The 115343-nt window shown below is 33.0% G+C and carries 89 protein-coding genes, 2 tRNA genes and 1 pseudogene (2 of these 92 running past the window's edge); 50 read left to right on the top strand and 42 right to left on the bottom strand.

Translation table 11 applies throughout. The features are described 5' to 3' along the window. From ACFQ1R_RS04735 to ACFQ1R_RS04675, 13 genes are all read right to left on the bottom strand, one after another. On the bottom strand, positions 1–35 hold the beginning of the coding sequence (locus tag ACFQ1R_RS04735; protein WP_379924957.1) for a hemerythrin domain-containing protein. The gene continues 478 nt to the left of window position 1, outside the view; only the first 35 of its 513 coding nucleotides appear in the window; it begins with the start codon at positions 33–35; its stop codon lies off the left edge, out of view. 201 nt (positions 36–236) lie between these two features. Next, complete coding sequence (locus ACFQ1R_RS04730; protein ID WP_379924956.1) at positions 237–2237, bottom strand: TonB-dependent receptor; 2001 nt, start codon at positions 2235–2237, stop codon at positions 237–239. 69 nt (positions 2238–2306) lie between these two features. After that, positions 2307–3149, bottom strand: coding sequence for a hypothetical protein (locus ACFQ1R_RS04725; RefSeq protein ID WP_379924955.1), 843 nt, complete (start codon positions 3147–3149; stop codon positions 2307–2309). Positions 3150–3234: 85 nt separating this feature from the next. Beyond that, positions 3235–3630, bottom strand: a complete 396-nt coding sequence (locus ACFQ1R_RS04720) for a hypothetical protein (RefSeq protein WP_379924954.1) — start codon at positions 3628–3630, stop codon at positions 3235–3237. 60 nt (positions 3631–3690) lie between these two features. Next, complete coding sequence (locus ACFQ1R_RS04715) at positions 3691–4473, bottom strand: ABC transporter permease (RefSeq protein WP_379924953.1); 783 nt, start codon at positions 4471–4473, stop codon at positions 3691–3693. Continuing rightward, the gene (locus ACFQ1R_RS04710) at positions 4466–5173 is read right to left on the bottom strand and encodes an ABC transporter ATP-binding protein (RefSeq protein ID WP_379924952.1); all 708 of its coding nucleotides are present in this window, start codon (positions 5171–5173) and stop codon (positions 4466–4468) included. Before ACFQ1R_RS04710 ends, ACFQ1R_RS04715 begins: the two co-directional genes overlap by 8 nt. Then, entirely contained in the window at positions 5167–6402 is a 1236-nt protein-coding gene (locus ACFQ1R_RS04705; protein WP_379924951.1) for a nitrous oxide reductase family maturation protein NosD, read from the bottom strand. The genes ACFQ1R_RS04710 and ACFQ1R_RS04705 overlap by 7 nt, the downstream gene beginning before the upstream one ends. A gap of 4 nt (positions 6403–6406) precedes the next feature. Then, positions 6407–6844, bottom strand: coding sequence for a nitrous oxide reductase accessory protein NosL (locus ACFQ1R_RS04700; protein WP_379924950.1), 438 nt, complete (start codon positions 6842–6844; stop codon positions 6407–6409). A 49-nt stretch (positions 6845–6893) separates the two neighbouring features. Continuing rightward, on the bottom strand, positions 6894–7481 hold the full coding sequence (locus tag ACFQ1R_RS04695; protein ID WP_379924949.1) for a hypothetical protein: 588 nt from the start codon (positions 7479–7481) through the stop codon (positions 6894–6896). 106 nt (positions 7482–7587) lie between these two features. Next, positions 7588–9549 carry a Sec-dependent nitrous-oxide reductase gene (gene nosZ, locus ACFQ1R_RS04690; protein WP_379924948.1) on the bottom strand — a complete coding sequence of 654 codons (1962 nt, stop codon included), beginning with the start codon at positions 9547–9549 and terminating at the stop codon, positions 7588–7590. A gap of 26 nt (positions 9550–9575) precedes the next feature. Then, positions 9576–10139 carry a fasciclin domain-containing protein gene (locus ACFQ1R_RS04685; protein WP_379924947.1) on the bottom strand — a complete coding sequence of 188 codons (564 nt, stop codon included), beginning with the start codon at positions 10137–10139 and terminating at the stop codon, positions 9576–9578. Positions 10140–10144: 5 nt separating this feature from the next. After that, the gene (locus ACFQ1R_RS04680; RefSeq protein ID WP_379924946.1) at positions 10145–10645 is read right to left on the bottom strand and encodes a c-type cytochrome; all 501 of its coding nucleotides are present in this window, start codon (positions 10643–10645) and stop codon (positions 10145–10147) included. A 237-nt stretch (positions 10646–10882) separates the two neighbouring features. Beyond that, positions 10883–11413 carry an alpha-ketoglutarate decarboxylase gene (locus tag ACFQ1R_RS04675; RefSeq protein ID WP_379924945.1) on the bottom strand — a complete coding sequence of 177 codons (531 nt, stop codon included), beginning with the start codon at positions 11411–11413 and terminating at the stop codon, positions 10883–10885. Positions 11414–11569: 156 nt separating this feature from the next. On the opposite strand from ACFQ1R_RS04675, the gene ACFQ1R_RS04670 reads away from it, so the two are divergent. Both ACFQ1R_RS04670 and odhB read left to right on the top strand, forming a co-directional pair. Further along, positions 11570–14320: a 2-oxoglutarate dehydrogenase E1 component gene (locus ACFQ1R_RS04670; protein WP_379924944.1), complete on the top strand. Its 2751-nt coding sequence runs from the start codon at positions 11570–11572 to the stop codon at positions 14318–14320. 46 nt (positions 14321–14366) lie between these two features. Further along, the gene (gene odhB, locus ACFQ1R_RS04665; RefSeq protein WP_379924943.1) at positions 14367–15578 is read left to right on the top strand and encodes a 2-oxoglutarate dehydrogenase complex dihydrolipoyllysine-residue succinyltransferase; all 1212 of its coding nucleotides are present in this window, start codon (positions 14367–14369) and stop codon (positions 15576–15578) included. A 522-nt stretch (positions 15579–16100) separates the two neighbouring features. Here odhB and ACFQ1R_RS04660 read toward each other — a convergent pair. The 6 genes from ACFQ1R_RS04660 to ACFQ1R_RS04635 all read right to left on the bottom strand — a co-directional run bounded on the left by ACFQ1R_RS04660 (position 16101) and on the right by ACFQ1R_RS04635 (position 23530). Next, positions 16101–16730 (bottom strand): response regulator, encoded by a 630-nt coding sequence (locus ACFQ1R_RS04660; protein WP_379924942.1) that lies wholly within the window; start codon positions 16728–16730, stop codon positions 16101–16103. Between the two features lie 50 nt (positions 16731–16780). After that, positions 16781–17224 carry a retropepsin-like aspartic protease family protein gene (locus tag ACFQ1R_RS04655; RefSeq protein WP_379924941.1) on the bottom strand — a complete coding sequence of 148 codons (444 nt, stop codon included), beginning with the start codon at positions 17222–17224 and terminating at the stop codon, positions 16781–16783. After that, positions 17193–19772, bottom strand: coding sequence for a CHAT domain-containing protein (locus ACFQ1R_RS04650; RefSeq protein WP_379924940.1), 2580 nt, complete (start codon positions 19770–19772; stop codon positions 17193–17195). The genes ACFQ1R_RS04655 and ACFQ1R_RS04650 overlap by 32 nt, the downstream gene beginning before the upstream one ends. An 18-nt stretch (positions 19773–19790) precedes the next feature. Next, the gene (locus ACFQ1R_RS04645) at positions 19791–21743 is read right to left on the bottom strand and encodes a PKD domain-containing protein (RefSeq protein ID WP_379924939.1); all 1953 of its coding nucleotides are present in this window, start codon (positions 21741–21743) and stop codon (positions 19791–19793) included. A gap of 287 nt (positions 21744–22030) precedes the next feature. Continuing rightward, positions 22031–23005 carry a hypothetical protein gene (locus tag ACFQ1R_RS04640; protein WP_379924938.1) on the bottom strand — a complete coding sequence of 325 codons (975 nt, stop codon included), beginning with the start codon at positions 23003–23005 and terminating at the stop codon, positions 22031–22033. An 87-nt stretch (positions 23006–23092) separates the two neighbouring features. Continuing rightward, the gene (locus tag ACFQ1R_RS04635; protein ID WP_379924937.1) at positions 23093–23530 is read right to left on the bottom strand and encodes a hypothetical protein; all 438 of its coding nucleotides are present in this window, start codon (positions 23528–23530) and stop codon (positions 23093–23095) included. Positions 23531–23667: 137 nt separating this feature from the next. On the opposite strand from ACFQ1R_RS04635, the gene ACFQ1R_RS04630 reads away from it, so the two are divergent. From ACFQ1R_RS04630 to ACFQ1R_RS04585, 10 genes are all read left to right on the top strand, one after another. After that, a complete protein-coding gene (locus ACFQ1R_RS04630; protein WP_379924936.1) occupies positions 23668–24249 on the top strand; it encodes an RNA polymerase sigma factor in 582 nt (193 codons plus the stop codon). A gap of 5 nt (positions 24250–24254) precedes the next feature. Beyond that, positions 24255–24989, top strand: a complete 735-nt coding sequence (locus tag ACFQ1R_RS04625; RefSeq protein WP_379924935.1) for a tetratricopeptide repeat protein — start codon at positions 24255–24257, stop codon at positions 24987–24989. 68 nt (positions 24990–25057) lie between these two features. Further along, positions 25058–25825: a TatD family hydrolase gene (locus ACFQ1R_RS04620; protein WP_379924934.1), complete on the top strand. Its 768-nt coding sequence runs from the start codon at positions 25058–25060 to the stop codon at positions 25823–25825. Positions 25826–25849: 24 nt separating this feature from the next. Next, a complete protein-coding gene (locus tag ACFQ1R_RS04615) occupies positions 25850–26875 on the top strand; it encodes an asparaginase (protein ID WP_379924933.1) in 1026 nt (341 codons plus the stop codon). 76 nt (positions 26876–26951) lie between these two features. Beyond that, positions 26952–27039, top strand: a tRNA-Ser gene (locus ACFQ1R_RS04610). Positions 27040–27117: 78 nt separating this feature from the next. Beyond that, positions 27118–27891 (top strand): MotA/TolQ/ExbB proton channel family protein, encoded by a 774-nt coding sequence (locus ACFQ1R_RS04605; protein WP_379924932.1) that lies wholly within the window; start codon positions 27118–27120, stop codon positions 27889–27891. Between the two features lie 20 nt (positions 27892–27911). After that, entirely contained in the window at positions 27912–28331 is a 420-nt protein-coding gene (locus ACFQ1R_RS04600; protein ID WP_379924931.1) for a hypothetical protein, read from the top strand. Between the two features lie 3 nt (positions 28332–28334). After that, positions 28335–28922 carry an ExbD/TolR family protein gene (locus ACFQ1R_RS04595; protein WP_379924930.1) on the top strand — a complete coding sequence of 196 codons (588 nt, stop codon included), beginning with the start codon at positions 28335–28337 and terminating at the stop codon, positions 28920–28922. 20 nt (positions 28923–28942) lie between these two features. Beyond that, entirely contained in the window at positions 28943–29419 is a 477-nt protein-coding gene (locus ACFQ1R_RS04590; RefSeq protein ID WP_379924929.1) for an ExbD/TolR family protein, read from the top strand. 116 nt (positions 29420–29535) lie between these two features. Beyond that, complete coding sequence (locus ACFQ1R_RS04585; RefSeq protein WP_379924928.1) at positions 29536–30225, top strand: porin family protein; 690 nt, start codon at positions 29536–29538, stop codon at positions 30223–30225. 5 nt (positions 30226–30230) lie between these two features. Here the strand turns inward: ACFQ1R_RS04585 and ACFQ1R_RS04580 are convergent, their stop codons facing one another. From ACFQ1R_RS04580 to ACFQ1R_RS04525, 12 genes are all read right to left on the bottom strand, one after another. Then, entirely contained in the window at positions 30231–30839 is a 609-nt protein-coding gene (locus tag ACFQ1R_RS04580; protein ID WP_379924927.1) for a hypothetical protein, read from the bottom strand. Then, complete coding sequence (gene rpoN / locus ACFQ1R_RS04575; RefSeq protein ID WP_379924926.1) at positions 30836–32296, bottom strand: RNA polymerase factor sigma-54; 1461 nt, start codon at positions 32294–32296, stop codon at positions 30836–30838. The genes ACFQ1R_RS04580 and rpoN overlap by 4 nt, the downstream gene beginning before the upstream one ends. A gap of 97 nt (positions 32297–32393) precedes the next feature. Beyond that, positions 32394–33827, bottom strand: coding sequence for an asparagine--tRNA ligase (gene asnS, locus ACFQ1R_RS04570; protein WP_379924925.1), 1434 nt, complete (start codon positions 33825–33827; stop codon positions 32394–32396). A 100-nt stretch (positions 33828–33927) separates the two neighbouring features. After that, positions 33928–36333 carry an efflux RND transporter permease subunit gene (locus tag ACFQ1R_RS04565; protein WP_379924924.1) on the bottom strand — a complete coding sequence of 802 codons (2406 nt, stop codon included), beginning with the start codon at positions 36331–36333 and terminating at the stop codon, positions 33928–33930. Positions 36334–36380: 47 nt separating this feature from the next. Next, positions 36381–37640, bottom strand: coding sequence for a DUF5686 family protein (locus tag ACFQ1R_RS04560; protein ID WP_379924922.1), 1260 nt, complete (start codon positions 37638–37640; stop codon positions 36381–36383). A 73-nt stretch (positions 37641–37713) separates the two neighbouring features. Continuing rightward, complete coding sequence (gene frr, locus ACFQ1R_RS04555) at positions 37714–38271, bottom strand: ribosome recycling factor (RefSeq protein WP_379924921.1); 558 nt, start codon at positions 38269–38271, stop codon at positions 37714–37716. A 45-nt stretch (positions 38272–38316) separates the two neighbouring features. Continuing rightward, positions 38317–39024, bottom strand: a complete 708-nt coding sequence (gene pyrH / locus ACFQ1R_RS04550; RefSeq protein ID WP_379924920.1) for a UMP kinase — start codon at positions 39022–39024, stop codon at positions 38317–38319. 191 nt (positions 39025–39215) lie between these two features. Continuing rightward, entirely contained in the window at positions 39216–40190 is a 975-nt protein-coding gene (tsf, locus tag ACFQ1R_RS04545; protein ID WP_379924919.1) for a translation elongation factor Ts, read from the bottom strand. Positions 40191–40274: 84 nt separating this feature from the next. After that, on the bottom strand, positions 40275–41051 hold the full coding sequence (gene rpsB / locus ACFQ1R_RS04540) for a 30S ribosomal protein S2 (RefSeq protein ID WP_379924918.1): 777 nt from the start codon (positions 41049–41051) through the stop codon (positions 40275–40277). A 158-nt stretch (positions 41052–41209) separates the two neighbouring features. After that, a complete protein-coding gene (rpsI, locus tag ACFQ1R_RS04535; RefSeq protein ID WP_132214408.1) occupies positions 41210–41596 on the bottom strand; it encodes a 30S ribosomal protein S9 in 387 nt (128 codons plus the stop codon). Then, on the bottom strand, positions 41596–42051 hold the full coding sequence (gene rplM / locus ACFQ1R_RS04530; RefSeq protein WP_379924917.1) for a 50S ribosomal protein L13: 456 nt from the start codon (positions 42049–42051) through the stop codon (positions 41596–41598). The genes rpsI and rplM overlap by 1 nt, the downstream gene beginning before the upstream one ends. Before the next feature lie 8 nt (positions 42052–42059). Further along, the gene (locus tag ACFQ1R_RS04525) at positions 42060–42269 is read right to left on the bottom strand and encodes a hypothetical protein (RefSeq protein ID WP_379924916.1); all 210 of its coding nucleotides are present in this window, start codon (positions 42267–42269) and stop codon (positions 42060–42062) included. Between the two features lie 129 nt (positions 42270–42398). On the opposite strand from ACFQ1R_RS04525, the gene ACFQ1R_RS04520 reads away from it, so the two are divergent. Next, positions 42399–44345 (top strand): YgiQ family radical SAM protein, encoded by a 1947-nt coding sequence (locus ACFQ1R_RS04520; RefSeq protein ID WP_379924915.1) that lies wholly within the window; start codon positions 42399–42401, stop codon positions 44343–44345. 3 nt (positions 44346–44348) lie between these two features. On the opposite strand, the gene ACFQ1R_RS04515 is transcribed toward ACFQ1R_RS04520, so the two are convergent. The 4 genes from ACFQ1R_RS04515 to polA all read right to left on the bottom strand — a co-directional run bounded on the left by ACFQ1R_RS04515 (position 44349) and on the right by polA (position 48463). Further along, complete coding sequence (locus tag ACFQ1R_RS04515; RefSeq protein WP_379924914.1) at positions 44349–44705, bottom strand: bleomycin resistance protein; 357 nt, start codon at positions 44703–44705, stop codon at positions 44349–44351. 2 nt (positions 44706–44707) lie between these two features. Then, a complete protein-coding gene (locus ACFQ1R_RS04510; RefSeq protein WP_379924913.1) occupies positions 44708–45076 on the bottom strand; it encodes an iron chaperone in 369 nt (122 codons plus the stop codon). 48 nt (positions 45077–45124) lie between these two features. Next, positions 45125–45550, bottom strand: a complete 426-nt coding sequence (locus ACFQ1R_RS04505; protein ID WP_379924912.1) for an HIT family protein — start codon at positions 45548–45550, stop codon at positions 45125–45127. Between the two features lie 66 nt (positions 45551–45616). After that, entirely contained in the window at positions 45617–48463 is a 2847-nt protein-coding gene (polA, locus tag ACFQ1R_RS04500; RefSeq protein WP_379924911.1) for a DNA polymerase I, read from the bottom strand. A gap of 286 nt (positions 48464–48749) precedes the next feature. On the opposite strand from polA, the gene ACFQ1R_RS04495 reads away from it, so the two are divergent. Together ACFQ1R_RS04495 and ACFQ1R_RS04490 are read left to right on the top strand one after the other, a co-directional pair. Continuing rightward, positions 48750–49985 carry a metallophosphoesterase gene (locus tag ACFQ1R_RS04495; RefSeq protein WP_379926305.1) on the top strand — a complete coding sequence of 412 codons (1236 nt, stop codon included), beginning with the start codon at positions 48750–48752 and terminating at the stop codon, positions 49983–49985. A gap of 129 nt (positions 49986–50114) precedes the next feature. Beyond that, entirely contained in the window at positions 50115–50411 is a 297-nt protein-coding gene (locus ACFQ1R_RS04490) for a thioredoxin family protein (protein ID WP_379924910.1), read from the top strand. A 74-nt stretch (positions 50412–50485) separates the two neighbouring features. Here ACFQ1R_RS04490 and ACFQ1R_RS04485 read toward each other — a convergent pair whose 3' ends face one another. Next, positions 50486–51127 carry a polysaccharide deacetylase family protein gene (locus ACFQ1R_RS04485; protein ID WP_379924909.1) on the bottom strand — a complete coding sequence of 214 codons (642 nt, stop codon included), beginning with the start codon at positions 51125–51127 and terminating at the stop codon, positions 50486–50488. A gap of 3 nt (positions 51128–51130) precedes the next feature. After that, positions 51131–54436 (bottom strand): glycosyltransferase family 117 protein, encoded by a 3306-nt coding sequence (locus ACFQ1R_RS04480; RefSeq protein ID WP_379924908.1) that lies wholly within the window; start codon positions 54434–54436, stop codon positions 51131–51133. Between the two features lie 153 nt (positions 54437–54589). Between ACFQ1R_RS04480 and ACFQ1R_RS04475 the strand changes: the two genes are divergently transcribed. Both ACFQ1R_RS04475 and ACFQ1R_RS04470 read left to right on the top strand, forming a co-directional pair. Then, positions 54590–54662: transfer RNA gene (locus tag ACFQ1R_RS04475), tRNA-Gln, on the top strand. 302 nt (positions 54663–54964) lie between these two features. Beyond that, positions 54965–58012: a choice-of-anchor I domain-containing protein gene (locus ACFQ1R_RS04470; RefSeq protein WP_379924907.1), complete on the top strand. Its 3048-nt coding sequence runs from the start codon at positions 54965–54967 to the stop codon at positions 58010–58012. 104 nt (positions 58013–58116) lie between these two features. Here ACFQ1R_RS04470 and ACFQ1R_RS04465 read toward each other — a convergent pair whose 3' ends face one another. Then, positions 58117–58941 (bottom strand): universal stress protein, encoded by an 825-nt coding sequence (locus tag ACFQ1R_RS04465; protein ID WP_379924906.1) that lies wholly within the window; start codon positions 58939–58941, stop codon positions 58117–58119. A gap of 219 nt (positions 58942–59160) precedes the next feature. Here ACFQ1R_RS04465 and rimP point away from each other — a divergent pair, with 219 nt between their 5' ends. The 3 genes from rimP to infB are packed head-to-tail and all read left to right on the top strand — an operon-like array spanning position 59161 to position 63684. Further along, a complete protein-coding gene (gene rimP / locus ACFQ1R_RS04460; RefSeq protein WP_379924905.1) occupies positions 59161–59622 on the top strand; it encodes a ribosome assembly cofactor RimP in 462 nt (153 codons plus the stop codon). A gap of 13 nt (positions 59623–59635) precedes the next feature. Continuing rightward, positions 59636–60868 (top strand): transcription termination factor NusA, encoded by a 1233-nt coding sequence (gene nusA / locus ACFQ1R_RS04455; protein WP_379924904.1) that lies wholly within the window; start codon positions 59636–59638, stop codon positions 60866–60868. 29 nt (positions 60869–60897) lie between these two features. Continuing rightward, positions 60898–63684, top strand: coding sequence for a translation initiation factor IF-2 (gene infB, locus ACFQ1R_RS04450; RefSeq protein ID WP_379924902.1), 2787 nt, complete (start codon positions 60898–60900; stop codon positions 63682–63684). Positions 63685–63748: 64 nt separating this feature from the next. Here infB and ACFQ1R_RS04445 read toward each other — a convergent pair whose 3' ends face one another. Further along, a complete protein-coding gene (locus ACFQ1R_RS04445; RefSeq protein WP_379924901.1) occupies positions 63749–64138 on the bottom strand; it encodes an SPOR domain-containing protein in 390 nt (129 codons plus the stop codon). A 216-nt stretch (positions 64139–64354) separates the two neighbouring features. Here ACFQ1R_RS04445 and ACFQ1R_RS04440 point away from each other — a divergent pair, with 216 nt between their 5' ends. The 13 genes and pseudogenes from ACFQ1R_RS04440 to queG all read left to right on the top strand — a co-directional run bounded on the left by ACFQ1R_RS04440 (position 64355) and on the right by queG (position 85151). Further along, on the top strand, positions 64355–65647 hold the full coding sequence (locus ACFQ1R_RS04440; protein ID WP_379924900.1) for a cytochrome c3 family protein: 1293 nt from the start codon (positions 64355–64357) through the stop codon (positions 65645–65647). Between the two features lie 33 nt (positions 65648–65680). Continuing rightward, on the top strand, positions 65681–68767 hold the full coding sequence (locus ACFQ1R_RS04435) for a TAT-variant-translocated molybdopterin oxidoreductase (RefSeq protein WP_379924899.1): 3087 nt from the start codon (positions 65681–65683) through the stop codon (positions 68765–68767). 83 nt (positions 68768–68850) lie between these two features. Beyond that, a pseudogene (gene nrfD / locus ACFQ1R_RS04430) lies at positions 68851–70272 on the top strand (NrfD/PsrC family molybdoenzyme membrane anchor subunit); the annotation flags it as partial. A gap of 39 nt (positions 70273–70311) precedes the next feature. Continuing rightward, positions 70312–70842, top strand: a complete 531-nt coding sequence (locus ACFQ1R_RS04425) for a DUF3341 domain-containing protein (RefSeq protein ID WP_379924898.1) — start codon at positions 70312–70314, stop codon at positions 70840–70842. A 5-nt stretch (positions 70843–70847) separates the two neighbouring features. Next, entirely contained in the window at positions 70848–71426 is a 579-nt protein-coding gene (locus ACFQ1R_RS04420; RefSeq protein WP_379926304.1) for a c-type cytochrome, read from the top strand. Between the two features lie 2 nt (positions 71427–71428). Beyond that, positions 71429–72775: a quinol:cytochrome C oxidoreductase gene (locus tag ACFQ1R_RS04415; RefSeq protein ID WP_379924897.1), complete on the top strand. Its 1347-nt coding sequence runs from the start codon at positions 71429–71431 to the stop codon at positions 72773–72775. Between the two features lie 30 nt (positions 72776–72805). Next, on the top strand, positions 72806–73873 hold the full coding sequence (locus tag ACFQ1R_RS04410) for a cytochrome c oxidase subunit II (protein WP_379924896.1): 1068 nt from the start codon (positions 72806–72808) through the stop codon (positions 73871–73873). Positions 73874–73899: 26 nt separating this feature from the next. Further along, a complete protein-coding gene (locus ACFQ1R_RS04405; protein ID WP_379924895.1) occupies positions 73900–75690 on the top strand; it encodes a cytochrome c oxidase subunit I in 1791 nt (596 codons plus the stop codon). Positions 75691–75971: 281 nt separating this feature from the next. Beyond that, on the top strand, positions 75972–80078 hold the full coding sequence (locus ACFQ1R_RS04400) for an Ig-like domain-containing protein (protein WP_379924894.1): 4107 nt from the start codon (positions 75972–75974) through the stop codon (positions 80076–80078). A gap of 28 nt (positions 80079–80106) precedes the next feature. Beyond that, positions 80107–81057 carry a PorP/SprF family type IX secretion system membrane protein gene (locus ACFQ1R_RS04395; protein WP_379924893.1) on the top strand — a complete coding sequence of 317 codons (951 nt, stop codon included), beginning with the start codon at positions 80107–80109 and terminating at the stop codon, positions 81055–81057. 18 nt (positions 81058–81075) lie between these two features. Next, a complete protein-coding gene (locus ACFQ1R_RS04390; protein WP_379924892.1) occupies positions 81076–82965 on the top strand; it encodes an OmpA family protein in 1890 nt (629 codons plus the stop codon). A 170-nt stretch (positions 82966–83135) separates the two neighbouring features. Then, positions 83136–84164: a Holliday junction branch migration DNA helicase RuvB gene (gene ruvB, locus ACFQ1R_RS04385; RefSeq protein ID WP_379924891.1), complete on the top strand. Its 1029-nt coding sequence runs from the start codon at positions 83136–83138 to the stop codon at positions 84162–84164. Between the two features lie 24 nt (positions 84165–84188). Next, on the top strand, positions 84189–85151 hold the full coding sequence (gene queG, locus ACFQ1R_RS04380; protein ID WP_379924890.1) for a tRNA epoxyqueuosine(34) reductase QueG: 963 nt from the start codon (positions 84189–84191) through the stop codon (positions 85149–85151). Between the two features lie 2 nt (positions 85152–85153). Here queG and ACFQ1R_RS04375 read toward each other — a convergent pair whose 3' ends face one another. Further along, on the bottom strand, positions 85154–86191 hold the full coding sequence (locus ACFQ1R_RS04375; RefSeq protein ID WP_379924889.1) for a LacI family DNA-binding transcriptional regulator: 1038 nt from the start codon (positions 86189–86191) through the stop codon (positions 85154–85156). 173 nt (positions 86192–86364) lie between these two features. Between ACFQ1R_RS04375 and ACFQ1R_RS04370 the strand changes: the two genes are divergently transcribed. From ACFQ1R_RS04370 to ACFQ1R_RS04310, 13 genes are all read left to right on the top strand, one after another. Next, complete coding sequence (locus tag ACFQ1R_RS04370) at positions 86365–88992, top strand: TonB-dependent receptor (RefSeq protein WP_379924888.1); 2628 nt, start codon at positions 86365–86367, stop codon at positions 88990–88992. Positions 88993–89089: 97 nt separating this feature from the next. Beyond that, positions 89090–89431 (top strand): glutaredoxin family protein, encoded by a 342-nt coding sequence (locus ACFQ1R_RS04365; protein ID WP_379924887.1) that lies wholly within the window; start codon positions 89090–89092, stop codon positions 89429–89431. Positions 89432–89490: 59 nt separating this feature from the next. Beyond that, positions 89491–90789 (top strand): MFS transporter, encoded by a 1299-nt coding sequence (locus tag ACFQ1R_RS04360; protein WP_379924886.1) that lies wholly within the window; start codon positions 89491–89493, stop codon positions 90787–90789. A gap of 52 nt (positions 90790–90841) precedes the next feature. Continuing rightward, the gene (locus ACFQ1R_RS04355) at positions 90842–91783 is read left to right on the top strand and encodes a carbohydrate kinase family protein (RefSeq protein WP_379926303.1); all 942 of its coding nucleotides are present in this window, start codon (positions 90842–90844) and stop codon (positions 91781–91783) included. 10 nt (positions 91784–91793) lie between these two features. Beyond that, entirely contained in the window at positions 91794–93359 is a 1566-nt protein-coding gene (gtfA, locus tag ACFQ1R_RS04350; RefSeq protein ID WP_379924884.1) for a sucrose phosphorylase, read from the top strand. 91 nt (positions 93360–93450) lie between these two features. Continuing rightward, entirely contained in the window at positions 93451–95751 is a 2301-nt protein-coding gene (locus ACFQ1R_RS04345; RefSeq protein ID WP_379924883.1) for an NADP-dependent malic enzyme, read from the top strand. Positions 95752–95802: 51 nt separating this feature from the next. Continuing rightward, positions 95803–96384 carry a Holliday junction branch migration protein RuvA gene (ruvA, locus tag ACFQ1R_RS04340; protein ID WP_379924881.1) on the top strand — a complete coding sequence of 194 codons (582 nt, stop codon included), beginning with the start codon at positions 95803–95805 and terminating at the stop codon, positions 96382–96384. Positions 96385–96389: 5 nt separating this feature from the next. Continuing rightward, on the top strand, positions 96390–103673 hold the full coding sequence (gene sov / locus ACFQ1R_RS04335; RefSeq protein ID WP_379924880.1) for a T9SS outer membrane translocon Sov/SprA: 7284 nt from the start codon (positions 96390–96392) through the stop codon (positions 103671–103673). 67 nt (positions 103674–103740) lie between these two features. After that, on the top strand, positions 103741–104121 hold the full coding sequence (gene gcvH, locus ACFQ1R_RS04330) for a glycine cleavage system protein GcvH (protein WP_379924879.1): 381 nt from the start codon (positions 103741–103743) through the stop codon (positions 104119–104121). Then, positions 104114–104488: a VanZ family protein gene (locus ACFQ1R_RS04325; protein WP_379924878.1), complete on the top strand. Its 375-nt coding sequence runs from the start codon at positions 104114–104116 to the stop codon at positions 104486–104488. Before gcvH ends, ACFQ1R_RS04325 begins: the two co-directional genes overlap by 8 nt. Before the next feature lie 63 nt (positions 104489–104551). Beyond that, positions 104552–105274 (top strand): energy transducer TonB, encoded by a 723-nt coding sequence (locus ACFQ1R_RS04320; RefSeq protein ID WP_379924877.1) that lies wholly within the window; start codon positions 104552–104554, stop codon positions 105272–105274. Between the two features lie 127 nt (positions 105275–105401). Continuing rightward, positions 105402–106187: an energy transducer TonB gene (locus tag ACFQ1R_RS04315; protein ID WP_379924876.1), complete on the top strand. Its 786-nt coding sequence runs from the start codon at positions 105402–105404 to the stop codon at positions 106185–106187. Between the two features lie 117 nt (positions 106188–106304). Next, entirely contained in the window at positions 106305–108404 is a 2100-nt protein-coding gene (locus ACFQ1R_RS04310; protein WP_379924875.1) for a gliding motility protein RemB, read from the top strand. 409 nt (positions 108405–108813) lie between these two features. On the opposite strand, the gene folK is transcribed toward ACFQ1R_RS04310, so the two are convergent. After that, on the bottom strand, positions 108814–109941 hold the full coding sequence (gene folK, locus ACFQ1R_RS04305; RefSeq protein ID WP_379924874.1) for a 2-amino-4-hydroxy-6-hydroxymethyldihydropteridine diphosphokinase: 1128 nt from the start codon (positions 109939–109941) through the stop codon (positions 108814–108816). A 72-nt stretch (positions 109942–110013) separates the two neighbouring features. Here folK and ACFQ1R_RS04300 point away from each other — a divergent pair, with 72 nt between their 5' ends. The 4 genes from ACFQ1R_RS04300 (at position 110014) to rpsU (ending at position 114698) form a co-directional block, all read left to right on the top strand. Continuing rightward, a complete protein-coding gene (locus ACFQ1R_RS04300; protein ID WP_379926302.1) occupies positions 110014–110718 on the top strand; it encodes a queuosine precursor transporter in 705 nt (234 codons plus the stop codon). An 81-nt stretch (positions 110719–110799) separates the two neighbouring features. Continuing rightward, the gene (locus ACFQ1R_RS04295; RefSeq protein WP_379924873.1) at positions 110800–113490 is read left to right on the top strand and encodes an AsmA-like C-terminal region-containing protein; all 2691 of its coding nucleotides are present in this window, start codon (positions 110800–110802) and stop codon (positions 113488–113490) included. A gap of 112 nt (positions 113491–113602) precedes the next feature. Continuing rightward, positions 113603–114466: a sigma-70 family RNA polymerase sigma factor gene (locus ACFQ1R_RS04290; RefSeq protein WP_379924872.1), complete on the top strand. Its 864-nt coding sequence runs from the start codon at positions 113603–113605 to the stop codon at positions 114464–114466. Between the two features lie 37 nt (positions 114467–114503). Beyond that, the gene (gene rpsU / locus ACFQ1R_RS04285) at positions 114504–114698 is read left to right on the top strand and encodes a 30S ribosomal protein S21 (protein WP_379924871.1); all 195 of its coding nucleotides are present in this window, start codon (positions 114504–114506) and stop codon (positions 114696–114698) included. A 61-nt stretch (positions 114699–114759) separates the two neighbouring features. On the opposite strand, the gene ACFQ1R_RS04280 is transcribed toward rpsU, so the two are convergent. After that, positions 114760–115343, bottom strand: partial view of a DUF2797 domain-containing protein gene (locus tag ACFQ1R_RS04280; RefSeq protein WP_379924870.1) — the 3' portion only. 211 nt of this gene lie beyond the right edge of the window; the window shows 584 of its 795 coding nt (coding positions 212–795); its start codon lies beyond the right edge, outside the window; it ends in the stop codon at positions 114760–114762.

Raw genomic sequence — 115343 nt, 5'->3', positions numbered from 1 at the left:
GGTAGTTTTTCGGCAACAAGTGAAAATGAGTTCATTTATTATAAATTTAGGTTTAAAAAATTATTTTGTATTCTATTTTGAATAGAATCATGCTTTAATATTTGTGCTTAAACAAAAATAGGCGTTGTGATTTTTAAAGTACATGACTTTTATCATAAACGAAAAAACCCATTACTAAACTTTTATAATGTGTTTGGTAATGGGTTTTATAATTTGGAGAAAAAAAGGTTTTGTATTTATGGCATACTAAAGGATAGGTTTATGTAGAAATTACGCCCTTGTCTGGGTATATTATTCCAATCTGCATAGGTAGAATAGTTTGTGTCTAAAATATTTTCTACACCGTATTTTAGTATTGTTTTGTAGCTTTTTATGTAAAATAAATTACCAAGGTTTAAGTTTAAAATAGCATATTGAGGTGTTTTATCTTCACCATAAAAACTACCATAGTTACTTTGGTTGCCATTACCTTCAAGTTGAATTGCTGCGTTAAAATTAGTGGTTTTGTAATTCAATTCAGCTAGATACGATATTGGTTTTATAAAAGGCAAGGCTTCATTATTGCTGCCTTTTCCGTAGTTGTAACCTAAGCTTCCGTTAAAAGAGAAGGGTTTTGAAAGTTGATATGAAGCGTTTAAATACACATCAAAAATGGTTGCCTGTTTTAAAGCATTGTAAACTTTTACACCATTAGAACCAATGGTCATTGGGCTTAAAGATGTATCAATTTCACCAATAATATAATTTGAAATGTAAAAATAGGATGATTCAATACCTACTTGAAAATCATTTTTATGATAATTAACTTTAAAATTAGCTTCAATAGCTTTTTCGGTATTTAAAGTTGGGTTTCCTATATAATCGAAATTATCAAAACTATTGTACAAGAAAAACCCATAACCTTCACTTACAGTTGGTGCGCGTTCACCATAGCCTACACCAAAAGTAGTTTCAAATACGTTCTTTTTAAATTGATAATCTGCTGAAAAACTGGTTAAAAATCTGCTTTTTGAATCGTTAATTTCTGGATAAAAAATTTGTAAGCTTTCCAAACCAACTTCTTTAGCAATTTTGTTTTTATGGTAACCCATTCTTAACGAAGCTGATAGTATTTCAAAAGCATTTAAAAAAAACGCGTCTTTTATATAAACGCCAGAATAAAGTGTTCTAATATCTGGCCATGTGTACATAAACATTGCGGGTTCGTTTGGGTTGTTAGGGTACATGGTCATTTCTGCCAAAGATTTGTTGTAAAAGCCATTAAAATTAAACAATATGTTATGTTTATTTTGTTTAATGGTAGCCTTACTATAAAACCCATACGTATCGCTCCAACCAGGCATATCCATACGAATTGGCACATCAGGACGTTTGGAATCGTCCATAATATGGGTAATGGTATTAAAGTAAATTTTAGTTTCTAAGGCTTTAATAAAAGTTGCATCATTAGTATAATTATGAGATAATGAGCTAATTAATGCTTCGGCAAGCAACACGTCCATAGTAAGTGCAGGGTAACCAATATTGCTGGCTTTATCATAAATAACGTTGGCGTTTAAAGACTGGTTAGTATTTAGTTTGTAGCCACTTTGTAGCGAGATATTATATTTTTCAAATTGAGAATACAATACTTCGTTATTACCGCCAGCCTTATAATTATCAGATTTTCTATAAATACCATCGGCGTTTAAGTAGAAATTATTGGCAGCATATTCCATATCCAAACCAGTAGTTTTGTAATTGCCATTGGTTTCATAACCCAAATCGATAGCTGTTTTTAAACCGCTATTATTGAATGTTGATGTTGGTAATTGTAAATCGATGCCACCGCCAACGCAATGTCCGTTTTCTGAGCCAGATTGACCAGAACCAACATTTACTTTTTCTAAATTCGAGACATCTACATACGATGTTATTGGATCCATTTTATCGGTGCAAGCACCAAAAATTTGCATGCCATCAATAGTGATAGATAACCTGTCGCTATTCATATTATTCATAGACGCTTCCCACGCATAATTACCACGCTTTATCATGGTAATTTTATTGGTTTTTTCTAAATAATTATCAATGCTAGATAAGGTTTTTTCTTGCCTATAATTACTTAAACTACGCCTACTAACAAGTGTTATTTCGTCTAGCTTTGTGGTGTCTTTTTTTGTTATATTACTTTCTTCTTGAGCCAATAATAATGTTGAAAAAAGCAAGGTAACACATAGTATAATAAGCTTTTTCATTTTAAAAATTTTAGAACAAACACATTAAAAATTACTGAATTAATGTGTTTGTTATGAATAAAAAAGAACCTAAAATTCAAGTTCTAAATACAACGAACTTTGTATGTTTTCGGCAGTTACAGCTTCACCTTTTAAAACTTCATTTTGAGCATTAAGTAACTTTAAATTAAGTACCCAATAGCCCGTCATGGTTAATGATAAATCGCCATGATACATTGTGTCTTCACTATTATATGTTAAATTGGTATTGTTTGGCGAACTGTGATTTCCCATACTAGGCATTCTTGGGTCTAATGTTATAGTGTAGTTTTCAACCACAGGAAAAGACATCATGGTTTCCATTTTAAATAAGCCAACTTTTAGTTTGTTTATGGCTATTTTTGGTGCTTTTGGGTCAATTAAAGCTATAATATAGCGTTTACTATCACTGCCGGTAAAAGTGGTAACATTTTGGTTTTCTGCTTGCATTACAGTAATGGTGTCTGTTACAGAATATGCAACATCATTAATGGTATAGTTTACAGTTAGCGACCAACCAGTGCCATCTAAATTTGCCATTTGGTAAATAATAAAACCATCATAAACCGTTGTTTTTCCTTTAGCTTTTATGATAGTAGATTTTGGGCAAGAATGTTGCATTGTAGGCATTTGCATTACCGGATTCCATGTAATAGAAGCGTTTTCAATATAGGTGTTTGAAACCTTGTCTTTCAGACGAATGCTTATGGCATTGTAACCAGTTAAAAATTTGCCATTTGCATTGAAAAGTTCGATTGTATGTGTGTTGTTTGATAGTTCTTGAACCATTGTAAGTCCTTCAACTTCATTTATTTCTGTTTCGTTGTCTTCGGTTGTACATGATAAAACAGCAAAAGACATGCATAGTACGAATACTAAATTTTTTAGTTTCATGTTGATTTTTTAATATTAAACAATAGGAGATAGTGTTCCTAAAAATTAATAATAGGAACGCTTTCAAAATTTAACGATTTGAAAATCAGCAAGAAATAGGAGGTGGCGTATCAATATCGAAATAGGCAGTTACGATATTTGTAGAATACACATTTATATTAGAATGAGATTTTTTACTAAAAAAGGAATTACTTTCAGGGTTTTTAATATTAAAAAAACAAAAGGCATCTAATGAAAAGCGTCTGGTTTCTTTAACAGGAATGGTACTTTTTGAGTCTGGTTCACTATCTTTTAATTCTTTCATTAATTGACATTTACCATTACAACCTTGTTGGTTTTCTTTTTGAATACACAAGGTTTTTGCAATAAACTCTTGATTAACAATAAAATCGCCAATAATAGCAAGCGTATTTATATTATGTGCAAATAATATAAAAACTAATACAAATGCTGTTATTTTATTAGCTATTGCTGAAATCATGCGGCGAAATTAAGTATAAATTTTCGTTTTTGTTATGATAAATATCAAAATTCATAATGATTAAAAATCTTTCTTTTTTGATTTTAATAGGATGCTTAATACAGGAAAAACCACCCATAATAATAAGGCTATAAAGGATATGATAAGTCCTAATACTGTTCCAAAAAATTGTTTAAAAACAGCACCAGTATAACCCAATAATGCCGAAATATCTAACTTTAAAAGAATGAGTGTTCTTGATAAATCTATAGGATTTAGTATGGTGCCAATTAATGAGACTTTATCCAACGGATAATCTTCGAACAAGATTAGCGACATTAAAAAGATGCCGTCGTAAATAATACCTAAAAATAGCCACATTAAAATAGCATAGCCAAAGCCTTTAATTTTATTTTCGTTTGAAAGTGCAATATTAAAAGCCAAAGCTGTGAATATTAGGGTTAAAAAAATGCCAGTAATAAGTAGCAGAGAAAAATCCCAAATGGCAGCACTTTTAAATAATCCGTAAAACACAAAAGGTAAACCTAAACCTAAAATTAAACTCATAGATAAGGATAAAGCTACGCCCAAATATTGACCTAAAAATATTGATGAGCGTTTAAGTGGTTGTGCCAATAATAATTCGGTAAATTCTTTAGAATTGTAATAGTACATCACACCAAAAATAGTTCCTATTAAAGGCACAAGAATGATGATGATGTTCATTAAGGTAATAACAGCTTTTGATAAATCGTTATTTAAAAATAACAACACAACACCCAGTAATAAATAGAATGCAAAATACACGTAACTCCAGCGGCTTCGCATTAAATCGTAAAAACTATATTTTAATATTTTAAGCATGATTTTCGGTTAAAATTGATGCAATGGCATGTTCAAAATCGGGTTGATTTGTTTTTGTTTTTAATTCTGAAATACTGCCTTTAAAGTAAATTTTTCCTTCTAGTAGAAAAACAATTTCATCTGAAACTTCTTCAACAAAACTCATAATATGTGAGGTTATTAAAATAGTTTTTCCTTTGGCTTTTTCGGTTTGAATTAAATCTTTCAATCGAATAAGTGAAATAGGATCTAAACCAGAAGTTGGTTCGTCAAGAATAATTAACGGACTATTAAACATGAAGGTTAGTACCAAATTCACTTTTTGTTTCGTTCCGCCAGAAAGTGTTCCTAATTTTTTATCTAAAAATGGTTGGAGTTTAAATAATTCAATTAAGTGTTCATCTTCATTGGTTTTTCCACGTAAATCCTTAATCATTTTAATTAATTCTTTCACCTTTAAATTATTTGGAAAATTGGCTATTTGTGGTAAATAATCTATTTGACACCTATAATTTGAATTGTTTTTTATGTTTTGATTGTTGATGGAAATAGTACCTTTATTTGGAACAACCATACCTAAAATAGATTTGATTAACGTTGTTTTTCCAGAACCATTTGGACCTAAAACAGCAAAAATTCCACCTTCTTTTATAGCTAAATCAACACCACTTAATACTTGGTTTTTGCCAAAAGCTTTATGTAAATTTTGAATACTTACCATGTTATTTTTTTTATTGAAGGTTGGTGGTCTAATAAATTATTTGGTGTGAAAACAGGTGATACTTTTTCTGAAAAATCAATAATGTCTATAAACAAGCTTCGCATTAAAATGATAGTTTCTGGCGTTTTGTTAACGATGTAAGAAAACAGTTTTACGGGCCTATATGGTACATCGCCAATACCATTTTTGTCCAAATCATAACCTGTGTAGTTGCTCCAATAATTTTTGTTGAAAATATTATCGTTCACGTTACTGTTATACGATACATCAAAAGAATTATACAAGAAATTATTCTCTAAAAAACTATTGGTATAGCATGCACCTCGTACTTTAATAGCCCAACCATTATTAATGAAATTGTTGTTTTTGTAAGTTACTCGGTTTGAGCCTTCAATATTAATACCTACAGTGTTTTCTTTAAATGTGTTTCCTGTAATTTCAGCATCATTTATTTCTTTTAAAAGCATGCCGTATGAAGCTGTTCCCCAATTTTCTTTAAAAGTGTTATTCAACATTTTTATGTTTTTTGAAAACATAACAGCTACACCTGCGCCATTGTTTTCAAAGGTGTTATCACGATACACATCTCTGTGCGAAAACATAAAGTGTAAACCATACCGTAAGTTTTCGGCACTTACATTGTTTTTAATAATACAATCATCAGAAAATTCAAGATAAATACCATCGCGCACATGTTCAACATAATTGTGTTCAATATTAATATGGTTGCTGTACCATAGTTGAATGCCATTGCCAGAGTTGTATTCTTGAACAGCATCACCTATTATTTTGTTATGATATACGTTCCCATAACTTGATTTTTCAATATAAATGCCAAAGAATAATTTTTCTAAAACTAAGTTTTTAATAGTGAAATGTTTGCTTCTTTTTACTCTAATCGCAGCATAATCTTGTGTGTAGCTGGTGCCAACATTTACTATAAAAAGTCCATCAACCGATACGTTATTTGCAATAACTGTTATTATTTCTCCTTTTAATTCACCATCAATTACTGGGTAGTTTTTCCCGATAATTGTTAAGGGTTTATTTATTAGGATATCATGTTCTTTGTATGTGCCTTTTTTTACTATAATGGTATCAAAATCTTTAGCAATAGCTATGGCTTTTTTTAAAGTTGAGGTTGTGCAGTTTTTGCACACTTCAATTTTTTGAGCATAACTACTACAGGCCATTAAAATGACTAATATAAAAACCCTTATTTTGTTCATGGTACTAGTTTTTTAAATGTGCTAGTAGTGTTTCCCAAGAATATAAATTTCCACCCTTTTTGGTTTGAATTTTTACAGCATCTTCTTTAGTTTTAAAAGCTGATAAAAAAGCACCCATTGGACTTGGGATATTTTCAGAAATTAGAAATGTTGCTTTTGTAGCATCAATAAACACAGTTGGTTCTATATAGTTATTTGATAGGTAAAGTTTAATATCATTGGTGTTAAATTCATCTAAAAAATGAACCATACATTCTGTTGCGTCAAATTTATACGCTTTGCCTTTTTTAGTAACAATTTCTGCAGCGTGTACCTTATCTACAATGGTCATTTTGCAATAATGGCAACCATCTATTCCGTAGTTTATTGGTTGTGGTGATGTATTGCAACCAGATAATAATGGCAGCAATATGATAATAGAAACGTATTTTAGTGTTTGCATGTCTTTAGTGTTTTTTTAGTGGATTTGTTTTGTAACTTTTACATAAAATCTATTTTTTAGTTTGTTTTTTTCCAACAATGAATGCAACAAAAGAAGTTACAATGCCTAAGAATAAAAATAGCGCACCCAAACGTGGATAGGAATGAGCTTTAAAGTTTAAAATATCTTTTGAACCCAACATAGGTGGTTGAAAACCCATTTGTGTACCATCTGGATTTGTGAATTTTAAAATGGCTTTAGGATCTAAATTATGCCCATAATCATGTTCCCATAAATAAAAATCGTACATACCTGCTGCACTTACAACAACCATTAAAATAAACCAAGCTAAAAACCATTTGTAATTACCAAAAAAACCTATAAGTAAGCCAATAGACGACGTAATAAGAATACCAATGGGAAAAATTTTGAATTCTGGAATCGCATCTGGAATGTATTTCATGCCAACATAATGGTTCATTAAATTGATGTTTTTAATATCGAAGGGATTAGCATCAGAAAAATCATTAATGTGAATATACATGCCCAGTGGCGTTGGGTATTGTGGTGCTTCTAATGTTATTTTCCAAAGAGGAAAAAAGAAAAGTCCTAGTGGCAATAAAGCCGCAATTAGCATAATTATTTTTGACTTTTTCATGAGAAAATGATTTAGTTATAGCGTTTTAAAAACAAAGGCGAGAGCGAAATGCAACCCTCGCCTTAATAGGGAAATAAACACTAAAACAAAATTTCCCTTTTTTTAATTATTCAATATCTTCACCAAGCGACCATTTTAAAGGTGTAGAAGCATTTGAGGCCGATACACGTACATAACCTTGCATTTCTTGATGTAATGCTGAGCAGAAATCGGTACAATAAAATGGCCAAACACCAACTTGTTTTGGTTCCCAAAGGAAGGTTTCTGTTTGTCCTGGCATTATTAGTAGTTCAGAGGTATTAGCTCCAATCATACTAATTCCGTGAGGTACATCATAATCTTGCTCTAAATTTGTTACGTGGAAATATACTTTATCACCAACTTTTATGCCTTCAATATTATCTGGTGAAAAATGACTTCGTATCATGGTCATGTTTACATGAACAATATTTCCATTTCTAACAACTTTAGTTTCAGCTTCACTTTTTGCAGCATAAGGGTGTTTGTTGTCTTTTAAATTGAAAATCTTTTTTGAACGCGGTTTTATTAAATCAGCAGGACAACCAGCGGCGTAATGTGGTTCGCCAATGGTAGGAAAATCTAATAATAGTTCCATTTTATCTCCAGAAATATCATATAATTGTGCGGATTGTGTTACCTCTGGACCAGTTGGTAAATAACGGTCTTTGGTGATTTTGTTCATGGCTACCACATATTTTCCAAAAGGTTTTGCTGAATTTCCTCCAGGAATCATTAAATGACCTACAGAGTAGTAACAAGGTTGTCTGTCAAGTACTTCCCAAGTGCCTAATTTCCATTTTACAACTTCCGATGAAATAAAGAACGTTGTGTAAGCATTTCCTTTTCCATCAAATTCTGTATGTAATGGACCTAAACCAGGTTGCACTACAGAACCAGCTAAAACATCTTCAAAGTTTAAAATTGGAATACCATATGCATCACCAGCAAATTTTTTGTTTTCAATAGCTTTTAGCATTTTAGTGAAAGAATGTACGGTTAGGTTAGCTGATAATTTACCATTACCAACAATGTATTCGCCAGTTGGGTCTACATCGCAACCATGAGGTGATTTTGGAGTAGGTAATAAATAAACAGCACCAGGAACATCTAATGGATTTACTATGCGAACTTCTTTTTTCATGGTTGAAGTTGCAGTATGTGTTGTTTCATCATACACATTATGCGCGTAATTTGCTGGCATCATGGTGCCACCACCGTTGTTTACGTATTCCTCTATTTTTTTCCAGTTAACAGCTGCAATAAAGTCTTTGTCGTTTTGTGACGCATTTACTTCTAAAAGCGTACTAGCTTCTTCAGTATTATATGTTGTGAAAAAAAACCAGCCATGTGATTTTCCGCGTCCAGGATGCGATAAATCATAATCAAAACCAGGCATAATTATTTGGAATTTGATATCCATATTGCCATGCTCTTTGTCTACCGATATAAAAGATAATGAGCCTTTAAAATTGCCTTTATAATCTTTTATAGGCATGTCTTTTTGAGGAATAGGTACTGAAAATCGAGTTCCAGCTACCACATACTCGGTATTTTCTGTTACAAATGAAGAGCTGTGGTTTCCGGCACTATTAGGAATTTCAATAATTTCGGTAGTTTCAAATGTAGATAAATCTATTTTCGCAATACGTGGTGTGTTATTTCCGTTAATAAACACCCATCTGCCATCTATAACACCTGCGGTTTGCGAAATATCAGGGTGATGTGCATCATCCCAAGGCACAAAACCATGTGATGTATTTAGCATAGGTTTGGTTTCTTCGTTGTAGCCGTATGCTTTTTCTGGATCTTGAGAAAATACTGGTATTACTTTAAATAATCTGCCTGATGGTAGTCCGTAAACAGAAAGCTGTCCGCTAAAACCACCAGAGATAAAGGCGTAAAATTCATCGTGTTGTCCAGGTGCAACGTAAACTTTTTCAGCAACATTGCCAGCTAAAGCTCCAGATTTTTTTTCTGAGTTATTACAACTTGTAAAGGCTGTAAAAACACTTAAAAGTGCCAATGTTAATTTTAATAATTTTTTCATTTTTTTATAATTTAGTTAGTCGTGTATTATTCTGTTGGTGGTAATAAAACTTTGTCAATTACATGCACAATACCATTGCCCGCAGGAATGCTAGCTATAATTTTGGCACCTCCAATTAAAGGTTCACCATCTACAACTTCTATAGTTACATAACCGTTGTTAGCCTGTCCTAATTTTTTAAATTTCTTTAAAAATTCTTTTGAATAATTACCAGGTGTAACATGGTATTTTAAAATGTTAGCTAAGGCATCTTTGTTTTCAGGTTTTAATAAATTTTCAACGGTTCCAGCTGGTAAGGCTGCAAACGCTTCATTAGTTGGCGCAAAAACCATTAAAGGTCCTGCATTTACTAAAGCATTTTCTAATTGGGCGGCTTGTACTGCGGCTACTAAAGTTGTATGGTCTTTAGAGTTTATGGCAATGCTTAAAACAGTTGGTTTGCTTTCATCATCACTTATAAATGCTTGACCTGTTTTTTCATTAGCTTTAGTGGTGGTTTCTAAAGTGCTTGTAGCTTCTTTTGTTTCGTTTTTACAAGACGTGGATGCTATAAATAATAAAGCGGTAAATATTAAATTTATAGATTTCATAGTTGTTATTTTAATGTTCTAAAGTATTCTAATACAGCTCTAGTATCAGCTTCTGTTAAGTTTTGGTTAGCCATAGGTGAGCCATTAAATTCAATAAGAAGTTCTTTAGCTAAAGGATCGTTTTGAACCATTTCGTCAGGATTCAAAATCATATTCATTACCCATTCTGGTGTTCTGCGTTCTAAAATTCCAATAGGAGCAGGACCAATAAATTTTTTATCAGGTCTGTGGCAAGCAGTACACATTTGTTTATAAACATTAGCACCATGTGTAGCCAACGCTTGGTCTATAGCTTCGTTTAAAGTAACCGATTTAACAGGGCCAATGCCTTTGTTGGATAAATCTATTTTTTTTGAGGCAGGAACAGTTTCGGTTGTTGTTTCAACAGTTTCCGTAGGAGCTTGTTTTTCGTATGAGAAACCCTCTTTTTTCTTTTCTTCTTTACCACCACAACTTATAAGTAGTGTTGCTATAAATACTGCTAAAAATTTTAATGCTTTTTTCATAAGGTTTAATAATTTAGTCTAGCAAATTTAAAAGACTAACATGGGGTATTATATGACAAAAGTCATAAAAAGGATATTTTTGTCCTTTTTATAATTATTACTATTTAATTATATAAAATGAAGAAGTATTTTTAAAATTTTAATAGCTTGCCTCTAATGAAAAATGAACAAGAATTGAGGTTGTTAAAACGCTTAATAAATTGAATATAAATTTGAATAAGAATTTATGATGTGCAATTAAAAATAAAATCTCACAAAAGGCGTCAAAGCATCGGCATAAACACTTTTGTTTTCATCATACAGAAGGTCGTATCTTATTCCAAAAGTTACATTGCCATTTCTATAGCCAGCACCTACAAATAAGGCAGGCGACCAATACGTGTCGTTTTCTATATTTATAGAACTATCGAAACAACGGTTTACATGAAGTTGTTCCAATTCAGCCGATAGTTGTATGTTGTTTATAGGGCTAAATAAACCAATTAAGCTACCGCCTAAAATGGTCGATTTGTAAAAATCTTTTTGTTTGTTGTAAGTACCGTTCAAACCAACGCCTAATGCAACTTGGTTATTAAATTCATAAATCGCACTTGGTGCTAAAGTGCCGCTAAAAAAACCATCGCCAAAACTTAGTCCTATACCACCGCCAAAACGAACATTACGCCAAAATGTAGAATCACTTTGTTGAGCGTTTAAACGATTAGTATTGCAAGAGAAAATCGCAAAAAACACGATTGTAATTTTAATGATTAAAGAAAATGTCTTCATATAATTAGAAATCTTTAAAAAATTAACACAAAAAATTAACTTATTGATATAACGGTTATAGCGCGTTTATAAATATAACAAAAGAAACATCTAATTTTGGTAAAAGTTGTATTTTTGCCCAAAATTTGATTTAAATTAAGTGTATTAAAAATAATAATGGACAAATTTTCCTTTTTAAACGCAGCACATACATCGTTTTTTGCTGATTTATACGACCAATATTTACAAAGTCCTGATTCTGTAGAGCCAAGTTGGAGAGCCTTTTTTCAAGGGTACGATTTTGGTAGTGAAGAAAGCGGATTACAACCAGATGTTATTCAAAGTGTTCCTGCAGTTTCAGCACAAATGCCAGAATCACTTCAAAAAGAGTTTCAAGTAGTAAAGCTTATTGATGGTTATAGAATGCGTGGGCATTTGTTTACTAAAACAAACCCAGTACGCGAACGCAGAAGTTACGAGCCTACATTGGCTATTGAAAATTTCGGCCTTAGCGCAAACGATTTAGATACTGTATTTAATGCAGGTGAAGTTTTAGGTATTGGCCCACAAACATTACGTGAAATACTAGTTCATTTAAATAAAATTTATTGTAGTTCTATTGGTGTAGAGTACATGTACTTGCGAAACCCAGAAGTTATTGGGTGGTGGCAAAACCAATTGAATGTAAACGATAATCAACCAAATTTTGATGAGGAAACCAAAAAATATATTCTCTCAAAATTAAACCAAGCAGTTACTTTCGAAAACTTTTTGCAAACAAAATATGTTGGTCAAAAACGTTTTTCTTTAGAAGGTGGCGAATCATTAATTCCAGCGTTAAGCAATACATTATACATTTCTGTTGAAAAATATGGCGTTAAAGAGTGTGTTTTAGGAATGGCGCATCGTGGTCGTTTAAGCACTTTAGTTAATATTTTTAGAAAACCAGTTCACGAACTTTTTAGCGAGTTTGATGGTAAAGATTTTGAAGAACAAGATTTTGATGGCGACGTTAAATACCACCTAGGTTTAACTTTAGATAAAACCTACCAAAACGGAAAAACTATTAAGATGAATTTGGTGCCAAATCCATCGCATTTAGAAACAGTAGCATCTGTTGCAGAAGGTATTACAAGAGCAAAAATTGATTCTGATTATGATGGTGATGCTTCTAAAATTTTACCAATTATTGTGCATGGTGATGCTGCCATTGCAGGTCAAGGTATTGTGTATGAAGTAGCACAAATGAGTCAACTAAATGGTTATAAAACAGGTGGAACACTTCATATTGTTGTAAATAACCAAATTGGGTTTACAACCAACTATTTAGATGCACGATCAAGTACCTATTGTACCGATGTTGCAAAAGTAACATTATCACCAGTTTTACACGTAAATGCTGATGATGCTGAAGCTGTGGTACATGCTGTAGAATTGGCTTTGGCATATAGAATGCGTTATAAAAAAGATGTGTACATCGATTTATTGGGTTACAGAAAATATGGTCATAATGAAGGTGATGAACCTCGTTTTACACAGCCAAAACTATACAAAGAAATAGCAAAACACGACAATCCATATCAAATATATTCAGATAAATTAATTGCAGAAAAAACAATTGATCAAGCCTACACCGATGGTATTACTGAAGAATTTAAAAATGTTTTAGAAGCTGCTTACGAAAAATCCAAAGAAGAGAAATCTTCAAAAGTAAGAGAGTTTATGATAGAACGTTGGAAAGGTTTTACACGTAGAGGACTTGAAGAAATGCTTCAAACCGAAAATACAACCTATCCAAAAAACAATTTAGAAGGCATTGCAAAAGTAGTTTCTACCGTTCCTGAAGGCGTAAAGTTTGTTAGAAAAGCAGAACGAATTTTAGAAGGTCGTGCTTCTATGGTTTTTGAAACTGATACTTTAGATTGGGGTATGGCTGAAACTTTAGCTTACGGAAGTTTATTAGAAGAAGGTTTCAACATTCGTATATCAGGGCAAGATGTTGAACGTGGTACGTTTAGCCACCGTCATGCTATATTACGTGATGAAATTTCAGAAGACCGAATTAATTTACTAAATACAAACCCACTAAATAAAGGTAAAATGGATATTTACAATTCCTTTTTATCTGAATATGGTGTCTTAGGTTTTGATTATGGTTACGCTATGGCAAACCCTAATACACTAACTATTTGGGAAGCACAGTTTGGTGATTTTAGTAATGGTGCTCAAATTATTTTCGACCAGTATTTATCGGCGGCGGAAGATAAATGGAAAGCTCAAAACGGTATAGTAGTATTATTGCCTCATGGGTACGAAGGTCAAGGTTCAGAACACTCATCAGCAAGAATGGAACGTTATTTACAATTATGCGCCGATGATAATATGATTGTGGCCGATTGTACAACGCCTGCAAACTTTTTCCATTTATTGCGTAGACAAATGAAACGCGATTTTAGAAAACCATTAATCGTATTCACTCCTAAAAGCTTGCTGCGTCATCCAAAAGCTATTTCATCTTTAAACGAATTAGCAACTGGCGAATTTCAAGAAGTAATTGACGATACATTAGATCCAAAAAATGTTACTAAATTAGTGTTCTGTACAGGTAAATTCTATTATGATTTATTAGCACAACGTGAAAAATTAGAGAACAACAATATAGCACTTATAAGATTGGAGCAGTTATTCCCGCTTCATGAAGAAAAAATAAAACAAGTTATAGCGAAGTATCCTAATGTTAAAAAATATGTTTGGGCTCAAGAAGAACCAAAAAACATGGGCGCTTGGAGCCATGTAGTACAACGCTTAGATTTTGTAAAACTAGAAGTAAATTCAAGACCATACAGCTCTGTTCCTGCTCCAGGATCTGGCACTAGAGATAAACGAAGACAACAACGCGTTGTTGACCAAGTATTTGATATCGTATAACATATAAGTTGAGTTGAAAAACTCTTAAAAAATTAAAAACGAAACAATGATTTTAGAAATGAAAGTGCCTTCACCAGGCGAATCGATAAAAGAAGTTGAAATTGCAACTTGGTTAGTTCAAGATGGCGATTATGTTGAAAAAGATCAAGCTATTGCTGAAGTAGATAGCGATAAAGCAACCTTAGAACTTCCTGCTGAAGCTAGTGGAATTATTACACTTAAAGCTGAAGAAGGTGATGCAGTTGCAGTTGGCGCGGTAGTATGTTTAATTGATACTAGCGCTTCAAAACCTGAAGGCGCAGAAGCACCAAAACAAGAAAAGAAAGAAGAAGCACCTAAAGCTGAAGCTCCAAAACCAGTTGTAGCAGAAACTAAAACATACGCAACAGGTACAGCAAGTCCTGCTGCTAAAAAGATTTTAGCTGAAAAAGGAATGGATGCATCATCAGTTTCTGGAACAGGAAAAGATGGTCGTGTAACTAAAGAAGATGCTGTAAGTGCAGTACCTTCTATGGGAACGCCAACTGGAGGTAGTAGAGGTACTTCAAGAAGTAAAATGTCTATGCTACGTCGTAAAGTAGCAGAACGTTTGGTTGAAGTGAAAAATACAACAGCGATGTTAACTACCTTTAACGAGGTTGATATGTCGCCAATTTTTGCTTTAAGAGAAGAATATAAAGACACTTTTAAAAACAAGCATAATGTTGGTTTAGGGTTTATGAGTTTCTTTACACTTGCTGTAGTAAGAGCATTAAAAATGTATCCAGCAGTAAACTCAATGATTGATGGTAACGAAATGCTTAGTTACGATTTTTGCGATATTAGTATTGCAGTTTCTGGACCTAAAGGATTGATGGTGCCTGTAGTTAGAAATGCTGAAAACTTAAGTTTTAGAGGTGTTGAAGCTGAAATAAAACGTTTAGCAATTCGTGCTCGTGATGGTCAAATTACTGTTGATGAAATGACTGGTGGTACATTCACTATTACAAATGGAGGTGTTTTTGGTAGTATGTTATCTACGCCAATTATTAACCCACCACAAAGTGGAATTTTAGGAATGCATAATATTGTAGAGCGTCCTGTAGCTGTTAACGGGAAAGTTGAAATTCGTCCTATTATGTATGTAGCACTTTCATACGACCACAGAATTATTGATGGGAAAGAAAGTGTTGGGTTTTTAGTAGCTGTAAAAGAAGCTTTAGAAAATCCAACGGAATTGTTAATGAATAACGATATTAAAAAGGCTTTAGAACTTTAAAAAATCGTTTTTAATAAATATAAAAAAGAGTTGGCATTTATGTTATAACTCTTTTTTTTGCTAATAAAAAAAAGGAGCTAACATAAAACTATGTTAGCTCCTTTTTAATTGAAAACTAAAAGCTATGCTATGCTAAGCAATAGAAAATGTTTATGGCAATTACAATAACAACTAAAGTGATTAGTCCAATAATAAAGTATTTGTCCAAAAAACTATTGTCTTTTTCCATAATATTGCTTTAGGTTTAATGAAATTTTATTGTAAACCACTATTAATACTTAAGCGGTTTACATGTATAACTTCACAAAATAATTAATTAATAGCAGTGTAAAGGTAAGTTTTGGTTAGGTGAAAAAAAATACGCAGTACTACGTATTTTTGGGTTTAGCAAGGTATATAAATGCAGAAAGCTTTAAGCATTACACTTAAAGCCTTCTTTTAATTCTCCCTAAGAACTAATTAATAGCACTGTAAAGGTAAGTTGTTTAAAGGATATAAAAAATACGCAGTACTACGTATTTTTTATAAATGGTGTTTATTAATATTTGCCCAAATAGATAAAGAATTGGGTTTGTTTTCTAATTCTAATTTGGCAAGTATGTTGCTTCGGTGTTTTTCAACTGTGCGAACAGATATTGATAGTTCATCAGCAATATCGTTACTTAAATTACCATTAGAAATTAACTTAATAATTTTCATTTCTGTTTTAGTAAGTAATTCAAGTTTTTCAGATTTTGTATTTGAATTTTGGTTCAAATAAGATGCTATTTCTTCACTAAAATAAGGTTTGTTTTTCAAAATATGTTTTATGCATATTTCAATTTCTTCTACTGCAAATTCCTTTAAAATGTAGCCATAAACATTAAATGCTTTTGCTTGATCAAAAAGAGCTTCTTCTTTATCAAAAGTGATTAATATAATTTTAGTAGGTAGGTTGTTTTTTTTGCAATCTTCAGCAATTTCTAAACCTGTTTTATGAGGCATTCTAATATCAAGAATAGCAATTTCAGGTTTTAATTTTACTATAAGATTGTATGCGGTATTGCCATCTTCAGCACTTCCAATAATATTAAATCCTTTTGAGGTTAAAAAATCTGTTAAACCACGTAGCATTAGCGGATGGTCATCAGCAATTACAATAGAAGTATTCATTAATTATAGGGAGTTAAATGCTATTAATTTAAAGGTAAATATAATAAATATTACAATTTTAAGTATAAGTATTTCTTTTCATAATCAATAACAGCGTTTGATTTTTTTAAAATATCGGCACCAATAATACCATCAACGGGTTTGGATTTATGATTTATTAAGGCCGTATTTACATGTGTTAAATTAAAAAGTACCAATACAATTTTGTTACTTTCCCATTTGCCAATTTTAACCTTGTTTTTGTTGGACATTTTTGTTTCCATATTAATAGCACCAGCACCAGCAGCCATAATATTTGAATCCTTTACTTTTAGATTAAAATTATCAACAGCTTCAAAACCAACGCACGAATTTGATGCGCCAGTATCTAAAATAAAACGTCCTTTAATTCCATTTAAAGTTGCTTTTATTTCAAAATGATTTGTTTTAGTAAGGCGTAACTTTACTCGAATGTAACCTTTATTAAGGAGAAATTCTTGAAGCGTTTCTGTCATGTTTTCTGTATTTCAAAAATAAAAGTAACACAATCAAACCTAATGCGATGCTAAAAATTATATAAAATAGGATGTTATTTGATTTTGCAGGTTCAAGTTTGCCATAATATACAAAGGAACTCCAGTAATAAGGCGATTTTTTTGCGTTACTAATGGTTTCATTTTTTAAATAATCGATTTTTGATTGCTGGTTTGCAAAGAAAGCCGATTTCGAATCGCTGTAATTTTCATAAAACGATTGCATAATTTGCGAGGTTGATAAATCGTTTATTTGCCACAGTGTAAAAACCAAATTTTCTGCACCAGCATATTGAAATCCGCGAGCAATACTCATTGCTCCTTCACCTTTGTATAGTTTGCCAATACCCGTTTCGCAAGCACTTAAAACCACCAAATTTGTATTTAAATCTAAACTATAAAGTTCGTTTAAAAACATAGTATCATCATGAAATGATAGGTTTGCAGGTATTATAAAATCGCCACTACTGGCATGTGTTGATAGATGCAGAACACCAAAATTAGAAGCTTCCTTTAAGAAATTTTCTTTTGAAGCTTCGGCATTCATTAAAATTGTTGATGTCATTTCCTTCTCAATCGCATGTGCCTCATCAATGGAATAGGTGAGTTTTTGGTTGCTATTTTCAAATACCGGGAAAAAACCTAGTAAATCGGTTTTGTTATTTTTTTGATTTTCAGTTAAATAAAATTGTACACTAGAATTATACGCAATAGTTTTATTTTTAATAATAAAAGGCATCTTTTCAAACAACGTTGTATTGGTTTTTGATGATAGTAATGCCTCAAAAGGAATAAAATTTAACAAGCCATCAGGAATAATTACCACGTTTTTATAGGTTGAAATCGTGTTTAATTTCAGCAAATTAAACATATTAAACGCTCGATTTGTATAATTACTTATATCATTATTTATAATGGAAGCGTCATCAAACAAATGAATAAAACTAATGATGCTTTGCTTGGTTTCATTGGTTAAATTGAAGCTTTTAACAGTAATGTCATTTTCAGAAATAATAAATTGATAAACAGTGTTTTTTCCATAGAAATACGCTACTAAAACCGCTTTGTCTTTGTTTAATTTTTTCTGAACAGTTTCTAAAGTATAGGTGTTTTTCCTTTCGGGATATTTTTTTTCAATATTTGGTTTTAAAGCTTTTAATTCAAGACTTATTGCAGTTAGTTTTTCGCTTAAAGCATTTATTTTTTGTGATTGATTGTTACCAAGTTGTTCTCTTATAATTAAATTGGTGTAATGTTCTTGGTTTTTAATTAATTGAAATTCTTTAAGTAGCAAATCATCATTTGGGTGTTGTTGTAAACGCTTTTTTTTCTGATTGATGGATTTTAAAATGGAAACTTTACTGCTTTCAGAATATTGAAATGCTTCAAACAAAAATGCTTTGTTTTTGGTTTGATTATACATATTGTAAAGCAATTCAATACAATTTTCACTCCTTATGCGGTTGTTGGTTTCGTTTAAAATTTTGGCCTCTTGCGATGTCCAGTTTTCTTGCAATAATTCGGAAACATAAAAGCTTAAATTGTAGCTATCCAATGCTTTTTTTGAATTGGTTTCAATAGATGCTTGTAAATCAAAAATATCTATAAACGTGTTTTCGGCATATAAATCGGTTTTAGTTGGTAAGCCATCATTTTTTAAATTAGGTATTAATAGTTTAATGGCTTTTTGCAAACTAGTTAAAGCTATGTTGTTGTTTTTTAAAATGAATTGAAGTTGCGCTTCTTCAACATAAAATTTAGCTAATTCTCTTTTAGAAAAATTAGCTTCTGCAATACATTCTTTGGCTTTTTTAAATGAAGTTAAAGCGTTTTCATAATTGCCTTTTTGAAATTCTAAGATGTAATTGTTTTTAAAGTTTTCAAATTTTGAAACGGAATTGTTTGAAAAAGACGCAGCTTCATACTTATTTAAAGCGATTAAACTAGAAGCTTTGATGCTTTGAAGCAGCGCTTTTTGATTTGTGTTACTATTTGAAAATTTAAAAGCATCATCCACAATTTTTAAAACCGTTTCGTGCTTGCCAATAGTTTGATATAGTTTAGCCAAATTTATAGCGCCACTTATTTGATGCTTGGTGTTTTTGCTTTTTTCAGCTAAAAAAATGTATTGGTTTATGGTACTTACGGCATTGGTGTAATCGCCCGTTTTGGTATATAAATTGCCTAATGGTTTTAAACAACTTTCAATAATATCAAAATCGGATAACTTAGAAAGTTCGTTGTTGTTAAAACGTTTTAAAGCATCTTCATAAGTAAAAATGGCTTCTTTTAGTTTTGAATGTTCATCTAAATAATAGGCTTTATGGCATTGTAAAAAAACCAAAGCTAATTGTTCGTCTTTGGTTTTTACTTGGTTTTTAAAAGTCGTTTCTTGTGTGGTTAAAAGTTTTAGTGAAGTTTCATTTTTAGTGCTTATAAAAGTTTCGGCAGCGGTATAAATAGCTTCTTCCAAATTTTGAGAAAAAGCAATTCCACAGGTAAAAAAGAAAATAAAACAAAGTTTTTTCATAAGAGTAAGCAGCTATTCTTAGAATTTCCAAATGGCGTAAAATTGCCAATAATTAAAGTTTTTTTCAAAATTCAAAATATAGCGTGCGCCTAAACTTGGACCAATTCTAGCAAAACCTGCAGTAGCTTCAAACAACAAACCTGTTCTTAAATTGGTAAACGAATTGGTTGTACTTGTGGTTTCTTCTTTTGAGCTTATTACTGGACCTTGCGATGTGTCACCTTCAAATTGTTCAATTAAAACAGATTGTTCTTGTTTTTCACTAATCGATATGGTGTTTTGTAAACCTGCACCTAAACCAATGTAATTATTCAGGTTATAACGCAATAAAACAGGTACATCCCAATCTATATTTTTAAAAGAATTACTACTTGTGGTACGCTGAAAGAACCGAAGTCCTTGTGCATCTTGAACAAAACCTTCAGAAACATTTGTGTTTGCATTGTAGTTATGAAAATTATTCATCAATTCCACTTGCCAATACAAACGATATGATTTGTAAGGTGAAAGCGTTGCGCCAAAAAAGTAACTTTCAGAGTTATTTAAATCTGAAAACGAATTAACACCAACTTTTGCGCCAATAGAAATACCTGGCAAAAAGCGCGTGGTGGAATAGTTGGTAATGATAGGGTCGTTTTTATCGAATATGATAGCAGTTCTACTTTTTGTTTTTTGTTTATGAAAATCTTTAGCAAATTTAATACTGTATTTTACGAAACCTTTAGTAGAATCGTATTCCTTCACGTTTTTTTGCTCACTTCCGGGAAGGTAAATATTTTTAAAAGTGAAAATTGCCTGAGTTTTTGTAAACGTGGTATCTAAACAGCTGTATAAAACGTCTTTTTTGGGGCAAATATCGCATTTAGGATACATATCTAGAACCTTTAAGGTCGATTTATCCAACATATCCGGAATATCAGTTTCCAACCTAATAGTTCGTGCAGGACCTTCACCATTGTTTTGAAACTTAATTTTGTATTTCAAGGTTTTAAAACGCACCAAACGGTAATTCATAAATGTGCCGTTTGATGACATTTTATTTGGATCGTGCGAGGTAACAATTTCCATTTCCATATCTTTTACTTTATGGTTGTCGTAATTAGCATCAGGCACATAAATACCACGAACCGAAATGATGGCGCTGGTGTCTTTAAGCATTTCAGGTGTTGTTTTTAAACTGAAAAAAATGTTGCGTTCTTCTTTTGGTTGTAAATTATTAAATTCTAAAAGTTTCCAGTTTTTATAATATGCTTTCGAGTTTGCAATGGTTAAAGGCAGATTGGTTTTTTCGGTAGAATCTTGTAATACTGTTTTGGTTTCGATAAAATTGGTATTGGAAGTTGCTAAATACGTACCATCATCATCAATATTTCGGGTAAAGGCAAAACCTTCCGTATCTATGTTTTTTTCATTATGATAGGTTCGGGTTTCTAAAATTTCAAAATTATTAGCTTTGTATTGGTGTTCATTATAAAACAAGTAAAGTTTCCCGTTGGTAACATACTCTTTTGGGTTTTTGTAACTTACAACTAATACCATTTCTTCATCTGGAACAGGTTCTCTATTTCGCTTTAAAATAAAATCTTCATCCATAGAAGCTACATCATTTGGTGTTTCAGAAATGTTGCTAATAGCAATTTTTTTAGGTCTGGTGGTTGGCGGTTTTCCGTTGTCATAATTGTTAGTTGCCCAAAGTTTTACTTCGTAGTCACCTGTTTTTTTATAAATGTGTTTTGGTGCTGGTTCTGTACTATAATTGCCATCGCCAAATTCCCAGAAATGGGTATAAAACGCTTTTGGTGCACCAGCTATTTGAAGTAAAGCAGGTGTTTCAGGCGTAAATAAAACGGCGTTTCCTGTAACGGTTGTTTTTATTGTTGCGGTTCTGGTAATGGTATCGTTAATCAGTTTTTGGGCTGAAGTGGATAGCGTACATGCAAAGAATAAGAATATGATGATGTATTTTTTCATTATACATGTTTGGTTTAGTTGTTTATAAATATACAAAAAGTGCTTACTTATTTTATAACATTAAAAAATGAGATGCAATCATAACCAAGTTTGCCCATAAAATAAATAGGACATAAACTATTAGAATTACTATAATGGCATTTCTTCTCATACTATTATATCAATTTTATGTTGTTTTTGTTACCCATTAAAATGAAAAAACCAGAAACTTGCGCTTCTGGTTTTTAATAAGTAGGTTAAAGAATTGAGCTAACCAAACATTAGTAGGAAATAAATATGTAGATTGTTTAAGGTAAATTGTTTATTATGGTTGTAAGTTGAGCTTCGGTAACCACTGCTGTTTCGCTTTCGGTAATTGTTATTACACCGTTTGCAACAATAGTTACTGCTTTTATAGCGTATTTCCAGTTGTCATTTTCTTCAGTTACAAAAATAACATGGCATTCTAAACCTATTGGAATTTGACCATAGTGTTCGCTAAATAAACCTGTTACAGGATCATAAGTGTCTAAATTTGCTAATCCGGTATCTTCACCATCATAAGATAGATAAACGGCAGAGTTGGTATTATCATAACCTGTTGGAACATCAACAAGAATAGTTGTTTTTGGTCTTGGGTCGCTGTAAAATCTATCAACGTTACTCCATCCAAAGCTATTTAAAAAGGCATAGTAACTGTTTCCTTCTGCGAAAACACCACCTTGTCCGTTAGCACCATCGCGTTTGTTTTCTGCCCATGCTAAATTGCCATCATCGTCAATAATACCATTCCAAAGAATCATATTATTATCTGCGCCACCTGTTAAGGCTGCTGGAATGATAAGTTGAAAGCCACAATTGGTATCTAAAGCAACACCATTTTGAGTAGCTTCTACAAAAAATTCGCCTCCTGAAATTAATAAGGCTTTATCACCGTTTGGCATAATGCCCATAGTTGGTTTGTTTGTGGTAAGCATGTTTCCTTTGTCAAACAATTCAATAAATTCTAAATTTACAGCACCAGTAACAGTATTTCCGTTTTTAGTTAAACAGTTGCCATTAATGGTTATTTCTACACCGTTTTCTGAGGTGAATGTTGTAGAGCCATCTTCTGCATTAAACTGAAAATTTTGAGTTATTTCTTCTAAAGCTTCTTCTTTTAAATTGTTAAATTCTTCTGCAGTTGCAGGAATAAGTAAATCGTCGTTGTCATTTTTTGTACAGCTTGTAAATACTAAAGCTGTTACTAAAAGTGTTCCTAAAATGTGTTTTAAATTTTTCATGATACATTGGGTTTTAAATTGTTATTCATTGTTATATAAACAGGGCAACTGGTTTGTTACCCTGTTTTGGTAATTTTTTTTATTTTTTTATTGTTGAGGTTGACTAATGATTATTTTAGATACAATAGCATCGCCAGATGAAACTAAAGCAATCATTTTATTAGCATAATCTTCAGAAGAAGCATAACCTTTTGCAGAGCCTGTTGCGGTTTCAACTTCCCAGAAATAATTTCTTTTAGTGTTTAACTCGCTTCTTAATACTAAGTAGCTTGTAATTTCTGTTCCTGTTACAACTTCGCCAGTACTTGAAAGTTTTATCATTTCTTGGGCACTTTCTAAACTAAGAGACGTTCCAGAATAAGTACTTTTTGTTGTTTCAACTTTCCACTCAAAAACTTGGGCAATGTTGTCTTTTGTAAGTGTTTCAAGGTTTGTTGTTGTGTTAAGGGTTTTGTTTTCATTTGTAGCATTTGTATTTAATATTGAAAAAGCTACTGTTGCGATAATTAAAATTGATTTTTTCATGATTTCTAATTTTTATGGATTAATTAATTTTTTTTGATTTGTAATTTTTGTTGTTACACCCTTATATAAAAACCATTTAAATTTTGTTACCCATTTATTTTAAACTTTTTTTAAATTAGCAGTAAATACAAGGGTTAATGAGCGAAAAAAAATTACACGAAGACCAGAAATACATTGACGGATTGCTGCAAAACAACTCCTTTATTATAGAAGCTATTTATGATAAATTTGCGCCAAAGGTTATTAATTATATTAAGCAGAATAGCGGAGATAGTGACCAAGCGCAAGATATTATACAAGACACTTTAATAACTATATATAATCAGGCAAGTGAAAAAAAATTGGAACTAACCTGCCCGTTTGATGCCTATTTCTTTTTACTGTGTAAACGCAAATGGTTAAATGTGCTAAAAAAAACATCCAATAAAGAGGTAACAATTAAAGAGGAAGTTTTATATAAAGGTGACGACGCTCAAGACCTAGCTTTTGAAACCGATGTATTTGGCGAAAAACAAGCCTTATTTACAGAAATGTTCAATAAACTAGGAACCGCTTGTAAAGATTTGTTAACGGCAACCTTCAAAATAAAATCGATGGAAGAAGTTGCTGAAAGTTTAGGTGTAACATACGCTTATGCCCGAAAAAAGAAATCGTTATGTATTGGTAAATTAACAGAGCTGGTTCAAGCATCACCAAAGTTTAACCTACTTAATAATTAACCATTATGGAAGAGCAAGATTATATATTATTTGAAAACTACCTTTTAGAAGCACTTTCTGAAGCCGAAAAAAATGCTTTTGAAACACGACTCAAAACCGATTCAAGTTTCAACGAAAGTTTTAATACCTATAAAGAATTATCATCATTTTTAGAGCATAAATTTAAAAATGAAGCCACTTCAACAGCATTTCAAAATAATTTAAAAAATATTTCAAAAAGCTATTTTGAAAAGCAAGATACACCTAAAAAAAGTATCAGTTTCAAACCTTGGCAATACGCTATGGCGGCTAGTGTTATATTATTAATAGGTATAACAATGTTTAATAAGTTGTCTAATCCTGTTTATAGCGATTATGCAAATTATGAAAGCATTAGTTTAACAGTAAGAGGTACTCAAGATGGGCTATTAAAAACTGCAGAAAATGCCTTTAATAAAAAAGATTTCGCAAAAGCGGAAGTTGCCTTTAAAGAACTATTATTAACTGATGAACAAAACACCGAATTACAATTTTATAGAGGTGTAACAAATATTGAATTAAACAATTTTGCCTTAGCAGATTGGTTGCTAAAAGGGTTGAAAGAAGGTAATTCGGTATATAAAAACAAAGCAACATGGTATTTGGCATTAAGTAAATTAAAACAGAAAAAAGAAGCTGCCTGTTTAGAAATTTTAAAAACCATTCCAGAAGATGCAGAAGATTATAAAGCAGCACAAAAACTAATTAAGAAATTACACTGAAACACTTCAATTCTAAATTAGCCTTTAAAAGTCACCATTATTAGTGGTGACTTTTTTATTTTTACCTCATGATAATTACAGATACTCACACCCATTTATATAGTGAAGCTTTTGATGAAGATAGGCATGAAATGATTAATAGAGCCATCAACCAAGGTGTTTCTAGATTTTTTATACCAGCCATCGATTCATCGTATACAGAGTCAATGCTTCAATTAGAAAAAGATTTTCCTCAAAACATATTTTTAATGATGGGTTTACATCCAACACATGTAAAAGAAAATTATAAAGAAGAAATACATCATGTTGAAGAGATGCTCGCAAAACGAAAATTTTATGCGATTGGTGAAATAGGTATCGATTTGTATTGGGATAAAAGTACTTTGAATATTCAACAAGCAGCTTTTAAGTATCAAATTCAACTAGCTAAAAAGTACAAACTACCAATAGTTATTCATTGCAGGGAAGCTTTTGATGAAATATTTGAAGTTTTAGAAACTGAAAAAGATGATGATTTATTTGGAATTTTTCATTGTTTCACAGGAAACTTAGAGCAAGCACACCAAGCCATATCTTATAATATGAAGTTAGGAATTGGCGGTGTTGCTACCTTCAAAAATGGAAAAATTGATCAGTTTTTAAATCAAATAAATTTAAAACATATTGTTTTAGAAACCGATGCACCTTACTTAGCACCAACACCCTACCGAGGAAAACGTAATGAAAGTGTATATATAATAAAGGTATTGGAAAAACTATCACATATATATAATGTATCTTTAGAAGATATTGCAAGTATAACAACTCAAAATTCAAAAGAAGTTTTTGGTATATAAAAAGCAAATTAAAATTTTAATTAAATGGTTAAACCTAACATTTTACTAATATATACTGGCGGAACTATTGGTATGATAAAAGATTTTAAAACAGGCGTATTAAAAGCCTTTGATTTTAAAACACTTTTAGATAAAATACCCGAATTGCAGCTTTTAGAATGTACCATTGAAACAGTTTCTTTTGATGAACCTATCGATTCTAGTAACATGAATCCTGAGTATTGGGTGCAAATTGCCGAAATAATAGAATCTAATTACAATACATTTGATGGTTTTGTAGTGCTTCATGGAAGTGATACCATGAGTTATACTGCTTCTGCATTAAGTTTTATGTTAGAAAATTTAGCAAAACCTGTGGTTTTTACAGGATCGCAATTACCAATTGGCGATTTAAGAACCGACGCAAAAGAAAATTTAATTACTTCCATTCAAATGGCATCTTTACAAGAAAACGAGAAGCCTATTATTAAAGAAGTTTGCTTGTATTTTGAGTATAAATTGTATCGCGCCAATAGAACAACTAAATTAAATGCAGAAAATTTTAAAGCATTTGCATCATTAAATTACCCCGAATTGGCAGAATCTGGTGTGCATTTAAAAGTTAATAATGATTATTTGTTTAAGCCAGATTTAGAAAAATCATTAATAGTTCATAAACATTTAGATACTAATATTGCGCTTATTAAGCTATTTCCTGGGATCTCAGAATCATTTTTAACAAATGTTTTAACAAATACAACCTTAAAAGCTGTAATTTTAGAGACATATGGTGCAGGAAATTGCACCACTGAAGCGTGGTTTTTGAACTTAATAAAGCAAACAATTACTAGAGGTGTACAAGTAATTAACATTACGCAATGCATTAGTGGAAGTGTAATGATGGGGCATTATGAAACTAGTAATCAATTGAAAATCATAGGTGTTGTTTCAGGTAAAGACCTAACAACAGAAGCTGCAATATGTAAATTAATGTATTTGTTGGGGCAAAACATTCAAGAAAAAGAATTCAAAAGAAACTTTGAAACATCACTACGCGGAGAAATGTCTTAAAATTAACCTTTAAAATTTTAGGGTTTAAAGTTTTTTTCGTTATTTGACCCCCTGTAATTAAGTACAATTAAAATAAAGAGAGGTGGCCGAGTGGTCGAAGGCGCACGCCTGGAAAGTGTGTATACCTCAAAAGGGTATCGAGGGTTCGAATCCCTTCCTCTCTGCTGTTATTTTTATTTTTTTATTGTATTTTTTTTATATCTTTAACACTTTAATTAACTAATAAAATTAAGATTTAGAACATGAAAAGATTATTTTCTATCCTTGCCATTACAGGAATGATGGCTTTTGGAACTGTTAACGCAACTACAAATGCAAACACAAGTACAGTTGCAACAACTGTAGCAAGTATGACGCAAGACGAAACTGCACAACCAGCAGAGGAACTTGGGTTTCATCAAGAATTAAAAAAGAGATTTATTGAAGGAGGTCCTGGATTTATGGGGATTGTATTATTATGTTTAATTCTAGGATTAGCTATTGCTATAGAGAGAATTATCTTTTTAAACCTTTCAACAACAAACACAAAAAAATTAACTCAAGAAGTTGAAGACGCTTTAGCTTCTGGTGGTGTTGAAGCTGCAAAAGAAGTTTGCAGAAACACAAAAGGTCCAATCGCATCTATTTATTACCAAGGTTTAGATAGAACAGATGAAGGTTTAGACGCTGTTGAAAAAGCTGTTGTAGCTTACGGTGGTGTTCAAATGGGACAATTAGAGAAAAACGTATCTTGGATTTCATTATTTATTGCATTAGCACCAATGTTAGGGTTCATGGGAACAGTAATTGGTATGATTCAAGCATTTGATAAAATTGAGGCAGCTGGAGATATGCAACCATCACTTGTTGCTGGTGGTATTAAAGTAGCACTTTTAACAACTGTATTTGGTCTTGTAGTAGCGATGATTCTTCAAGTTTTTTATAACTACATTATTGCTAAAATTGATAGTATTGTTAACGATATGGAAGATGCTTCTATCACGTTAATGGACTTATTAATTAGAAATAAAAAGTAATAATAAAATAAAAACAAATCATGGATTTACATAAAATACTAAAGTATTTCGCATACGCCTTTGGTATTATTGGTGCCATTTTAGCACTTTTAATAATGACAGGCTCAGACGGAATGATAGATAACATTTTATATGTTACCTACATTGTACTATTCGTTGTAATTGCGTTAATACTTATATATGTTGTAAAAGGCATATTCGCAGGGAATATTAAAAAGACATTAACAACAGTAGGATTGTTTTTAGCAGTTATCTTGATTTCTTACCTTATTTCATCTGGAACAGATTTAGATTTAAAACAATTTAACGATAAAGGTTTAGGTATTACTGAAGGAGTTTCTAAAAACGTAGGAGCAGGTTTATATGCATTTTACTTTCTTTCTGTTATAGCAATAGGAGCTACTCTACTATCAAGTATTAAAAAACTTTTAAATAAATAAGTTATGGCAAAAAGAGCAGCACCAGAGGTTAATGCAGGCTCCATGGCCGATATAGCGTTTTTGTTATTGATATTTTTCTTAGTAACAACAACTATTGAAACAGATGCAGGGATTAATCGTAAGTTGCCTCCAATAGAGGATAATAACGAAAACGTAGTTATTAAACAGAAGAATATATTCACTGTGCTTTTGAATGGTAAAGATCAATTGTTAGTTGAAGATGAACTAATGGAACTTAAAGATTTAAGAGCCGCAGCAATTGAGTTTCTAGATAATGGAGGTGATAGAACTTGTGATTATTGTCATGGTAAAAAAGACCCAGAGTCTTCAGACAATCCAGACAAAGCAATTATTTCATTAAAAAATGAGCGTGAAACAACTTATAAAACTTATATCGCAGTTCAAAATGAATTGGTTGCTGCCTATAATGATTTAAGAAACATTAGAGCGCAATCTCAGTATGGAAAATCTTTTGCTGAGATGGAAGCTAATCTTAATGATGTAAATTGGCCAGGAGATAAAGAAAAGTTAAAAGAGCAAGTTGAGAAAATCAAACTTGAGTATCCTCAAAAACTTTCAGAAGTTCAATAATTAAAATTTAACACATTATTATGGCTAAATTTAAAAAGAAAACAGGAGGCGAGATGCCAGCAATATCAACAGCATCGTTACCAGATATTGTATTTATGTTATTATTCTTTTTTATGGTGGCTACTGTTATGAGACAGAATACCTTAAAAATTGAGAATAATTTACCATATGCAGATCAGGTAGAGAAGTTAGATAAAAAAGACTTGGTTATGTATATTTATGCAGGTAAACCAAGTGCTAATTATAAGAATTATGGTACTGAAACCAGAATTCAACTTAACGATGATTTTGCAGATATTAATGATATCGCTCCTTTTATTGCAGCAGAACGCGCTTCTAAAAGAGAAGAATTAATACCATTTTTAACTACTGCTTTAAAAGTAGATAGCGATGCTAATATGGGATTAATAGGAGATATTAAGCAAGAATTACGAAAAGTTAATGCACTTAAAATAAATTACACAACCAAAAAAGGAAGTGTTTTTCAAAACAAATAATTTTATTTTCTTAATTTTATATAAAAGGCGTTTTGTAATTTCAAAACGCCTTTTTATTTTTATATAGCATCATACAATTAATTACATCAATCTTTATAAGTATTAAATTATTATTAATGAAATCTGTATATAAATATCTGTTTGTTATGTTTGGTGTTTTCTTGTGTTATTCGCAAGAAGATACGTTAAATATTGGTGATAAGCTTTATAAAGAAGATCAAATTTATATTAGTACAACATATAATTTGTTAGGAAATAAACCTAATAATGTTTCACAACAAGGTTTTTCAACAGGAATTCACTTTGGGTTTATTAAGGATATGCCTTTGAATACGGATAGAAATATAGCAATAGGGGTTGGTTTAGGCTATTCATTTAATTCGTTTAATCAAAATTTACTTATCTCAAAAGACAGTAATGATAATTTTGTTTATACTTTAATAGATGGTAGTAGTTATACTAAAAATAAATTTTCCAATCAGTTAATTGAATTACCTATTGAGTTTAGGTGGCGAACATCTACACCTACCGAATATAAGTTTTGGCGTATTTATACGGGTTTTAAGCTGGGATATGCAGTTTTTAGCTCATCTAAATACAAAGGTGATTTAGGCGCGTTTAAAGAGCGTAATATTGAAGATTTCAACAAGCTTCAGTATGGGTTAACACTTGCTGCGGGTTACAATACTTGGAATTTGTATTTATATTACGGTTTAAATCCTATATTTTCTAAAGACGCTACCTTAAATGGTAATACCATAGATGCTAATGCATTGAAAGTAGGATTAATATTTTACATATTATAATTATACTATAACCAATAAGTTACAAGTATTAACTGTGGTATAACACCAATAAAAAACCCCATAACTAATTCTTTGGTATTATGTGCTTTAGTATGCAATCTAGATGTAGCTACTGCGCCAGTAATTATGCTCATTAAGGCTAATATTCCTACTATGTTAATACTGAAATGGATACTTAAAATAATAAAAAACATAAATAATCCTGATACAGAAATGATGTGAATACTAGCTTTAAACCTTAAAACCGCTAGAAGCAAACAAGCCATTGTAGAGATTAGTATCCCAACAAAAAAGAAGTATAATTCAATTAAATCAGATTGCGATAGTATGCGAACTAAAACCAATAAAATGATTACACATTGTAGTGCCAAAGGGTAAATACGTTCATTAGTGGTTTTTAAATAAATAGATTCTACTTTGCCCAATGTTTTTAATAAAAAAAATATTAGAATGGGTAAAATTAAGGTAAGTATAGCTATTGATATAATTTTAGCATGCATAACCTCTTCTGTTATAAAACGAGGCGAAATATAAAAATAGAAAAGTACACCAAGTAGCGGCATAATTAATGGATGAAAAATATACGAGATACTCTTTAAAATGCGATCTATCATATTTTTTTGCGTAATCGTGCTACAGGAATATCAAGTTGCTCTCGGTATTTAGCAACTGTTCTTCTGGCAATTGGATAGCCTTTGTCTTTTAAAATGGCAGCTAAAGCGTCATCAGTTAGAGGTTTTTTCTTGTTTTCTTCCAGAATAACGGTTTCTAAAATTTTCTTTATTTCTCTTGTTGAAACATCTTCACCTTGGTCGTTTTTCATTGATTCAGAAAAGAACTCTTTTACTAATTTAGTGCCATAAGGTGTATCAACATATTTACTATTTGCAACCCTTGAAACTGTAGAAACATCCATTGAAATTTCATCAGCTATATCTTTTAAAATCATGGGTTTTAGGTTGCGCTCATCGCCAGTTAAAAAATATTCAGACTGATAATGCATAATAGCACTCATTGTAACAAATAAGGTTTGTTGGCGCTGTTTTATAGCTTCAATAAACCATTTGGCAGCATCTAATTTTTGTTTTATGAATATTACTGCATCTTTTTGTGAATTCGATTTGTCTTTTGAATCTTTATAGCCTTTAAGCATATCGTTATATTCTCTAGACACATGAAGCTCTGGTGCATTTCTACCGTTAAGCGTCAATTCTAATTCACCATCAATTATTTTAATGGCAAAATCTGGAACTACATGTTCTACAATTCTATTGTTTCCAGAATATGAACCACCTGGTTTTGGGTTTAAATGTTCAATTTCGTGAATAGCATCTTTCAATTGAATTTCAGAAATATCAAATTTTTGAAGTAATTTATCGTAGTGTTTTTTTGTGAATTGCTCAAAAGCATTATCAATAATTTCGATAGCTAATTCGGTATCTGGTGTTTTTTCTTTTCGATGTAATTGAATACTTAAACATTCTTGTAAGTTTCTTGCACCAACGCCTGCAGGATCTAATTGATGCACAATTTTTAAAACTTTGCCTATTTTTTCTTCTGTAGTATAAACACTTTGTGTAAAAGCTAAATCGTCCATAATATCTGGTAGTGAACGACGTATATAGCCACTTTCATCAACACTTCCAACTAAAAATTCGGCAATTTCGTATTCTTCATCATCAAGTCTGTAGGTGTTTAACTGATTTATTAAATGTTGTGTAAACGATGTTCCAGCAGCATAAGGCATCGTTTTATCTTCATCGTCGCTACTATAGTTATTGGCTTGTGTACGATAATCTGGTATTTCATCGTCGCTTAAATATTCATCTACATTTATATCATCGTTACCAATATTTTCAGAATCATCGTATTCATCATTTGTATTGTCAAAATCAGAATCATAATCACTGTCAATATCATCTTTTCCACCTTCTAGTGCGGGATTTTCTTCTAATTCCTGTTTTAAACGTTGCTCAAATGCTTGTGTTGGCAACTGTATCAATTTCATTAATTGAATTTGTTGTGGCGAAAGCTTTTGCGATAATTTAAATTGTAAATGTTGCTTAAGCATATTATGATTTGGTTTCTGTAAAAATATAAAACTATTTCTAAAAAAAAGACCTGTCAGGTTTTTAAAACTAGACAGGTTTAAAATATGAATTTTTTATTTAAAATTCGGCATTTTGAGGTGTTCTTGGAAACGGAATAACGTCTCTAATATTGCTCATTCCAGTAGCAAACATTACCAAACGCTCAAAACCTAAACCAAAGCCAGCATGTACTGCTGTACCAAATTTACGTAAGTCTAAATACCACCAAAGGTCTTCTTCAGGAATATTGATGACTGCCATTTTTTGTTTTAACACATCTAAACGCTCTTCACGTTGTGCACCACCAACAATTTCACCTATACCAGGGAATAGAATATCCATGGCGCGAACGGTTTTACCATCGTCATTCAAACGCATGTAAAATGCTTTAATATTTGCTGGGTAATCAAACAAAATAACAGGACATTTAAAGTGTTTTTCAACTAAAAAGCGTTCGTGTTCACTTTGTAAATCGGTTCCCCAATCTTTTATAATGTATTTGAATTTCTTTTTCTTATTTGGCGTACTATCACGAAGAATATCAATAGCTTCGGTATAACTTACACGTTTAAAATTGTTATCGGTAACGAAATTTAATTTTTCAATTAGCGTCATGTCGTTACGTTCGGCTTGTGGTTTTGCTTTATCTTCGTCCTGCAAACGGGCATCTAAAAACTCTAAATCTTCTCTATTGTTTTTTAAGATGTATTTTAGAACGAATTTCATAAAATCTTCGGCTAAATCCATATTGCCAGCCAAATCCATAAAAGCAACTTCGGGTTCAATCATCCAGAATTCAGCTAAATGCCGCGAGGTATTTGAATTTTCAGCTCTAAATGTTGGTCCAAACGTATAAACTTTACCTAACGACATGGCATAGGTTTCGGCTTCTAACTGACCAGAAACAGTTAAATTGGTTTCTTTTCCGAAGAAATCTTTAGAATAATCAACATTGCCTTCATCATTTAAAGGTGGTTTTTTAGTATCTAGATTGGTAACTCTAAACATTTCGCCAGCACCTTCGGCATCACTTCCTGTAATAATTGGTGTATGCACATAGTAAAAACCGTTTTCATTAAAATATTTATGAATGGCAAATGATAAAGCAGAACGTAAACGCATTACTGCACTAAATGTATTTGTTCTGGTGCGTAAATGCGCATTTTCTCTTAAAAACTCGAACGAGTGTTTTTTAGGTTGAATAGGGTAGGTTTCAGGATCAGAATCTCCTAAAACTTTCAATTCCTTTACTTGAATCTCTACATGTTGCCCTTTGCCTTGGCTTTCAACCAAATCGCCTTTTACATGAATTGCTGCACCTGTGGTAATGCGTTTTAAAAGCGTTTCATCAAAGCTTTCAAAATCAACTACACATTGAATATTATTTAGTGTAGAACCATCGTTTAAGGCAATGAATCTGTTTGCTCTAAAGGTTCTTACCCATCCTTTTATATCAACTTCAGAACTAACAAAATCTTTTGAAAGTAAGTCTGAAATAGTACGTTTTTGCATAAGTCTTAAAATTTATAATGTAAATATAAAGGTTTCGTAGATGAAAATTCAAATTCTAAAAACCAAATTCCAAAAGTTGTTGAAGATTGGAATTTGGCTTTTAAATATTGGAATTTTCTTCATCTGTTTCGTCTTCCTCTGGAATAATATTTATTGCAGGTTCTCTTAAAACTTCTTTATTCGCAATGCTACGTTCTAACGATAATAACAGAGAAGGAAGCAAAAGTAAGTTTGATAACATAGCAAATAATAATGTTGCCGAAACTAAAGCGCCTAAAGCTACTGTACCACCAAAACTAGAAATGGTAAATACTGAAAACCCAAAGAATAAAACGATGGATGTGTAAAACATACTTATACCTGTTTCACGAAGTGCGCCGTAAACGGATGTTTTAATTTTCCAGTTATTAGCTTGAAGTTCTTGCCTGTATTTTGCTAAGAAATGAATCGTATCATCAACCGAAATGCCAAAAGCAATACTAAATACTAAAATGGTTGAAGGTTTTATAGGAACGCCTAAATAGCCCATTAACCCCGCGGTTACTAAAAGCGGAATAAGGTTTGGTATTAGTGAAATAATAATCATTCTACCAGAACGGAACATATATGCCATAAACAACGCTATTAAAATAATAGCAAGTGATAGCGAAATTGCTAGGTTTTTAACCAAGTAGTTTGTGCCTTTTTGAAACACCAAAGCTTTACCAGTCATGGTAACCGCGTAGCGTTCTTTTGGGAAAAGTTTATTAATTTTGGTTTTAATATCTTCTTCAATACGCTCCATTTTATCAGTGCCAATATCTTTCATAAAGGTGGTAATGCGCGCATATTGGCCTGTACTATCTACAAAGTTTTTAAGCAAATCAACATCGGACGTTGAGTTTTTAGCATACGATAAAATAAAACTGTTTTCTTGTGATGTTGGTAATTGATAAAAATTAGTATTGCCGTTATAATAAGCTTGTTTTGAGTATTTAACCAAATCTACCACCGAAATTGGTTTTGATAACTCAGGAATTTCATTAATTAATTCCTGCAATTCGTCCATGCGCTTTAGCGTAGCAAGTTTCATAACACCTTGTTTGCGTTTGGTGTCAATCATAAACTCTAAAGGCATGATGCCGTTAAATTCATCTTCAAAAAAACGTATATCATTAACAAATTCAGAGTCTTGAGGCATATCTTCAATTAAACTTCCTGAAATTTTTATTTGATAAATACCAATAATGCTAACTATTAATAACACCAATGCTGTTGAATAAATAGCAATACGTTCGTGTTTTACCATACGTTCCATCCAGTTTACAAAACCACCAATCCAGCGTCTATTTAAATGCTCTAAATGGCGATCTTTTGGATAAGGTAAAAACGAATAAAGAATAGGAATGATAAGCAAACACAACATAAAAATACCTAAAATACTTAACGATGCAACAATGCCAAATTCTTTTAAAAGTGTGCTTTCAGTAAGGATAAACGTAGCAAAACCAGAAGCAGTAGTAACATTGGTCATTAACGTTGCATTACCAATTTTTGTGATAACACGTTGCAACGATTTTACTTTATTTCCATGCAGTTTTACTTCGTGTTGGTATTTGTTAATTAAAAAGATACAATTTGGAATGCCAATAACAATAATTAATGGCGGAATAAGTGCCGTTAAAACTGTAATTTCATAGTTTAAAGCGCCAATAATACCTAATGTCCACATAACACCAATGCATACAACAACCAAGGAAATTAAAGTAGCTCTGAACGACCTAAAAAAGAAGAAGAAAATAAGCGAAGTTACCAATAAAGCAGCCAATACAAACCACACAATTTCATCAACTATTAATTGCGCATTTAGGGTTCTAATATATGGCATGCCCGATACACGTACATCAAGATTGGTGGCTGTTTTAAAGGCTTCAATTTTTGGCACTAAATTATTGAGCACAAAATCTTTTCTAGCAGATGTGTTAACAATAGCTTTGTCAAGATAAATAATGGTTCTTATTGTTTTTGTTTTCTTATTGAATAAGAAATTATCGTAAAATGGGTATTTATTAAAAAGCTCATCTTCAAGCTTATTTATTTGAGAAATAGACGAGATTGAATCTTTAATAAAAGGTTCTAAACTAAATTTTTGTTGAAGCGTATCTTTTACAAGCTTTTGTAAGTCTTTAACAGATATAACTGTTTCAACTTCTTTGTATTTTTTGAAACTATCAGCTAATTTGTTCCAAGCATTAAGCTTTTCAACTGTTAATAAGGTACTATCTTTTACGCCTATAATTATTAGATTTCCTTCTTCGCCAAAGGTTTTTAAAAAGTTGTTGTAGGTAATATTTATTTCGTTGTCGTCTGGTAGTAGGTTTGCTTCGGTATTAGAAAAACGCATGTTTTTCCATTGCGTACTAAACAAAACGGTAATGACGATAATACTAACAAGAATCCCAATTTTATTACGTAAAATTAACCTTGCGATAACGTCCCAAAAATCTTTGGTAAAAAGTTTTAACATGCCTTAAATAAAAGTTGGGCAAAGGTAGAAAAAATGGCTGTATTACCTCATAAAGTCACGTTAAATGTAAATTTAAACGCAACATTATCGCCAATTTCTGGCAAGTGGTAAGCGCCGTAGCGGTAGGTAAAGCTTAAACCAAAACCAAATAGTAATTTGTTTATTTCAAAACCAGATTCTGTATAACCTTTTTTTAGAGAACCAAAGGTTACATTTTGGTGTCTTTCGGGTTCTTTTATATCGCCAATAGCGTAGCGGGTTATCAATACAAGTTGTGGTTTATATCTTTGCGTAATATTAAAAGGTTTTATGTAGTGTTTTAATTGAAGTGTAGCAAACTTATCAGAAAAAAACTCATTAAAAAACATGGTTTCAAAACTATTGGTTCCAGCCACCGAAAACCGTTGCATAATAGTTTCTTTGTTAATATTATTAGGATAGGCGTGGTATAAATGTGTTAAAGGAATATCGCCACTTGCCAAACCAGCTACTAAAGTAATTTCTGAAATGCTTTTACCTTTTTTTCCAATTTGATGAATGGTTCTAAAATCTAATTTTGAAAAATTTAAATCGCTTTTAAATACATCGGTAAAACTTTTGGTGTATTGTAAGGCAAACATTGGGAAATCATTATCTGTTTCTTTTGAAGTTGTTTCCGAACTTATACCATTTTTAAAAGGACGCCATTGTAAAGCTATTTTAGCAGTACTTAAATTAAATGTATTAAGTATGCTATTACTTGTTACAAATCCATAATTATAAGTTGGCTTTATGTAACTAGTTGAAATTTCGGAAACTACGTTTAAGTTGTTAGTGAATTCATGTTCAAGTCCAATAGTTTTTGTAACGTGTTGATGAAATAAATCGATATTTAATAACCTTGGTTCAAAAAATTGAAAAAACCGTTTGTCTGTTAAAAATTTAGTGCTTCCGGTTTCTTGTAAATCATCTGTATAAGAAAGTGTTAGCCAAGTATTTTTGTCTTCATTTAACCTAAAACTACTACCAATACTGTATTTAAAACGATCGTCTCTAAAACCGTAAACGGTGTAGCCATTTACACGAACACTTTTTGAAAATGCGTCGTTTGTAATGCCTCCTAAACCTGTTCGAATACCTTCAAATTGATTATATTTTATAAGATAGCGTAAATCAAAATTGAAGTATTTTGTTGGTATATAGCCATTGGCTAGTCCTTTTACAAAAACATTTTTTTTAATTGAATCTTGCGAAGGTTGTATTTTATTTTTATCAACAGATTGTGCCTGCAAGAACATGTTTGCAAAAAAAAGTAAACAAAGAAGCATGTTATTTTTAAACATACAAACACTAAATGGAATAAAAGATTTATAAAAAAAGCGACAAACTTGCCGCTTTATATTACACAGTCATAATTTCCTTTTCTTTAGCATCAAAAAGGTCATCAATCTTCTTAACGTACTTATCTGTTAATTGTTGTACATCAACTTCTGCATTCTTTTTTAAATCTTCCGATACATCGTCTGCTTTTTTAATATCATTATTTGCATCTTTTCTAGCAGAACGAACACCTATCTTAGCGTCTTCAGCTTCAGCTTTTGCTTGTTTAGCTAAATCACGACGGCGTTCTTCAGTTAAAGGTGGTACATTAATTATAATAACATCGCCATTATTCATTGGGTTAAAACCAAGATTAGCAATTTGGATGCCTTTTTCAATTTCTTGAATCATCTTTTTTTCCCATGGTTGTACTGTAATAGTTCTACCATCTGGCGTATTTATATTGGCAACTTGAGCTAGTGGTGTTTGGGCACCATAATAGTTTACCATCACGCTTCCTAGCATAGCAGGACTTGCTTTTCCAGCACGTATATTTACAAATTGCTTTTCTAAATGCTTAATAGCATTTTCCATGGATTCTTTTGCGGTATCTAATATAAATTGTATGTCTTCGTTCATAGCTTCAAACTTTTTTCAATGAATTACTCAAAAATCACGTCAAATTTAAATGTTTACTTCGGTGCCAACTTTTTCGCCAGAAACAACTTTTAGTAAATTTCCTTTTTTATTCATATCGAATACAATTATTGGAAGTTGGTTTTCTTGACTTAGTGTGAACGCTGTAGTATCCATAACTTTTAAGCCTTTTCTTAAAACATCATCAAACGAAATAAAGTTGAATTTAACAGCAGTTGTATCTTTTTCTGGGTCGGCATTATAAATACCGTCAACACGAGTTCCTTTTAAAATAACATCGGCTTCAATTTCTATGGCGCGTAAAACAGCAGCAGAATCTGTTGTGAAATAAGGATTTCCTGTACCACCACCAAAAATTACAACACGACCTTTTTCTAAATGGCGCATAGCTTTTCGGCGAATAAAAGGTTCTGCAACTTGATTTATGTGAACAGCAGATTGTAATCGTGTAGGTAATCCAGTATCTTCCAATGCACTTTGTAATGCTAAACCATTTATAACCGTAGCAAGCATGCCCATATGGTCTCCTTGTACTCGATCCATACCATTACTTGCTCCAGCAACACCTCTAAAAATATTACCACCGCCAATTACAATGGCTACTTGTACGCCTTTATCTGTTATGGCTTTAATGTCTTTTGCATATTCTGCTAAACGTTCTGGGTCAATACCGTATTGGCGATCTCCCATTAAGGCTTCGCCAGATAGTTTAAGAAGTATTCTTTTATATTTCATGTGTAGTTTTTGAAAGTGACGCAAAATTACATAATTTTTTGTTGTTTACCGAAGTCCATTTTGTCAAAAAATTTTGAACTGAGAAAATATGCCAATATTTTAATTATTGATGGCTGTTTATAGGCAAAAAAAAACCACTATTTTTAAAGTAGTGGTTTTGTATTAAAATATCTGTTTATAGGAATTTAGTATTATCCTAAAGCAACACGTTTAAATCCAGCAATAGCAACATCGCCGTAAGATGCAACATATTTAGCAACATTTATTTTGTCATCTTTAATAAAGTTTTGATCTAATAAACATTGTTCTTGGTCTAAAGTTGTGTTATCAGAAATGAAACGCTCAATTTTACCTGGTAAAATTTTGTCCCAAATTTGTTCTGGTTTACCTTCAGCTTTTAATTGTGCTTTTGCATCTTCTTCAGCCTGAGCTAATACTTCAGGTGTTAATTGTGCCATAGAAATGTATTGAGGTACATTTTTAAGTGTTTTGCCTAAGCGAGCAAATTCTTCATTATCTTTTTCAATAACAGCAATTCTTGCTTCTAGTTCTGAAGCGATGAAAGCTGCATCAAAATCTTTGTACGATAATGTAGTTGCACCCATTGATGCTACTTGCATAGCAACATCTTTAGCTAACGTTTCGGCATTTTTTACATTAGCTGTTAAACCTACTAAAGCGGCTATTTTGTTAATGTGAACATAGCTACCTACGTAAGCTGCTTCTAATTTTTCAAAAGCATTGATATCTAATTTTTCACCTATAACACCAGTTTGCTCAATTAATTTATCAGCAACTGTCATACCTCCAAAATCAGCAGCTAAAAGCTCTTCTTTTGTGTTGAAGTTAAATGCTAAATCTGCTAATTCGTTTGCTAAAGCAATAAAGTTTTCGTTTTTACCAACAAAGTCAGTTTCACAACCTAAAACGATTGCTACACCTACTGTATTGTCTGCATTTACTTTAGCAATTGCAGCACCTTCAGAAGACTCGCGATCTGCTCTGTTAGCTGCCACTTTTTGACCTTTTTTACGTAAAACTTCAATAGCTTTATCAAAATCGCCTTCAGCTTCAACTAATGCTTTTTTACAATCCATCATTCCTGCACCAGTAGACTGTCTTAGTTTATTAACGTCTGCTGCTGTAATTTTTACTGTAGATTCCATATGTTTTTTAAATTTAAAAAAGTCGTTCAAATATTCCTGTAAAGAAAATAATTAAACGACTTATTTGTATTGTGAAATTGTTAATTATTCTTCCTCGTCGGTAACAACTAATTTAGAAGCACGTTTTTTTGTTGGTGCTACTGCTTCGTCATCATCTTGGTCTGTATCTTTATCAGATTTTCTGTCTGCTAAGCCTTCAGCAATAGCAGCTGTAACATAAGATAATACTTTATCAATAGATTTAGAAGCGTCATCATTTGCAGGTATTACATAATCAACTTGACGTGGATCAGAGTTGGTATCAACCATTGCAAAAATAGGAATGTTTAATTTTTGAGCTTCTTTTATAGCAATGTGCTCACGTTTAATATCAACTACAAATAATGCACCTGGTAAACGTGTCATGTCTGCAATTGATCCTAAGTTTTTTTCCAACTTAGCTCTTAAACGATCAACTTGTAAACGTTCTTTTTTAGAAAGCGTCATGAAAGTTCCGTCTTTCTTCATTCTATCAATCATAGCCATTTTTTTAACAGCTTTTCTAATAGTAACAAAGTTAGTTAACATACCACCTGGCCATCTTTCAGTGATGTAAGGCATGTTAATTGCTCCAGATTTTTCAGCAACGATATCTTTTGCTTGTTTTTTTGTTGCAACAAATAAAATTTTACGACCAGAAGCTGCAATTTTAGCAAGTGCTGCTCCAGCTTCATCAATTTTAGCTGCTGTTTTGTAAAGGTTTATGATATGGATGCCGTTACGCTCCATGTATACGTAAGGTGCCATGTTTGGATCCCACTTACGTGTAAGGTGACCGAAGTGTACACCTGCTTCAAGTAATTCTTTTACTTCTACTGCCATTTTTTAATAGTTTACGTTCTGTTGATTAGCAATGTTCCTTTTTAGCTTATGCTTTAGGCTTCATTTAGATGCTTAACTAAATCCTGACTTTTTGAGTCATGGACAACAATAACTGAGTTAAATTTTTTAATTGTGTTGAAATAAATTCAACAATAATATTAACGTTTAGAGAACTGGAATTTTTTACGCGCTTTTTTCTGACCGAATTTTTTACGCTCTACCATTCTTGGATCTCTTGTTAATAAACCTTCTGGTTTAAGTGTCAATCTGTTTTCAGCATCCAATTCGCACATAGCGCGAGAGATAGCTAAACGAACAGCTTCAGCTTGACCAGTGATACCACCACCTAATACATTTACTGTAATATCAAAGTTGCTATCATTGTTAGTCATAACTAAAGGTTGCTTTACTTTATACTGTAAAGTTGCAGTAGGGAAGTAAGCAGTTATGTCTTTTTTATTAATCGTGATGGCTCCGGTTCCTGAAGCTACATACACACGAGCAACAGCCGTCTTTCTACGGCCAATTTTGTGAATTACATCCATTATTTGAATTCGTTTAAGTTAATTGTTTTTGGTTTTTGTGCAGCATGTGCATGCTCTGTACCAACAACAACGGTAAGGTTACGGAATAAATCTGCGCCTAATTTGTTTTTAGGTAACATTCCTTTTACTGATTTTTCTACCACTCTTGATGGGTCTTTCCCAAACAATTCTGTAGCAGTTAAACTTCTTTGACCACCTGGATAACCTGTGTGACGAATGTACGTTTTATCGTTCCATTTGTTTCCGGTTAAGTTGATTTTTTCTGAGTTGATAACAATTACGTTATCACCACAATCAACGTGTGGTGTGAAGCTAGGCTTGTGTTTACCTCTTAAAAGTTTTGCAACTTTTGAAGCTAAACGGCCCAAAGACTGTCCTTCAGCATCAACTAAAACCCACTGCTTATCTGCAGTTGCTTTATTGGCTGAAATTGTTTTGTAGCTTAATGTGTCCACGTTATTAATTATTTTTTATTAAACATTCCTCTTTCAAAAAGAGTTTGCAAATGTACGATAATCTGTTTGATTACCAAATAGTGAGTAACTTTTTTATTGTCTATTAAAAATATAATGATAATCAAGGGTTTAGAAAGTTTGAAAAAAAGGGTATTAAAGGCATTAGATAGGATGAAATATGCCGTTAATTTTTTATGTTTTTTAATGAATGTTGCCATTTATATTTTTTTAGTTTATTCAAGTTAAACTTTAATTAATACTTATTATCACTTGCAAAAAATTCAACCCATTATTGTGATTAAAAGGGATATAATGTTTAAGAACCGATTTTTGTGTATTTTTGCAGCGTGAAGCAAGAGTTAAAACTTTCAGATTGGTTACCTACCACAAATAAAGAGGTGAAAATACGCGGTTGGGATGCGCTAGACGTTATTCTGTTTAGTGGTGATGCTTATGTGGATCATCCCTCTTTTGGACCTGCAGTAATTGGCCGTATTTTAGAAAGTTATGGCTTGCGTGTTGCCATTGTACCACAGCCTAACGTGAATGATAATCTTCAGGATTTTGTAAAGTTGGGTGCGCCAAAATTATTTTTTGGAGTTACCGGTGGTTGTATGGATCCCATGATTAGCAATTACACAGCAAGCAAAAAGAAGCGTGATAAAGATGCTTATACGCCTAATGGTGATATTGGTTTCAGACCTGATTATGCTACTACAGTATATTCTAATATTTTAAAAGAAAAATGGCCCGATGTGCCTATTCTAATTGGTGGTATTGAAGCGTCGTTGCGTCGTGTTACACATTATGATTATTGGAGTGATAAGCTGATGCCTACCATTTTAGAAAGTTCGAAAGCAGATATGTTGGTATATGGCATGGGCGAACAGCCTTTACGTGAAGTGGTGCGATTGCTACAAAAAGGCGTGCCTTTTAAAAACATAAATACGGTACTACAAACCGCTATTTTGTTGGATAATGAAGCCGATATACCAAAGAATAGTAATTGGGAAGATGTAGAAATTGTTTCGCATGAAAAATGTTTGAAAGATAAAAAAGCCTATGCTTCTAACTTTAAAACCATAGAACAAGAGAGTAATAAACTGGCTGCAAGACGAATTTTTCAAAAAGTTGGAACTAAAACGTTGATGATCAATCCGCCATTTCCAACCATGACCGAAGATGAAATTGATGCGTCTTTTGATTTGCCCTACACAAGGTTACCTCACCCAAAATATAATAAGCGCGGACCTATTCCTGCTTATGAAATGATTAAGTTTTCCATCAACATCCATCGTGGGTGTTTTGGTGGCTGTAGTTTTTGCACAATTTCAGCGCATCAGGGTAAATTTATTGCAAGTAGAAGTCAAGAATCTGTATTACGTGAAGTGGATACTGTTGCAAACATGCCCGATTTTAAAGGTTACTTAAGTGATATTGGTGGACCAAGTGCGAACATGTATAAAATGAAAGGAAAAATACAGTCTATATGCGATAAGTGTGTAGCGCCTTCATGCATTTCTCCTGTTATTTGTAGTAACCTTGATACATCGCACAAACCTTTGACCGAATTATATAGAGCGGTTGATAGTCACCCAAAAATTAAGAAATCATTTATAGGAAGTGGTATTCGTCATGATATGTTAGTGCCTGAATTCAATAAAAATGCCGACCCAAAAGAGTTGGATGATTATACCGAAGAGGTGATGACAAAGCATATTTCTGGTAGATTAAAAGTAGCACCAGAACATACCAGTGACCCTGTTTTGAAGTTGATGCGGAAACCCTCGTTTTCTTATTTCCATAAGTTTAAGGAACGTTTTGATAAAATTAATATTAAGAAAGGCTTAAACTTGCAGTTGATTCCTTATTTTATATCGAATCACCCTGCCTGTGAAGCGGAAGATATGGCGAATCTTGCTGCCGAAACCAAAGATATGGGCTTCCAGCTAGAGCAGGTTCAAGGGTTTACACCAACACCCATGACGGTTGCTACTGTTATTTATTATAGTGGTTACCACCCCTACACGCTTAAAAAAGTAAATACGCCCAAAACACAAAAAGAAAAAGATGAGCAACATCGTTTTTTCTTTTGGTATAAAAACGAAAATAAAGATTGGATACGTAAAACCTTAAATAAATTAGGACGCCAAGATTTATTGAATGTACTCTTACCCGAAAATGATAAATGGCGTAAAAACAAACCAAGTGGTGAAGCGAAGCATACGTTTGATGATGCTATTCCTTTTAATCAGCGAAAAAATAAAGCTAAGTTTAGGAGTAAAAAGCGATAGTTTTTAAATAGCTTCTCCAAAAGTTATTAAATTATTGTCAGGATCAAGTAAGGAAAACTCTTTTTGTCCCCAAGGTTTTATTTGTAAATGTCCAGCAGGATGGATGCTTATTCCTTTTTCTAAAAATGAATTGTAAAGCGTATCAATGCTATTGGTACGAATGTAAAGTTGTCCATAATTTTCTTTAGGGTTAAGTGCTTTGTATTCAAAAAAATGGATTTGTATATTATCTTTTTCAATCATTAAATACCCGTCAAAATCGGCACTTCCAAACACTTTAAAACCTAATTTGGTTACATAGTAATTTTTAGTAACTGTTTTGTTTCGCATTGGAAGTTTAGGATGGATTGCGGTTAGCATATTTAATTTTTGTTAAATTTTTCAACATTCTCATTAACTCTAAATTTCACAATACGCGTTATTAAATCGAAAGGAAGTGGTGCATCAATAGGAAATTGAACAGAGCCTTTTCCTTGTTTGTAGCCTTTTAATTCTTCCGCAAATGCGATATGCCCTGTTGGGGTAGCATAAAAACCAATATGCTTTGCATAAGCGGCAAAATAGACAAGTGGTTTTTTGTGTGTTTTGTAAGCGGGCATACCATAAGAAATGGACTCTACAACATCAAGTGCATTATCAAGTATGATTTTTCTAATCGTATTTAGTTTTTCCTGTATTTCAGAAGAGAAATTATTAATATAATCATCAACTGTTTCAATAGTTGTATTCATAATAATTAAATTAACACGGTTAAAATTGTTGTTTACATTAATAAAGGCTTACAAATTAGCTTTAATTTGTTCAATTAGTTTTGCGCAATCAGTTTCAGAAAGTTTAGTTAAGTTTGGGTTCATTTCAAAAACACCTCCAAATTTATAGCCATCTTTATATTTAGGTACAATATGCATGTGTAAATGCGATAAGGTATCTGAAAAAGCACCGTAATTTATTTTGTCTGGGTTAAATGCTTTTGATATGGCTTTACCAACCGTTGCAACATCTTTCATAAAAGCATTGCGTTGTTCGTCATTTAATTCATGAAATTCTACTGCATGATTATTGTAAACTACATTGCAGCGACCTGTGTAAGATTGCTCTTTAAACAGGAATAATTGCGAAACCTCTAAATCGCAAATTTTAATCATTAAACTATGTAATGTGTCGTTGTTTTGACAGTATAGACATTCTGAAGTTGGTGATGGCATAATATGGTTTTGTGTTTTATTTAGGTTGAAAATTAGTTGAAAAATTGAATGTTTTTTTAGATGAAATTAATGTGCTTCTAACCAGTCGTTACCAACGCCTAAATCTACATCTAAAGGCACTTCCAGTTTGTAAGCATTTTCCATTTCGGTTTTAACAAGGGTTTTGATGGTGTCTAATTCAGGCTTGTAAACATCAAAAACCAACTCATCATGTACTTGCAATAGCATTTTAGTTTTAAAGTTTCCGGCTTGAAGTTTTTCGTAAATTTTAATCATTGCCAATTTAATAATGTCTGCTGCACTACCTTGTATAGGTGCGTTTACAGCATTACGTTCGGCAGCTCCACGAACTACAGCGTTTCTAGAATTGATATCGTTTAAATAACGACGTCTGCCCAAAACGGTTTGTACATAGCCATTATCGCGCGCAAAATCAATTTGTTCACTAATGTATTTACGTAGTTTTGGGTAGGTTTCATAATAGGTGTCAATTAGTTCTTTAGATTCACTTCGCGATAAATCGGTTTGATTACTTAATCCAAAAGCTGAAACACCATATATAATACCAAAATTTACGGTTTTAGCATTGCTACGTTGTTCGCGCGTTACGTTTTCTATAGGCACATTAAAAACTTTTGAAGCTGTTGAGGCGTGAATATCTTCACCGTTTTTAAAGGCTGAAATCATGGTTTCTTCATTACTTAAAGCAGCAATGATGCGTAATTCTATTTGCGAATAATCGGCAGCTAGTAACACATAATCTTCGTTTCGCGGAATAAATGCTTTACGTACTTGTCTTCCTCTTTCGGTACGAATTGGAATATTTTGAAGGTTCGGGTTGTTACTTGAAAGTCGCCCAGTTGCTGCAACAGTTTGCATATAATCGGTATGCACTCTGCCTGTTGATGGCTCTACTTGTGTTGGTAATGCATCTACATAGGTACTTTTTAGTTTCGATAAACCTCTAAAATCTAATATGTGTTGAATAATAGCGTGGTCTTTGGCTAGGTAACTTAAAATATCTTCGGAAGTGGCGTATTGTCCTGTTTTTGTTTTTTTAGGTTTATCCACTAATTTTAATTTATCGAACAAAATATCACCTAGTTGTTTTGGAGATGCTATGTTGAATTCTTCGCCAGCTTCTGCATAAATTTTTGTTTCCAAAGATTTGATGTCTATTTCTAGCTGTTCTGACAAAGTATTTAAAAAGTTTTCATCTAAATTAATACCTTCCAATTCCATAGCTGCCAATACACGAAGCAACGGAACTTCTATTTCATCAAATAGTTTTTGGGTATTGGCTTCGCCTAATTCTTTTTCAAAATGTTCTTTTAATTGAAGCGTAATATCGGCATCTTCAACAGCATATTCTGTTTGTTTATCCAATGCAACATCGCGCATGGTTATTTGGTTTTTGCCTTTTTTCCCGATTAATTCTTCAATTGAAATAGGTGTGTAGTTCAAATACGTTTCCGCCAGTACATCCATATTATGACGCATGTCTGGGTTAATTAAATAGTGTGCCAACATGGTATCGAACAGTTTTCCTTTTACTGTTACATTGTATTTAGCCAACACTTTTATATCATATTTTAAATTCTGACCAATTTTTTCAATGGTTTCGCTTTCGAAAAACGGACGCAATTGTTCTATTAATTCTTGTGCTTCGTCTTTATTTTCAGGAAAAGGTAAATAAAAGCCTTTACCAACTTCCCAAGAAAAAGCAATGCCAACCAATTGTGCTGTAATTGGGTTAATATTGGTAGTTTCAGTATCAAAACAAACACTTGTTTGGCTCATTAAGTTTTTAATAAACAGTTTGGTTGCCATACCCGAGGCTACACTTTGGTAAAAATGCGATGTTGTTTCGGCTGTTTTACGTGTAAATGTGTTTTCTTTTGGCGCTTCCGCGGAAGAAATATCTCCTCCAAATAAGGAAAATTGTCCAGCTCCAGCCGATTTTGTTTCTTTTGGAGTTGCTTTGGTTTCTGTGTTTTCAGAAGTAGTTTCGCTTGCATTTGAAACAGCTTCAACCGAAAATGTTTTTTCAAAGTTTGAAAGTAATTGACGGAATTCTAACTCCATAAAAATTTCGGTAACCTTAGGTAAATTGGGTTGGTCTAATTCAAAATCTTTCGCATCAAATGTTACAGGAACATCTAGCATAATGGTTGCTAGTTTTTTTGAGAGCAACCCTAATTCTTTAGCACCTTCAATGTTTTCCTTCATTTTACCTTTTAATTCATGAGTGTTTGCTAAAAGGTTTTCCATACTGCCATATTGTGCTAAAAACTTTTTAGCAGTTTTTTCACCAACACCTGGTAGCCCAGGAATATTATCACTACTATCACCCATCATTCCTAAAAAATCTATTACTTGTAATGGGTTAGTTACTTCAAATTTTTTCTTAACTTCTTCAATTCCCCAGGTTTCATAACCACCACCAAAAACGGGGCGATACATAAATATATTTTCTGAAACTAGTTGTGCAAAATCCTTGTCGGGCGTTACCATAAAGGTTTTGTAACCTTCCTTTTCTGCTTGTTTTGAAAGCGTTCCAATAACATCATCGGCTTCATAGCCTTCCTTCACCATTATAGGAATGTGCATTGCTTTTAAAATATCTTGGATGTATGGTACTGCAATTTTTATTGCTTCTGGTGTTTCATCGCGGTTAGCTTTGTAAGCTTCAAACATTTCTACACGGTCGGCACTTCCGCCTTTATCAAAACAAACTGCTAAATGATCTGGTCGTTCACGTTTTATAACATCTAAAAGCGAGTTCATAAAACCCATAATGGCCGATGTATCTACACCTTTAGAGTTGATTCTTGGGTTTTTTATAAAGGCATAGTACCCACGAAAAATTAAAGCATAAGCATCTACTAAAAATAGGCGTTTTTGATCGGACATTTTTGAAATATTAAATTGAAACAACCAAGTCATCTTGAGCGCAGTTGAAAATTTTTTATAAACCATTTACTTTAAATATGTTCTCGACTGCGCTAAAAAAGACAAGAAACCAAAACTACAAAAACTATTCTTTGATTTAAGGATTAAGGGTTGTGATTGATAATTTTTTTTACCCATTGCCAAAAATTTATTACCAAAAACCCAATAGATAGTACATAAATGTTTAACAGTTTGATAAGAAAAACAGCAAATGAAATTAGTAACTTTACCAATTAATTTGAAATTTATGCTTCGTTGGATTATTTTCCTAGTCATTTTTACAATTGTTGATGTTTATGCTTTTCAAGCATTTAAAACGGTTTCAAAAAATAATTGGCTTCACATTTTATATTGGCTTATAGCTGTTTTGGTAGTTGGCAATTTTGTATACAATTTTTATGGATTTAACAGAAGTAATGGTTTTACTGTAGCCAATTCGTATGCTATTGGGTTTCTTATAGCAATTACAATTCCTAAAATGATTCTTCTTTTAGGTATGCTTGCCGAAGATATTTTTAGAGTACCACAAGCTATTTACCGTTATTTTACCGAAGGCGAAACGGCTAAAGGCAATTACTTCCCGTCGCGTAGGCAATTTGTAAGTCAAATAGCAATGGGTTTAGCAGCTATTCCATTAGCATCTGTTTTGTATGGTATTTACAAAGGAAAATACAATTTTAAAGTTTTAAAATACACCTTAACTTTTGAAGATTTGCCACAGGCTTTTGATGGCTATAAAATAACCCAGATAAGTGATATACACTCAGGAAGTTTTGATGATGTTGAAAAAGTAAAATACGCTGTAAACCTAGTGAATGAACAACAAAGTGATGTGATATTATTTACAGGCGACATGGTGAACAACAAAGCAGAGGAAATGCATCCATACCTAGATGTGTTTAATAAGCTTTATGCTAAAGACGGTAAATTTTCTGTATTAGGAAATCATGACTATGGCGATTATGTAACATGGGATTCTGAAGCTGCAAAACACCAAAATTTAGAAGATTTAAAAGCAATACAAAAACAAATAGGATTCGATTTATTGTTAAACGAACATCGCTATATAGAAAAAGATGGAGAAAAAATTGCGTTACTAGGTGTTGAAAATTGGGGAACAGGCGGTTTTAAACAAGCAGGCGATTTAAAAAAAGCAGCGCAAAACATAAAAGCAACCGATTTTAAAGTTTTAATGAGTCACGATCCAACACATTGGGAAAAGAAAGTTGTGAATGATGATTACCATTATCATTTAACCTTAAGTGGGCATACTCATGGTATGCAATTTGGTATAGAAATTCCTGGATGGTTTAAATGGAGTCCAGCAAAATGGCGTTACAAATATTGGGCAGGCATTTATAATAATATGGGTCAATACATAAACGTAAACAGAGGTTTTGGGTATTTGGCATTTCCGGGTCGTGTAGGTATATGGCCAGAAATAACAGTAATAGAACTTAAAAAAGGAACAAAAGCTACTTAGCATTTCTCTTTTTATATGTTATTTTTTATGTTTAAATTTACAATAATGCATTATAAATACCGTGTTTATTGATATATTCGAAAAATTGCGTAGGTTTGTATAGTACATTTGACTAATAAACAATAAAGTATGTCAAAATTTGGGGAACTTATTGATGTTGAAATTCCTGTTCTGTTAGATTTTTTTACAGATTGGAATGATCAATCTACCGATATGCATGCCGTTTTAAGAGATGTGGCAGCTGCACTTGGCGATAAAGCTAAAGTTATAAAAATTGATGTTGAAAAAAATGCAGAACTAGCCGAAGCATTGCGGGTTAAAACATTGCCAACATTAATAATTTATAAAGATGGCGAGATGAAATGGCGCCAAAGTGGCGAGTTAGATGCCAATACACTTATTGGTATTATTCAAAAATATGTTTAATAATATTTTGGTTTCTGTCTTTAAGGTGAAAAAGCAATCGCCTTATATATATTGACTAGATGCTGATGGGTTGGTTATAAAGCTTCAAACGAAAACCCTTTTTTGCTAAAATATTCTAATACTTTAGGTAATGTATATTGCATGTTCTTTGATGCTTTAACACTATCATGAAACACTACAATACTACCGTTTGTTGTATTTGAAATTACGTTTTTTAAGCATGTTTCTTTAGGAACATCTTTATCCCAATCAAAGGATAAAACATCCCACATTATAACTTTGTAATTTAATTCTAATAGTTTTTTACCCTGTTTTGGAGTAATTTGACCGTATGGCGGGCGAAATAGTTTGACGATTACAGAATTTGGAACTTTAGTATTAATTACCTTTTCAGCTTCAGCAATATTTTCTAGATAGTCTTTTGCTTTTGTTTTCCAGCCCTTTATATGGTTTTGAGTATGGTTGCCAATGGCATGACCTTCTTCAATTATATTTTGAAATATATCTGGATGCTTTTCAATATTATTACCAATACAGAAAAAAGTAGCTTTGGCGTTGTACGCTTTTAAGGTGTTTAATGTCCAATTTGTAATTTCTGCTGTTGGACCATCATCAAACGTTAGGTAAATAAGCTTATTATTAGTTGCAATGTCCCAAACATAGTTTGGGAACATTTTTTTTGCAACTAATGGTGTTTTTACAGGTGTTAAGGTCATGCCTTATTCGGTTGTGAAATCGATAGTACTATCGGTTTCAGGAATATCTAATTCTGTTCTAGGAGTTTGTTTGTCTTTTGATGAATCGCCGTAAAAATGCTTAAATAACATCAAATGATTATTAAAAATAGCACCTTCTGTTTCAGCAAACTTAGGATCGTATTTCACCAATACATTCAATAAACCTTTATAACGTTCAATATCTGTATAAATATCTTCAAATAAACGCTCTTGGTTTTCGGTTTTAAGTTTACTGTAATATGTTAAATTCTCTTGGTATTTTTTAGCAACTTCTTTAAATAGTTTTTGTGCTTTTTGTTTGTTGCCAACTTCATAGTATCCGCTAACATAAGGTTCTAAAAGCGTATAGTAACCAAAATATTCTACAGGCATATTAGTCATGGCAATATCTGCAATGTTTTCAGCTTTGTCTAACTTCTTTTCGGTTAGTAATTGTTCCATTAATCGGGCTAAATTACCTCTGTATGTTATTGAGTTTTTACGTGTTTCTGGGTCGTGATAAATATCGCCACCGCTATTACCCCAATCCCATTTTTTAACTTTTTTGTACATAAGCTCGCTATCTACACGTCCCATGTCAAACGGGTTTGCTTTATCTACAGGTGTTTTGATTGGTACTAATTTGTAGCACATACCATCTAGCTGTAGGTAATCTTTCATCCAAATATAATCGTCGTCACCAAAGCTTCCACCAGTGAAATATATAGGGCGTTTCCAATCGTTATTGGCAACAATATCAAGCATTAAAAGACGGTTTTTGTATAATGCACCACCTGTTACTTTAATGTTTATTTCAGATACAATTTTATTGGCATCTTTTGGGTTTACAATACCATATTTTAAAACATTTTCTTTGTTTACAGGAATTCTTAAAAATTCGGTAGGCAAATAACTAGCTTCTAAATCTTGTTCTCTAACTTGAGATACATCAACTCCTTTTTGTTCTAAAATGTATTTGTATTTCGTTTTAGGGTTATTGCTTGCAACAAAGTCTAAAAACTGTTTTACCTGTAATGTGTCTTTAACAACAGGTTCTATAATGATATAATCATTAGTGCCATATTTATATAAATCGTGTGTTAATTGCGAAGGAATTGGGTCGCTTTCATACGCTTTACGTTTCATTTGGTCTATATACCAATCGGTTTGAAATAAGCTGGTGTTTACCACACGCACATCGGTTCTATAACCTTCAATTTCTTGAGCATACCATAGTGCGAAGGTATCGTTGTCTCCAATAGTGAACAAAATACCATTTTCGGCACAGGAATCTAAATACATTTTAGCCATAGATTTGGCGGTGTATTTGTCCGAACGGTCGTGGTCGTCCCAATTGTTTGCAGCCATAATACCAGGTACTAAAACCAAACAAATAATAGAAATGGCAGGTGCTAAAAGTTTAGGTGATATGAATTTTTTTAAAGCATCAAATAGTGCATATACACCAAAGCCAATCCAAAGTGCAAATACGTAAAACGAACCAACTACCGAGTAATCACGCTCGCGCGGTTCAAAAGGGCGTACGTTTGTATATACCTGTATGGCAATACCTGTAAATAGGAAAAACACTAATAAAATCCAGAATACGTTTTTGTTTTTATTAAATAAGAAGAAGAAACCAATTAAGCCCAAAATAAGTGGTAACAAATAATAAGTGTTTCTTGCTTTGTTATTTACAACATCGCTAGGTAAATTGTCTTGCGAGAAACCTAAAAGTTTTTCATCTAAAGGTTTAATACCAGTTATCCAATTGCCGTGGTTATCGTATTTTCCTTGAATATCATCTTGTCTTCCAGAGAAATTCCACATAAAATAACGCCAATACATGTACCCAAGTTGGTATTCAAACATGTACTTAACGTTTTGCATTAAACTTGGTTTTTCAATATCAATGTAACTTTTAAAGCGTTTTAAGAAATTGTTATAATCTTCATAATCAACCGAACCTTTTGCCACATCACTTTTAAAGTTATTAATTGCAGTGCGCAATTCATTTTCCATTTGGTATTCAGGTTTCAACTTAAAATCTAAATATCCAGAAAACATCATGTAGTTTTCAGCATGTTCTGCACTCCACATTCTTGGTAAAAGAGAAGCGTGTTTGTGGTTGTAATTCTGTTTTGCTTTTTTGTAGTTGTTTACAATAACATATTTACCTTTAGCTTCATCTTTTTCGTATTTAGGCTTATCGTCAACATAAGGGTTGTTTTCATCTAAATAGGCATATTGGTCGGTAAATTGTGGGCCATAAAACAAGTGTGTTTCTGGGTATTGTTCTAGGTTGTAATAAGCCAATAATTCTCTGGCACTAGAAGGATTATTTTCATTAATAACCACATTAGCATTTGCACGAATTGGTAACATTAACCATGTAGAAAATCCAATAATTACAAATGTTATACACAGAATTCCTGTATTTAGATGAACAAAACCTTTTTTTTGCGTGTATTTTAAAGAATAAACAATAGTGACAACCAATATAATTCCAGCAATTATAGAACCTGAATTAAAAGGAAGACCAATAGAATTAACAAAGAAAATTTCAGAAATACTGAATATTTTAAGAATGTTTGGTGCTAATAATTTAAATATAAAAAGTAACACTGCTACCGAAGCTACATTTGCAACTATGAAGTTTTTAAGCGTAATATTTTTATAGTTTTTAAAGTAATAAATAAGTCCAATAGCAGGAATGGTTAATAAACCCATAAAATGCACACCAAACGATAAACCAATAATAAAGGCAATTAAAATAAGCCAACGGTTACCACGCGGTTTGTGCATATCTTGTTCCCAACGTAGCCCAAGCCAAAACATAGCAGCCATAATTAAGGTAGCCATGGCATAAACCTCCGTTTCTACTGCGTTAAACCAAAACGAATCGGTAAAAGTAAAAGCAAGACTACCAACAAAACCGCTGCCTAAAATAGCAATAGCTTTATCTTTAGTAATTTCTTTTTTATTACCAACCAGCTTTTTTAATAGCAATGTAATAGTCCAAAACATGAAAAGAATGGTAAATGCGCTAGATACGGCACTCATCATATTCATCATAAACCCAACTTGCGAAGGTTCTAAAGCAAACATCGAGAAAAATGCTCCAAGCATTTGGAATAATGGCGCTCCAGGTGGATGCCCAACTTGTAGTTTTGCCGATGTTAAAATATATTCACCAGCATCCCAAAAACTTACTGTTGGTTCAACTGTTAATCCGTATGTTACAAGAGCTATTAAAAAAGTAAACCATCCTAAAATAGTATTCCATTTTTTAAAATTGAAATTGGTCATAAAAAAAATAGTGTTTATTAACTGTGGCGAATTTAACAATAAATATGGTATTCAGAATGTTTTTAAGTAAACGTTAAGCATTTGAAATTATTTTTCAAAAAAATGCTTGCGAAAATAAAACTTTGTATTAAATTTGCACCCTCAATTGCACATTGGCTTATGGTGTAACTGGCAACACGTCTGGTTTTGGTCCAGAAGAGTCTAGGTTCGAGCCCTAGTAAGCCAACATTAATTGTAAAAATCCTGATTCTTTTTTGAGTCAGGATTTTTTTTTGAACACTTTGGGCGTTACCACAAGGGTCGCGCTTTCACTACTCGCTGCCTACTGCGTAGACGAGCTCAAACAAACCGTTCAATCGCTAACGCAAAACTAGCAGCGTGTTTAATGTTTAGATAACATTCATAAACTTAAATTTTCATTAAGTTAAAATTAAAAGCCGATATTTTACACCAACATAATTGTAAGGTAATAACAAAAAAAACAGTAATCACTTTATTTGATAGAATTAATTAATCCTATTAAATAAAATGAAAAAAATTACTTTTTTAGCTAGTTTTCTAGCATTGTCTTTTATGGCAGTTAATAGTCAAAACACGCTTCAGCACTTGGCAAGTTACCAAACTGGCGTTACCGCTTCTGCTGAAACGGTGGCTTACGATGTAACTAATCAGCAAGCCTTTTTTACAAATTCCGCAGGTAATAGTTTTACAATAATAGATATTAGTAATCCTTCTACACCTACTTTAGTTAAAACTGTCGATTTGTCTTCTTACGGCGCTGGTCCAAATTCAATAGCTATACATGGTAGTTTAGTTGCTGTGGCAGTAGAAGCAAGTCCAAAACAAAACCCAGGAAGTGTTGTGTTTTTTGATTTAAATGGCGATTACGTACACCAAATAACAGCAGGTGCATTGCCAGATATGTTAACATTTACGCCAGATGGCATGAAACTTTTAGTAGCCAATGAAGGTGAACCATCTGATGATTATACCAACGACCCAGAAGGAACCATTTCTGTAATAGATTTAAGTTCTGGTGTTCTAGCTGCTTCGGTAACATCTATTAACTTTAATAGTTATGATAACAAAAAAGCATCACTTCAAAATAAAGGTATTCGTATTTTTGGAAATAATGGTTTAGCTACGGTTTCGCAAGATATGGAACCAGAATACATTACGGTTTTAGCAGATGGTACTAAAGCCTATGTAGGCTGTCAAGAAAATAATGCTTTAGTTGTTATCAATCTAACAACAAATACTATTATTGATATTTTACCGCTAGGTTATAAAAACCATATGTTAGGCACACCAACAGTAACAAGTTATGTAATAAATGAACTAGCTGCGGGTTGGCCTACTTTAGGAACGCCAGTTTATGATGGCGGGCAAGCGCCTGTTAACTTAGGTGGTTTTTCAGGTTTGTTTTATGATGCTGCAAACTCTACAGCGACTAATTATGTGTTTTATGCCATTCCAGATAGAGGACCAAATGCAGATGCTGTTTCTGGTGTTACACCAGCTTCAACAAAACCTTTAAGACCGTTTAAACTGCCAGATTATCAGGGTAGAATAGTAAAATTCACTTTAAACAAAACAACAGGTGCTATTACTTTAGATGACCAAATATTACTAACCAGACAAGATGGTATTACTCCAATAACTGGAAAAGGAAATATACCAGGTTTTGATGAAGTGCCAGTAACGTATACAGACGTTGCTACAGCTTATACTAATACTGATTATGTTGATGGAGCTTCGGAACAATATCATGCATTACCTTACGATGAATTTGGTGGCGATTTTGAAGGTGTTTTAATAGATAAAGACGGAAATTTTTGGGCATGTGATGAGTATAGACCAGCTATGTATAAATTTGATGCTTCCGGAAAATTAATTGATCGTTTTGTGCCATCAGGAACATCTTTATTAGGTACAACACCACAAGCAATTGGTGCCTATGGTAATGAAACATTGCCAGCTGTGTACTCTAAAAGATGGGATAACAGAGGTTTTGAAGCCATTGCTTACGATGCTGCTAAACACGTTGTGTACGCATTTATTCAATCGCCTTTAGATAATCCTTCAAGTGCAGCAGTTAGAAATAAAACTGATGTTATAAGAATTTTAGGAGTTAATGCGGATACAGGAATTCCTGTTGAAGAATATGTGTATTTATTAGAAAGAAATAAAGATGCTGGCTATGCATCTTCAAGAGTTGATAAAATAGGTGACGCAGTTTATACTGGAAAAGGTAAATTTTTGGTTATTGAACGTGATTCAGAAGGACCAACAGTTACTTATGGTAAAAAATATATTTTTGAAATTGATATTAATTTTGCTACCAATATTTTAGGTAATGGTAATTATGGAGGGAAAGAATTGGAGGAACTTTCAGCAGATGAAATTATTGCTCAAAACATTCGTCCGGTTCATAAAAACAAAGTTGTAAACTTACCAACTATTGGGTATCAATCTTCTGATAAGGCAGAAGGCATCGCGTTACTTCCAAATAACGAAATTGCTGTTATAAACGATAACGATTTTGGTTTAGCAGGCGCAGGAATTACCGATGCAAGTGTGCTGGGTATTATATCATTTGCTAACGATTATGGTTTTGATGCTTCCGATAAGGATAATGCCGTTAATATTACACAACATCCAACATTAGGTATGTTTATGCCAGATGCTATTACTTCATATAAAGTTGGTAATTTAAACTACATAGTAACAGCAAACGAAGGCGATTCTAGAGATTATGGTGGTTACTCAGAAGAAGTTCGTGTAAAAAACCTAGCATTAAATGCGGCATATTATCCAACAGCAGCTACGTTAAAAGCAGATGCTAATTTAGGTAGATTAAAAACTACAATTGCTGATGGTGATTATAATGGCGATGGCACTTACGAACAAATTTATTCTTATGGAGCTAGATCGTTTTCAATTTTTGATGAATACGGAAATCTAGTGTTTGATAGTGCTAACGAGTTTTCATTAAAAATAAATTCAGAAGAACCTACATTGTTTAATGAAGATGCTGGTGTAAAAGATGGAAGATCAGACGATAAAGGTGGCGAACCAGAAGCGGTTGCAATTGGCACAATAGATGGTAAAACCTATGCGTTTATTGGTTTAGAAAGACAAAGTGCAATCTTAATGTACGATATCACAAACCCTAAAGATGTTGAGTTTATTACGTATTACAAAGGAAACAGAGCTTTAGGAGATACAGCACCAGAAATTATAAAATTCATTCCAGCTACTGATAGCCCAAATTCAAAAAACTTACTTTTAGTAGGTTATGAAGTAAGCGGTTCGGTTGGTGTTATTCAAATTGATGAAACTGTTTTAAGTATAAGTGAGGAAGTTTCAAAAAATGACTTTAAAATATACCCAAATCCAGTTAATAATGGTGCTTTAAAGTTTAATAAAACAATATCAGGAAGCATTTATAATGTAAATGGGCAAGAAGTAAAAAGATTTAATGATGAAAATGCGGTGGATGTTTCTCAATTAACTTCGGGTGTGTATATAATTAAAACAACAAATTACGGAGTTAAGCGTTTCGTAAAGCTGTAATTTTTAAAAGTATTTAAGTAAAAATCCCAATCAAAAGGTTGGGATTTTTTTATGCATAAAATTTGTCTTTTTAAACTTTGTGTTTCTGTTTAATTACAGAATTTCTAAATTTTAAAAGTAATTACAGGGCGTTTTGCATGGTTTACCAAATCTTCACTAATACTACCATTAAAGAAATGAGAAATACCTTGTCTGCCATGTGTGCTCATACCAATTAAATTTGCATCAATAGATTGTGAAAAATTCATAATACCCGTTTCAATAGTAACATCATTGTAAATATTTATTGAATGGCTTGGTAGTTTGATGCCTTTAATAAAGCTCTGCATTCTACTTTCAGCATCACTAGAAGTCATGAAATGATTAGGTGTATTCACCATGAGCAAATGTAATTTAGAACCAAAAATTGTAGCAAATGAAATGGCTTTTTTAAACGGGATTTTGCTTTCTTCGTTAAAGTCCGATGCAAAAACAAAGTGTTTTGTTTTAAATATTGGGTGTTCATTTTTAATAACAAGCACGGGCGTTTCAGATGTTCGAACTACTTTTTCGGTATTGCTTCCTATAAGCATTTCTTTTAATCCGCTGGCACCGTTAGAGCCCATTACAATTAGGTCTATGCTCTGTTTTTTGCAAACATGAAATATACCTTTAAAAATTTCATGAAATTCAACATGTTCATGTATTGTTAAGCCTTTTAAGTAGTTTTTAGCTTTTAATTCTTCAAATTGTTTGTGGGCTAGTTTCATAAAAAACATAGCTTCAGGCAAGTCGTTATACGTACTTACAGGATCTACGGTATGTACCGAAACTTCAAGTATGTGTAGCAAATAAATTTCACAATTATGCTTTTTAGCTAATTGTGCAGCCACTTTTAAGGCATTTTCAGCCTGGGCAGAAAAATCGGTAGGGACAAGTATTTTTTTCATCTGTTAATTTTTTTTAATTATGGTCAGATGCAATTCGCATCAAGAAATTCAAAAAAGAATAGAATTTTAAAAATGCTTATGTCATGATTTCATAAGTAAGATGTACCTAAATTTATGAAATATTACTTTAAAAATCAATAAAATATTATATATTTGCAGCGTTGAAAGGCTAAAACTAAAGAAAGAGGGGACGGAAAGTCCCCTCTTTTCATAATAAAAATGTTCAAAAATACCGTTAAAGATTTATTGGAAACTGCGTTGGTAGAACGACCAGATTTGTTTTTAATTGATTTTTCAATTAGCACAGATAATCATATCAATATTGTTATTGATGGTGATAACGGTGTTTTAGTTGAAGATTGCATGTTTGTAAGTCGTGCCATTGAACATAACATTGATAGAGAAGAACATGATTTTTCTTTAGAAGTTATGTCGGCAGGAGCTACATCGCCTTTAGTAAATAAAAGGCAATATAAAAAGAATTTGAAACGCGAGCTATTGGTAAGAACACCTTCAGAAAAATTAGAAGGTGTACTTGTAAAAGCAACCGAAACAGAGATACTATTAGAATGGAAAGTTAGAGAACCTAAGCCAATAGGTAAAGGGAAAGTAACTGTAAAAAAGCAAGCGAACATCGCTTACGAAGATATTGTAGAAGCAAAAGTTATGATTAAATTTTAATTCAATAAGAGTTATGGAGAATATCGCGTTAATTGAATCTTTTTCAGAATTCAAAGACGATAAGTTAATTGACAGAGTAACGTTAATGGCTATTTTAGAAGATGTATTTAGAAGTGCGCTAAAAAAGAAATATGGTGATGACGATAATTTCGATATTATTGTAAATCCAGATAAAGGCGACTTAGAAATATGGCGTAATAGAGTGGTGGTTGCCGATGGTGAAGTTGAAGAACCAAACCAAGAAATTTCAATATCTGAAGCACGTAGAATTGAACCAGATTTTGAAGTAGGTGAAGAGGTTTCTGAAGAAGTTAAACTTATCCATTTAGGAAGACGTGCTATTTTAGCATTACGCCAAAACTTGATTTCTAAAATTCATGAACACGATAATACGATAGTTTTTAAACAATTTAAAGATTTAGTAGGTGAAATTTATACTGCAGAGGTGCATCACATTCGCCACAGAGCAGTTATTTTATTGGACGATGAAGGTAACGAAATTGTGCTTCCAAAAGAAAAACAAATCCCTTCAGATTTCTTTAGAAAAGGTGACAATGTAAGAGGTGTAATTGATAGTGTAGAGTTAAAAGGTGCAAAACCTACTATTATTATGTCTAGAACATCACCTGCATTTTTAGAAAAACTGTTTGAACAAGAAATACCAGAAGTTTTTGATGGTTTAATTACCATAAAAAATGTAGTAAGAATACCAGGTGAAAAAGCAAAAGTAGCAGTAGATTCTTACGATGATAGAATTGATCCAGTTGGTGCTTGTGTTGGTATGAAAGGTTCTAGAATTCACGGTATAGTACGCGAATTAGGTAACGAAAATATTGATGTTATTAATTACACAAACAATTTACAATTATATATTACCAGAGCATTAAGTCCTGCAAGAGTAACTTCAATAAAAATAAATGAAGAAACAAAACGCGCAGAAGCTATTTTAAAACCAGAAGAAGTAAGTAAAGCCATTGGTAGAGGTGGTCATAACATTCGTTTAGCTGGTCAATTAACTGGTTATGAGATTGATGTGTTTAGAGAAGGCGCTGAAGAAGATGTTGAGTTAAGAGAATTCTCTGATGAAATTGAAGGATGGATAATAGAAGAGTTTAGTAAAGCTGGATTAGATACTGCAAAAAGTATTTTAGAACAAGATGTTGATGATTTAGTGAAACGAACCGATTTAGAGGAAGAAACAATTAAAGACGTTATTAGAATTCTTAGAGAAGAATTCGAAGAATAACATATATTTGAGTATTTTAAAGGCAATTTATGGCTGACACAATTAGATTAAATAAAGTATTACGTGAACTCAATATTTCTATTGACCGCGCTGTTGATTTTTTAGAATCAAAAGGCGTTGATGTGGAAAAAAGTCCGAATACCAAAATATCAGAAGAGGTACACGCAATTCTTTCAAACGAATTTCAAACAGATGCTAACAAAAAAGTAGCATCAAAAGAAGTAGGAGAAGCAAAACAGAAAGAAAAAGAAGTGTTGCGCGAGCAACATCAGCGTGAGCTTGAAGAGAAACAAAAAGAGGTCGCCAGAAAAGAAGAAATAATAAAAGCTTCAAAAACACTTGCAGGCCCAAAGCAGGTAGGGAAAATTGATTTAGAACCTAAAAAACCTGAAGAAACTCCTGTAATACCAAAGCAAGAAGAAAAAATAATTGAAGCACCTAAGGAAGAGGTTGTAGAAAAAACTGTTGAACCCGAAGTTGTTAAACAGGAAGAGGTAAAACCAGCAGTTGCAGAGACTATTAAAAAGGAAGTAAAACCAGAATCTAAGCCAGAGGTTAAAAAAACTAATGAACCCGTTAAACTTAGAACTAACTCTGAAGGAGAATTAGTTCCTGAAGAAAAAGTAAAAACGAAATATCAGGTTCTTACTGGTCCAAAAATTGCGGGTGATAAAATTGACTTATCGCAATTTAATAAGCCTAAGAAAAAGAAAGAAGATAAAAAAGCGGAAGGCAAACCTGGTGAAGCTGGTTCATCTGCAAACAAGAAAAAGCGTCGTCGCATCAGTAAAGTTGGAGGTCCACAGCAAGGTGGCGATAATAGAGGTGGCGATTCAAACAGACCAGGAAATGATAGATATAAAGGTAATAAACCAGGTCAGTCTAGACGTCCAATTGTTAAAGAAGATCCTAGTGATGAAGATGTTAAAAAGCAAGTACGTGAAACTTTAGAAAAGCTTCAAGGAAAATCATCTAAAGGAAAAGGCGCAAAATATAGAAGAGATAAAAGAGATCAACATAGAGATCAAAATGAAAGAAACTTAGAGCTAGAAGCAGCTGAAAGTAAAATTCTTAAAGTAACCGAGTTTGTTACAGCAAGCGAAGTTGCTACCATGATGGATGTTTCTGTAACTCAAATTATTTCAGCATGTATGTCACTTGGTATGATGGTAACCATGAACCAACGTTTAGATGCTGAAACATTGTCTATTGTAGCTGACGAATTTGGATATGAAGTTGAGTTTGTTACTGCCGATATAGAAGAGTCCATAGAACTTTTTGAAGATAAAGAAGAAGATTTATTACCAAGAGCACCAATTGTAACCGTTATGGGTCACGTAGATCATGGTAAAACATCGCTTTTAGATTATATACGTAAAGAAAATGTAATTGCAGGAGAATCTGGTGGTATAACTCAGCACATCGGTGCATATGGTGTAAAATTAGATAACGGTCAAAAAATTGCGTTCTTAGATACTCCTGGTCACGAAGCCTTTACCGCAATGCGTGCACGTGGAGCTCAAGTAACCGATATCGCTATTATTGTTGCAGCAGCAGATGATGATATCATGCCGCAAACCAAAGAGGCCATTGCACATGCTCAAGCAGCAGGTGTTCCTATAGTATTTGCAATAAATAAAATTGATAAACCTGCAGCAAATCCTGAAAAAATTAAAGAAGGATTGGCACAAATGAATTTACTAGTTGAAGATTGGGGTGGAAAAATACAATCCCATGATATTTCAGCAAAAGTAGGAACAGGTGTAAAAGAATTGTTAGAAAAAGTATTGCTTGAGGCAGAATTATTAGAGCTAAAAGCAAACCCAAATAAACCAGCTTTAGGAACAGTAGTTGAGGCGTTTTTAGATAAAGGACGTGGTTATGTAGCTACCGTTTTAGTTCAAGCAGGAACACTTAAAGTAGGCGATTATGTTTTAGCTGGCAGAAATAGTGGTAAAGTTAAAGCAATGCACGATGAACGTGGAAATAACATTACTGCCGCAGGTCCATCAACACCCGTGTCAATTTTAGGTTTAGATGGTGCGCCACAAGCAGGTGATAAATTCAATGTATTTGAAGATGAGCGTGAAGCAAAACAAATTGCCTCTAAACGAGCACAATTACAACGTGAACAGTCTGTTAGAACACAACGTCATATTACATTAGATGAAATTGGTCGTCGTATTGCACTAGGAGACTTCAAACAATTAAATATTATTTTAAAAGGAGATGTAGATGGTTCTGTAGAGGCTTTAACAGATTCATTCCAAAAACTATCAACAGAAGAAATTCAAGTAAATATATTACACAAAGGTGTTGGCGCAATTACTGAAAGTGATGTGTTATTAGCTTCGGCTTCAGATGCCATTATTATAGGATTTAATGTGCGTCCAGTTGGTAATGCCAGAGCAACAGCTGATAAAGAGGAAATCGATATTAGAACTTATTCTATTATTTACGATGCTATAAACGACCTTAAAGATGCCATGGAAGGTATGTTGTCTCCTGTATTTAAAGAAGAAATTACTGGTACAGCTGAAATAAGAGAAATATTTAAAGTTTCTAAAATAGGTAGTATTGCAGGATGTATGGTAACAAATGGTAAAATCTTTAGAAATTCTGGTGTTCGTTTAATTAGAGATGGTGTTGTTGTTTACACAGGTGAATTAGCATCATTAAAACGATTTAAAGATGATGCCAAAGAAGTAACTAAAGGATTTGATTGTGGTATGCAAATTAAAAATTATAATGATATTCAAGAAGGAGATATTATTGAGGCATTCCATGAAGTTGAAGTTAAAAAGAAACTTAAATAGTTTATAAATAAAATAAAAAAAGCGACCAATTGGTCGCTTTTTTTTATTTTTCTAAACATCAAATTTATTTTTTCGGTTTAAAAATAAACGCTGCAGGAAATTTATTTTTTATTTTTTTTAAAGCTCTATCAGCTTCTAAACGGGTTCTGAAGTTTCCAGCCCAAATTTTAAAATTTGGTGGTTCATATTCTAATGTTGCTTTCCAATCAGAAAAATTTGAGTTAAAATTTCTTTGTGCAGACTCTGCGCTTGAACGATCCCCATTGTAAATTTGAATCTTATATCTATCAGAATCAGGCTCGTTTTTATTCATTTCCTTTTTGGTTTCTACCAAAGTGGTAATTTTTTTATCTTGATTAATGGTTACTGTTCCTTGTTGCGCAAAACAATAATTTGCAGTTAATAAAAAGCAAAATAAGCTTAAAGTATTCATTTTTAAATTTAAAGATTTCATTTTCAAATATATTTATACAAATGTAATACGTTAATAAGTTAGTTTTGGCTCTTTTTATTATTTAGAATCTCTCTAAATTATCAATTAACAGTTCTCTAACATTTTCCAAATCGACTTTTAATATTACTTTTGCGAGAGATTTTTTTAACTGTATTTTTTTCATTTAATAAATGACAAAAGTCATACCAAAGTTTAGAAGTTAATTTGACCAACAATATGAGAAAGGTGATTCACCGTAGATTAAGTATAAACATTCTTCGTGTAAGCTTAATTTTGTTTTTAGCGTTTACAACCTCGCTTTCTGCTCAAGGAGATCCAGCAAAGGGGAAGTCATTATTTAATGCCAATTGTGCAGCTTGTCATCAACTAGACAAGAAAATGACAGGGCCTGCGCTACGTAATGTAGAAGCACGCTTGTCTGAAGAACAAGGTTTGGGTAAAGATTGGATTTATGCATGGGTAAACAATAGCCCTGGAGTTATAAAGTCTGGAGACGCTTACGCAAACAAAGTGTATAACGAGTTTGGTGGTGCTGCAATGACAGCATTTCCACAGTTATCAAATGAAGATATTGATAATATTTTGGCGTATACTGCCGAAGTTAAAGCAGATGCGCCTGCTGGAGAAACTGGTGCTGTAGCTGCTGCCGAAGTTCCTACATCTGCTGGAGGTATATCAAATCAAATCATTTTAGGTGCTTTAGCTATTTTGTTTGTTTTGTTAGCAGCTGGATTATATTTAGTAAACAAAACATTACGTCGTTTTGCTGAAGCTCAAAACATAGAGTTGCCAGAAGAAACTAAAAGAACACCACTTTGGAAAGCATTTGTTCAAAACCAATTTTTAATGTTGGTTGTTGCTATATTCTTTTTGCTTATTAGTGCTTATTTTGTTTATGGTTATTTAATGCAGGTAGGTGTAGACCAAGGTTACCAACCAGTACAACCTATTCATTTTTCACACAAAATTCACGCTGGAGATAATGGTATCGATTGTAAATACTGTCACTCATCAGCAAGAATAAGTAAAACGTCAGGAATTCCATCGTTAAATGTTTGTATGAACTGTCATAAATCAATTTATGAATACAAAGGTGAAACAACTCCAGAACATTCAAAAGAGTTCTATGATGGTGAAATTAAAAAATTATACAAAGCTGCCGGTTGGGATGATACCGAGCAAAAATATACTGGAAAATCACAACCTGTAAAATGGGTACGAATTCATAACTTACCTGATTTCGTTTACTTTAACCATTCACAACACGTTACTGTTGCTGGTGTTGAATGTCAAACATGTCACGGTCCAATTGAAGAAATGGAAGTAGTTTCTCAGTTTGCACCATTAACTATGGGATGGTGTATTGAATGTCATAGAACTACAGACGTTAACGTAAAAGACAATGCTTACTATGCTAAAATTCATGAAGCTTTAGCTAAGAAGTATGGAAAAGATAAGTTAACCGCAGCAGAAATGGGTGGTTTAGAATGTGGAAAATGCCACTATTAATAAATTTAATAAGAAGTAATTCAATTATATAATATGTCATCAAACAAGAAATACTGGAAAAGTGTTGAAGAGCTAAACGAGAATAGCTCTATTGTTGAGACGCTAAAACAAAACGAGTTTGTTTCAGAAATTCCTACCGATGCGTTTTTAGGAGATAAAAACACATTAGAGGCAACTTCTACAACACGTCGCGATTTCTTAAAATATGTAGGATTTAGTACAGCTGCAGCATCTCTAGCAGCTTGCGAAGGTCCTGTGGTTAAATCAATTCCTTACGTGGTACAACCTCAAGAAATTATTCCTGGTGTTGCTAACTACTATGCTACTACAATTGCTGATGGTTTTGATTTTGCTAGTGTTTTAGTTAAAACGCGTGAGGGTCGTCCAATAAAAATTGAAAATAATACATTAGCTGCAACCAACGGTTTTGCAAATGCTAGGGTAAATGCTTCTGTTTTAGGGTTGTACGATAGTTTAAGAGTTCAAAGTCCTAAAAAATCAGGTGCTTCAATTTCTTGGAGTACGTTTGATAAAGAAACGAATCAAAAATTAACTGACTTAAAAGCTGCTGGTAAAGAAATTGTGCTATTAACGCAAACTTTCGCAAGTCCTTCTACAAGTAAGTTAATTGCTGAATTTAAAGAAAAATATGGCAATGTTCGTCACGTTGTTTACGATGCTGTTTCAGAATCGGCTGCGTTAGATGCTTACCAAGCAAAATACGGTGAACGTGCTTTAGCTAATTACGATTTTTCTAAAGCAATGACAATTGTTTCTGTTGGTGCCGATTTCTTAGGTGACTGGCAAGGTGGTGGTTTTGATTCAGGATACTCAAAAAACAAAATCCCACAAAACGGTAAAATGTCTCGCCACATTCAGTTTGAGTCTAATATGTCTTTAACTGGTGCGAATGCCGATAAACGCGTGCCATTAACCCCAAGTGAACAAAAATTAGCTTTAGCTAAATTATATAGTTATGTTGTTGGTGGTTCTGTTTCAGGAAGTTTGCCTTCACATATAGACGATGCTGTTAAAAAAGCAGCAGCTCAATTAAAGAAAGCAGGAAGTGAAGCAGTTGTTGTTACAGGTATTCAAGACGTGAATGCACAAACTGTTGTTTTAGAATTAAATGCTTTTTTAAATAGTAAAGCGTTCGATCCAAAAACGCCTATTAAAACAAGGCAAGGAAGTGATAGTGCTGTTTTAGCATTAGTTGCAGACATGAAAGCAGGTAAAGTAGGAGCAATCATCATGAGTGGTGTAAATCCATTATATACCTTACCAAATGCGTCTGATTTTGCTGCAGGATTAAAGAAAACAGACTTATCTATAGCTTTTTCTTTAAAAGCAGATGAAACGTCTTCTGAAGTACAATATTTGGCCGCAGCACCTCATTATTTAGAATCTTGGGGCGATGTTGAATTGAAAAAAGGACATTATGCCTTAACACAACCAGCTATTCGACCTTTATTTGATACTAGACAATTTCAAGAAGCTTTATTAAAATGGGTAGGAAGCGATGTTTCTTATCACGATTATATTAAAGATGCTTGGGGTTCTACCATTTTAGGTGGTAGTTCATTCAATCAAGCATTACATGATGGTGTTTATGTTGGCGCTATTGCTACAGAGGTTATTGCAACTACTGAAACCTCAACTGAAACACATTCTGGTAATGCAGCCAATACTTTAGCTGCTTCAGTTAAAAAATCAAATTTCGAATTATCATTATATACCAAAGTAGGTATGGGAGATGGACAACAAGCCAACAACCCATGGTTACAAGAGTTTCCAGACCCTATTACTAGAGCATCTTGGGATAACTACTTAACTATTTCAAAAGCTGATGCAGATGCGTTAGGTTTAATGAATAAACACGTAGCCAATGGTGCATTAAATGGTAGTTATGCTAAAGTTACTGTAAACGGTACATCTGTTATTGCTCCAGTGATGATTCAACCAGGACAAGCGAAAGGTAGTGTTGGTTTAGCTTTAGGTTACGGAAAAACGAAAGGTTTAAAAGAAGAAATGCAAACAGGTGTGAATGCTTATGCTTTATACCAAGGGTTTAACACAGTACAAAGCGTTAATATTGAGGCTGCAGCTGGAGAGCATGAGTTTGCTTCAGTACAGTTACATAATACCTTGATGGGGCGTGGTGATATTATTAAAGAAACATCTTTAGAAATATTCAATACAAAAGATAAGAAACATTGGAACGCTGTTCCTATGGTATCTTTAGATCATAAAGAAACTCCTGTTACTTCGCCAGATGTAGATTTATGGGACGAATTTGATCGCTCTATTGGGCATCATTTCAACTTATCAATCGATTTAAATGCGTGTACAGGTTGTGGTGCTTGTGTGATAGCTTGTCATGCTGAAAATAATGTGCCAGTAGTTGGAAAAACTGAAGTACGTCGTAGCCGTGATATGCACTGGTTGCGTATTGATAGATATTATTCATCGGAAGAATCATTTGAAGGTGATAATGAGAAAAAAGATAATATTTCTGGTTTAGGAAGTTCATTAAGCGAATTTGGTGAGATGGAAAATGCATCAGTTAATCCACAAGTTGCTTTCCAACCAGTTATGTGTCAACATTGTAATCATGCGCCTTGCGAAACTGTTTGTCCAGTAGCAGCAACATCACATGGTCGTCAAGGTCAAAATCATATGGCTTACAACCGTTGTGTAGGTACTAGATATTGTGCAAACAACTGTCCATACAAAGTGCGTCGTTTCAACTGGTTTTTGTATGCAGGAAACGATGAGTTTGATTATCATATGAACGATGATTTAGGTCGTATGGTATTAAACCCAGATGTTGTAGTACGTTCTCGTGGTGTTATGGAAAAATGTTCTATGTGTATTCAAAAAACACAAAAAACCATTCTTGATGCAAAACGTGATGGACGCGAAATTAAAGATGGTGAATTCCAAACAGCATGTTCTGCAGCTTGTGGAAGTGGTGCAATGGTTTTTGGAGACATCAATGATAAAGAAAGTCAAGTTGCAAAACTTAAACAAGATAACCGTATGTATCACTTGTTAGAGCATGTTGGTGTTAAACCAAATGTTATGTATCAAACAAAAGTGAGAAATACAACAGAAGCATAAACTAAGTAAAAAGTTCAAAAAGGAACAAGTTGAAATGTAAACAACTTTAACTTTTAAACACATAAACATTTAAATAATAAAGAATGGCGTCTCATTACGAAGCACCTATTAGAAGACCCTTAGTTACAGGCGAAAAATCATACCACGATGTTACTGTGGATGTGGCAAAACCTGTTGAAGGAAAAGCAAATAAACAATGGTGGATAGTTTTTTCTATTGCACTAGTCGCTTTCCTTTGGGGTATTGGATGTATTTTATATACCATATCAACAGGTATTGGAACTTGGGGTTTAAATAAAACCGTAGGTTGGGCTTGGGATATTACTAACTTCGTTTGGTGGGTTGGTATTGGTCACGCAGGTACACTTATTTCAGCAGTACTTTTACTATTCCGTCAAAAGTGGCGTATGGCAATCAACCGTTCTGCTGAAGCGATGACTATTTTCTCGGTAGTTCAAGCAGGTTTATTTCCAATTATACACATGGGTCGTCCATGGTTAGGATACTGGGTATTGCCAATTCCAAATCAATTTGGTTCGCTTTGGGTGAACTTTAACTCACCATTACTTTGGGACGTATTTGCAATTTCAACGTATTTATCAGTATCGTTAGTATTTTGGTGGACAGGTTTATTACCAGATTTTGCGATGCTACGTGATCGTGCGGTTAAGCCTTTTCAAAAGAAAATATATTCATTATTAAGTTTCGGATGGTCTGGTCGTGCTAAAGATTGGCAACGTTTTGAAGAAGTATCGTTGGTACTTGCAGGTTTAGCAACACCACTTGTACTTTCTGTACATACTATTGTATCTTTTGACTTCGCAACGTCGGTTATACCAGGTTGGCACACAACTATTTTCCCTCCATACTTCGTTGCTGGAGCGGTATTTTCAGGGTTTGCCATGGTAAATACACTTCTTATTATCATGAGAAAAGTGTGTAACCTTGAAGATTATATCACAGTACAGCATATCGAATTAATGAACATTGTAATTATGATTACAGGTTCAATAGTAGGAGTTGCATATATTACTGAGTTATTTATTGCATGGTATTCTGGTGTAGAATATGAGCAATATGCATTCTTAAATAGAGCAACTGGTCCTTACTGGTGGGCATATTGGGCGATGATGACGTGTAACGTATTTTCTCCACAATTTATGTGGTTCAAAAAATTAAGAACAAGTATCATGTTCTCATTCTTTATCTCTATTGTAGTAAATATAGGTATGTGGTTTGAGCGTTTTGTAATCATCGTAACATCGTTACACCGTGATTATTTACCATCATCATGGACCATGTTCCAACCAACATTTGTTGATATCGGTATTTTTATAGGAACAATTGGATTCTTCTTTGTATTATTCTTATTATACTCTAGAACGTTCCCAGTAATTGCGCAAGCAGAGGTGAAAACAATTTTAAAATCTTCTGGTGAGCGTTATAAAAATATTAGAGAAAGAGGCGAAAGTTTGGTAGGAACAGGTGCTGATGTAAGAACGTCTGGAGATAAAGGTACTAACAAAAAAAACGAAGCGTAGGCAATGGAAGCATCTAAAGTAATACACGCTATTTATACGGATGATGATATATTAATGTCTGCTGTTAAGAAAGTTAAAGCAGAAAGATATCACATAGAAGAAATATACACACCATTTCCGGTGCACGGATTAGACAAAGCAATGGGTTTAGCTCCAACGCGTATAGCTATAACAGCATTTATGTATGGTTTGGTTGGTTTATCAGTAGCTATCACAATGATGAACTTCATTATGATAGAAGATTGGCCACAAAATATTGGAGGAAAACCAAGTTTTAGTTACATAGAAAACATGCCAGCATTCGTGCCGATTATGTTCGAATTAACAGTGTTTTTTGCTGCACACTTAATGGTAATCACATTTTATTTAAGAAGTAGAATGTGGCCATTTAAAAACGCTGAAAATCCTGACCCAAGAACGACTGATGACCATTTTCTAATGGAAATAGCAGTAGATGGAAATGAAGAAGCTTTACAAACTTTACTTAAAGATACTGGAGCCGTGGAAATTAATTTAATTGATAAAGCGCATTAATGATGATGAAAAGCTTAATTAAAATAGTAACAATAGCAATTGTTTTAGTAACTGTATCATGTAAAAAAGATACAGCACCTAACTATCAATTCATGCCTAATATGTATGAATCTGTAGGTTACGAAACCTATAGTGAATCATCAGCATTTAAAAATGGCATTGAAGCACAATTACCTGCTGAAGGTTCTGTAGCTAGAGGTCATATGCCTTTTGATATTGAGAACTCAACCGAAGGTTATATGTTAGCCAAAGAAACTTTAAAAAGTCCTTTAGATTCCGCCCAAGTAAACTTAGAAAAAGGTAAAGTATTGTTTGATATTTACTGTGCTATTTGTCATGGAGCTAAAGGTGATGGACAAGGGAACTTAGTAAAGCGTGAAAAAATACTTGGTATCCCAAGTTATGATGATGCTGGTAGAGCAATAAACGAAGGAAGTATTTATCATACTATTTACTATGGTAAAAATGCTATGGGTTCGTATGCTAACCAGTTGAAAGAAGAAGAGCGTTGGCAAGTAGTAAATTATGTACTTCAATTAAAATCAGAATTAGAAGGAAAACAGACTGTTAAAGATTCAATATAGTTATGTATACATTTTCAAATAAATTAAAGACATTTTCTTTCGCACTTATAATCATAGGAATTATAGGAGTAGGATATGGTTTTATGACATCTCATAAATCTTTTGAAGAAGTGGAAACCTTACTTGCAGAAGAATCACATCATGGGGGTGGTCATGCTGAAGTTGCTGAAACAACTTCAAGTCATGATGCACATGAAACTGAAAAATCTAATGGAGCTGATGCACACGGAAACGAGCATAAAAAACATATTGAACACGTACAACATCAAATAGCAAACAGACCTTGGTCTGCGCTATACGTAGCAGCATTTTTCTTTATGATGATTGGTTTAGGAATATTAGCATTTTATGCAATTCAAATTGCATCACAAGCAGGATGGTCACCAGTTTTATTTAGAGTTATGGAAGCTATGACATCATACGTATTGCCAGGTGCTTTGATAGTATTAGGAATTGCAGTAGCATCTGGTACAATTGGTCATTACAATTTATTTGTATGGATGGATCCAGAAGTTGTAGCTCATGATAAATTAATTCAAGGTAAGTCTGGTTGGTTAAACATAGGCTGGTTTACATTTAGAGGATTGGTTTTTATAGCAGGATGGAGTTTATACCGTCATTTTGCGCGCAAATTTTCAATTGCACAAGATACTGCTGAAGATACAAGTAACTTTAAAAAATCATTCCGTATAGCTGCAGCATTTTTAGTATTCTTCATTTATACAGAATCAATGATGTCTTGGGATTGGATAATGAGTGTTGATCCACACTGGTTTTCAACCTTATTCGGATGGTATGTGTTTGCTAGTATGTTTGTAAGCGCAATTACTGTTTTAGCATTAATTACAATTTATTTAAAATCTAGAAATTTTTTACCTTTCGTAAACGAAAATCATTTACATGATGTTGCTAAATTCATGTTTGCATTTAGTATTTTCTGGACGTATTTATGGTTTTCACAATTCATGCTTATTTGGTATTCTAACATACCAGAAGAGGTGACTTACTTTATATCACGTTTTAAAAGTTACCAATTACCATTTTTAGGTATGGTAGTTATGAATTTTGTATTCCCAATTTTAATGTTGATGAATGCAGATTACAAACGTATTCCTTGGTTTGTTGTTATGGCAGGTCTAGTAATATTAGGTGGTCACTACATAGATATTTTCAATATGATAATGCCAGCTACAGTAGGAGACCGTTGGTTTATAGGTATTCCTGAAATTAGTGCAGTATTATTATTTGCTGGATTATTTATTTTAGTAGTATTTACCGCTTTAACAAAAGCTCCTTTACTTGTAAAAGGGTATCCTTTTAGAAAAGAAAGCGAAGATTTTCATTATTAATTAAGATATAAATAAAGACTAACGATAACAATGACTGCTTTATTAACAATTATAATTCTAGTATTTATTTCAGTTGCCATTTGGCAAATGGTAAAAATTTTCGATTTAGCTCAAGCTAAAAGCGATAATTCTCAAGTAGCAAACGATAAAGATAATACGTTAAATGCATACTTAATGATGGGCTTTTTAGCTTTTATATACATCATTACTATTGTATGTTTTGTTAAATGGGGAGATTTACCATTACTATCTAACTCAGCTTCTGAACATGGTCCAACTATTGATAATTTGATGATCATTTCTATGGTAATCATTTTTATCACACAAACTATCACACAATTTTTATTACACTATTTTGCTTTTAAATACAAAGGTGAAAAAGGTAGAAAAGCATTGTTTTTTGCTGATAATAATAAATTAGAAGCTATATGGACAATTATTCCAGTTATTGTTTTAGCAGGTTTGATCATTTATGGTTTAAACACTTGGATTAACATTATGGGTGTTGATGAAAGTGATGATCCTATGGTTATTGAGTTATATGCACAACAGTTTAACTGGAAGGCAAGATATGCTGGTGCAGATAATACATTAGGAAAAGCAAATGTGCGTTTAATTGATATTGACCGTGCAAATATTTTAGGTTTAGATGAAGCAGATCCAAATGCACAAGATGATATCATTACATCAGAATTGCACTTGCCAGTAGGAAAACCAATATTATTTAAGATGCGTTCACAAGACGTATTACACTCCGCTTATATGCCTCATTTTAGAGCACAAATGAACTGTGTTCCAGGTATGATTACTCAGTTTGGTTTTACACCAACAAAAACAACTGCCGAAATGAGACAAACTCCTGAAATGATTGAAAAAGTAGCAAACATTAATAATATTAGAGTTGAAAAAAGTAAAAAGCTTATTGCTGAAGGAGGCGAAGCTTTAGAAAGATACGAGTTCAATTATCTTTTATTATGTAATAAGATTTGTGGAAAATCGCACTACAATATGCAAATGAAGATTGTTGTAGAAACACAAGAAGAATATAATGCTTGGATAAAAGAGCAAAAAGAATTCAAAAACTCTCTAGTTAACTAATTTAAAAAGAAAATCGATATAAGATTATGTCAGCACACGAAGATACTCACGCTCACGACGATCATGGACATCATCATAAAGAAACGTTTGTAACTAAATATATTTTTAGTCAAGATCACAAAATGATTGCTAAACAGTACCTTATTACAGGTACTATAATGGGCGTTATTGGTGTTTTAATGTCTATGATGTTTCGAATGCAAATTGCATGGCCAGAGCAACCTAATGTTTTGTTTGAAGCATTGTTAGGTAGATGGGCACCAGAAGGTGTTATGGATGCCGATATTTATTTAGCTTTAGTTACAATACATGGTACTATTATGGTATTTTTTGTACTAACTGCTGGCTTAAGTGGTACGTTTAGTAACTTGTTAATTCCATTACAAATTGGAGCACGCGATATGGCTTCAGGTTTTTTAAACATGGTATCTTATTGGTTATTCTTCTTATCAAGTGTAATCATGGTATTGTCTTTATTTGTTGAAGCTGGACCTGCAGCTGCTGGTTGGACTATTTATCCTCCATTAAGTGCATTACCATTAGCACAAGGAGGTTCTGGTTTAGGAATGACTATGTGGCTAGTTTCCATGGCTATTTTTATTGCATCTTCATTATTGGGTTCATTAAACTATGTAGTTACAGTAATAAATTTGCGAACAAAAGGTATGTCTATGACGCGTTTACCTTTAACTATATGGGCATTTTTTATTACTGCTATTATAGGTATTATATCATTTCCAGTATTATTATCTGCAGCTTTATTATTAATAATGGATAGAAGTTTTGGAACATCATTTTTCTTATCTGATATATTTATACAAGGTGAAGTGTTACATTATCAAGGTGGTTCTCCTGTATTGTTTGAGCATTTATTTTGGTTCTTAGGGCATCCAGAGGTATATATTGTAATTTTGCCTGCAATGGGTCTTGTTTCTGAGATTATGGCATCAAACTCACGTAAACCAATTTTTGGTTATCGTGCAATGATTGCTTCTATATTAGCTATTGCTTTCTTATCAACAATTGTTTGGGGGCATCATATGTTTATATCAGGTATGAATCCATTTTTAGGTTCTGTATTTACATTTACAACCTTATTAATTGCAATTCCTTCTGCTGTAAAAGCATTCAACTGGATAACAACTTTATGGAAAGGTAATCTTCAGATGAATCCTGCTATGTTATTCTCAATTGGATTTGTTTCAACATTTATTACAGGTGGTTTAACAGGTATTATTCTTGGAGATAGTGCTTTAGATATTAATGTTCACGATACTTATTTCGTAGTAGCTCATTTCCACTTGGTAATGGGTATATCTGCACTATATGGAATGTTTGCTGGTATTTACCACTGGTATCCAAAAATGTTTGGACGTATGTTGAATAAAAACTTAGGATACATTCACTTCTGGATAACTGCGGTTTGTGCTTATGGTGTATTTTTTCCAATGCACTTTATAGGTATGGCGGGTTTACCACGTCGTTATTATACAAATAGCAATTTTCCATTATTTGATGATTTAGCAAATGTTAACGTAATTATTACCATTTTTGCTTTAATAGGTGGTGTGGTTCAAATAATATACTTGTATAACTTCTTTAGCAGTATCTTTTACGGTAAAAAAGCAACTCAAAACCCTTGGAGTTCAACTACTTTAGAGTGGACAACACCAGTAGAACATATTCATGGTAACTGGCCAGGTGAAATTCCTCATGTTTATCGTTGGGCATATGATTATAGCAAACCAGGCCATGATGTAGATTTTGTACCTCAAAATATTCCATTAAAGGAAGGCGAAGAAGAACTTCAACATTAAAATACTTAACATAAATATAAAAAGCCCACTTATACCAAGTGGGTTTTTACGTTTAAATGCATTTTTTTTCGATGAAATGTAAAATAAATTAAAAAATATCGCTGAAATACAAAAAAATCAGTTAAATTGCATTGTTTTTAAAATGTAGGATTAATTCTATTGTCAACTTAATAGAATTAGCAAGTATTTAAAACAATTTAATATTAATAGGATTTTAATCTATTTCAGTTATGATAACAAATAGTTTACTTGGAAAAGTTTTAAAGTACTTTTCCTTTATTTTGATATTATTATGGTCATCTTTTTCCAGCCATGGTCAGTGTCCTACTATACCAGTTTCCAATCCATCACCAATATGCGATGCATCTGGTTTTACATTTGCTAATTTAAGCGCTTATGCTAATGATAATGGTGGCGGCATTGTTTGGTATCCTACAAGCACTGGTGGTAGTGCTTTCAATGCAAGTCAGTTAGTAAAACAAGGTGTTACTTACTATGCTGGTGATAGTTCTGGTTCTTGTGGTTCAAGAATGTCAATAGTTGTAGATTTTCAAGTAGACCCTTCAGGAAAAAATTTAGACCGCATTTATTGTAGTAATGACAATGCAACAATACAAACATATATTGATGATGTTTTACAATCTGGAATCCCTTCTGGAGGTACTGTTAGGATTTTTTACGATTTTGGTTTAACAAACCAAGCAAATACAACCGATGCAATTCCTAACGGCGCATCAAATTATTATGTTGTTTTTGTAGATAATGGTGGTTGTGAAAGTCAATTAGAAATTGGTCAAGTAGGTGTATTTAATGCTCCAGCCGACCCAACTCCACCATCGTCTCAACAATTTTGTGCAACATCTAATCCAGTAATTGGAAATTTAAATAGAGGTACAACTGCAACAAATTATAAATGGTATGCCAATGTTGATGTTTTTGGAGATCCCATTCAGCCAGCATTATCAGTTTTAACACCTTTGATTGATGGTAGAACATACTACATTCAAATTGATGATATTTTTTGTGTTAGTAATGCTATTCCTGTTACTGTAAACATTAATACACCAGCAAATGCTGGAACTCAAGCTACAATAGAATACTGTAATGATAGTTTGCCTACAAGTGACTTTAATTTATTTGACGAACTAGGAGGACTAAAAGATACAACAGGTACTTGGGCTGGACCATTAGCAACTTCAAATGGTTACCTTGGTACTGTAAATATTTCAACATTAACTACGGCGGGTAATTATGTGTTTACTTATACTGTGCCTAGTACTGGTGTTTGCCCAAATGGGGTTGCAACTGTAACTATTAGAGTTTACCAGACATTTAGTTCAGGAACAGCATTAAGTGCAGCGTCATTTTGCGAATCAACTGCGCCAACAGCCTTCGATCTATTTAGTTTATTGGCTAATGAAGACCCGAACGGACAGTGGACTCAAGGAACCTTAAGTTCAGATCCAGTAGTTACAAGCCCTATAGATTTAACAAGTTTAATTCCAGGAACCTATAATTTTACATATACGCAAAACTTAACCCCAAATCCTTGTACAGATCAATCTACAACGGTACAGATAATTATTTTACAAGATCCAAATGCGGGCAATGCTGTAAATCAAACATTTTGCGAAAATGATTTAGTTTCAAACTCTCCATTTAATTTATTTGATGCTTTAGATGGTTCACAAGATAATAATTCAGGTATTTGGACAGATGCAAGTAATATTACAATTTCAAACGTTTTAGATTTGAATACTTTAACCGTAGCAGGAAGTCCGTATTCTTTTAATTATACTATTGATAACGGAACATGTTCTGATACAGAAACCATAACCATAACCATTGAAGACGCACCAGAATCTGGTACAGCAAATGCACCAGCAGCGTTTTGTGAAGGATTAGCGCCAACAAGTTATAATTTATTCGATTTATTAACTGGTGAAGACGCAACTGGAACATGGTTTTCAGGAACAGATAATTTAGGGGCTTCCGTTTCAAATCCAATAGACTTATCAGGATTAACACCGGGTGATTATAATTTCACTTATGATGTTGATGCAATAGGAAGCTGTGATGATGTATTAGTAACCGTAATGATTACAATAAACCCGTTACCAATTACAGGAACACCAACGGCAGCTATATATTGTGAAAATGATTTGGCCGCAAACTCACCATTAAATTTATTTGGACAACTTACAGGAGAAGATGCTGGAGGTACATGGACAGATGATAACACAACAGGAACTTTAACAGGAAGCGATGTTAATTTAAATGCATTAGCAATTGGCTCATACAATTTCACTTATACAATTACAGACGTTAATGGCTGTTCAAACAGTTCAACAGTAGTTGTAACAGTTCAAGATGCACCAGAATCTGGAACAGCAAATACAGCAGTAGAGTTTTGCTTATCTGCTATTACACCAACACAAACCGTTAATTTATTTGATTTATTAACTGGTGAAGATCAAACAGGTGTTTGGAATGATGATAATGCTTCAGGTGCCTTATCTGGAAGTGTAGTAACCATTGCTGGTCTTTCAGCAGGTACTTATAATTTCACTTATGATGTTGATGCAATAGGAAGCTGTGATGATGTATTAGTTACAGTAAGTATCGTAATTAACGATACGCCTTCACCAACAGCTAATGCAAGTCAGGAATTTTGCGATACAGCAACAGTTTCAAATTTATTAGCAACAGGAACAGCTATAAATTGGTATGATGATGCTACCGGAGGAAGTCCTTTAGCAGGAACGCTCGCATTAATAAGTGGTGAAACTTATTATGCAACACAAACCGATGCAACTACAGGATGCGAATCTTCAGTTAGAACATTGGTAACTGCAACTATTTACCAATCACCAAAATCTGGAATTCCAAACCCTATAACAGTTTGCAATACCAATACAGCAGTAAATTTATTTACAGCACTAGATGGTTCGCAAGATGCTGGCGGAGTTTGGCAAGATACAGATAGCACAGGTGCTTTAACAGGAAATACTTTTAACGCTTCGGCAGTAACACCAGGAACATATCAGTTTACGTATTTAGTAACAGCATCTTCACCTTGCATTGATGCCAATACAATAATAACAATAATTGTAGAACCACCATTAAGTGCGGGAACAGATAATACTTTAGATGTATGTAGCAATAATGGAACAACCGATTTATTCACATTAATAGGAAGTGCAGATATAGGAGGAACTTGGTCGCCAGCTATGGCTAGTGGTACAGGTGTTTTTAATCCTTTAGTTGATACTTCTGGAACTTATAGGTACACTGTTACTAATGCATGTGGAACTGATACTAGCGAAGTAGTTGTAATAGTAACCCAAGCACCAAATGCAGGAACAAATAATACAACAACCATTTGTAGAGTAAATGGACAAATAGATTTATTTACATTACTAGGAAATTCGGCTCAAAGTGGAGGAACATGGTCGCCATTATTAACTAGTGGTACAAGTATATTTGATCCAAATGTTGACGCTTCAGGTGTTTATAGATATACAGTAACAGCATTAGCACCTTGTTCTCCAGATGATTTTGCAGATATTACTGTAACAGTAAACGATTCACCTCAAATAATTGTATTAGATAATAATCCAGCCTTTTGTAAGGTTGATAACCCAACGGTGGCCAATTTAGCAATAAGTATTCGTCCAACAGGAACAGTAAAATGGTATGCTGATGCAGCTTTAACAATACCTGTAAATCTAACAGATGCTCTAATAAATGGTGAAGATTATTTTGCAACCCAAACAACAGGTTCAGGATGTGAATCTTCACAAAGTGTTCAAATTACAGCAACTATTAATGATGCACCAACACCAACATTGGTTGATGCTTCACAGGAATATTGTGTAAACGATAATCCAACTATTAGCATCTTAACGGATAATATAACTGAAAAAAATGCAACAGCAAGCAATATAGTTTGGTATGATGCTGCTACTAATGGAAATATCATAAGCAGTTCAACGGCACTTACAAATTTAACAACGTATTACGCGGCACTTGTTGATGCTACTACTGGTTGTGAAAGTAGTGTGCGTTTAGCAGTAACTCCAGATTTAACTTCGTGTGGCATATTGGTTATACCAGATGGATTTTCACCCAATGGTGATGGTGTTAATGATACCTTTGATGTTGATAATCTAGATATTTTATATCCAAATTTTGAAATGGAAATTTACAATCGTTACGGTAGCATTGTTTATAAAGGCAATGCGTCAACACCGCGTTTTGATGGTAAATCTAACCAGCCAAGAAGTATTGGAAGTGGCGACCTACCCGTAGGTGTCTATTTTTATATTTTCAATTTTAATGATGGTTCTACAAAACCAAAACAAGGACGATTATACTTAAGCAGATAATTTTATAGAACCCAAATTTTAGAAAATCATGAAACATTTATATAGATATCATAAAATAGCTGCTTTAGTAAGTATTATACTAATGTCGCTTCAAAGTTTTGCGCAACAAGATCCTCAATTTACGCAGTACATGTATAATATGAGCGTTATTAACCCTGCGTATGCTACTTCAGAACAAGCCATTTTAAACCTTGGTGGTTTGTACAGAACGCAATGGGTTGGGTTAGAAGGCGCACCAAAAACAGGAACCTTTTTTGCACACACACCTATTAATGAGAAAATAGAAGTTGGTATTTCGTTTACCAATGATAATATTGGTGATGTTGTACAAGAAAATAACATTTATGCCGATTTTGCATATGTGTTACCAATGGGTTTAGAGGGTAAATTATCATTAGGTATTAAAGCAGGATTTACGCTTTTTGATACTAATTTTGATGGCTTTGTATTACAATCACCAACGGAAGATGTTGCTTTTAACGAAAATATAAACAGAGCATTCCCAAATTTAGGTATTGGAGCATTTTACTTTACGGATAATTATTATATCGGTTTATCAGCACCAAACATGTTAAACACAAAGCATTTAGAAACTGAAAACGGCATAAAAGCCACAGGCGTACAAAGTATTCACTATTTCTTAACGGGTGGTTATGTGTTTGATATTAACCAAAATCTAAAATTAAAACCAGCATTTATGGCAAAATCTGTTAGTGGTGCACCATTAGCTTTAGATATTACTGCAAATGTGCTAATTAATGAAAAACTTGAAGCTGGCTTAGGGTATCGATTAGACGATGCCATAAGTGGTTTGGTTGGATTTAGAATATCACCAGAATTAAAAATAGGTTATGCTTACGATTTTACAACCAACAACTTAGGTAATTATAATTCAGGATCGCACGAAATATTTGTTTTGTTTGATATTGATTTGTTCGGGTTTAAAGGTGGTTATGATCGTTCACCTAGATTCTTCTAACCAAAAATGATTACAATTATGAAAAAACATACATACATACTTGCAAGCCTTTTATTAGTTAGTGGAATCTCACTAGCTCAAAAAAGCAATTTAAAACGAGCTAATAAGCTTTTTGAAATGCGCGCTTATATTGAAGCTGCCGAAATGTACGAAACCAAAGAACGTAATCAAGAAGTGCTTCAAAATTTAGCCGATAGTTATTACTACAATGCAAACCTTCAAAAAGCAATTAAAGTTTATAGAGAATTGTTTGTTAACTATGGCGATTCTATTGATATTGAATTTCATTTTAGGTTTGCACAAGCACTAAAAGGCGTTAAAGATTATAAGGAAGCCGATGCACACTTAAGTAAGTATTACAATCAAAAAATTAATACATCTGCTTTTATTGAACTTACTGATCAAACAACACCGCACACATTTAAGTTAGACCAAATAGCTAATGAAATTGGTACTAACAGTGATTTTGGATTGTCTTTTTATGGTGATGATAAAGTAGCTTTTGCGTCAACTAGAAATACTGAAAACCCGTCGTATGCATGGAACAAATTACCTTATTTAGATTTGTATTCGGGTACATTATCAAAAGATGGCAAAATTGAAAATGTAATGCCCTTTTCAGATGAAATAAATACCGATTCGCACGAAAGTAATGCGGTTTTTACTAAAGATGGAAAAACCATGTATTTCAACAGAACAAACAATACGCGAGCCAAAACAGAAGAAGAACGTATTGCGCATGTTCAAATATTTAAAGCAGAATTGGTTAATGGTATTTGGACAAACGTTACCGAGTTACCATTCAATTCAAACAAATATAGTTGCGAACATCCAACACTAAGCAAGGATGGAAAAACGCTTTATTTTGCCAGCGATATGCCCGGAACTTTAGGAAGTTTTGATATTTACAAAGTTGCTATTAATGATGATGGCACTTACGGAACACCAGAAAATTTAGGCAATACAATAAATACAAAACACCGCGAACAATTTCCTTACATAAGCGATTTAGATGTATTGTATTTTGCAACCGATGGTCACTTAGGTTATGGCGGATTGGACGTTTTTAGAAGTAATTCGGTAAACGGAAGCTTCGATAAACCTGTAAATTTAGGAAGCTCTATCAATAGTAATCTAGATGATTTTGCTTATGCCATTCGCGAAAAAGACAATCAAGGATTTGTGTCTTCCAACCGAAGTGGTTTTGATAGATTATATGGTTTTGCTAGAGAAGAAAACATATTAACTAAATATTTGGTTGAAGGTTTGGTGCAAGATAAAAATAGTAAAGCGCTACTTCCTGGTTCGTTAGTTACGCTGTTTGATGATGCTGGCAATGTACTTCAAGATTCTATTGTTGGTGTAAAAGCCGATTATTTATTCAAAATTGAACCAAATAAAAAATATAAAATTCGAGGAACTCGTAAAGCCTATATTCCGCAAGACGTGGAATTTTCAACCGATAGCAAAGGAAAAATTCAGCATAACATCTACCTCATTTTAGAATCATTTGCCGATGCTGAAGAACGTGTGAAGGAAAACGAAAAAGGTGATGTGCAAGTGGAGTTAGACAAAATCTATTTCGATTTTGATAAATCTAAAATCCGTAGTGATGCAGCAACTACCTTAGATGTACTGGTAGATTTAATGAAAAAATACCCAACCATGGAGGTAGAAGTTTCTGCACATACCGATGCACGTGGTAACGACCAATATAATTTAGAGTTATCTAAACGTCGCGCCGCTTCAACTTTAGAATATTTAGTAAGCAAAGGCATTGAAAGAAACCGATTAAAAAGTATTGGTTATGGCGAAATGCAACCACTAAACAACTGTGTTAAAGAAGGTATTTGTGATGAAGAAGCGTATGATGTTAACCGTCGTTGTGAGTTTACCATTTTGAATTAAAACCCCATTTATTACCAATCATATAATTTGAAAAAGCCTTTCCTTAGTTTGGAAAGGCTTTTTCTTTATATTTGCTCAAATAGTTTTTTGTCATTTCAGCAAAGGTGGGAATCTACTATTTTTAAGATTTTACATAATAAATAAGTTTCCTGCCTTCGTAGGAAGTTACCATGAACGAAAACCTAGACCCAACTAACGAAAATTTTTCTCCTGAAGAATTAGATGTCGAAAAAAAGTTAAGACCCTTAGCTTTTGATGATTTTACGGGTCAAGACCAAGTGTTGGAGAATCTTCAAATTTTTGTTCAAGCAGCTAATTTACGTAAAGAAGCTTTAGATCATACACTATTTCATGGACCTCCAGGACTGGGAAAAACAACATTAGCACATATTCTGGCAAACGAATTAAACGTTGGCATCAAAATAACCTCTGGTCCTGTTCTAGATAAACCAGGCGATTTAGCAGGATTACTAACCAATCTTGAAGAACGCGATGTGTTATTTATTGATGAAATTCATCGTTTAAGTCCAATTGTAGAAGAATATCTGTATTCTGCCATGGAAGATTATAAGATTGACATCATGATAGAATCTGGCCCAAATGCAAGAACCGTTCAAATCAATCTAAACCCATTTACATTAGTTGGTGCAACTACGCGTTCAGGATTATTAACCGCGCCAATGCGTGCACGTTTTGGTATTCAAAGCAGATTGCAATACTACAACACCGAACTTCTAACAACCATTGTACAACGCAGTTCTTCCATTTTAAATGTGGCAATTTCCATGGAAGCTGCTATAGAAATTGCAGGTAGAAGCCGAGGAACACCACGTATAGCAAATGCATTACTGCGTCGTGTGCGCGATTTTGCTCAAATAAAAGGCAATGGTAAAATTGATATAAAAATTGCAAAATACGCCTTAGAAGCTTTGCATGTAGATGCACATGGTTTAGATGAAATGGATAATAAAATATTAACCACCATTATCGAAAAATTTAAAGGCGGTCCAGTAGGTATTACAACACTAGCAACAGCAGTAAGCGAAAGTGCTGAAACCATTGAAGAAGTTTATGAACCTTTTTTAATACAACAGGGTTTTATAATGCGTACACCTCGTGGACGAGAAGTAACGGAGCTTGCCTATAAACATTTAGGAAAAATAAAAGGACCTATTCAAGGTGGGTTGTTCCCCTCTTAATCTCCCCGAAGGGGAGAAATCAGTATGAAGAACAGAAACTTAAACGGTTTGAGTTCTCTCTCCCGAAGGGAGAGAGCTAGAGAGAGGGCTAACCTCATAAAAACCGAAGCAAAACGCCTCGGTTTTTTATCTTGTGGTATTAGTAAAGCGCAATTTTTAGAAGCAGAAGCACCTCGATTGGAAAAATGGTTAAAAAACAACATGCATGGTGAAATGCAATACATGGAAAACCATTTTGATAAACGTTTAGACCCTACAAAACTGGTTGAAGATTCAAAATCTGTTATTTCTTTATTATTGAATTATTATCCTGAAGAAACTCAAAACCAAAACACCTTTAAGGTATCAAAATACGCTTATGGTACCGATTATCATTTTATTATTAAAAATAAATTAAAATCACTTTTAAATTTTATTCAAGAAGAAATAGGTGAGGTTCATGGTCGTGCGTTTGTAGATTCAGCACCAGTTTTAGATAAAGCTTGGGCAGCAAAATCTGGTTTAGGTTGGATAGGGAAACACAGTAATTTACTAACGCAGCAAGTTGGTTCATTTTATTTTATAGCCGAATTAATTGTCGATTTAGAATTGGAATATGACTCTAAAACTACCGACCATTGTGGTACTTGTACCAAATGTATTGATGCTTGCCCAACCCAAGCCATCACCGAACCTTATGTGGTTGATGGTAGCAAATGCATTTCCTATTTCACTATTGAATTAAAAGAGAATATCCCAACCGAATTTAAAGGTAAGTTTGATGATTGGATGTTTGGTTGCGATGTGTGTCAAGATGTTTGCCCATGGAACAGGTTTTCAAAACCACATAACGAACCACTATTTAATCCGCATCCAGAATTATTATCCATGACCAAAAAAGATTGGGATGAGATTACCGAAGACGTTTTCAAGAAAGTGTTTAAGAATTCCGCAGTAAAACGTACAAAATTTTCAGGTTTAAAACGGAATATTGAATTTTTGAAATAAAGTTATTTCACAAGTTCTTTAGTTGATTCCCTTTTTACTAATGCAGTTTCTAATACAATTTCTTTGTAAACTACAGGTTTGTTTTTTTTAAGTTGTTTCATTTCTCTGTACAGTTGTTTAAAAGCTGCTCTACCCATTTCGTACCCAGGTTGATCTACGGTTGTTAAAGTTGGTGATATAACCGAAGACATAAACCAATTGCTAAATCCTACAATAGAGATGTCTTCAGGTACTTTTACACCTTGTTTGTTGAATTCTGTCATCGCTCCAATAGCCACCAAATCGGTGTTTATAAAAATACCATCAACATCGTTATGGTCATTTAATAATTGTTGTGCATTTTTTTTTCCTTCTTCAAAACTCATGTCGCCGCATTCGCAGATGTAAACCAAAGATGGGTCGTAAGGCATGTTATTATCTAGTAAGGCTTTTTTGTAACCAAGAAATCTGTCTATGGAGTTTTGAGGTAAAAGAGCACCTCTAAAATGGGCAATACGCTTGCAGCCTGTGTCTATTAAATGTTGCGTAGCCATGTAGGCTGCTTTTCTATCGTCAATAATAATTTTGGAGCATTTTACAATTTTTGCAATTTTATCGAACATCACCAATGGTTTATCTTGGGCTATAACTTCATTGAGATGGCTAAAGTTTGCAGTGCCATTGGCGAGTGATATTAAAATACCATCAACGCGTTGACTCATTAATAAGTCTATTTGTTTTTTTTCTAGTTCATACGATTCATTCGATTGAAGAATGATAACTAAATATCCTTTTTTTTCCGCTTGCGAAATAATACCTCTAATAACATTTGAAAAGAAATGATGCACTATAACGGGAATTATTAAACCAATGGTTTTAGATTCTTTGGTTCTTAAATTAACGGCAAACGTATTTGGTTTGTAATTTAGTGTTTTTGCTAATTCTTTTACCAGAGCTTTTGTTTTTGGACTAACATCAGAATAATCTTTTAAAGCTTTAGAAACTGTTGTTACAGAGATATTTAACTGTTCGGCAATTTGTTTTAAAGTTACAGGTTTCATAGTTTCTTTTCTATTTGAAAAGCTTAAATATACTAAAAAAACTAAAATCGAAAACGTTTTCGTTAATTTCGAAAACGTTTTCGTTGCGAATATCTTGATTTCAGGCTATTGTAAATGTAAATTGCATCATAATTAAACTAAAATATTATTAAATAACTAAAAATTAAGACACAATGAATTCAAAAAAACACACATGGAGTTTGTTATTTCTAATGTTGTTTTCAGTATCGGCAATTTTTGCACAATCAACGATTTCTGGAACAGTTAAAGACCAATCTGGTATGCCATTAGGAGGAGTAAACGTTATTTTAGGAGGAACAACTAAAGGTTCTGTTTCCGATTTTGATGGAAACTATTCTATTAACAATGTAGAAAATGGTACATATACTTTAAATGCTACATTTTTGGGTTACAAAGCTTTTTCGAAAAGCATTACAGTTCAAGGTAAAGATGTTATAATAAATTTTACAATGGCAGAAGATGCTGCTACTTTAGATGAAGTAGTTGTTACTGGTGTTGTAAATCCTAAATCTAAAATAGAATCGAGTGTATCGGTTTCTACAATGGATGTAAAGTTAATTGAACAAGCTTCACCAAGAAGTGCTGGAGAACTTTTTAGAAATGTACCAGGTATTCGCGCAGAGTCTTCTGGTGGTGAAGGTAATGCCAACTTTAACGTTCGTGGTGTGCCAATTTCTTCTGGTGGATCTAGATATTTTCAAATTCAAGAAGATGGTTTGCCATTAAATTTGTTTGGTGATACGTCTTTCGGAAATGCGGATAATTTTCTAAGAATTGATTCTAATATTGGAAGAGTTGAAGCTATTAGAGGTGGTTCTGCATCTACACAAACGTCTAATGGACCAGCAGGTATCATTAACATGATTAGTAAAACAGGTTCTACTGAAGGTGGCTCGTTTGGAACTACTTTTGGTTTAGATTATCAATCAAACAGATTAGATTTTGAATATGGAGCGCCATTAGAAAATGGATTGTCTTACCATATTGGTGGGTTTATGAGATCGGGTGAAGGTCCAAGAGAAATAGGTTATCAAGGTAATAAAGGTGGACAATTTAAAGCAAACCTTACTAAAACATTTGAAAATGGCTATGTACGAGTTTATACTAAGTTTTTAAACGATAAATCTGTAATGTATTTACCAATGCCAATGTTGCTTAAAGGCAGTAATTCTAATCCAACATTTGCAAATTTACCAGGTTTTGATATTACTAGTGATGCTGTACAATCAGCTTATTTACAACAAAGTGCAGGAACATCTCCATTTTCAGGCGAAAGACATGTGAATGATGTAAGAAACGGTAACAATCCTATTTCTAAAGCTTTAGGAGCAGAGTTTTCTTTTGATTTAGGAGACGATTGGAGAGTTGCAGGTAAAGCAAGATATTCTAACAATAGCGGTCAATGGGTTGCTCCTTTTACTGCTGCAGTAGGAACGGTTGCTGAAATTGATGCTACAGCAAGAGCTGCTGCTGGTGCAGGATCTGAACCATTAGTGTATGCTGATGGAGCTAGAGAAGCTTTTAACCCATCTAATGGATTAGCTCAAATTATACATATGTTTGATGTAACGGTTGATGACTTAAGCAACTTTTTTAGTGATGTAAAAATATCTAAAAAATTAAGTGATAATGTTGGTGTTACTGCAGGTTTATTCAGTGCAACACAAAACACTAAAATAGGATGGCAATGGAGTTCTTTCCTATCTGAAGTTAAAGGTGGTGGAGAAGCAAGATTAGTTGATTTTGATGGTTTTTCTAGAGGCGGACAATATTCTTACGGAACACCTGTTTGGGGTAACTGTTGTCAACGTAAATACAATACAGTACACAATGTAAACTCGCCTTATGTAGGTGTTGATGCCGACTTAAGTGATAAATTAAATTTTGATGGTAGTATACGTTTTGAAAACGTGAGAGTTAATGGAAACATTCAAGCAGGTCCAACTAGCCAAGGTAATTTTGATTATGATGGTGATGGTATAATTCAAGGTATTGAGCAAAGTGTACCAGTTATTATTGGTAACGCTGGTCAAGTTATTAATGATAAATACAACTTCGTTTCTTATTCTGCAGGTTTTAACTATAAGTTAAATCAAGGTGCAGCGGTATTTGCAAGATATAGTTCTGGTGCATCAGGAAGAGCTTCAGATAGAAATAATTACGGCACAAACGGTAAAGCAGACGTACAGTTTGATGAAGTTTCTCAACTTGAAGTTGGTTACAAAAAAAGACTTAAAAATGGTATTCTTAACTTAACAGGGTTTATGAGTAATACCGATGAAGGTTTAAGTAATGAGTTGAACAGATCTGTAGGAAATCCATTTAAAGCCATTGGTATTGAAGCTGAAACAGGTTTAACTTTTGGTGATTTTGATTTAAACGGTTCTGTAACTTGGACTAAAGCTGAAATTGATGGTGGTGCAAATAAAGGTAACACTCCAAGAAGACAAGCCGATTTTGTTTACAACGTTTCACCAACATATAGTTTTGGTCAAACTAAGCAGCATATAGTAGGTTTAAGTGTTTTAGGTACATCTAAATCATATGCTCAAGATGATAATGATTTAGTAATGCCAGGTTATGCATATTTTAATTTAATTGCTAAAATTGGGTTAACTGAAGGGCTGTCATTAGGGTTTAATGTTAATAACCTGTTTGATAGTGTTGGTATTACAGAAGTTGAAGGTAATGGCGATGGTGCTTTTGGTTCAGATCGTTTAGTTAGAGCAAGATCTATTAGTGGTCGTTCTTCTACAATATCTTTACAATATAAATTTTAAAACTGGTTAATAGCAAATAGTTGGTTTTTAAGTGAGAAAAAAGAGTTGATGTTTTGGCAACTCAATGTCGGCTCTTTTTCTTTAAATTTATTCTAATATGAAATATTTAGCTTTTACATTTCTTTTTTTCATGGCTTTAAGTAGTAATGCAAAACTATTAAGTGATGATGTTTTTCAAGATCAAAAAACCATTATCGTTTATGGTAGTGATACATGTCATTATTGTACCGATACAAAAGCATTTTTAAAAGAAAAAAATGTAAAGTTTATTTATTATGATGTAGATGTAAACTTAGAAAAACAACAAGAAATGCTAAACAAATTAATAAAAGCAAACATTGATGTTTCAAGTTTAAGCTTACCCGTTATTGATAAAGGTGGTGAATTATTCACCAATGGGAAAGATTTTAGTGCATTTCTTGAAAGAATTATTAAATAAAATAAAAAACGGCAGTTATGTTAACCAAACCTAGATTAAGCTTTTGGCAAATTTTTAATATGAATGTAGGATTCTTAGGAATTCAATTTAGTTTTGGTTTACAACAAACCGCTGTTAACCCTATATTTTCTTTTTTAGGAGCGCATCATGAAGATTTACCATTATTAAACCTTGCAGGTCCAGTTACTGGGTTAATAATTCAACCAATAATTGGTGCTATTTCAGATAAAACTTGGTCTCCACGTTGGGGCAGACGTAAACCATTTTTCTTAATAGGAGCGCTAATAGGTAGTTTGTGTTTATTCGCATTTCCTTTTAGCCCAACACTATGGTTTGCCGTTGGTTTATTATGGATTTTAGATGTAGGTAATAATATGGCAATGGAGCCTTATCGTGCATTCGTTGGCGATAAATTACCAAACAAACAGCTAAGTTTTGGTTACCAAATGCAAAGTTTATTTGTAGGTGCTGGAATTGTTTTGGCTAATGCGTCTATTTTTCTTTTTCAAGATTGGTTTGGTGGCACAGAAACAGTTACAGAAGCTGTAAGCACTATTCCAAAATGGTTGTACTATTCCTTTTTTATTGGTGCTGTATTATCAATTGGAACCATATCGTGGTCTGTTTTAAAAACACCAGAAATACCTCCTTCTAATGAAGAGTTGGAAGATATTAAAAAACACAATGCTTTACCGTTTTCAGATAGGATTAAAACACCGTTTATTGAAATTGTTCAGGCTATAAAAGATATGCCAAAATTTATGTGGAAACTATCAGGTGTTTATCTATTTCAATGGTATGCTTTATTTGTGTATTGGCAATTTATTTCTCCCATGTTCGAAGAAAGTATGAGTTTCGATAAATCTCAGGCGTTAAGTCAAGCTGCAAAAATGAATACAACTTATAATGTTTCTACTATTGTTTTCGCATTGGCGTTGGTGCCGTTAGCGTTAAAGTTTGGAGGTAAAAAAGTATATGTAGTAAGTCTGTTTTTAACAGGAATTGCAATGCTTTCTATTCCTTATATACAAGATCCTCTATTGGTAATTTTACCTATGATTTTGTTTGGTATAGGTTGGGCAGCTATGATGGGTATTCCGTATTCAATGGTTTCTAAAATTGTACCTCAAGAACGCCGTGGTGTTTATATGGGCATATTGAATATGATGATTGTTATTCCTATGGGAATTCAAACCTTAACATTTGGTCCAGTAATGAAGAATTTATTGGATAATAGTGCGGTTAATGCCATCCTATTTGGAGGTGTCTTTTTTGTAATTGCAGGCATATTAGCGTTGCGACTTAAAGAACCAGAAACAGAAGATGAAAATATTGTTATTAGTGGTGTTGGACATTAATTAAAATTTTTTTGAGCTTATTTATAAAATAGGATTAATTAAGAAATAGATTATTTTGAAGAATAAAATAAAAGATATAGATGTTTTATGCGTAGGCGAAGTGCTTGTCGATTTTATTGGGCATCAAGCAGGCGTACAAATTAACAATACAAGAGATTACCACAGATATTTAGGTGGTTCGCCTACTAATGTAGCGATGAATTCGGCTAGATTAGGATTGAAATCTGTTTTAGTAGCAACGGTTGGGAATGATGGTTTTGGAGAGTATATTTTTGAAAGGTTGGGCGAAGTTGGGGTAATAACCGATTTTGTTAAACAGGTTGAAGATGTGCCTACAAGTGTCATTTTTGTGTCAAGAACCGATAGCACTCCAGATTTTATACCTTTTAGAAAAGCAGATTACCACATTACAGAAGACCAAATATCGGAAGCAATACTTTCAAATACCAATATTTACCATACAACTTGTTTTGCATTAAGCAAAAAGCCAGCGCAAACCACAATTTTAAAAAAGGCTGCGGAAGCACATCGTTTAGGGTGTAAATTAAGTATCGATGTTAATTATGCTAAAAAATTGTGGGAAAGTCAAGAAGAAGCACTTAGTGTTATTAAGGCCTACTGTCAGTTAAACCCATTGGTAAAGGTTAGTGAAGACGATATGTTGCGCCTTTTTGAGAAAGAATTACCACATGAAGATATATTTGAATTCTTTCATTCACAAGGTGTGGATACTGTTTGCTTAACTTTAGGTAGTAAAGGGGTAAAATTATCACAAAAAGGAAAAAAAGTTATTCAGTTGCCAGCTATAAAAATTGATGTTGTGCAAGATGCTACAGGAGCTGGAGATGCTTTTTGGTCTGGGTTTTTATTCGCTTATATCAAGAAAAAACCCATAAAAAAATGCTTGGAAGTAGCCTTGAAACTAGCAGCTTTAAAACTTCAAAATGTAGGTAGATTGCCAGATAATATTAATATTTTATCTAAACTCTTATAGAATATAAACCATGATGCAAAAAAAAAATAGTATTCCAAATGGTGTTATGCTTAATGCATACCCAGATAGTATTGGGAATAATTTAAGCGACATTGTAAAAATGCTAGAAATGCCCGAATTTAAAGATGTCTTTTCTTTATTTTATGTGCTACCAACTTTTTTTAATAGCGATTTAGACAGAGGTTTTTCAATTATAGATTACAATCTTAATAAAGAATTGGTTTCAACTGAAGATTTAAAAGCATTAGAAGCATTAAATATTCAATTAAAGTTTGATATCGTTTTAAATCATCTTTCAGTCGCTTCACCGCAATTTAAAGATTTATTAAAACATGGTAATCAATCAAAATACAAAGATTTTTTTATTAATTGGAATGAGTTTTGGCAAGGACATGGTACGATGGGGGTTGATGGTGTTGTAATTCCAAAAGAAGAATTTCTCAATAAATTGTTTATGAGAAAATCTGGATTGCCTATTTTAAAAGTGCCTTTTCCTGACGGAACTAAAAAACCATATTGGAATACTTTTTATCAGAAAGTGAATGAGGATAACAGTTTTTTAGGCCAAATGGATATAAATGCAAATTCACCATTGGTTTGGGATTTTTATGCAGAAACTTTACAAAAAGTTAGTGGCTTTGGTGGTAAAATATTAAGATTAGACGCTTTCGCTTACTTACACAAAGAAATTGGTCAATCCAACTTTTTTAATAAACCAGGTACATGGGAATATTTAGAAAGAATAAAGCAAATAGCTCAAAAAAATGATTTAACACTTTTGCCAGAAATTCATTCTGAATATGGCTTGCATCTACACGATGAAGTAGCAAGTCAAGGATATTATATCTATGATTTTTTCCTTCCCGGATTAACCATTCATACCATTGAAAAAGCTAACAGTAAAGTGCTTTTAACTTGGGCTAAAGAAATTATAAATAAAGGCTATAAAACAGTAAATATGCTTGGGTGTCATGATGGAATTCCTGTTTTAGATTTAAAAGGGAAAGAAGTCGATGGTGTTTACAACAAAGGTTTGTTGGAAGATGCAGAGATAGAAGATATCATGAACAAAATAATGGAACGTGGAGGTAGAGTTAAAAACCTATACGACCCATCAGGCAATAAAATTTCGTACTACCAAGTAAATGCTACTTTTTTTAGTGCTTTAGGTGAAGATGAACAAAAACTATTGCTAGCCAGAGCTATTCAAATATTCATGCCAGGTATTCCGCAAGTATGGTATTTAGATATTTTTGCTGGTAAAAATGATTATGAAGCTGGCGATAAAGGAGGAAGTGCAGGGCATAAAGAAATTAACCGCACTACATTAACTTTAAAAGATGTTGAAGAAGGATTAAAAAAAGATATTGTAAAAATTCAGCTTGAACTTATTCGGTTAAGAAATACATCAAAAGCATTTTTAGGCAATATAGTAATTAACCACACTGCCGATGATTTGATAGATATAGAATGGGTTAACGGTATAGATAAAGCAAGATTAAAAGCAAACTTGCAAACCAAAATATTTAGTGTCACATTCACCCAAAATGGTGTACAAAAAAATATAATAATTTAATTGCGTTTTAAACATTAATTAACCTTAAAAAGAATAAGGTTTTAAAAAATAGGATTGTTATCTTTGTTCGATTAGTTAACTAATTATTCCTATGAGCGAAGAAAGTAAACGCAGAGAGGCATTAATATACCACGCCAAACCTACTCCAGGTAAAATAAAAGTTGTTCCAACCAAAAAATACGCTACCCAACGCGATTTAGCTTTGGCTTATTCACCAGGTGTAGCAGCACCTTGTTTGGAGATTGAAAAAGACAAAAACAATGCATATAAATATACCGCAAAAGGTAATTTAGTTGCTGTAATATCAAACGGTACAGCCGTTTTAGGTTTAGGTAATATTGGTGCATTGGCAGGAAAACCTGTAATGGAAGGTAAAGGTTTGTTATTTAAAATTTTTGCAGATATTGATGTATTCGATATTGAGGTTGATACCGAAAACATAGAAGAATTTATTGCAACCGTAAAAAATATAGCACCAACTTTTGGAGGTATCAATTTAGAAGATATAAAAGCACCCGAAGCTTTTGAAATTGAAAGACGCCTAAAGGAAGAACTTGATATTCCTGTAATGCATGACGACCAACATGGTACTGCCATCATATCAGCAGCAGCTTTAATTAATGCAGTAGAAATTGCTAAGAAAAAATTAGACGAAGTTAAAATTGTAATAAGTGGTGCTGGTGCAGCAGCAATTTCATGTTCACGTTTGTATCAAGCTTGTGGTGCGAAGCGCGAAAATATGGTAATGCTTGATAGTAAAGGTGTTATTAGAGATGATAGAGAAAATTTATCTTCTGAAAAAGCAGAATTTGCTACGCACAGAAAAATTGACACCTTAGAAGAAGCTATGGTAAATGCCGATGTTTTTATTGGTTTATCAATGGCAAATATAGTGTCGCCAGAAATGCTATTAGCTATGGCTAAAAACCCAATAGTTTTTGCTATGGCAAATCCAGATCCAGAAATAAAATACGATTTGGCAATAAAAACCCGTAAGGATATAATTATGGCAACGGGTCGTTCAGACCATCCTAACCAAGTAAATAACGTACTCGGATTTCCATTTATATTTCGTGGTGCTTTAGATGTTCGTGCTACTAAAATTAACGAAGCTATGAAAATGGCTGCTGTTGAGGCTTTGGCAAAATTAGCTAAAGAATCTGTTCCAGAGCAAGTTAATATTGCTTACGGTGAAACACGTTTGGCATTTGGTAAAGAATACATCATTCCAAAACCATTCGACCCACGTTTAATTGCCGAAATACCACCTGCAGTTGCAAAAGCAGCGATGGAAAGTGGTGTAGCCAAAGAACCTATTCTTGATTGGGAAAAATATAAAGACGAATTAAGAGAGCGTTTAGGCAACGATAATAAACTTATTAGATTACTATTTAATCGAGCAAAAACAGACCCAAAACGTGTTGTTTTTGCTGAAGCTGATCAATTAGCAGTTATAAAAGCAGCACAAATAGTATATGAAGAAGGCATTGCCATTCCTATTTTATTAGGAAGAATAGAAACCATTAAGGAGTTAATGGCTGAAATTGAATTTGATGCTGAAGATGTTCTTATAATAGATCCAAAAACAGAAGAAGAAAACGAGCGTAAAAACAACTATGCAAAAGTATATTGGGAGCAACGTAAGCGTCGTGGTGTTACTTATTATGCTGCACAACGTTTAATGCGTGAGCGTAACTATTTTGCAGCTATGATGGTGAATGAAGGTGATGCCGATGCTTTAATATCAGGATATTCCAGAAATTACCCATCAGTTGTAAAACCAATGCTAGAGCTTATTGGTATGGCAAAAGGAACATCGCGCGTGGCAACAACCAATGTAATGATGACAAAACGTGGACCAATGTTTTTAAGCGATACATCTATAAACATCAATCCATCAGCAAGAGAATTAACTAAAATTGCTCAAATGACGGCACAAGTGGTTAAAATGTTTGGTATGGAACCTGCTATGGCTATGATTTCGTATTCAAATTTTGGTTCGTCTTCACATGAAAATGCTACAAAAGTTCGCGATGCTGTGGCGCATTTACACCGCTACTATCCAGAGATGATTGTTGATGGTGAATTGCAAACCGATTTTGCTTTAAATGCAGAAATGCTTCAAGAAAAGTTTCCGTTTTCTAAGTTAGTTGGCAAAAAAGTTAACACCTTAATTTTTCCAAATTTAGATTCGGCAAACATCACTTATAAATTATTGAAAGAGTTAAACGAAGCAGTATCAATAGGGCCAATTATGATGGGAATGCGCAAACCCGTTCACATTCTTCAATTAGGTGCTAATGTTGATGAAATTGTAAATATGACTGCCATTGCGGTTATTGATGCACAGCAAAAGGAACGTTTAGAACAGGAAAAGGAAAATGCTAAGTAAGTCTATTGAAAATAAATTTATTACATTTGGTCGATTAACTAATTGCTATAAATGATTACACATATCCAAGGTAAACTTGTAGAAAAAAATCCAACCGACGTTGTTATTGATTGTAACGGCGTCGGTTATGTTTTAAATATTTCCTTGCATACCTATTCGCAAATTCCTAGTGGCGACCATTTAAAATTATACACGCATCTTCAAGTAAAAGAAGATTCGCATACACTTTACGGCTTTTCATCATTAGCAGAACGCGAAATTTTTAGATTGCTAATTTCGGTTAGTGGTATTGGTGCTAGTATTGCCCGTACCATGCTATCTTCATTAACACCAAAACAAGTTATTGAAGGTATTGCGGCAAATGATATTGCATTAATTCAAGGTATAAAAGGCATTGGCGCCAAAACAGCCCAACGTGTTATTATAGATTTGAAAGATAAAGTCTTAAAGATTTACGATATTGACGAAGTTTCCGTTTCCAAAGGCAATACGAATAAAGATGAAGCGTTATCTGCTTTAGAAGTACTTGGTTTTGTTAGAAAGCAGGCAGAACGTGTTGTGGAAAAAATTGTTGCAACCCAGCCTGATGCCACTGTGGAAACCATTATTAAACAAGCTTTAAAAAATTTATAATAGATTTGAATATAACTAACCTAAACTCTTATAAATCAATTAAAAAACACGTTGTATTAGCAATTGTGTTTTTGTTTTCTGTTATGGCGTGGTCTCAACAGCCAACAGCACAAGATACTATTAAAAAAGGATACAATTTAGGAAGTTTAAAAACACCAAACCCTAATAGTATTGAATCTAAATACACCTACGATGCTTTAACCGATCGTTATATTTACACCGAAAAACTAGGAAGTTTTAATATAAATTACCCTGTAATTTTAACGCCTAAAGAATACTATGCATTAGTAGCTAGAGAAAGCTTAAAAGCCTATTATAAAGAAAAAATTGACGCTTTTGACGGAAAAAAACAAGGTGCTGATGATGCTCAAAAAAACCTATTACCAGAGTTTTATGTGAAATCAGATTTTTTTGAATCCATTTTTGGAAGTAATACCATTGAGGTAATACCACAAGGTTCGGTAGAAATGGATTTAGGCATGTTATTTTCAAAGCAAGATAACCCTACATTTTCACCAAGAAATAGAAGTAATTTCACGTTTGATTTTGATCAACGTATCAGTTTAAGTTTATTAGGTAAAGTTGGTACACGTTTGCAAGTAACCGCCAATTATGATACACAATCTACCTTCGATTTTCAAAATTTAATAAAATTAGAATACACACCAACCGAAGATGATATCATTCAAAAAATAGAAGTTGGTAATGTAAGTATGCCTTTAAACAGTTCGCTTATTACTGGTGCGCAAAGTTTATTTGGTGTAAAGGCACAATTACAATTTGGTAAAACGACGGTTACAGGTGTGTTTTCTGAGCAAAAATCACAAGGCAATACCGTTGTTGCACAAGGCGGAGGAACCTTAGAAGAATTTGAATTTTTCATTAGAGATTATGATGAAAATCGCCATTTCTTCCTAGCACAATATTTTAGAGATAGCTACGATAAAGCATTATCAACCTATCCATACATTAACAATGGCGGTTTACAAATAACAAGATTAGAGGTTTGGGTTACTAACCGAAGTAATAAAACCGATAATGTAAGAAACGTGGTGGCGTTACAAGATATTGGAGAATCAGACCCAAGTAAAGTGGGTTCTTCAGTAACTATAACGGCAGCACCTTCAGCTTATCCAAGTAACAAAAATAATGCCTTCGACCCAACCAATATTGGTGGTGCAGGTTCGCAGTTAAATTCGGCTATTAGAGACGTTGCCACCGTACAAAATGGTATTGCAATATCTGGAGCTCGCGAAGGTTTTGATTACGCTAAACTGGAAAACGCACGTAAATTAATCAGTGGTCAGGAATATGTGTTAAATACCCAATTAGGGTACATTTCCTTAAACCAACGTTTAAATAACGATGAGGTTTTAGCAGTAGCGTTTCAATATACTTTAGGAGGAAAAGTGTATCAAGTAGGTGAATTTGCTAATGATGGTGTAGATGCAACCAATGTAACAACCAATGGTTCTGGTGATGTTACAAATGTAGTTAATAGCAACTTAATAGTAAAAATGCTAAAAAGTAGCATCACCAATGTAAACCAACCTGTTTGGGATTTGATGATGAAAAACATCTACGATACAGGTGCTTACAACTTAAGTTCAGAAGATTTTAAACTGAATATTTTTTACAACGAAGCATCGCCTTTAAATTATATAAAGCCTGTTGGTACAACAGCATTTCCAACACCTGGAGCAAATGATGATCCAATAGACGAAACACCTTTACTAAGATTTTTCAATTTAGATAAATTAAATTTTAATAACGACCCGCAAGCAAAAGGCGATGGTTTTTTTGATTATGTAGAAGGTATAACGGTATTATCGCAAAGCGGAAAAGTAATTTTCCCAAGTGCAGAACCTTTTGGAGAATACATTTTCAACAAACTATCTTTAAGTGCTAGTGAAGATTACGATAATAATACAACCTACAACGAAAACCAAGTAAAGTATGTTTACGATGTGCTTTATAAACAAACCAAAACCAAAGCACTAGAAGCAGTTGAAAAAAACAAATTCAAACTAAAAGGGCGTTACAAATCTTCTGGTGGCGATGGCATACCAATTGGTGCTTTCAATGTGCCACGTGGTTCGGTACGTGTAACCGCTGGAGGTCGTGTGTTAGTTGAAGGTATTGATTATACGGTAAATTATCAATTAGGGCGTGTTCAAATTTTAGATGAAGCTTTAAAAGCATCCAACACACCTATTGAAGTTTCAACAGAAAATAATGCGGTTTTTGGGCAACAAACCAGACGTTTTACAGGCGTTAATGTAGAACATAAGTTTAATGAAAATTTTGTTTTGGGTGCAACACTTTTAAACTTAAATGAACGCCCAATTACGCAAAAAGCAAATTACGGAACAGAACCAATAAACAATACTATTTTTGGTTTTAATGGAAACTACTCAACCAAAGTGCCATTTTTAACCCGATTAGCAAATGCATTACCTAATATTGATACCGATGTAGAATCGAACTTATCTTTACGTGGTGAATTTGCTTATTTAGCACCAGGTTCGCCAAAAGGCACAAACTTAAATGGTGAAGCAACTTCCTATATTGATGATTTTGAAGGCACACAAAATGCCATCGATTTAAAATCGCAACAATCATGGTTTTTATCAAGTAGACCAGCCGATTTGGATGGCGACGGGCAAACAGATTCAGGGTATGACCAAGGCGGAATTGAAACTGGGTATGGAAGAGCCATGTTAAACTGGTATAATATAGATCCTATTTTTTACACCAGCCAACGGCCAAATGGTGTAACCGATAGCGATTTGTCAAGTCTATACACCAGTCGTGTTTTTATTAAAGAATTGTTTCCAGAACGGAATTTAGTGCAAGGTCAAAATACAGTTTTAAGTACTTTAGATTTAGCATACTATCCAAACGAAAGAGGACCGTACAATTTTGATGACACCAACACAAATGGAGATATTATTACTAACCCAAGCCAATCATGGGCTGGTATTACACGTCAATTAACATCAACAGATTTTGAACAGCAAAATGTTGAGTATATTGAGTTTTGGTTACAAGATCCATTTCAAGAAAATCCATCAAATCCAGGAGGAAAACTGGTTTTCAATCTTGGTAATATTTCAGAAGATATTGTAAAAGATGGTAAAAAACTTTATGAAAATGGCTTGCCTAAAGACGGTAATAAAAGTTTATTAAATCCAACGGCATGGGGAACTGTAGTGCCACAAAACCAATCGTTAATATATGCTTTTGATACCACTGGTGATGAGCGAAAAAATCAAGACGTTGGTTACGATGGGTATAATGATGCAGAAGAAAAAAGTTTTGCTTTAACCATACCAGGTAATTTTAGTTCATTAGCTGACCCATCAAAAGATAATTACACCTATTTTTTAAATGCCAGTGGTAGTATTTTTGATCGCTATAAAAACTACAATGGTGTAGAAGGAAATACACCAGACACATTTTCAAATACCGATAGAGGTGCTAATACACAACCCGATGTAGAAGATATTAATCGTGATAACACCATGAACACCATCGATAGTTATTACGAATATGAATTGCCAATTACCAGACAAAATTTACCATTAACAAAATCGGATTTTGATAATTTATCGGCATCAACCAATCCGTTAAAAGAATATTTAGTTGACTTTAAAGATAGACCTCGTACACTACCAAACGGGCAATCGCCAAACGTACGTTGGTATTTATTCAGAATTCCTGTTGAAGGAAGTCTAAGAAAACCTGTTGGCGGTATTACCGATTTGCGTTCGGTGCGTTTTACACGTTTATTTCTTAAAGAATTTTCAGCACCAACTGTATTTCGTTTTGGAAGTTTAGATTTGGTACGTAGTGAATGGCGTCGTTATAACCAAACTTTACAAGCTGATAAAGACAATCCTGCCGATGATATAACCGATTTTTCAGTAGGCGTTATAGGAACTTTAGATAATGAAGGAAGTTACCAAAGACCTCCAGGGATAGAACCAGAAGAATTATTTAACAATAACACAGTGGTTGAACAAAATGAACAATCATTGGTTGTAAATGTGTGTGGTTTAGAATCGCAAGACTCTAGAGGTGTTTATAAAAACATTAATTTAGATATGCGTCAGTTTAAGCGCATGCGTATGTTTATGCATCTTCAAGAAGAAGGTACAGGTATTCCAACTAATAATACCGTTGTTGGTTTTATTAGAATTGGAAATGATTTAACTGAAAATTATTATCAAATAGAAATACCGTTAAAAGTTTCAGAATCTAATTCCAGAATAGGTTTATGGCCTGAAGAAAACGAAATCAATTTGCCAATAGATATTTTAGGAAAAATAAAAGCATTGGAAATTGCCAATCCAACTTTGCCTTCAGAAAAACAGAAGTTTTATGATGTAATTGATGGCAAATTGGTTGATACACCTGTTGATGAATTTTCCGCATATACCGCTGGTCAACATCGTGTAACTATAAAAGGAAATCCTAATTATGGCGATATAAGAACCTTAATGGTTGGTGTTAAAAATGGTATTCCAAGTGGTCAAAATGATGCACCGCCAATAGCATCGCCAGTTTGTGCTGAAGCATGGTTTAACGAGTTGCGTTTATCTGATATGGATAACGAAGGTGGTTGGGCAGCAGTAGTAAGTTTGGATACAAATATTGCCGACTTTATGAATATTAGTGCTACAGGAAGGCAAAGCACCTCAGGGTTTGGTAGTATCGAGCAAGGTCCTAGCCAACGTAGTTTAGAAGATGTTAAGCAGTATGATGTTGTAACCAATATTAATATTGGGCAAGTATTACCAAAAAAGTGGGGCATTCAATTGCCTTTTAATTATGGTCAAAGTGAAGAATTGATTACACCAAAGTATGATGCCTTTTATAAAGATTTAACCTTAGATTCACGTTTAGATGCAGCTCAAACCAATGCTGATCGCGAAACTATAAAAAAACAATCTGAAGATTATACAAAACGCCAAAGCATCAATTTTATAGGTGTTAGAAAAACTAGAACAACCGATGCAAAACCACGTTTTTATGATGTAGAGAATGTTACTTTAAACTACTCATACAATAAGGTAGAACACAGAGATTTTGAAATTGAAGATGCGGTAAATAAAACCGTTCGTGCTGGTGCTAATTATGCTTTCAATTTTAATCCTATAAAAATTGAACCTTTTAAAAAGAACGATTCACTGTTCACAGGTAAATATTGGAAACTTTTAAAAGATTTCAACTTCAATTTATTACCAACAAGTTTTACATTGAATTCGGATATTAATAGACAATTTAACCGTCAAAAATTTAGAGAAGTAGATTTAGGAGGTTCAAATATTGGGATTGAAGAGTTATTCAGAAGAAATTACACGTTCGATTTTCAATACACTATAAACTACAATATTACAGATGCTTTAAGCTTAAATTTTGCAGCAGCAAATAATAATATTGTTCGAAATTATTTCAAAGACAATATCATTAATGGTGAACAAGATGAAACTTTAGATGTTTGGGATGGTTTCTTCGATTTTGGCGATCCAAACAGGCAATCGCAAAACTTAGGAATTACATACCAATTGCCATTAAATAAAATTCCAACACTAAGTTTTGTAAACGCAACCTATCAATACAATGGTAATTTTCAATGGCAAAAAGGATCTGATTTATATGGCGAGTTAGAGTTAGATGGTAATACGTACGATTTAGGTAATACCATTCAAAACGCAAACACCCACAATATCAATACAACTTTAGATATGAATAGGTTCTATCGTTATATTGGGTTGGTTAAAAAACCTATTTCTAGGGCTAGAGTTAGAACAACCACACAAGGACCTCCAGGACCTAATCAAAACAATTCTAATCAACCACAAATTAAAAACCAATCGGTTACCAAACTATTAAACGCAGGTGTTGATATTTTAACAACAATTAAAAGAATTCAAATTAATTATTCTGAAAACAACGGTACATTTTTACCTGGGTATTTACAAACACCAGGGTTTATTGGTACTTTAAAACCAACAACAGCTTTTACCTTTGGTAGCCAAAGTGATATTAGAGATTTAGCAGCAAGACGTGGTTGGTTAACGTTGTTCCCAGATTTTAATCAGCAATATACAACTACCAATACTAAACAAATGGATATTTCGGCAAGCTTAGAGCCTGTAAAAGATTTAAAAATTGATTTGGTAGGTAACCGAACGTATTTTGAAAATTATACCGAAAATTTTAGAGTAGATGCCAATACCTATGAGTATACATCGCTTACCCCAAATACTTTTGGTAATTTTAATATATCAACTGTTTTAATAAAAACAGCATTTAGTAAAAGTGATGAAACAACATCCGATGCGTTTAACGATTTTAGAGCAAATAGACTTATTATTGCTAATAGAAAAGCAGAAAAATTTTATGGTAATACAACTTTTGGACGAGATACCGATGGTTATCCATTAGGTTTTGGAAAAAATAGTCAAGCCGTATTACTGCCTGCGTTTTTAGCAGCATATTCTGGACAAGACGCTAGTAAAGTAAAAACCAGTGCGTTTAGAGATGTGCCTATTCCAAACTGGGATTTAAAATACACAGGCTTCATGAAATATGCTTGGTTTAAAAAGAATTTCAAGCGTTTCTCGTTAACACACGGCTACCGTTCAACATATACCATCAATCAATTTCAAACCAATTTGAATCTGAATTTAAACCCAGGAGATAATGAAGCACCTGTGCCTGGTTTAGATTATATTAATCAACCACAGGAATCAAAAGACCAATCAGGTAATTACAAAAATGAAACCTTATTTAGCAACATCAACTTAACCGAAATGTTTAGTCCGTTAGTACGTATCGATTTTGAAATGCAAAATTCGGTTAAAATTTTAGCAGAAGTTAGAAAAGACCGTTTACTATCATTAAGCTTTGATAATAATTTAATGACTGAGGTATTAGGAATGGAATACGTATTAGGTTTAGGTTACAGAATTAAAGATTTACGAATCAATTCAAATCTTGCAGGCCCAAGTAAACGTATAGTAAGCGATTTAAATATGAAGGCCGATATATCTATTCGAGATAATAAAACCATTATTCGCTATTTAGATTTAGAAAACAATCAAGTAACATCTGGTCAAACCATTTGGGGCTTAAAATACACAGCCGATTATGCCTTTAGTAAAAACCTAACAGGTATCTTTTATTTTGATTATACGTTTTCAGAATATGCTATTTCAACAGCGTTTCCACAAACAACAATTAGGTCTGGGTTTACTATCAGATATAATTTTGGGAATTAACATATATTCTGTTTGAATTTAAAGTTTGAATAAATACATTTGCCTTGTACTAACTTAAAATAATAAAATGAACATTCAATCAGAATTAAAATATACAAAAGACCACGAATGGGTAAGTATAGAAGGTGATATAGCAACTATTGGTATTACAGATTTTGCACAAAGTGAATTAGGCGACATCGTATATGTTGAAGTTGAAACGGTTGATGAAACTTTAGAAGCCGAAGAAATTTTTGGTACTGTTGAAGCAGTAAAAACAGTATCCGATTTATTTTTACCACTATCAGGCGAAATTATTGAATTCAATACAGCTTTAGAAGACGAACCAGAAAAAGTAAATACAGATCCTTATGGCGACGGTTGGATGATAAAGCTTAAATGTTCAAACTTATCAGAAGTAGAAACATTAATGTCTGCCGAAGCCTATAAAAGCTTAATAGGTGCTTAAAAAGATATTATTTTTATTAAGCATCCTTTACACAATAGCTTTAGCAATTGTGTGTTTAATTAAAATAAACAAGCTTCCAGATATAGGTATATCTAATGCCGACAAAATATATCATTGTTTATCATATATTATATTGTCGTTATTATGGTACAACACATTATTGCATACTTTTAAATTAAAAAGTCAGCAAGCATTACGGTATGCATCAGGGTTCTCAATTATATTTGGTATAGTTATTGAGGTATTACAAGGAGCCTTAACAACATCTAGAGCAGCCGATGTTAATGATGTTGTAGCAAATTCTGTAGGTGTTTTATTTACAATTTTGGTTGTATCACTAAAAAAAATAAATCCTACTAAAAATTAACAAACAACTTGCTTAATTGACAAATAAATAGTTATTTTAGCATTCTTGAAAAACAATTAAATTATGGAACCTAAAAAAAATCCTAAAGCAAATGTTGGACGTAACAGTTCACTTTATTTCGCTATTGGTTTAGCGTTAATGTTATTTTTAACAAATTTCGCTATCAATTTTAAAACCTATGACAAGTCAGATATCGAAATAGGCATGGTAAACATGGCTGAAGAGATAGAGGAGGAAATTCCAATCACACAACAATTACAAACACCACCACCACCACCACCACCACCTGCAGCGCCTGAAGCTATAGAGATTGTAGAAGATGAGGTTGAAGTTGTGGAAACAGTTATAGAATCTACCGAATCTGATCAAAAACAAAAAATTGTTAAAGTTGAAGCTGTAAAAGTAGCACCAACTGTAGAAGAAGACGTAGAGGTGCCATTTGCTGTTATTGAAAACGTACCAGTTTTTCCTGGTTGCGAAGGCGGTGATAACAATGCAAAAAGAGATTGTATGTCTAAAAAAATACAAGACTTTGTAAATAAAAAGTTTAATACAGATTTAGCTAGTGAGCTAGGTTTATCAGGTAGACAACGTATTAATGTTATCTTCAAAATTGACAAATCTGGTGAGGTTGTTGGTATTCGTGCTAGAGCACCACACCCAGGTTTAGAAAAAGAAGCTGCCCGTGTAATTGGCATGCTTCCTAAAATGCAACCAGGTAAGCAACGTGGTAAAGCGGTAACTGTACCATATTCATTACCTATTGTTTTTCAAGTACAAGATTAAATTTACCTTGCTGTAAAGCAAAACATATCAAAATATAAAATCCCGTTACAAAATTTGTAACGGGATTTCTTTTTTGGTATGCTTATTGTGATTTTATCATAATATTAACATTTAACAATAAAATATTATGAGTAATCCAAAGAAAACGCACGACCTCATTCGGCAAAATGAGGAAATCGTGAAAAAATCACAAAAGCATGAAACAAATTTACAAAAAAACTCAACCTTTTACTTTCAAGTAGGTTTAATTGTTTGCTTGCTTGCTGCCTATGGGTTGTTAGAAATGAAATTTGAAACTACTACACCTTCAACGGTTGAAGTTCTTTACATTGATGATAATTTTGAAACTTATGTTCCAGAATTTAAAGTAGAAGTAGCAGTTGTTGATGAGCCAAAACAACAACAAGTTGTTAAGAAACCAACAAGTTTCGAGGAAGTGCCCAATGATACGCCAGAAATTTTTGTTGATGTTCCAACCGAACCTACTGTACAAGTTACCAAATCACCAAATTTTGAAAAAAATCCTTTAGCAAAAAAGCCAGATGACGATGTGCTAGTTCATTTTGAAGCTATCGAGCATGTGCCTGTGTATCCTGGTTGTGAAAACAAGAAAACAAATGAGGAAAAACGAAAATGTATGTCCGATAAAATAACCCAATTAATCCAGAAAAAGTTTAATACTGGTTTGGGTAGTGAATTGGGTTTACATGGAAAGCAAGTAATTCGTACCCAATTTAAAATTGATAAAACGGGTCGTGTAAACGATATTCAGGTAAGAGCTACACATCCAGAGTTAGAAATAGAAGCGAAGCGTGTTATTAATATCATTCCAGAAATGACACCTGGTAAACAACGCGATAAAAGTGTAGGTGTTATTTATACTTTGCCTATTGTATTTCAAGTGCAAGATTAGTTTTGCTATAATTTAAATACTTAAAAGCTGTTATCTGTTAAACGATAATGGCTTTTTTAATGCCTCATTATTAAAAATATAGTATCTTTCAACCCAAATTAATTCTCAAAAAAACACATGAAACGTTTCGTTGTACTAGCCTTACTTTTAGTTCAATATCAATTTTATTCTCAAAATAATACGTTCAATGAAAAACCACCTGTGTTTTCAAGTTGTGATACACTAACCATCAACATGCAGCAACAGTGTTTTGATAGTAAGGTTTATAATCACATTTACAATACGTTTAAAGTGCCAGAAAACCTTTCTAAAGAAAACTATAAGGGTAATGTTATTGTATTGTTTGAAGTCGATACTACAGGACAATTTAAAGTGCTTTATACCGAAGCAATGTATGCAGAGTTGAAAACCGAAGCAAAACGTGTGTTTTTTTTGCTCCCAAAGGTTACACCAGCTACCTACAATGGCAGAAATACCTATAAACAGTACAGTATTTCCATAAAAATTCCGTTAGTTAACCAAGAAGAAGTTATACTAAATCAAGAAAAAGTAAACCCAATTTTAAAGTTAGAACAACAAGCTAAAGCGGAATTTGATAGTGTTAATCTATCATTAAAAGCGTTTGAAGACAAAGCCTTTTCTAGTCAATTAAACATTCCGTTTACGCATAGTGATTATGCTCGTTTTGATAAACAGATGAATAGAGTAGGTACTAATAGTCATACCGCTTCAAAACCATTTGTGTATGAAGACGTTTCAAGATATTACGATTTTAAAGCTGAAAAAGGTAAATTGCTTAAAGAAACCGAAACTTGGGCTGGACGCAAACTTTGGAACGAGCATTTAGTACAATTACAAGGAAACGATTATTGGTTTACTATAAATCCAATTTTAGATATAGAAGTAGGTAAAGATACTGATGCCGATTTTAATTCAACCTACAACAATACACGTGGGTTTATGATTAATGGTGGTTTGGGCAAAAAACTTAATTTTTATGCGTCGGTTTTTGAAAGCCAAGGTCGATTTGCACAATACATAAACGCATATGCCGAAAGTTTAAAAGCCTTTGGACCAGATCCAGCCATTATTCCTGGGCGTGGTATCGCAAAACGTTTTAAAACGGATGGTTACGATTATCCTGTGGCAGAAGCCTATTTATCGTATGCGCCAGCAAAATTTATAAATGTACAATTTGGGCATGGTAAAAATTTTATAGGCGATGGTTACCGTTCGTTATTGTTAAGCGATGTGGCAAGTCCGCACCCATTTTTAAAATTAAACACCACATTTTGGAAAATAAAATACACCAATACATGGATGTGGTTAAAAGATGTGCGTGATGATGTGGTGCAAGACAAAGCTTTTTTAACCAAGTACATGGCTAGCCATTACTTAAGTTATAATGTGTCAAAAAAATTAAATATCGGTTTGTTTGAATCGGTGCTGTGGACCAACAGTAACAACCGAGGTTTTGATGTAAACTATTTAAACCCCATAATATTTTACCGAGCTATCGAATTTGAAACTGGGCAAGGTGCTGGTAACGCCATTTTGGGTGCATCGGCAAAATATAAGTTTAATGATAACATAAATATATACAGCCAATTTATTTTAGATGAATTTTCACTTAGTGATATAAAAGCAGGCGAAAAAAGTTATAAAAATAAATTCGGGTATCAATTAGGCGTAAAATATTATAATGCTTTTAAAGTAGATAATTTATTACTTCAGTTTGAATATAACAGAGTTCGCCCTTACACCTATTCACACAATACCATTGTGTTAAACTATGCGCACAATAACCAATCTATGGCGCATTTATGGAATTCAAATTTTAGTGAAGCTATTTTTATTGCTAGATACCATTACAAACGATGGTTTGCAAATGCTAAATTAATTTTTGGGGTAAAAGGGTTCGATATTAATAGCAGTACAGACACATTTAGTTATGGTGGCGATATCTACAGAGATTATTTTGACAGACCATTTGATACAGGCATTGAAATTGGGCAAGGCATAAAAACCAATATATTTAATGGAAATTTACAACTAGGTTATTTAATAAACCCAGCAACAAACCTTAAACTATTTGCCGATATAACTTATAGAAATTTTAATCCGCAAACCGAAACAGCCACCATTTTAAAAAATGATACCGCATGGTTTAACTTTGGTATAAGAACCGACTTGTTTAATTGGTATTTTGATAATTAATATATCCCTACCAAAACAAAAATCTCATAAATTAAATTTTAAACGTTTATTACTTGGGCGTTACCCTATCGGGTCGGGCTATCCATTCCAATCTTTTTAAAAAGGCATTGCGAGCACGAAGGACTAAGCTAACTGTCAACTTTCAGTTCTTACCAAAATTTGGTTTATCTAGTTTTAAAAAGGATTTCCATTCCTATCCCTAACGCAACTTATATTTCACCGAGGAGTAAAAAGCAAGAATAACCTATTGAAAAACTTATACAAACAAATTACAAACGCTTAACTTGGAAAGAAAATGATTAGAGCAATTGTAACATTCAAAAGTTTAATTGATATTGAAAATGACAAAACTCACTTAATAGCAATTGTAAATACATGGGTTACAGCAACTAAATAATAAAAACCTTCGCTAACTACAAACCTCACCTAAAACCCACAAATAATCACTTCGGTTTTCAATAAAATCTTTATCGGAAATGTCTATTATTTTCACGTTAAAATCGTTTTGGGTTTTTAAAAACTCCAAATAGCCTGTGTTTATTTTTTCTAAATACGTATTAGCAATATTTTGTTCGTAATCGCGCCCACGCTTTTTAATGTTTTCTTGTAAACGTTTGGTATTTTGGTATAAATACACATATAAATCGGGTTTTCGCAAGTCTTTGTACATCAGGTAAAAAAGCTTTCGGTAAAGCTTAAACTCATCTTCTTGCAAGGTTATTTTAGAGAATATAAGCGATTTAAACACATCGTAATCGCTTACCATAAAATCTTTAAACAAATCGAGTTGCGATAAATCGTCACTAATTTGTTGGTATCTGTCAGCAAGAAACGACATTTCCAACGGAAAGGCATAACGCGCTGCATCATTATAAAACTTTGGCAAAAACGGGTTATCGGCAAAACGTTCTAGAATAAGTTTCGCATTAAAATCGTGAGCTATTTTAGTTGCTAAACTGGTTTTTCCTGCACCTATATTACCTTCAATAGCTATGTAATTGAATTTTGAAATATCAAAGGTTTTATTGGGGTTTTTTAACCAAATATTAATAGGTTCTAAAACGCTATCATCTGTACATTCATCTAGCAAAGTGGCAACGTGTTTGTTTAATTTTGGGTGCTTAACATCGGCAGCAATATCGTTTAAAGGCATCAAAACAAACTTACGCTTTTGCATTTCTGGATGCGGTACTTGAAGTGTTTTTGTATGTATAATTGTTTCTTCAACAAATACAATGTCTAAATCTATGGTTCGGGCTTCGTATTTACTGGCATCGGTTCTTACACGTCCTAAACTCGTTTCAATAGTCAATAACTTTTGAAGCACTATTTCGGGTTCTAAACTCGTTTCTAAAACAATGCATGCATTAAAAAAATCGTCACTTTCAAAACCAAAAGCAGGCGATTTATACACTTTAGAAATGCGTGTTATATTTCCTAATTTATAATAAATCAAATCGATAGCATCTTGTAGGTTTTTAAATTTATCACCTTTATTGCTACCTAATGCTATGTAAAATATTGTTGGCTGTACCATAAGTATTGGCAAAATAAGTAAAACAAATTTTATTATTTTATATTTACTGAAATGATTTATTCACAATCGCAAATGACTTCAAAAGACAAACTCCTTGCTCAACAAATATACATGCTTCTTGGAGCACTTTTTATTACCTCGCTAGTAGTTTCAAACCTTATATTTCAAAAATTCTTTTATTGGTATCCGTTTAATATTGAAATTTTTGGCAGTAAATTGTTTGTTATTTCGGTTGGCATACTTCCTTACCCAATTACGTTTTTAATAACCGATTTAATTAGCGAGATATATGGTAAAAAGCGTGCAAACCAAGTAGTTGTAGCTGGTATTTTTGCTTCGCTATTTTCGGTATTAATAGTTTATGCTGCAAATATAGTGCCTGCGGTTGCAAGTTCGCCAGTTGATGATGCTACGTTTACACATGTATTTGGACGCACTATTTTAGCAGTTGCGGCAAGTATGGCGGCTTACTTATTTGCACAGTTTGTTGATATTCAAATTTATCATTTCTGGAAAGGCGTTACAAAAGGCAAACACTTGTGGTTACGTAATAATTTCTCTACGTTTTTATCGCAATTTGTTGACACCTTTTCGGTAGTAATTTTACTTTGTTTTTTTAAAGTTTTACCTTGGAGTATGTTTACAGGGCTTATTATTAGTGGTTTTTTATTTAAAGTACTTATTGCTATTTGCGACACACCGTTTTTATATATGGGTGTATATTTGTTTAAAAAACGCTTCAAACTAAAAGATTATGAAGAGATTGCATTGCTTTAAATCTATAAATTTGTATTAAATTTTCGCTTAAAACAAACCATTTCGCTATTTTTGTTCGTATATTTTATATAAATCGTTTTAATGAAAAAAGCTCTAAAAATCTCTGGAATTTCCTTACTTGTTATTATTACGTTTTTTGTAACCTCTCCATATATATTTCAATCGCAAATTAAAGAATTGGTAAAACGCTTTATTAATGACAATTTAAATGCCCAAGTAGAGTTTAGCGATGTAACCCTAAGTTTTATAAAAAGTTTCCCAGAAGCACACGTAAATATTTACGATTTGGCAATTACTAATTTTGAACCTTTTAAGGGTGATACTTTGGTAAGCGCACCAAAAATAGCCTTTACCATGTCGGTTAGAGAGTTATTTAAAAACCCAGATGAACCACTTATTATCAACTCTATAACAGTAACCAAGGCATTAGTTAATTTAAAAACGAATGCTAAAGGAAAATCTAATTATGATATTACCAAAGAAACTGAAAATGAAGCGACTGAAACAAGTAGCTTTACGTTCGATATTCAAGATTATCAAATAAAAAATAGCACGATTAATTATTTAAGTGAAGAATCAAAAATAGCATTCATCATTTCAGAACTTAACCATAAAGGAAAAGGCATATTTTCAGCAAACAAATCGGAACTAGATACAAAAAGTGAAGCAAACGTTAGTTTCACTATGGATAGCACCAATTATTTAAACAAAAACCCTATAAAATTAGACGCTTTAATTGGTTTAGATTTAGAAAATAGCAAATACACCTTCAAAGAAAACAAAGGATACATTAATCAATTGCCAATAAAATTCAACGGTTTTGTTCAATTACTTGAAACAGGACAAGATGTTGATATTACATTTGAAAACCCAGAATCATCATTCAAAAACTTTTTAGCTGTAATACCAGAAACCTATTCAAAAAACATTGAAAATGTTCAAACAACTGGCGATTTCAAAATAAAAGGCATCATAAAAGGTTTAGTTACAGATGAAACCATTCCGAAGTTAGATATCAGCATCAAATCAAACAATGCGTCGTTTAAATACCCAAGCTTGCCAAAAAGTGTAGAAAACATTGTAATTGATACTGAAATTAAAAATACAACAGGCTACGTAAAAGACACGTATGTAGCTATAAACACTCTTGATTTTAAAATTGATGATGATGTTTTTAAATCGTCTGCAACCATAAAAAACATTACAGGCAACATGCTAGTTAATGCCAATATTGATGGTGTTATTAATTTAGAAAACATAGCCAAAGTATATCCTGTAGATTTTAAAACGCCTTTAAGCGGTATTTTAAAAGCTACTGTAAACACTGCTTTTGATATGGATGCTGTTGAAAAAAATGCATATCAACGTATTAAAATTAGTGGTACTTCAAGTCTTACCAACTTCAATTATGCCGAAGGTTTTAAAAACCCAATAGCAATCTCTGAAGCTGCTTTAACTTTCAATCCTGAAACCATTTCATTAAACACTTTTAAAGCAACCACAGGTATAAGTGATATAAACGCAACAGGTACTATTAAAAACTTACTAGGGTTTATGCTTAGTAACAAAACCTTGCAAGGAAATTTCAACCTAAACTCAAATACTTTTGCGGTAAATGATTTTATGACTGATGACGTTGCTGAAGAAACAAAAACAGAAACCAACAAAAAAGCAGCTAGTAAACCAACTACAAAAACAGCATCTATAAAAATACCTGCATTTTTAGATTGTACTATAAATGCCCAAGCTAATACGGTTGTTTATGATAATTTACAGCTAAAAAATGCTAAAGGCACTTTGGTAATTAAAGATGAAGAAGTAAAATTACAAAACTTTACAACCAATTTATTTGATGGTAAATTAGCACTATCTGGCGTTGTTTCAACAAAAAATGAAACACCTACATTTAATATGGATTTAGGCATTAATAGTTTTGACATTGCCAAATCGTTTGAAGGTATGGAGTTGTTTCAAAAACTAGCACCTTTGGCTAAAATAATTCAAGGAAAACTAAATACAACTTTGAATTTAAAAGGCAACCTAACAGACGATTTTACACCAAATTTAAACAGCTTATCTGGTGCTGCGTTGGCAGAAATTTTATCTTCTACAGTAAACCCAGCAAGTGCCGAATTAATAACAAAATTGGGTAGCTCTTTAAATTTCATAGATTTCAAAAAAATTAATTTAAATGACTTAAAAACAAAATTCGAATTTAATGATGGTAAAGTGAGTGTAAAACCATTTAAAATTAAATATCAAGATATTGACATTGAAATTGCTGGTTCGCATGGGTTTGACCAAACCATGACTTATAACGCCATATTTAATGTGCCTGCAAAATATTTAGGTAACGATGTTACAAACTTAATTGCTAAAATAGATGATGCTTCGGCAAAAAACATTACCATTCCTATTACTGCAAATATTACTGGTTCGTACACAAATCCATCTGTAAAAACAGATTTAACTAGTGGTGTTACCAACCTAACAAAACAATTGGTTGAAATCCAAAAACAAAAACTTATAAATCAAGGTAAAGACAAAGCAAGTAGTATGCTTAACGATTTAATTGCTGGTAATAAGTCTAAAAAAGATTCGGCTTCAACAGCCCAAACAAATGCTGTAAAAGATGTATTGGGTAGCATTGTTGGCGGGAATAAAACAGCAACGGATACTACCAAAACAAAAACAACAACAAAAGATGCAGTAAAAAATGCACTTGGAGGCTTGTTAAGTGGTAAGAAAAAGGTAAAAGACACAACTAAATAGCCGTTTTTACAATAATTTTTGCATTTTTTTAATAAAACATCGTAATTATTAGGTTTTCTCAATAAAAAAGTTAAGTTGTAGGTAGTATTAATCTATAACTTAAATATAATATATGAGGCAATTAAAAATTACGAAACAAGTTACCAACAGAGAATCTAAATCGCTTGATAAATATCTTCAAGACATAAGTAAAATTCAATTAATTACAGCAGACGAAGAAGTTGAATTAGCACAAAAAATACGAGAAGGAGACCAACGCGCTTTAGACAAACTTACTACTGCTAACTTACGATTTGTAGTTTCGGTTGCAAAACAATATCAAAACCAAGGCTTAACATTGCCCGATTTAATAAACGAAGGCAATGCAGGTTTAGTGAAAGCCGCCAAACGTTTTGATGAAACCAGGGGTTTTAAATTCATTTCGTATGCTGTTTGGTGGATTCGTCAAGCTATTTTACAAGCTTTAGCAGAACAATCTCGAATTGTTAGACTACCTTTAAACAAAATTGGTTCTATCAACAAAATAAATAAAGCTTACGCTACTTTAGAGCAAACCCATGAACGAGCACCAAGTGCAGAAGAAATTGCTAATAGTTTAGAGCTTACCTTAAGTGATGTTAAACAATCTATGAAAATTTCTGGTCGTCATGTATCTATGGATGCGCCTTTAAAAGAAGGAGAAACCTCAACGCTTTACGATGTTGTAAGCGCAAACGAATCGCCTAGACCAGATGTTAAGCTTATGGAAGACTCGTTAAATACAGAAGTAAACCGAGCTTTAAACATGCTTTCTGATAAAGAAGCTGAAGTAATTCGCCAATACTATGGAATAAACAGTAAGCATTCTATGAGTTTGGAAGAAATAGGTGAAGCTTTTGGATTAACCAGAGAACGCGTTAGACAAATAAAAGAAAAAGGTATTCGCAGATTACGACATACTTCAAAAAGTAAAGTATTAAAAACATATTTAGGATAAACCTACGTATTCAAATCAATAAATTTAAAAACAATACATGTTAAAAATTATTATTAAAGATGGCGAAAATATAGAACGTGCCTTAAAACGATACAAAAGAAAACACCGCAATATTAAAGTAATGCAAAATTTAAGAGATGCACAGTTTTTTACGAAGCCGTCTGTAAAACGACGTAGACAAATTCAAAAGGCATCTTATATTCAAAACTTGAGAGATCAGGAAGATATTTAGACTTTAGACAAAACTATATAAATCCCATTTGCATTAAAATTGTGAATGGGATTTTTTTTATTTAGACAATACTAATAGCTACAACCAAACCTTCATTGGCACGAATATTAAAAACCGTATCGTCTTCAAACATTAAATATTGTCCTTTGATGCCTGTAAGCTTACCCGAGTAGGTTTGTTCCTTTATCAAGTTTAAACTATTTGGTTTTACAGGATACTTTTCAACAGGAAAATCTAAATTGGTTTCCGTATTGGTTTCAATAAAATAATCCTTTGCTTCATCAGGAATGTATTGCTTCAACTTGTCGCGCCATTGCACTAAATCTTCATCTACAATATCGTTTTTAAGCATGGTGCGCCAATTGGTTTTATCACTTACATAATCTTTTAAAGCAACCTCGGTAATACCAGCCAAATAACGGTTTGGCACTTCAACAATTTCAATAGCTTCATGCGCACCTTGGTCTATCCAACGCGTTGGCACTTGGCTTTTTCTGGTTACACCTACTTTTACATTGCTGGAATTTGCTAAATACACAATATGCGGTTGCAGTTGTACTTTCTTTTCGTAAGCTAAATCGCGGTCTTCTTTATCTAAATGCGCGGTACTAAGTTCAGGACGCATAATCCAATCGGCAGCTTGTG

It is taken from the genome of Mariniflexile jejuense (assembly GCF_042675665.1).
Classification (GTDB): domain Bacteria; phylum Bacteroidota; class Bacteroidia; order Flavobacteriales; family Flavobacteriaceae; genus Mariniflexile; species Mariniflexile jejuense.
Note: the sequence above shows the minus strand (reverse complement) of the source record. Positions and strands in the feature narration are given on the sequence as shown.

Coding starts and splice junctions, on each gene's coding strand:
- ACFQ1R_RS04730 (WP_379924956.1), bottom strand. CDS start 2,237: ATGAAAAAGCTTATTATACTATGTGTTACCTTGCTTTTTTCAACATTA.
- ACFQ1R_RS04725 (WP_379924955.1), bottom strand. CDS start 3,149: ATGAAACTAAAAAATTTAGTATTCGTACTATGCATGTCTTTTGCTGTT.
- ACFQ1R_RS04720 (WP_379924954.1), bottom strand. CDS start 3,630: ATGATTTCAGCAATAGCTAATAAAATAACAGCATTTGTATTAGTTTTT.
- ACFQ1R_RS04715 (WP_379924953.1), bottom strand. CDS start 4,473: ATGCTTAAAATATTAAAATATAGTTTTTACGATTTAATGCGAAGCCGC.
- ACFQ1R_RS04710 (WP_379924952.1), bottom strand. CDS start 5,173: ATGGTAAGTATTCAAAATTTACATAAAGCTTTTGGCAAAAACCAAGTA.
- ACFQ1R_RS04705 (WP_379924951.1), bottom strand. CDS start 6,402: ATGAACAAAATAAGGGTTTTTATATTAGTCATTTTAATGGCCTGTAGT.
- ACFQ1R_RS04700 (WP_379924950.1), bottom strand. CDS start 6,844: ATGCAAACACTAAAATACGTTTCTATTATCATATTGCTGCCATTATTA.
- ACFQ1R_RS04695 (WP_379924949.1), bottom strand. CDS start 7,481: ATGAAAAAGTCAAAAATAATTATGCTAATTGCGGCTTTATTGCCACTA.
- nosZ (WP_379924948.1), bottom strand. CDS start 9,549: ATGAAAAAATTATTAAAATTAACATTGGCACTTTTAAGTGTTTTTACA.
- ACFQ1R_RS04685 (WP_379924947.1), bottom strand. CDS start 10,139: ATGAAATCTATAAATTTAATATTTACCGCTTTATTATTTATAGCATCC.
- ACFQ1R_RS04680 (WP_379924946.1), bottom strand. CDS start 10,645: ATGAAAAAAGCATTAAAATTTTTAGCAGTATTTATAGCAACACTACTT.
- ACFQ1R_RS04675 (WP_379924945.1), bottom strand. CDS start 11,413: ATGAAGACATTTTCTTTAATCATTAAAATTACAATCGTGTTTTTTGCG.
- ACFQ1R_RS04670 (WP_379924944.1), top strand. CDS start 11,570: ATGGACAAATTTTCCTTTTTAAACGCAGCACATACATCGTTTTTTGCT.
- odhB (WP_379924943.1), top strand. CDS start 14,367: ATGATTTTAGAAATGAAAGTGCCTTCACCAGGCGAATCGATAAAAGAA.
- ACFQ1R_RS04660 (WP_379924942.1), bottom strand. CDS start 16,730: ATGAATACTTCTATTGTAATTGCTGATGACCATCCGCTAATGCTACGT.
- ACFQ1R_RS04655 (WP_379924941.1), bottom strand. CDS start 17,224: ATGACAGAAACGCTTCAAGAATTTCTCCTTAATAAAGGTTACATTCGA.
- ACFQ1R_RS04650 (WP_379924940.1), bottom strand. CDS start 19,772: ATGAAAAAACTTTGTTTTATTTTCTTTTTTACCTGTGGAATTGCTTTT.
- ACFQ1R_RS04645 (WP_379924939.1), bottom strand. CDS start 21,743: ATGAAAAAATACATCATCATATTCTTATTCTTTGCATGTACGCTATCC.
- ACFQ1R_RS04640 (WP_379924938.1), bottom strand. CDS start 23,005: ATGAAAAATTTAAAACACATTTTAGGAACACTTTTAGTAACAGCTTTA.
- ACFQ1R_RS04635 (WP_379924937.1), bottom strand. CDS start 23,530: ATGAAAAAATCAATTTTAATTATCGCAACAGTAGCTTTTTCAATATTA.
- ACFQ1R_RS04630 (WP_379924936.1), top strand. CDS start 23,668: ATGAGCGAAAAAAAATTACACGAAGACCAGAAATACATTGACGGATTG.
- ACFQ1R_RS04625 (WP_379924935.1), top strand. CDS start 24,255: ATGGAAGAGCAAGATTATATATTATTTGAAAACTACCTTTTAGAAGCA.
- ACFQ1R_RS04620 (WP_379924934.1), top strand. CDS start 25,058: ATGATAATTACAGATACTCACACCCATTTATATAGTGAAGCTTTTGAT.
- ACFQ1R_RS04615 (WP_379924933.1), top strand. CDS start 25,850: ATGGTTAAACCTAACATTTTACTAATATATACTGGCGGAACTATTGGT.
- ACFQ1R_RS04605 (WP_379924932.1), top strand. CDS start 27,118: ATGAAAAGATTATTTTCTATCCTTGCCATTACAGGAATGATGGCTTTT.
- ACFQ1R_RS04600 (WP_379924931.1), top strand. CDS start 27,912: ATGGATTTACATAAAATACTAAAGTATTTCGCATACGCCTTTGGTATT.
- ACFQ1R_RS04595 (WP_379924930.1), top strand. CDS start 28,335: ATGGCAAAAAGAGCAGCACCAGAGGTTAATGCAGGCTCCATGGCCGAT.
- ACFQ1R_RS04590 (WP_379924929.1), top strand. CDS start 28,943: ATGGCTAAATTTAAAAAGAAAACAGGAGGCGAGATGCCAGCAATATCA.
- ACFQ1R_RS04585 (WP_379924928.1), top strand. CDS start 29,536: ATGAAATCTGTATATAAATATCTGTTTGTTATGTTTGGTGTTTTCTTG.
- ACFQ1R_RS04580 (WP_379924927.1), bottom strand. CDS start 30,839: ATGATAGATCGCATTTTAAAGAGTATCTCGTATATTTTTCATCCATTA.
- rpoN (WP_379924926.1), bottom strand. CDS start 32,296: ATGCTTAAGCAACATTTACAATTTAAATTATCGCAAAAGCTTTCGCCA.
- asnS (WP_379924925.1), bottom strand. CDS start 33,827: ATGCAAAAACGTACTATTTCAGACTTACTTTCAAAAGATTTTGTTAGT.
- ACFQ1R_RS04565 (WP_379924924.1), bottom strand. CDS start 36,333: ATGTTAAAACTTTTTACCAAAGATTTTTGGGACGTTATCGCAAGGTTA.
- ACFQ1R_RS04560 (WP_379924922.1), bottom strand. CDS start 37,640: ATGCTTCTTTGTTTACTTTTTTTTGCAAACATGTTCTTGCAGGCACAA.
- frr (WP_379924921.1), bottom strand. CDS start 38,271: ATGAACGAAGACATACAATTTATATTAGATACCGCAAAAGAATCCATG.
- pyrH (WP_379924920.1), bottom strand. CDS start 39,024: ATGAAATATAAAAGAATACTTCTTAAACTATCTGGCGAAGCCTTAATG.
- tsf (WP_379924919.1), bottom strand. CDS start 40,190: ATGGAATCTACAGTAAAAATTACAGCAGCAGACGTTAATAAACTAAGA.
- rpsB (WP_379924918.1), bottom strand. CDS start 41,051: ATGGCAGTAGAAGTAAAAGAATTACTTGAAGCAGGTGTACACTTCGGT.
- rpsI (WP_132214408.1), bottom strand. CDS start 41,596: ATGGATGTAATTCACAAAATTGGCCGTAGAAAGACGGCTGTTGCTCGT.
- ACFQ1R_RS04525 (WP_379924916.1), bottom strand. CDS start 42,269: ATGGCAACATTCATTAAAAAACATAAAAAATTAACGGCATATTTCATC.
- ACFQ1R_RS04515 (WP_379924914.1), bottom strand. CDS start 44,705: ATGCTAACCGCAATCCATCCTAAACTTCCAATGCGAAACAAAACAGTT.
- ACFQ1R_RS04510 (WP_379924913.1), bottom strand. CDS start 45,076: ATGAATACAACTATTGAAACAGTTGATGATTATATTAATAATTTCTCT.
- ACFQ1R_RS04505 (WP_379924912.1), bottom strand. CDS start 45,550: ATGCCATCACCAACTTCAGAATGTCTATACTGTCAAAACAACGACACA.
- polA (WP_379924911.1), bottom strand. CDS start 48,463: ATGTCCGATCAAAAACGCCTATTTTTAGTAGATGCTTATGCTTTAATT.
- ACFQ1R_RS04495 (WP_379926305.1), top strand. CDS start 48,750: ATGCTTCGTTGGATTATTTTCCTAGTCATTTTTACAATTGTTGATGTT.
- ACFQ1R_RS04490 (WP_379924910.1), top strand. CDS start 50,115: ATGTCAAAATTTGGGGAACTTATTGATGTTGAAATTCCTGTTCTGTTA.
- ACFQ1R_RS04485 (WP_379924909.1), bottom strand. CDS start 51,127: ATGACCTTAACACCTGTAAAAACACCATTAGTTGCAAAAAAAATGTTC.
- ACFQ1R_RS04480 (WP_379924908.1), bottom strand. CDS start 54,436: ATGACCAATTTCAATTTTAAAAAATGGAATACTATTTTAGGATGGTTT.
- ACFQ1R_RS04470 (WP_379924907.1), top strand. CDS start 54,965: ATGAAAAAAATTACTTTTTTAGCTAGTTTTCTAGCATTGTCTTTTATG.
- ACFQ1R_RS04465 (WP_379924906.1), bottom strand. CDS start 58,941: ATGAAAAAAATACTTGTCCCTACCGATTTTTCTGCCCAGGCTGAAAAT.
- rimP (WP_379924905.1), top strand. CDS start 59,161: ATGTTCAAAAATACCGTTAAAGATTTATTGGAAACTGCGTTGGTAGAA.
- nusA (WP_379924904.1), top strand. CDS start 59,636: ATGGAGAATATCGCGTTAATTGAATCTTTTTCAGAATTCAAAGACGAT.
- infB (WP_379924902.1), top strand. CDS start 60,898: ATGGCTGACACAATTAGATTAAATAAAGTATTACGTGAACTCAATATT.
- ACFQ1R_RS04445 (WP_379924901.1), bottom strand. CDS start 64,138: ATGAAATCTTTAAATTTAAAAATGAATACTTTAAGCTTATTTTGCTTT.
- ACFQ1R_RS04440 (WP_379924900.1), top strand. CDS start 64,355: ATGAGAAAGGTGATTCACCGTAGATTAAGTATAAACATTCTTCGTGTA.
- ACFQ1R_RS04435 (WP_379924899.1), top strand. CDS start 65,681: ATGTCATCAAACAAGAAATACTGGAAAAGTGTTGAAGAGCTAAACGAG.
- ACFQ1R_RS04425 (WP_379924898.1), top strand. CDS start 70,312: ATGGAAGCATCTAAAGTAATACACGCTATTTATACGGATGATGATATA.
- ACFQ1R_RS04420 (WP_379926304.1), top strand. CDS start 70,848: ATGAAAAGCTTAATTAAAATAGTAACAATAGCAATTGTTTTAGTAACT.
- ACFQ1R_RS04415 (WP_379924897.1), top strand. CDS start 71,429: ATGTATACATTTTCAAATAAATTAAAGACATTTTCTTTCGCACTTATA.
- ACFQ1R_RS04410 (WP_379924896.1), top strand. CDS start 72,806: ATGACTGCTTTATTAACAATTATAATTCTAGTATTTATTTCAGTTGCC.
- ACFQ1R_RS04405 (WP_379924895.1), top strand. CDS start 73,900: ATGTCAGCACACGAAGATACTCACGCTCACGACGATCATGGACATCAT.
- ACFQ1R_RS04395 (WP_379924893.1), top strand. CDS start 80,107: ATGAAACATTTATATAGATATCATAAAATAGCTGCTTTAGTAAGTATT.
- ACFQ1R_RS04390 (WP_379924892.1), top strand. CDS start 81,076: ATGAAAAAACATACATACATACTTGCAAGCCTTTTATTAGTTAGTGGA.
- ruvB (WP_379924891.1), top strand. CDS start 83,136: ATGAACGAAAACCTAGACCCAACTAACGAAAATTTTTCTCCTGAAGAA.
- queG (WP_379924890.1), top strand. CDS start 84,189: ATGAAGAACAGAAACTTAAACGGTTTGAGTTCTCTCTCCCGAAGGGAG.
- ACFQ1R_RS04375 (WP_379924889.1), bottom strand. CDS start 86,191: ATGAAACCTGTAACTTTAAAACAAATTGCCGAACAGTTAAATATCTCT.
- ACFQ1R_RS04370 (WP_379924888.1), top strand. CDS start 86,365: ATGAATTCAAAAAAACACACATGGAGTTTGTTATTTCTAATGTTGTTT.
- ACFQ1R_RS04365 (WP_379924887.1), top strand. CDS start 89,090: ATGAAATATTTAGCTTTTACATTTCTTTTTTTCATGGCTTTAAGTAGT.
- ACFQ1R_RS04360 (WP_379924886.1), top strand. CDS start 89,491: ATGAATGTAGGATTCTTAGGAATTCAATTTAGTTTTGGTTTACAACAA.
- gtfA (WP_379924884.1), top strand. CDS start 91,794: ATGATGCAAAAAAAAAATAGTATTCCAAATGGTGTTATGCTTAATGCA.
- ACFQ1R_RS04345 (WP_379924883.1), top strand. CDS start 93,451: ATGAGCGAAGAAAGTAAACGCAGAGAGGCATTAATATACCACGCCAAA.
- ruvA (WP_379924881.1), top strand. CDS start 95,803: ATGATTACACATATCCAAGGTAAACTTGTAGAAAAAAATCCAACCGAC.
- gcvH (WP_379924879.1), top strand. CDS start 103,741: ATGAACATTCAATCAGAATTAAAATATACAAAAGACCACGAATGGGTA.
- ACFQ1R_RS04320 (WP_379924877.1), top strand. CDS start 104,552: ATGGAACCTAAAAAAAATCCTAAAGCAAATGTTGGACGTAACAGTTCA.
- ACFQ1R_RS04315 (WP_379924876.1), top strand. CDS start 105,402: ATGAGTAATCCAAAGAAAACGCACGACCTCATTCGGCAAAATGAGGAA.
- ACFQ1R_RS04310 (WP_379924875.1), top strand. CDS start 106,305: ATGAAACGTTTCGTTGTACTAGCCTTACTTTTAGTTCAATATCAATTT.
- folK (WP_379924874.1), bottom strand. CDS start 109,941: ATGGTACAGCCAACAATATTTTACATAGCATTAGGTAGCAATAAAGGT.
- ACFQ1R_RS04300 (WP_379926302.1), top strand. CDS start 110,014: ATGACTTCAAAAGACAAACTCCTTGCTCAACAAATATACATGCTTCTT.
- ACFQ1R_RS04295 (WP_379924873.1), top strand. CDS start 110,800: ATGAAAAAAGCTCTAAAAATCTCTGGAATTTCCTTACTTGTTATTATT.
- ACFQ1R_RS04290 (WP_379924872.1), top strand. CDS start 113,603: ATGAGGCAATTAAAAATTACGAAACAAGTTACCAACAGAGAATCTAAA.
- rpsU (WP_379924871.1), top strand. CDS start 114,504: ATGTTAAAAATTATTATTAAAGATGGCGAAAATATAGAACGTGCCTTA.